This is a genomic window from Pseudomonas putida (assembly GCF_001976065.1).
Classification (GTDB): domain Bacteria; phylum Pseudomonadota; class Gammaproteobacteria; order Pseudomonadales; family Pseudomonadaceae; genus Aquipseudomonas; species Aquipseudomonas serbica.
The window spans coordinates 1-102,500 of record NZ_MNAH01000014.1; the positions used below are offsets into that span (position 1 = coordinate 1).

General features: G+C 59.3%; 100 protein-coding genes, 4 tRNA genes, 2 rRNA genes and 2 pseudogenes (1 of these 108 running past the window's edge). 30 read left to right on the forward strand and 78 right to left on the reverse strand.

The features are described from left to right. From adh to BKX96_RS30605, 10 genes and pseudogenes are all read left to right on the forward strand, one after another. Positions 1-418, forward strand: a pseudogene (adh, locus tag BKX96_RS30560) (aldehyde dehydrogenase); the annotation flags it as partial. 208 nt (positions 419-626) lie between these two features. After that, positions 627-1,997, forward strand: coding sequence for an ethanolamine permease (eat, locus tag BKX96_RS30565; RefSeq protein WP_046815861.1), 1,371 nt, complete (start codon positions 627-629; stop codon positions 1,995-1,997). 78 nt (positions 1,998-2,075) lie between these two features. After that, entirely contained in the window at positions 2,076-3,470 is a 1,395-nt protein-coding gene (locus BKX96_RS30570; RefSeq protein ID WP_077186304.1) for an ethanolamine ammonia-lyase subunit EutB, read from the forward strand. Between the two features lie 8 nt (positions 3,471-3,478). Next, positions 3,479-4,303, forward strand: a complete 825-nt coding sequence (gene eutC, locus BKX96_RS30575) for an ethanolamine ammonia-lyase subunit EutC (protein ID WP_077186305.1) — start codon at positions 3,479-3,481, stop codon at positions 4,301-4,303. 116 nt (positions 4,304-4,419) lie between these two features. Next, complete coding sequence (locus tag BKX96_RS30580) at positions 4,420-4,881, forward strand: GNAT family N-acetyltransferase (RefSeq protein WP_077186306.1); 462 nt, start codon at positions 4,420-4,422, stop codon at positions 4,879-4,881. 213 nt (positions 4,882-5,094) lie between these two features. Further along, a complete protein-coding gene (locus BKX96_RS30585; RefSeq protein ID WP_046815865.1) occupies positions 5,095-5,751 on the forward strand; it encodes a DedA family protein in 657 nt (218 codons plus the stop codon). Positions 5,752-5,755: 4 nt separating this feature from the next. Next, the gene (locus tag BKX96_RS30590; RefSeq protein WP_077186307.1) at positions 5,756-6,568 is read left to right on the forward strand and encodes a M90 family metallopeptidase; all 813 of its coding nucleotides are present in this window, start codon (positions 5,756-5,758) and stop codon (positions 6,566-6,568) included. 113 nt (positions 6,569-6,681) lie between these two features. Further along, positions 6,682-7,209 carry an inorganic diphosphatase gene (ppa, locus tag BKX96_RS30595; RefSeq protein WP_003205933.1) on the forward strand — a complete coding sequence of 176 codons (528 nt, stop codon included), beginning with the start codon at positions 6,682-6,684 and terminating at the stop codon, positions 7,207-7,209. 216 nt (positions 7,210-7,425) lie between these two features. Beyond that, a complete protein-coding gene (locus BKX96_RS30600) occupies positions 7,426-8,172 on the forward strand; it encodes a S24 family peptidase (RefSeq protein WP_046815867.1) in 747 nt (248 codons plus the stop codon). A 498-nt stretch (positions 8,173-8,670) separates the two neighbouring features. Next, positions 8,671-10,143: a DUF1254 domain-containing protein gene (locus BKX96_RS30605; RefSeq protein ID WP_082240520.1), complete on the forward strand. Its 1,473-nt coding sequence runs from the start codon at positions 8,671-8,673 to the stop codon at positions 10,141-10,143. 69 nt (positions 10,144-10,212) lie between these two features. Here BKX96_RS30605 and BKX96_RS30610 read toward each other — a convergent pair whose 3' ends face one another. From BKX96_RS30610 to BKX96_RS30635, 6 genes are read right to left on the reverse strand one after another with little or no spacing between them, the layout of a single operon-like run. Further along, positions 10,213-11,025, reverse strand: a complete 813-nt coding sequence (locus tag BKX96_RS30610; protein ID WP_077186308.1) for a YfaP family protein — start codon at positions 11,023-11,025, stop codon at positions 10,213-10,215. A 3-nt stretch (positions 11,026-11,028) separates the two neighbouring features. Continuing rightward, on the reverse strand, positions 11,029-12,648 hold the full coding sequence (locus tag BKX96_RS30615; protein ID WP_077186309.1) for a DUF2300 domain-containing protein: 1,620 nt from the start codon (positions 12,646-12,648) through the stop codon (positions 11,029-11,031). Position 12,649: 1 nt separating this feature from the next. Beyond that, a complete protein-coding gene (locus BKX96_RS30620; protein WP_077186310.1) occupies positions 12,650-17,206 on the reverse strand; it encodes an alpha-2-macroglobulin family protein in 4,557 nt (1,518 codons plus the stop codon). Beyond that, a complete protein-coding gene (locus BKX96_RS30625) occupies positions 17,203-17,868 on the reverse strand; it encodes a DUF1175 domain-containing protein (protein ID WP_077186311.1) in 666 nt (221 codons plus the stop codon). Before BKX96_RS30625 ends, BKX96_RS30620 begins: the two co-directional genes overlap by 4 nt. Beyond that, positions 17,838-19,550, reverse strand: coding sequence for a DUF2138 domain-containing protein (locus BKX96_RS30630; protein WP_046815871.1), 1,713 nt, complete (start codon positions 19,548-19,550; stop codon positions 17,838-17,840). Before BKX96_RS30630 ends, BKX96_RS30625 begins: the two co-directional genes overlap by 31 nt. Positions 19,551-19,585: 35 nt before the next feature. Further along, a complete protein-coding gene (locus BKX96_RS30635; protein ID WP_046815872.1) occupies positions 19,586-20,374 on the reverse strand; it encodes a YfaP family protein in 789 nt (262 codons plus the stop codon). Positions 20,375-20,583: 209 nt separating this feature from the next. Between BKX96_RS30635 and BKX96_RS33365 the strand changes: the two are divergent. The 5 genes and pseudogenes from BKX96_RS33365 to BKX96_RS30660 all read left to right on the forward strand — a co-directional run. Then, a pseudogene (locus tag BKX96_RS33365) lies at positions 20,584-20,742 on the forward strand (DUF4172 domain-containing protein); the annotation flags it as partial. 301 nt (positions 20,743-21,043) lie between these two features. Continuing rightward, the gene (locus tag BKX96_RS30645) at positions 21,044-21,286 is read left to right on the forward strand and encodes an exodeoxyribonuclease VII small subunit (protein ID WP_007894317.1); all 243 of its coding nucleotides are present in this window, start codon (positions 21,044-21,046) and stop codon (positions 21,284-21,286) included. Continuing rightward, entirely contained in the window at positions 21,283-22,170 is an 888-nt protein-coding gene (ispA, locus tag BKX96_RS30650) for a (2E,6E)-farnesyl diphosphate synthase (protein ID WP_077186312.1), read from the forward strand. Before BKX96_RS30645 ends, ispA begins: the two co-directional genes overlap by 4 nt. Before the next feature lie 91 nt (positions 22,171-22,261). Then, the gene (dxs, locus tag BKX96_RS30655) at positions 22,262-24,160 is read left to right on the forward strand and encodes a 1-deoxy-D-xylulose-5-phosphate synthase (RefSeq protein WP_077186313.1); all 1,899 of its coding nucleotides are present in this window, start codon (positions 22,262-22,264) and stop codon (positions 24,158-24,160) included. A 166-nt stretch (positions 24,161-24,326) separates the two neighbouring features. Next, positions 24,327-26,210 (forward strand): TonB-dependent receptor domain-containing protein, encoded by a 1,884-nt coding sequence (locus BKX96_RS30660; RefSeq protein ID WP_077186314.1) that lies wholly within the window; start codon positions 24,327-24,329, stop codon positions 26,208-26,210. Between the two features lie 138 nt (positions 26,211-26,348). On the opposite strand, the gene BKX96_RS30665 is transcribed toward BKX96_RS30660, so the two are convergent. The 12 genes from BKX96_RS30665 to nrdR all read right to left on the reverse strand — a co-directional run bounded on the left by BKX96_RS30665 (position 26,349) and on the right by nrdR (position 35,054). Beyond that, positions 26,349-27,152, reverse strand: coding sequence for a cobalamin-binding protein (locus BKX96_RS30665; RefSeq protein WP_077186315.1), 804 nt, complete (start codon positions 27,150-27,152; stop codon positions 26,349-26,351). Continuing rightward, complete coding sequence (locus tag BKX96_RS30670; protein ID WP_077186316.1) at positions 27,149-27,568, reverse strand: MFS transporter; 420 nt, start codon at positions 27,566-27,568, stop codon at positions 27,149-27,151. The genes BKX96_RS30665 and BKX96_RS30670 overlap by 4 nt, the downstream gene beginning before the upstream one ends. After that, positions 27,565-28,182, reverse strand: a complete 618-nt coding sequence (ribA, locus tag BKX96_RS30675; RefSeq protein WP_046815879.1) for a GTP cyclohydrolase II — start codon at positions 28,180-28,182, stop codon at positions 27,565-27,567. Before ribA ends, BKX96_RS30670 begins: the two co-directional genes overlap by 4 nt. Before the next feature lie 123 nt (positions 28,183-28,305). Beyond that, on the reverse strand, positions 28,306-29,043 hold the full coding sequence (locus BKX96_RS30680) for a transporter substrate-binding domain-containing protein (protein ID WP_046815880.1): 738 nt from the start codon (positions 29,041-29,043) through the stop codon (positions 28,306-28,308). Positions 29,044-29,066: 23 nt separating this feature from the next. After that, on the reverse strand, positions 29,067-29,570 hold the full coding sequence (locus tag BKX96_RS30685; protein ID WP_046815881.1) for a phosphatidylglycerophosphatase A family protein: 504 nt from the start codon (positions 29,568-29,570) through the stop codon (positions 29,067-29,069). Beyond that, positions 29,567-30,532, reverse strand: a complete 966-nt coding sequence (gene thiL, locus BKX96_RS30690; RefSeq protein ID WP_077186317.1) for a thiamine-phosphate kinase — start codon at positions 30,530-30,532, stop codon at positions 29,567-29,569. Before thiL ends, BKX96_RS30685 begins: the two co-directional genes overlap by 4 nt. A gap of 27 nt (positions 30,533-30,559) precedes the next feature. After that, positions 30,560-31,060, reverse strand: a complete 501-nt coding sequence (gene nusB / locus BKX96_RS30695; RefSeq protein ID WP_008053839.1) for a transcription antitermination factor NusB — start codon at positions 31,058-31,060, stop codon at positions 30,560-30,562. Continuing rightward, on the reverse strand, positions 31,057-31,533 hold the full coding sequence (ribH, locus tag BKX96_RS30700; RefSeq protein WP_003228649.1) for a 6,7-dimethyl-8-ribityllumazine synthase: 477 nt from the start codon (positions 31,531-31,533) through the stop codon (positions 31,057-31,059). Before ribH ends, nusB begins: the two co-directional genes overlap by 4 nt. A 91-nt stretch (positions 31,534-31,624) precedes the next feature. Beyond that, entirely contained in the window at positions 31,625-32,716 is a 1,092-nt protein-coding gene (gene ribBA / locus BKX96_RS30705; RefSeq protein WP_046815883.1) for a bifunctional 3,4-dihydroxy-2-butanone-4-phosphate synthase/GTP cyclohydrolase II, read from the reverse strand. Between the two features lie 30 nt (positions 32,717-32,746). Then, positions 32,747-33,412, reverse strand: coding sequence for a riboflavin synthase (locus BKX96_RS30710; RefSeq protein ID WP_046815884.1), 666 nt, complete (start codon positions 33,410-33,412; stop codon positions 32,747-32,749). A gap of 47 nt (positions 33,413-33,459) precedes the next feature. Next, positions 33,460-34,593, reverse strand: coding sequence for a bifunctional diaminohydroxyphosphoribosylaminopyrimidine deaminase/5-amino-6-(5-phosphoribosylamino)uracil reductase RibD (gene ribD / locus BKX96_RS30715; RefSeq protein WP_077186318.1), 1,134 nt, complete (start codon positions 34,591-34,593; stop codon positions 33,460-33,462). Next, positions 34,590-35,054, reverse strand: coding sequence for a transcriptional regulator NrdR (gene nrdR / locus BKX96_RS30720; RefSeq protein WP_003228656.1), 465 nt, complete (start codon positions 35,052-35,054; stop codon positions 34,590-34,592). Before nrdR ends, ribD begins: the two co-directional genes overlap by 4 nt. Positions 35,055-35,172: 118 nt before the next feature. Here nrdR and BKX96_RS30725 point away from each other — a divergent pair, with 118 nt between their 5' ends. The 3 genes from BKX96_RS30725 (at position 35,173) to trxA (ending at position 37,263) form a co-directional block, all read left to right on the forward strand. Then, entirely contained in the window at positions 35,173-35,637 is a 465-nt protein-coding gene (locus tag BKX96_RS30725; RefSeq protein WP_046815932.1) for a YbaY family lipoprotein, read from the forward strand. Continuing rightward, a complete protein-coding gene (locus BKX96_RS30730; protein WP_046815886.1) occupies positions 35,634-36,290 on the forward strand; it encodes a class I SAM-dependent methyltransferase in 657 nt (218 codons plus the stop codon). The genes BKX96_RS30725 and BKX96_RS30730 overlap by 4 nt, the downstream gene beginning before the upstream one ends. 100 nt (positions 36,291-36,390) lie before the next feature. After that, positions 36,391-37,263, forward strand: coding sequence for a thioredoxin (gene trxA / locus BKX96_RS30735; protein ID WP_008065763.1), 873 nt, complete (start codon positions 36,391-36,393; stop codon positions 37,261-37,263). Between the two features lie 102 nt (positions 37,264-37,365). On the opposite strand, the gene BKX96_RS30740 is transcribed toward trxA, so the two are convergent. After that, a complete protein-coding gene (locus BKX96_RS30740; RefSeq protein WP_046815887.1) occupies positions 37,366-37,704 on the reverse strand; it encodes a hypothetical protein in 339 nt (112 codons plus the stop codon). Positions 37,705-37,839: 135 nt separating this feature from the next. Between BKX96_RS30740 and BKX96_RS30745 the strand changes: the two genes are divergently transcribed. From BKX96_RS30745 to BKX96_RS30765, 5 genes are all read left to right on the forward strand, one after another. Next, the gene (locus BKX96_RS30745; protein WP_046815888.1) at positions 37,840-38,421 is read left to right on the forward strand and encodes a DUF2796 domain-containing protein; all 582 of its coding nucleotides are present in this window, start codon (positions 37,840-37,842) and stop codon (positions 38,419-38,421) included. A 135-nt stretch (positions 38,422-38,556) separates the two neighbouring features. Then, positions 38,557-39,267 (forward strand): ABC transporter ATP-binding protein, encoded by a 711-nt coding sequence (locus BKX96_RS30750; protein WP_046815889.1) that lies wholly within the window; start codon positions 38,557-38,559, stop codon positions 39,265-39,267. A 1-nt stretch (position 39,268) separates the two neighbouring features. Continuing rightward, positions 39,269-40,534 carry an ABC transporter permease gene (locus tag BKX96_RS30755; protein WP_046815890.1) on the forward strand — a complete coding sequence of 422 codons (1,266 nt, stop codon included), beginning with the start codon at positions 39,269-39,271 and terminating at the stop codon, positions 40,532-40,534. Positions 40,535-40,544: 10 nt separating this feature from the next. Continuing rightward, positions 40,545-41,063 carry a DUF3299 domain-containing protein gene (locus tag BKX96_RS30760; RefSeq protein WP_046815891.1) on the forward strand — a complete coding sequence of 173 codons (519 nt, stop codon included), beginning with the start codon at positions 40,545-40,547 and terminating at the stop codon, positions 41,061-41,063. Between the two features lie 234 nt (positions 41,064-41,297). Continuing rightward, a complete protein-coding gene (locus BKX96_RS30765; protein WP_046815892.1) occupies positions 41,298-41,996 on the forward strand; it encodes an OmpW/AlkL family protein in 699 nt (232 codons plus the stop codon). 109 nt (positions 41,997-42,105) lie between these two features. Here the strand turns inward: BKX96_RS30765 and pgnE are convergent, their stop codons facing one another. Together pgnE and BKX96_RS30775 are read right to left on the reverse strand one after the other, a co-directional pair. Then, a complete protein-coding gene (pgnE, locus tag BKX96_RS30770) occupies positions 42,106-43,035 on the reverse strand; it encodes a UDP-N-acetylglucosamine epimerase PgnE (protein ID WP_046815893.1) in 930 nt (309 codons plus the stop codon). Further along, positions 43,028-43,912 carry a sugar nucleotide-binding protein gene (locus BKX96_RS30775; protein WP_046815894.1) on the reverse strand — a complete coding sequence of 295 codons (885 nt, stop codon included), beginning with the start codon at positions 43,910-43,912 and terminating at the stop codon, positions 43,028-43,030. Before BKX96_RS30775 ends, pgnE begins: the two co-directional genes overlap by 8 nt. Positions 43,913-44,200: 288 nt before the next feature. Between BKX96_RS30775 and BKX96_RS30780 the strand changes: the two genes are divergently transcribed. Then, the gene (locus tag BKX96_RS30780; RefSeq protein ID WP_077186319.1) at positions 44,201-48,505 is read left to right on the forward strand and encodes a DEAD/DEAH box helicase; all 4,305 of its coding nucleotides are present in this window, start codon (positions 44,201-44,203) and stop codon (positions 48,503-48,505) included. Positions 48,506-48,622: 117 nt separating this feature from the next. Here BKX96_RS30780 and BKX96_RS30785 read toward each other — a convergent pair whose 3' ends face one another. Beyond that, positions 48,623-50,737: a mechanosensitive ion channel family protein gene (locus BKX96_RS30785; protein WP_077186320.1), complete on the reverse strand. Its 2,115-nt coding sequence runs from the start codon at positions 50,735-50,737 to the stop codon at positions 48,623-48,625. Between the two features lie 320 nt (positions 50,738-51,057). Here BKX96_RS30785 and BKX96_RS30790 point away from each other — a divergent pair, with 320 nt between their 5' ends. The 4 genes from BKX96_RS30790 to BKX96_RS30805 are packed head-to-tail and all read left to right on the forward strand — an operon-like array spanning position 51,058 to position 55,043. Continuing rightward, entirely contained in the window at positions 51,058-51,984 is a 927-nt protein-coding gene (locus BKX96_RS30790; protein WP_046815897.1) for a DUF72 domain-containing protein, read from the forward strand. After that, on the forward strand, positions 51,981-52,778 hold the full coding sequence (locus tag BKX96_RS30795) for an endonuclease/exonuclease/phosphatase family protein (protein WP_046815898.1): 798 nt from the start codon (positions 51,981-51,983) through the stop codon (positions 52,776-52,778). Before BKX96_RS30790 ends, BKX96_RS30795 begins: the two co-directional genes overlap by 4 nt. Continuing rightward, positions 52,775-54,070: a cardiolipin synthase ClsB gene (gene clsB, locus BKX96_RS30800; protein WP_077186321.1), complete on the forward strand. Its 1,296-nt coding sequence runs from the start codon at positions 52,775-52,777 to the stop codon at positions 54,068-54,070. The genes BKX96_RS30795 and clsB overlap by 4 nt, the downstream gene beginning before the upstream one ends. Beyond that, positions 54,057-55,043, forward strand: a complete 987-nt coding sequence (locus BKX96_RS30805; protein WP_046815900.1) for a lysylphosphatidylglycerol synthase domain-containing protein — start codon at positions 54,057-54,059, stop codon at positions 55,041-55,043. Before clsB ends, BKX96_RS30805 begins: the two co-directional genes overlap by 14 nt. A 26-nt stretch (positions 55,044-55,069) precedes the next feature. Here BKX96_RS30805 and BKX96_RS30810 read toward each other — a convergent pair whose 3' ends face one another. From BKX96_RS30810 to BKX96_RS30820, 3 genes are all read right to left on the reverse strand, one after another. After that, positions 55,070-55,828 (reverse strand): alpha/beta hydrolase family protein, encoded by a 759-nt coding sequence (locus BKX96_RS30810; RefSeq protein ID WP_077186322.1) that lies wholly within the window; start codon positions 55,826-55,828, stop codon positions 55,070-55,072. After that, complete coding sequence (locus tag BKX96_RS30815) at positions 55,818-56,927, reverse strand: DUF3182 family protein (protein ID WP_077186323.1); 1,110 nt, start codon at positions 56,925-56,927, stop codon at positions 55,818-55,820. Before BKX96_RS30815 ends, BKX96_RS30810 begins: the two co-directional genes overlap by 11 nt. 213 nt (positions 56,928-57,140) lie before the next feature. Next, positions 57,141-58,133, reverse strand: a complete 993-nt coding sequence (locus BKX96_RS30820) for a GlxA family transcriptional regulator (protein WP_077186324.1) — start codon at positions 58,131-58,133, stop codon at positions 57,141-57,143. Between the two features lie 102 nt (positions 58,134-58,235). Between BKX96_RS30820 and BKX96_RS30825 the strand changes: the two genes are divergently transcribed. After that, the gene (locus BKX96_RS30825; RefSeq protein ID WP_077186325.1) at positions 58,236-58,784 is read left to right on the forward strand and encodes a cysteine hydrolase family protein; all 549 of its coding nucleotides are present in this window, start codon (positions 58,236-58,238) and stop codon (positions 58,782-58,784) included. A gap of 90 nt (positions 58,785-58,874) precedes the next feature. Here the strand turns inward: BKX96_RS30825 and BKX96_RS30830 are convergent, their stop codons facing one another. Together BKX96_RS30830 and BKX96_RS30835 are read right to left on the reverse strand one after the other, a co-directional pair. Continuing rightward, entirely contained in the window at positions 58,875-59,396 is a 522-nt protein-coding gene (locus tag BKX96_RS30830; protein ID WP_020799826.1) for a single-stranded DNA-binding protein, read from the reverse strand. A gap of 9 nt (positions 59,397-59,405) precedes the next feature. After that, positions 59,406-60,803 carry an MFS transporter gene (locus tag BKX96_RS30835; RefSeq protein ID WP_046815905.1) on the reverse strand — a complete coding sequence of 466 codons (1,398 nt, stop codon included), beginning with the start codon at positions 60,801-60,803 and terminating at the stop codon, positions 59,406-59,408. 191 nt (positions 60,804-60,994) lie between these two features. Between BKX96_RS30835 and uvrA the strand changes: the two genes are divergently transcribed. Continuing rightward, positions 60,995-63,829 (forward strand): excinuclease ABC subunit UvrA, encoded by a 2,835-nt coding sequence (gene uvrA, locus BKX96_RS30840; RefSeq protein WP_046815906.1) that lies wholly within the window; start codon positions 60,995-60,997, stop codon positions 63,827-63,829. Positions 63,830-63,891: 62 nt separating this feature from the next. On the opposite strand, the gene bfr is transcribed toward uvrA, so the two are convergent. From bfr to BKX96_RS31090, 51 genes are all read right to left on the reverse strand, one after another. Continuing rightward, positions 63,892-64,356, reverse strand: a complete 465-nt coding sequence (bfr, locus tag BKX96_RS30845) for a bacterioferritin (protein WP_008053867.1) — start codon at positions 64,354-64,356, stop codon at positions 63,892-63,894. A 149-nt stretch (positions 64,357-64,505) separates the two neighbouring features. Continuing rightward, positions 64,506-65,960 (reverse strand): catalase, encoded by a 1,455-nt coding sequence (locus BKX96_RS30850; RefSeq protein ID WP_077186326.1) that lies wholly within the window; start codon positions 65,958-65,960, stop codon positions 64,506-64,508. 237 nt (positions 65,961-66,197) lie between these two features. Beyond that, positions 66,198-66,584: a 50S ribosomal protein L17 gene (gene rplQ, locus BKX96_RS30855; RefSeq protein WP_007970429.1), complete on the reverse strand. Its 387-nt coding sequence runs from the start codon at positions 66,582-66,584 to the stop codon at positions 66,198-66,200. A 42-nt stretch (positions 66,585-66,626) separates the two neighbouring features. Next, a complete protein-coding gene (locus BKX96_RS30860) occupies positions 66,627-67,628 on the reverse strand; it encodes a DNA-directed RNA polymerase subunit alpha (RefSeq protein WP_007970428.1) in 1,002 nt (333 codons plus the stop codon). Between the two features lie 22 nt (positions 67,629-67,650). Beyond that, on the reverse strand, positions 67,651-68,271 hold the full coding sequence (rpsD, locus tag BKX96_RS30865; RefSeq protein ID WP_003176404.1) for a 30S ribosomal protein S4: 621 nt from the start codon (positions 68,269-68,271) through the stop codon (positions 67,651-67,653). An 18-nt stretch (positions 68,272-68,289) separates the two neighbouring features. Continuing rightward, the gene (rpsK, locus tag BKX96_RS30870) at positions 68,290-68,679 is read right to left on the reverse strand and encodes a 30S ribosomal protein S11 (RefSeq protein WP_002555466.1); all 390 of its coding nucleotides are present in this window, start codon (positions 68,677-68,679) and stop codon (positions 68,290-68,292) included. A gap of 30 nt (positions 68,680-68,709) precedes the next feature. After that, entirely contained in the window at positions 68,710-69,066 is a 357-nt protein-coding gene (gene rpsM, locus BKX96_RS30875; protein WP_009045849.1) for a 30S ribosomal protein S13, read from the reverse strand. A gap of 130 nt (positions 69,067-69,196) precedes the next feature. Beyond that, positions 69,197-69,313, reverse strand: coding sequence for a 50S ribosomal protein L36 (gene rpmJ, locus BKX96_RS32715; RefSeq protein WP_002555468.1), 117 nt, complete (start codon positions 69,311-69,313; stop codon positions 69,197-69,199). A gap of 24 nt (positions 69,314-69,337) precedes the next feature. Next, positions 69,338-70,666: a preprotein translocase subunit SecY gene (secY, locus tag BKX96_RS30880; RefSeq protein WP_008065724.1), complete on the reverse strand. Its 1,329-nt coding sequence runs from the start codon at positions 70,664-70,666 to the stop codon at positions 69,338-69,340. Beyond that, complete coding sequence (rplO, locus tag BKX96_RS30885; RefSeq protein WP_003228720.1) at positions 70,667-71,104, reverse strand: 50S ribosomal protein L15; 438 nt, start codon at positions 71,102-71,104, stop codon at positions 70,667-70,669. Positions 71,105-71,107: 3 nt separating this feature from the next. Continuing rightward, positions 71,108-71,284: a 50S ribosomal protein L30 gene (rpmD, locus tag BKX96_RS30890; RefSeq protein WP_003176408.1), complete on the reverse strand. Its 177-nt coding sequence runs from the start codon at positions 71,282-71,284 to the stop codon at positions 71,108-71,110. 2 nt (positions 71,285-71,286) lie between these two features. Further along, positions 71,287-71,787 carry a 30S ribosomal protein S5 gene (gene rpsE, locus BKX96_RS30895; protein ID WP_003186035.1) on the reverse strand — a complete coding sequence of 167 codons (501 nt, stop codon included), beginning with the start codon at positions 71,785-71,787 and terminating at the stop codon, positions 71,287-71,289. A gap of 3 nt (positions 71,788-71,790) precedes the next feature. After that, positions 71,791-72,141, reverse strand: coding sequence for a 50S ribosomal protein L18 (rplR, locus tag BKX96_RS30900; RefSeq protein WP_003186037.1), 351 nt, complete (start codon positions 72,139-72,141; stop codon positions 71,791-71,793). Positions 72,142-72,151: 10 nt separating this feature from the next. Continuing rightward, on the reverse strand, positions 72,152-72,685 hold the full coding sequence (rplF, locus tag BKX96_RS30905) for a 50S ribosomal protein L6 (RefSeq protein WP_003176412.1): 534 nt from the start codon (positions 72,683-72,685) through the stop codon (positions 72,152-72,154). Between the two features lie 12 nt (positions 72,686-72,697). Beyond that, positions 72,698-73,090 carry a 30S ribosomal protein S8 gene (gene rpsH, locus BKX96_RS30910; RefSeq protein WP_008065722.1) on the reverse strand — a complete coding sequence of 131 codons (393 nt, stop codon included), beginning with the start codon at positions 73,088-73,090 and terminating at the stop codon, positions 72,698-72,700. A 208-nt stretch (positions 73,091-73,298) separates the two neighbouring features. Continuing rightward, positions 73,299-73,604 (reverse strand): 30S ribosomal protein S14, encoded by a 306-nt coding sequence (gene rpsN / locus BKX96_RS30915; protein ID WP_003176414.1) that lies wholly within the window; start codon positions 73,602-73,604, stop codon positions 73,299-73,301. A gap of 13 nt (positions 73,605-73,617) precedes the next feature. Continuing rightward, entirely contained in the window at positions 73,618-74,157 is a 540-nt protein-coding gene (gene rplE, locus BKX96_RS30920) for a 50S ribosomal protein L5 (protein ID WP_003210069.1), read from the reverse strand. Between the two features lie 20 nt (positions 74,158-74,177). Further along, entirely contained in the window at positions 74,178-74,492 is a 315-nt protein-coding gene (gene rplX, locus BKX96_RS30925) for a 50S ribosomal protein L24 (protein ID WP_003186046.1), read from the reverse strand. 11 nt (positions 74,493-74,503) lie between these two features. Further along, positions 74,504-74,872 carry a 50S ribosomal protein L14 gene (rplN, locus tag BKX96_RS30930; protein WP_002555479.1) on the reverse strand — a complete coding sequence of 123 codons (369 nt, stop codon included), beginning with the start codon at positions 74,870-74,872 and terminating at the stop codon, positions 74,504-74,506. 23 nt (positions 74,873-74,895) lie between these two features. After that, positions 74,896-75,162 carry a 30S ribosomal protein S17 gene (gene rpsQ / locus BKX96_RS30935; RefSeq protein ID WP_003176419.1) on the reverse strand — a complete coding sequence of 89 codons (267 nt, stop codon included), beginning with the start codon at positions 75,160-75,162 and terminating at the stop codon, positions 74,896-74,898. 2 nt (positions 75,163-75,164) lie between these two features. Beyond that, entirely contained in the window at positions 75,165-75,356 is a 192-nt protein-coding gene (gene rpmC, locus BKX96_RS30940) for a 50S ribosomal protein L29 (RefSeq protein ID WP_002555481.1), read from the reverse strand. Then, positions 75,356-75,769, reverse strand: a complete 414-nt coding sequence (rplP, locus tag BKX96_RS30945) for a 50S ribosomal protein L16 (protein WP_003228729.1) — start codon at positions 75,767-75,769, stop codon at positions 75,356-75,358. The genes rpmC and rplP overlap by 1 nt, the downstream gene beginning before the upstream one ends. Before the next feature lie 12 nt (positions 75,770-75,781). Then, complete coding sequence (gene rpsC / locus BKX96_RS30950) at positions 75,782-76,468, reverse strand: 30S ribosomal protein S3 (protein WP_008065719.1); 687 nt, start codon at positions 76,466-76,468, stop codon at positions 75,782-75,784. Between the two features lie 13 nt (positions 76,469-76,481). Continuing rightward, complete coding sequence (rplV, locus tag BKX96_RS30955) at positions 76,482-76,814, reverse strand: 50S ribosomal protein L22 (protein WP_003103908.1); 333 nt, start codon at positions 76,812-76,814, stop codon at positions 76,482-76,484. Between the two features lie 11 nt (positions 76,815-76,825). Then, positions 76,826-77,101: a 30S ribosomal protein S19 gene (rpsS, locus tag BKX96_RS30960; protein WP_002555486.1), complete on the reverse strand. Its 276-nt coding sequence runs from the start codon at positions 77,099-77,101 to the stop codon at positions 76,826-76,828. 16 nt (positions 77,102-77,117) lie between these two features. After that, a complete protein-coding gene (gene rplB / locus BKX96_RS30965; RefSeq protein WP_003186055.1) occupies positions 77,118-77,942 on the reverse strand; it encodes a 50S ribosomal protein L2 in 825 nt (274 codons plus the stop codon). A 14-nt stretch (positions 77,943-77,956) separates the two neighbouring features. Continuing rightward, a complete protein-coding gene (rplW, locus tag BKX96_RS30970) occupies positions 77,957-78,256 on the reverse strand; it encodes a 50S ribosomal protein L23 (protein WP_002555488.1) in 300 nt (99 codons plus the stop codon). After that, on the reverse strand, positions 78,253-78,855 hold the full coding sequence (gene rplD, locus BKX96_RS30975; RefSeq protein ID WP_003228735.1) for a 50S ribosomal protein L4: 603 nt from the start codon (positions 78,853-78,855) through the stop codon (positions 78,253-78,255). Before rplD ends, rplW begins: the two co-directional genes overlap by 4 nt. Before the next feature lie 12 nt (positions 78,856-78,867). Beyond that, on the reverse strand, positions 78,868-79,503 hold the full coding sequence (gene rplC / locus BKX96_RS30980) for a 50S ribosomal protein L3 (RefSeq protein WP_003186059.1): 636 nt from the start codon (positions 79,501-79,503) through the stop codon (positions 78,868-78,870). Positions 79,504-79,583: 80 nt separating this feature from the next. After that, on the reverse strand, positions 79,584-79,895 hold the full coding sequence (rpsJ, locus tag BKX96_RS30985; RefSeq protein WP_003186070.1) for a 30S ribosomal protein S10: 312 nt from the start codon (positions 79,893-79,895) through the stop codon (positions 79,584-79,586). Between the two features lie 159 nt (positions 79,896-80,054). Continuing rightward, on the reverse strand, positions 80,055-81,248 hold the full coding sequence (tuf, locus tag BKX96_RS30990) for an elongation factor Tu (protein ID WP_008065716.1): 1,194 nt from the start codon (positions 81,246-81,248) through the stop codon (positions 80,055-80,057). Between the two features lie 30 nt (positions 81,249-81,278). Then, positions 81,279-83,384, reverse strand: coding sequence for an elongation factor G (fusA, locus tag BKX96_RS30995; protein ID WP_046815908.1), 2,106 nt, complete (start codon positions 83,382-83,384; stop codon positions 81,279-81,281). Between the two features lie 30 nt (positions 83,385-83,414). Then, positions 83,415-83,885 carry a 30S ribosomal protein S7 gene (rpsG, locus tag BKX96_RS31000; RefSeq protein WP_002555493.1) on the reverse strand — a complete coding sequence of 157 codons (471 nt, stop codon included), beginning with the start codon at positions 83,883-83,885 and terminating at the stop codon, positions 83,415-83,417. Positions 83,886-84,004: 119 nt separating this feature from the next. Continuing rightward, positions 84,005-84,376: a 30S ribosomal protein S12 gene (rpsL, locus tag BKX96_RS31005; protein ID WP_003186084.1), complete on the reverse strand. Its 372-nt coding sequence runs from the start codon at positions 84,374-84,376 to the stop codon at positions 84,005-84,007. A gap of 215 nt (positions 84,377-84,591) precedes the next feature. Continuing rightward, positions 84,592-88,791 (reverse strand): DNA-directed RNA polymerase subunit beta', encoded by a 4,200-nt coding sequence (rpoC, locus tag BKX96_RS31010; RefSeq protein WP_008065703.1) that lies wholly within the window; start codon positions 88,789-88,791, stop codon positions 84,592-84,594. Between the two features lie 64 nt (positions 88,792-88,855). Beyond that, positions 88,856-92,929 (reverse strand): DNA-directed RNA polymerase subunit beta, encoded by a 4,074-nt coding sequence (gene rpoB / locus BKX96_RS31015; protein WP_008018199.1) that lies wholly within the window; start codon positions 92,927-92,929, stop codon positions 88,856-88,858. Between the two features lie 220 nt (positions 92,930-93,149). Then, on the reverse strand, positions 93,150-93,515 hold the full coding sequence (gene rplL, locus BKX96_RS31020) for a 50S ribosomal protein L7/L12 (RefSeq protein WP_034148078.1): 366 nt from the start codon (positions 93,513-93,515) through the stop codon (positions 93,150-93,152). A gap of 75 nt (positions 93,516-93,590) precedes the next feature. Beyond that, a complete protein-coding gene (gene rplJ / locus BKX96_RS31025; RefSeq protein WP_077186327.1) occupies positions 93,591-94,091 on the reverse strand; it encodes a 50S ribosomal protein L10 in 501 nt (166 codons plus the stop codon). Between the two features lie 198 nt (positions 94,092-94,289). Continuing rightward, on the reverse strand, positions 94,290-94,985 hold the full coding sequence (gene rplA, locus BKX96_RS31030; protein WP_003186095.1) for a 50S ribosomal protein L1: 696 nt from the start codon (positions 94,983-94,985) through the stop codon (positions 94,290-94,292). After that, positions 94,985-95,416, reverse strand: a complete 432-nt coding sequence (rplK, locus tag BKX96_RS31035) for a 50S ribosomal protein L11 (protein ID WP_007933726.1) — start codon at positions 95,414-95,416, stop codon at positions 94,985-94,987. Before rplK ends, rplA begins: the two co-directional genes overlap by 1 nt. Before the next feature lie 117 nt (positions 95,417-95,533). Continuing rightward, positions 95,534-96,067: a transcription termination/antitermination protein NusG gene (nusG, locus tag BKX96_RS31040; RefSeq protein WP_007933727.1), complete on the reverse strand. Its 534-nt coding sequence runs from the start codon at positions 96,065-96,067 to the stop codon at positions 95,534-95,536. A 9-nt stretch (positions 96,068-96,076) separates the two neighbouring features. Beyond that, complete coding sequence (secE, locus tag BKX96_RS31045; RefSeq protein ID WP_007896620.1) at positions 96,077-96,445, reverse strand: preprotein translocase subunit SecE; 369 nt, start codon at positions 96,443-96,445, stop codon at positions 96,077-96,079. A gap of 45 nt (positions 96,446-96,490) precedes the next feature. Next, positions 96,491-96,566 (reverse strand) — tRNA-Trp (locus tag BKX96_RS31050). A gap of 170 nt (positions 96,567-96,736) precedes the next feature. Next, positions 96,737-96,812 (reverse strand) — tRNA-Thr (locus BKX96_RS31055). A gap of 26 nt (positions 96,813-96,838) precedes the next feature. Continuing rightward, positions 96,839-96,912: transfer RNA gene (locus BKX96_RS31060), tRNA-Gly, on the reverse strand. A 24-nt stretch (positions 96,913-96,936) separates the two neighbouring features. Further along, positions 96,937-97,021, reverse strand: a tRNA-Tyr gene (locus BKX96_RS31065). A gap of 143 nt (positions 97,022-97,164) precedes the next feature. Further along, a complete protein-coding gene (locus tag BKX96_RS31070; protein WP_046815909.1) occupies positions 97,165-97,605 on the reverse strand; it encodes a hypothetical protein in 441 nt (146 codons plus the stop codon). Positions 97,606-97,612: 7 nt separating this feature from the next. Beyond that, positions 97,613-98,362 carry a pantothenate kinase gene (locus BKX96_RS31075; RefSeq protein WP_046815910.1) on the reverse strand — a complete coding sequence of 250 codons (750 nt, stop codon included), beginning with the start codon at positions 98,360-98,362 and terminating at the stop codon, positions 97,613-97,615. Next, positions 98,352-99,311, reverse strand: coding sequence for a bifunctional biotin--[acetyl-CoA-carboxylase] ligase/biotin operon repressor BirA (gene birA / locus BKX96_RS31080; RefSeq protein ID WP_077186328.1), 960 nt, complete (start codon positions 99,309-99,311; stop codon positions 98,352-98,354). Before birA ends, BKX96_RS31075 begins: the two co-directional genes overlap by 11 nt. A gap of 137 nt (positions 99,312-99,448) precedes the next feature. Beyond that, positions 99,449-99,564, reverse strand: a 5S ribosomal RNA gene (gene rrf / locus BKX96_RS31085). Between the two features lie 158 nt (positions 99,565-99,722). Next, a 23S ribosomal RNA gene (locus tag BKX96_RS31090) occupies positions 99,723-102,500 on the reverse strand; it runs 116 nt beyond the window's last position.

Consider the following 102,500-nt stretch of genomic DNA (forward strand, 5'->3'; position numbering starts at 1 on the left):
CGGCGGCAAGGTGGAAAAACTCGAGGGCAACCTGGCGAGCGGGTATTACATCCAGCCGACCCTGCTCAAGGGCACAAACAAGAGGCGCGGGTTCAAGGAAGAAATCTTCGGCCCGGTGGTGAGCATCACCACCTTCAAGGACGAAGCCGAAGCCCTGGCCATCGCCAATGACACCGAGTTCGGCCTCGGCGCCGGCCTCTGGACCCGCGACATCAACCGCGCCTACCGCATGGGTCGCGCGATCAAGGCCGGGCGTGTCTGGACCAACTGCTACCACCTCTACCCGGCACACGCCGCATTCGGTGGCTACAAGAAGTCCGGCGTCGGCCGTGAAACCCACAAGATGATGCTCGATCACTATCAGCAGACCAAAAACCTGCTGGTGAGCTACGACATCAATCCGCTGGGCTTCTTCTAACCCGGCGCGACACCGTGTAACGGCTTTCGCTGGCAAGCCAGCTCCTACAAGGATCACACCGCACCTGTAGGAGCTGGCTTGCCGGCGAAGGCGCCCTCATTGACATAACACTCAAGGCCTGGCCGCTCTGGCACGGGCTTTGCGTGCGCGAATCACACCCAAACGCAACACCCGAAAGTCCAACAAGATCAAAAAACAGCGAGGACTTATGACTTCTTCCACACAGCTCAAACCCACACTCGGCACCCTGCACCTATGGGGCATTGCCGTTGGCCTGGTGATATCCGGCGAATACTTCGGCTGGAGTTATGGCTGGGGTACCGCCGGGACCTTGGGGTTCCTCGTCACCGCACTGATGGTGGCCACGATGTACACCTGTTTCATCTTCAGCTTTACCGAATTGACCACGGCCATTCCCCATGCCGGTGGGCCGTTTGCCTATAGTCGGCGGGCCTTCGGTGAAAAAGGCGGATTGATCGCCGGCATCGCCACCCTGATCGAATTCGTTTTCGCGCCGCCGGCCATTGCCATGGCCATCGGTGCCTATCTCAACGTGCAATACCCGGAACTGGACCCGAAAATCGCTGCGGTTGGCGCCTATTTCGTGTTCATGACCCTCAATATTCTCGGCGTGAGCATCGCCGCCACCTTCGAACTGGTGGTGACCGTGCTGGCGGTCGCCGAACTGCTGGTATTCATGGGCGTGGTTGCGCCAGGCTTCAGCTTCAGTAACTTCGTGCTCAATGGCTGGTCCGGCTCCAGTGAGTTCACCATCGCGTCTATTCCCGGCATTTTCGCGGCCATTCCCTTCGCCATCTGGTTTTTTCTCGCCATCGAAGGCGCAGCGATGGCCGCCGAGGAAGCCAAGGACCCGAAACGCACGATTCCCCGTGCATACGTCAGCGGCATCCTGACCCTCGTGTTCCTGGCCATCGGTACAATGGTAATGGCCGGTGGCGTCGGCGACTGGCGTCAGCTGGCAAACATCAACGACCCACTGCCCCAGGCCATGAAAACGGTGGTCGGCAACAATTCAACCTGGATGCACATGCTGGTCTGGATCGGCCTGTTCGGGCTGGTGGCGAGTTTCCACGGGATCATTCTCGGCTACTCGCGCCAGTTCTTCGCCCTCGCCCGCGCCGGTTACCTGCCGCGCAGCCTGGCCAAGCTCTCACGTTTCCAAACCCCGCATCGGGCGATCCTGGCCGGCGGCGTGATCGGCATTGCGGCCATCTACAGCGATGGCCTGGTCAACCTGCAAGGCATGTCGCTGACGGCGGCCATGATCACCATGTCGGTATTCGGTGCCATCGTCATGTACATCATCAGTATGCTGAGCCTGTTCAAGCTGCGTAAAACCGAGCCGAACCTTGAGCGCACCTTCCGCGCCCCGGGCTATCCGATTGTACCGGGGATTGCGCTGTTCCTGGCGGTGGTGTGCCTGGTCGCGATGGCATGGTTCAACACCTTGATCGGCCTGGTCTTCCTCGGATTCATGGCCGCCGGTTACCTGTATTTCCAACTGACCGCACGGCAACGCTCCGAAGCACCGGCGGACGCTATGCTCGAAGGTATCTAGTTGCACCGGCGCCGGGCCATGAGCCTGGCGCCTGCATTATTGAAGTGCACACCTATACACAACAGGAGGCCCCGCCCCATGGCCGTATTTGCCCATTCCGTCGGCGCCCAGACCTACCGCTTCGAAAACCTCAAAGAAGTGATGGCCAAGGCCACCCCGGCGCGCTCCGGGGACTATCTGGCCGGCGTTGCCGCCCTCAATGACGGCGAGCGCGTGGCGGCGCAGATGGCGTTGGCCGACATCCCGCTGAGCCATTTCGTGCAGGAAGTGCTGATTCCCTACGAGGACGATGAAGTCACCCGCCTGATCATCGACACCCACGATAAACAGGCTTTCGCGGTGGTCAGCCATCTCACCGTCGGCGGTTTTCGCGACTGGCTGCTCAGCGACGCCGCCGACGAACAGGTCCTGCGCGCCCTCGCCCCCGGCCTCACCCCGGAAATGGTGGCGGCCGTCTCGAAAATCATGCGCGTACAGGACCTGGTCCTGGTGGCGCAAAAGATCCGCGTGGTCACGCAATTCCGCGGCACGCTCGGTCTGCGCGGCCGCCTGTCCACCCGCCTGCAACCCAATCACCCCACTGACGAACCGGCCGGCATCGCCGCGAGCATCCTCGATGGCCTGTTGCACGGTAACGGCGATGCCATGATCGGCATCAACCCGGCCACCGACAGCATCGCCTCGATCTGCGCCATGCTGGAGATGCTCGATGCGATCATCCAGCGCTACGAAATCCCGACCCAGGCCTGTGTGCTGACCCACGTCACCACGTCTATCGAGGCGGTCAATCGCGGCGTCCCCCTGGACCTGGTGTTCCAGTCGATTGCCGGCACCGAGGCGGCCAATGCCAGCTTCGGTATCAATCTGAATGTGCTCAAGGAAGGTTACGACGCCGGGTTGAGCCTCAATCGCGGCACGCTCGGCAAGAACCTGATGTATTTCGAAACCGGCCAGGGCAGCGCCCTGTCGGCCAATGCCCACCACGGTATCGACCAACAGACGTGCGAAACCAGGGCCTACGCGGTGGCCCGCCATTTCAATCCGTTCCTGGTGAACACCGTTGTCGGATTCATCGGCCCCGAATACCTCTATAACGGCAAACAGATCATCCGTGCCGGCCTCGAAGACCACTTCTGCGGCAAGCTGCTGGGCGTGCCAATGGGCTGCGATATCTGCTACACCAACCACGCCGAGGCTGACCAGGACGACATGGACACCCTGTTGACCCTGCTCGGGGTGGCCGGGATCAATTTCATCATGGGCATCCCCGGTTCTGACGACATCATGCTCAACTACCAGACCACGTCGTTCCACGATGCGCTTTATGCCCGCCAGACGCTGGGGCTCAAGCCTGCGCCGGAGTTCGAGCAATGGCTGGCGAAAATGGGCATCTTCACTCAGGCGGACGGCAAGGTCCTCTTCGGTAACAGCCTGCCACCGGCCTTCCGCCAGGCCTTGGCGCAATTGGGATGAGTGTTGTCATGGAAAAACCACCCTTTGATCCGCACAACCCGTGGCTGGAGCTGCGACGCCTGACGCCCGCACGCATTGCCTTGGGCCGCACCGGCACCAGCATGCCCACCCGTGCCCAGCTGGATTTTCAGTTTGCCCACGCCCAGGCGCGAGACGCAGTGCACTTGCCGTTTGATCACGCATCCCTCAGCGAACAACTGGCTGAACGTGGTCGTGAGAGCCTGTTACTGCATAGCGCAGCCCCCGATCGCAACAGCTACCTGCAGCGCCCCGATCTGGGGCGCAAATTGAGCACGGAGTCGGCAAAAGCCCTGCGCGAATACGCTGCAGCCCATCCTGGCGGTGTCGATCTGGCCATTGTGGTTGCCGATGGTTTGTCGGCATTGGCGGTGCACCGTCATACATTGCCGTTCCTGACGCGCTTTGCAGAGCAGAGCGCAGCCGACGGATGGTCCATGGCGCCTGTGATGCTGGTGGAACAGGGCCGGGTCGCCGTTGCCGACGAGATCGGCGAACTGTTGGGCGCGAAAATGACCGTGATCCTGATCGGCGAACGCCCTGGGCTGAGCTCTCCAGACAGTCTGGGATTATATTTTACCTACAATCCAAAGGTCGGCCTGACCGACGCCTATCGCAACTGCATCTCCAACGTACGTCTCGAGGGCCTGACTTACGGCATGGCGGCACACCGTTTGCTGTACTTGATGCGCGAGGCATGCCGGCGACAGTTATCCGGAGTCAACCTGAAGGACGAAGCGCAGGTGCAAACACTGGAATCAGACGCGGGAGCGGAGATGAAAGGAAATTTCCTACTTGATGCGCCCCAAGCCTGAACCGCTTCCGCATTGCACTTTCGCACCCTTTTCAGGCAGGATCGATGCACGGCTGCCAGTGAGTACCCTTTGCCGCCAAAGCACGTGAAGACAGCCACTTGAAGACGAGACCTACCATGCGGATTATTCAAGCGACCCTCGAACACCTGGACCAGCTGACCCCGTTGTTCGTCAAATATCGCGAGTTTTACGGCTCCCTGGCCTATCCGGACTCGTCCCGGGCGTTCCTCGAGAAACGCCTGCGTCGCAAGGAATCGGTGATCTACCTGGCCCTGTCCGATGACGACAGCAACAGACTCCTGGGCTTCTGTCAGCTGTACCCGAGTTTTTCTTCGCTTTCGCTCAAACGCGTTTGGATCCTCAACGACATCTACGTCGCTGAAGACGCCCGTCGCCAGTTGGTGGCCGACAACCTGATCCGAACCGCGAAGAAAATGGCCAAGGAAACCAACGCTGTACGCATGCGCGTGTCCACCAGCAGCAATAACGAAGTGGCGCAGAAAACCTACGAATCCATCGGATTCAAGGAAGACACCGAGTTCAAGAACTACGTGTTGCCGATCAGCGACGAGTTGTAAGGTCAGAAAAGATCGCAGCTTTCGGGTGAAGGCTGCGATCTTGCCCTCAAATACACGCCGAAATCCCCTGCTACAAACCCTACGCGCTTTTCACTTCCCAGCCCGTATAATCGCGTTCTTTTCGGCTTGTAAGAAAAACTACCTCCTGTCTGTAGTCTTACGCGAAGTCATCCGCAGGCCTGCAGAGTCGGGCCGTTACCACAGGTGCCGTCCATGGATTTCAACCCGCTCGATCTCGTCCTGCATCTCGATGTCTACCTCGACTTGCTGGTCACCAACTACGGGCCCTGGATCTACGCCATCCTGTTCCTGGTGATCTTCTGCGAGACCGGCCTGGTGGTCATGCCCTTCCTGCCGGGCGACTCTCTGCTGTTCATCGCCGGCGCCGTGGCCGCCGGTGGCGGCATGGACCCGGTATTGCTGGGAGGCTTGCTGATGCTCGCGGCGATCCTCGGTGACAGTACCAACTACATCATCGGACGAACGGCCGGCGAACGATTGTTCAGCAACCCGAACTCGAAGATCTTCCGCCGCGACTACCTGCAGCAAACCCATGATTTCTATGACAAGCACGGCGGCAAAACCGTGACCCTGGCGCGCTTCCTGCCGATCATCCGCACCTTTGCCCCCTTCGTCGCGGGCGTCGCGAAAATGCCTTACCCGCGTTTCTTCGCCTTCAGCGTGCTGGGTACGGTTCTGTGGGTCGGCGGCCTGGTCACCCTGGGTTACTTCTTCGGCAACGTACCGTTCATCAAATCCAACCTGTCGCTGCTGGTGGTGGGCATCATCCTGCTGTCGCTGGTGCCGATGATCATTGGCCTGGTGCGCAGCCGCCTTGGCGGTTCGAACTCCAAAACCGCATCGCGCTGACCGCATGTGGTCCCTTGGCGCCTGGCGCCGTCGGCGCATCCTGGCCAAGCACCCGATCGCCGACGAGATGTGGCACCGGGTGCGCCAGCACCTGAGTTTTCTCGATGGCATCAGCGCCGCCGAAGACCTGTGGCTGCGCGAAGCCTGCGTACTGTTTCTGCAGGACAAACACCTGACTGCCCTGCCCGGTGTCGAGCTGCACCAGGAACAACGCCTGCTGCTCGCCGCCCAGGCGCAACTGCCGTTGCTGCACCTGGGTGACCTGAACTGGTACCAGGGCTTTCACGAAATCGTGCTCTACCCCGACGACTTCATCAGCCCCCAGCGCCATCGGGACGCCAATGGCGTGGAGCACGAGTGGGACGGCGAACACAGCGGCGAAGCCTGGCAGCAAGGGCCGATCATCCTCGCCTGGCCGGGTGTCATGGCCAGCGGCGGCTGGGAAGGCTACAACCTGGTGATCCACGAGCTGGCGCACAAGCTCGACATGCTCAACGGCGACGCCAACGGCCTGCCACCGCTGCACGCAGACATGCGGGTCAGCGACTGGGCCAGGGTCATGCAGCAAGCCTACGACGATCTCGACCGCCAACTGGAACGCAATCCGGACGCCGAGACCGCCATTGATCCGTATGCCGCGCAAAACCCTGCCGAGTTCTTCGCCGTCACCAGCGAATACTTCTTCAGTGCCCCGGATCTGCTGCACGAGGCTTATCCACAGGTCTATGAGCAACTGCGGCTGTTCTACCGCCAGGACCCACTGGCAAGGTTGCGGCAACTTCTGGCCGAGAACCCGGTCTATCAGGCACACGACTAAGGTCTACACGACCTCTGGTACGTGGCGTCGCCGTAGGAATATGCCTATAATCGCCGCCACTTTTTGGTCAATCCGGCCAAGTGTTTCTGGTCAACTAACGGGGGCAACGCCCAATGAGCTACAGCAAGATTCCGGCTGGCAAAGACCTGCCGAACGACATCTACGTCGCGATCGAGATTCCGGCCAACCACGCGCCGATCAAATACGAAATCGACAAAGACAGCGATTGCCTGTTCGTTGACCGTTTCATGGCCACCCCAATGTTCTACCCGGCCAACTACGGTTACATCCCGAACACCCTGGCGGACGACGGTGACCCCCTCGACGTGCTGGTCGTGACCCCTTACCCGGTTGCCCCAGGCTCGGTGATCCGCGCGCGTCCAGTCGGCATCCTGAACATGACCGACGATGGCGGCGGCGATGCCAAAGTGATCGCGGTGCCACACGACAAGCTGTCCCAGCTGTACGTCGACGTGAAGGAATACACTGACCTGCCGCCGCTGCTGATCCAGCAGATCGAGCACTTCTTCGCGAACTACAAAGATCTCGAAAAAGGCAAATGGGTCAAGATCGAAGGCTGGGCCGGTGCAGACGCCGCCCGCGAAGCGATCACCAAGTCGGTTGCTGCCTACAAAGGCTAAGAGCGGCTGCAGGCTTGCAGAAGAACCCCGGTTGATCCGGGGTTTTTTTTTGCGCGTCTATAAAGCGGTTTTAAACGATTCGTTTAACGATCGGTATTTCCGAGTTTTCCTGTTTATTTTTTACCCAACACGCCTCACATCCAGTCGTAATTTTCCCGCGAAATTTGAACGAGCCGTTTATTCAAAGCCCCGGCGGGCGCCAGTAGACTCCCGTTCATGAAAAAGAACACTAGCGGCCCACGGTTTAAAGCGCTCCTCGAAGCAGCGAACATCACGACGACAGGATTCGCCGAATTCCTGGATACGGCCCCGCAAAACGTACACAACTGGTACACCCGCGGTGTCCCCGCCCATTGCCTGGAAGAAGTGGCCAGAAAACTCTCGGTCAACAGCGACTGGCTGAAAACCGGCGAAGGCTCGAAAGACGCCAGGCACCTGCGCCTGGTCGACGACACCGGCCACACCTTCGACGCCCAGACGATCCGTGGCGTCTATACGGTGATCGAGCCCACCGACATCGAACTGCCCTTCTACAAGGAAGTGATCACCGCCCCCGGCTCCAAAAAAACCCACGTCATCGAAGACCGCGGACAATGCCTGCGCCTGCCTCGCAGCCACCTCGATTCCCTGGAAATCAATCATGCCGATGCCATCGGTGCCGCCATGATTGGCAACAGCATGGCCGAGAAAATCGACGACGGCTCCACCCTGGCGATCGATCGTGGCCTGACCCAGATTGTCGATGGCGAAATCTACGCCATCGAACACGACGGCATGCTGCGCATCAAATACCTGCACCGAATGCCGGGCAACGCCCTGCGCTTGCGCAGCCATAACCGCGCCGATTACCCGGATGAAATTTTCCGACCGGCGCAAATCGAAGAACAGAATATCCGGGTACTGGGCTGGGTGTTCTGGTGGTCGACCCTGAACAAACGACGGCCGCCGCTGCCGTTCCTGTAACCCCAGGAAACGCCAACTCACACACCAGGCTGGGAATTCTGCAAAAAAATCAGTATGCTGCGCCCCACATTTGCGCATCACCCCGCCAAGCGGCCCTGATCGCACCGACAAGGCAGATGACTTTCTCGCCGAGTCCCACAGCCGGACGCAAGATCCGGGTGTACGTTTTGAAGGCTGGCGCGGTTTACCAAAAATGAACCAAGCCAGTCCCCGAGAAGCCGGCCACAAGCCGGCTTTTTAATGCCCGCCAGAAAGCCGACTCGTCTGAAGATGTAACGCCCTCCGAGCTTTTGAATGGAAGCCGTCCCGGGTCGCCTGGCGTGATATCACCCCTCTTATGCACTGCCCGAAAATCCGAGCTATACCTCTCGCTGGCTGTCCGAAAATGCAAGATGCATTTCTGCTGTCTGCATGCTGTCCGCGGACCTGATTCCCGGTTTTTTTGCGACTGCCCATAACCTGCAGTTGCTCGAAACTAACGAGGTGAACATGAACAGGATGTCACACAGGGGCTGGACGCTGGCTGCGGCAGTTGTCGTAGCGGGTTCAACGCTTTTCGCGGGGTGCGCGGGCAAGAACGATCCCATTGCGCAGGCAGACAAGACGGATGTGGCCAAGGGCGTGCCCGCGCCGAGTCTTGAGCAGACCAAGGCGATCGCCGAGGAAGGTTTTATCTACGGCTTGCCGCTGGTCATGAACTATGCGGTGATGAACGAGTTCGCGGTGGACCCCAAGTCCAGCCAGTTCAAGGCACCCTTCAATCAACTGCACAACGAGCATCGGGTCGCGACGCCCGCCGATACCGCCGTCATTACGCCAAACAGTGACACCCCGTACTCGATACTCTGGGCCGACCTGCGCGCGGAGCCGCTGGTGATCACGGTGCCAGCGGTTTCCAAAAAGCGTTACTACTCAATACAACTGATCGACGGCAACACCTATAACTATGGCTACATCGGCAGTCGGGCAACTGCCAGCGCAGCCGGCAGCTATCTGGTTGCAGGCCCCGACTGGAAAGGTGCAACACCTCCAGGCATCGACAAGGTGTTTACCTCCACGACCCCCTTCGCACTGACCTTGATCCGCACCCAATTGTTCAATCCGGCCGACATGCCAAATGTCGAGAAGGTGCAGGCGAGCTACAAGATCCAGGCGCTGTCTGCGTTCCTTCATCAACCCGCGCCGCCTGCTGCGCCGAAAATCGATTTCATGCCGGCTACCACGGAAGGTATCAAGGCCAACTTCTTCGAGTACCTGTCGGCCGCAATGCAGTATGTGCCAGCATCGACTGATGACAAGGCGATCCGGGCCAGGCTGGCCAGCATCGGGGTAGGTCCCGGCCGGAACTTTGAATTCAAGGACCTCTCGCTCGAGCACAAGGCCGCGGTCCTGCTCGGGATGAAGGCCGGCGACGAAAAGGTCGACAAGTTTCTCTCGAGCGGGATGAAGAATATCAATGGCTGGAACGTCGGTGCGTTCTTCGGTGATCAGGCGTTCTACCAGTCCAACTGGCTCATGCGTGCCGGCGCCGCGAAGGGCGGCCTGTACGGCAATGACGCCGCCGAGGCGATGTACCCCTATACGCGCACCGACGGCAGCGGCCAGACGCTCGATACCAGCAAGCACAATTACACGCTCACCTTCCCGGCCGGCAAGCTGCCGCCCGTCAATGCCTTCTGGTCGGTCACCATGTACGACGGCAAGAGCCAGCTGCTGATCAAGAATCCGCTCAACCGCTACCTGATCAATTCGCCGATGCTGTCAGGCATGACGAAGAATGCGGATGGCTCACTGACCCTGTACATACAGAAGGATTCGCCGGGCAAGGCCAAGGAGGCCAACTGGCTGCCCGCGCCTGACGACACGGTGTATCTGGTGATGCGTCTCTACTGGCCGAAGACCGCACCGCCTTCGATTCTTCCCCCTGGCAACGGCAGCTGGCAGCCACCGGCGCTGGTGGTCGCGAAGTAGCGTGAATCATGCGGCTGCTTGCGCCTGGCAAGCAGCCGTTCGCGTGACTGGCAGTTGGGGAACTCCGATTCACGGATAACTGAACGATTTCACTAACGTCAACTCCCCCACCGCCCGCATCGGCACCAGGAACGTCTCCATCTTTTCGCTCGGCGTCCCCTCCTCGGTAATCACCGTCACCTGCGCCGTCGTCAGCGGTTGAACCGCATCTTCCTGCCCCTCTTCATCGCTGCGATAGCCACCGCCGAAGTAATTCACATACACCAGGTACTGCCCCTTGATCGGCGCCGGCATGGCGAAGATTTCCGGGCCGTAGCCGGTGGTGACGTCGACGTCGAGGGCGGCGCCGTTGGCCACGGCGCGGTCGCCGTACCAGATATGGGCGCCGTCAGGGGTGACCAGGTGCAGGTCGAGGTCAGTGCCGTCGCTGTCCCAGGCCAGCAGCACGCGCAGTTTGGCTGGGGTTGCTCCGCCGCTGGCATTGAGGAATTGGGTTCGGTGGCGTTGTTGGCCGTCGGGGCTGCGGACTTCGACGCTGTTGCTGCCGTTGGGGAATGAGAACGGTCGATCGAAGCCACCTGATGGATCGATTTTCAGGGGCATGCTGACGCCGTTGACGATCAGTCGGCCGGGTTCGCCGCTCTTCGGCGCGGCTTTGATCTGACCGGCGATGCGTGCGGTGTTTGCCTGGCCTGCCGGGGTATTCACCGACGACGCCGGGTAGTTGACGACCTGGCGAAATGGCTCGCCTTCACCTTCGGCAGCGCCGGTTCGCCAGCCGCCGGAGGGGGTGTCGAGTTTGACGCTGTCGGCGGCGGTTGCCGGCGACAGCGCGGCGATCGCGCAGAGCAGCAGCAAGACCTGTGGGTAACGATGGGTCATGGTCTATTCCAGCAAAAGGTGGCGGGCAAGCCCTTCGATGTAGGTTTCATCCTGACCGTTGGGGTGCGCTTCGAAAGCCAGGTGCAGGTATTCGTGGGTCAGGTCGAGACGGTCTTGCAGGGAGAGCACGCCGCGCACGTAAAGGCGCTGGCGCTCGCGGTCGACGAAGGGACGGCCGAACGCCAGGCGGCAGACGGCGAAGGTGCTGACTTCGTTGTAGCCGGCTTCACCTTCCAGACGGGGGCGCCAGCTGTGGCGCTGCTTTTGCAGCCAGTCTTGGGCGGCGGGCAGCGCGTCGCAGGAGGCCACAGGGTTGTCCCAGCGGCTGAGACTGGCGCGTGGGTAGGCGTGGAGCAGGATCGCGTCGTAACGCTGGCCGGCGCTGCCTTGTTCCACGGCCTGTTGCCAGGACAAACGGTCGAGGCCCGGCTGGTTGGAGTGATAGGTCACCGCGGTGCCGGCGAGCACCAGGTCGCTGGTCCAGGCGGCGATGGCACGTGCATCCGCGGTGGCCGGGCGTGGGGCGACGCGCTGGCGCTGGCTGCTGTCGTCGATGCTCAGGCAATCACCGCGGCGCGTGGCGTTTTGCAGCAGGTAGGTGCGAATGGCCACGGCGAGGGCCTTGGCGGCTTCGGCGGGTTCGGCGCGGGCCTCACGCTGGAGGACACGAGCGACATACTCTTCGCGGTCCAGGCGGGCGACCAGCTTGTCCTTAAGTAAGAACAGTTCACCGTCGCCGTGGATATCCAGTTGATTGCCATTGACGAACTCGACGCGGTAATCGCCCTGCAATGGGCCAGAGGACACCACGCGGTCACCTGACATCACCCGCTGAAGTGGATAACGCGAGAACAGATCGACCTCGACACACTGCCCCGCCTCCGCCGGCCAGGCCGCCGGCACCACTGCCGACAACGCCTGGACGTAATCGCGCAGGACCCGCTGGCTGGTTCCGCGCCCTCCCGCCCAGATCGGCGTGCCATCTGCCGTCCAACCGGCGAAGCCACCCTGACGCGACGCCGCATCGCGATCCCCCCGCCAGCTCCAGGTCTTGACCCGCAAGCGGCTGCCGAGCTCGCCCACGACGCTGCCATCCGCCGCGTTCAACAGCACGTCCAGCAACACGCGACGCGCCTGGTCCTGCGCCGGCATCCGCGCCAGCGCACGCAACAATTCAGCCACCGAAACCCGGGTGGCGGGCTGCAATGACGGCAAGTCCAGCAGCCACTGCGGCGCCTGTCGTGCCTGCCAATATTCACGCCAGTCACCAGGGTCGATCGCCAGTCGCGCCGGTTCGAAATACAACCCACAGGACTTCACCAACGCCTGATCCCGCTCGACTTTGCCACCGGCGGCGCAGCAATAGACTTCCTCTTTCGATTGGCCGTGACACTCGTACGCCGGCTCACTCGCCCCGGTATCCACCAGCCAAGCGTACACAAACAGCTTCCAGACACTGCCCAGGGGGGCCTGCAGACTGTCGGATAGCGGTTCGCGCGATAACAGCTGCGTCGGGCTCAAGGTCAGCAGTTGATCCTTGAAGGCCAGCCGCAACGGCTCCTCCCGCGCTGTGGCCAGCGCGGGAATCAGACACAGCAACAGCCAGACCCAATGCCGATACATGTCAGTGAACCATTACCTGACCGAGGGCCGGTTTCTGCTCCTGAGCCTGATGCTGCGGCGCATAGACCTGAGTGAAGCGCGCCGGCGGCAGGCTGAACTGGCCTTTTTGCGAGAAACGCACCAGATGACGTAGACGCAGTTCGCCGCTCAAGGCATCCACCGGCACGGCGTAGGCCATTTGTCCCGGCTCGAAACGGGCCTTCTCCAGCGCCGTCGGCTCGGTCCCGGCCTTGCCCATGAGCTTGATGCCCCAGGTCGTGCGTTCGACATCCGCGCCCGGGGGCAGCGGCACTTCGAGCAGACCATAACGCAAGGGTCTGGCGGCTTTGCTGGTCAGGATCACTTCGTCGAGATATAGGTTGTCGCTGGACAACGGGGCATTGCCGACCGGCTGCAGCTTGAAGGTGAACGCTTCATCACCCGGCACCAGTCGCGACAGGCGACGGGTGATGGTCACAGGCAGCGGATCGACCGCTGGCTGCTTGCTCTGGAAGCTCAACGCAGCGCTCAGTGGACGCTCTTGCTCACCGTTCAACGACAATACGCCGGGTACCTGTGCGCCTTGCCATGTCCAATAGACTTCACCCGTGGCGCTCTGCTCCTGCTTCCAGCCGTCACCCGGTTTCAGGGCCACGGCCGGCGCGGCCTGCTCGATGCTGCGTTGCAACCAGGTCAGGGCCAGCGCACGCTCCAGGGTGGATTGCTGTGGCAGCAGACGTTGCAACAACGATTGTGCATGGGCCTGATCGAAAGGCTGCAGCGATGCATTGAGCGCCTCGGCAAACGGCGCGGAGCTGGTGGCCAGGCGCTGCTGCGCGTCGGCCAGTTGCCGCTTGAACGCTTCCGGCAAAGCGACCTTCGATTGCCCGGCCAACGAAGCGGTCAATACCCGGGCAGCGGCCAGGCCCAGCGCCGAATCCGGATCACCCATGACCAGGCTATCGCCCGCCACCTCCATGACGTTCGCGGCACTGCCCTCACCTGCCTGCATCAGGTCTTCCATCAATCCGCTGAGCAAGGTGTTGATCGGCAACTGCATCTGTTTGGCGAACGACAGGATCAATGCCCGTTGCAGCAACGGCGTGTTTTTCGCCTGTTTCGCGTACACCTCCAGCACGCGCTGCCAGTGTTCCGGCGGCAGGCTCAGCTCCAGCACCCGGCTGGCATGCCAGTCGGCGTAATAGGCGTAGGCGGTGAGAAACGCGTCTGGCTCACCGTCCATGCCCCACCAGGTGAAACTCGCCGAAGGACCGGCCATTTGCACCAGGCGCAGGCGGCTGTTCTGCATGATCAGGCGCAAGCGATCGCGCACCTGCGGGTTCGACGACAAGGCTGGATAGGCGATGCTCAACGGCAGCAAACCACTGGCGGTTTGCTCGACGCCGCCGTACGGGTAGCCCAGCAGGTCATCGAGGGCCGCACGGAACAGCGCTTGCGGGCTGTCATCCAGACGCAGGCGAATATCCGTGGCGTCCGTCGGCAGGGCTAGCGGTGTCTCTGCGCCGGCCACGTCCAGGCGCTGGCTTTGCGTGACCTGCCAACCTTCGCCGGTGGCGCTCAGGCGCACGGCCAGGGCATCGGCGGTTATGCCGTCCTGCAGCAGTTCAGCGGTCCACTGGCCATTGACCAACTCAAACGCCGGCAACGGCAAGTAGTTGATGCCGCTGTTGAGCGTGACAGGAACCCGCTGTTCGCTGCCCGCGTAATGAATCACCAGCTCGGCCTTGACCGGGTTTTGCGCCTGGCTGAAAGCAAACACGCCGAGATCCGGTTTGTCGCCCGCGCGGAATCGGGTCGGCCCGCTCCACTTCAGGTACAGCGGTTTCTCCGAGCGCACGAACTGTTTCTTCTGCCCGACCTGGCCGTCATCGGCGATGGCCCGGGCGGTAATGCGCCAGCGGGTCAACGAGTCCGGCATCTTGAAGGTGAAGCGGGTCTTGCCGTTGGCGTCGGTGACGAGTTCCGGCTGCCACGCAGCGGTGTCGACGTCTTCGCGACGCGGCCGCTCCAGCACCTTCACCCCACGCTCACTGCGGTTGGCTTTGCCCGGCGCCCCAGGGCTACCCGGCAACGCGACGTCGTAGCTGATGAACGACAGACTGGCGCTGGTGCGCACGTTGTTACGGCGCGGATGGTAGAAGAACTGGTCGATGGTCGGGGCGATTTCCGGCTGCAAGGCATAGACCATTTCGTCGACCACGCTGACCGTCAGGTGCGCTGGTATCGGCTTGCCGGCGAACTGCGTGGCCAGGTCCACCGACACCGTGTCGCCGGGTCGGTAGGTCTCTTTGTCCGTGGCGATGGCCACGTCGATCTGCGGCGTGATCACCTTGATCCCGGCGTTCTGGAAGCTGTACTGGCCGCCCTTCGTGTAGAGCACCGAGAAGGTCAGGTTCGGCGCGAAGCTGTCCTGCACCGCAATGCGTGCGCGGTATTGGGTGTCGCTGAGTTTTTCCAGCTTCAGCCAGTCGGCGCCCTTGGACAGCAGCGCCGTGGCTTCGACCTTGTCGCGTTCCAGCGACAGCAGCGCATCGCTGATCGGCTCGGGGAAGGTGATCAACGCCAGCGCTTCATCGCCGGCCTTGTACTCGGGTTTGTCGAGGACGATTTCCACGGTGCCCGGTACGGCCTTGACGCCCTCGCCGGTGACCGAATGGCCTGTAGCGCCGAGGGTTCGGCCGTGCTCGTCCCTGAGTGTCAGGTTGTAGGTGCCGGGACGGTCGAAGGCCAGGATGAAACCTTTGTCGGTTGCCGCAAGCTTGCCTTCGCCAGTGCTCTGGTCCTCCAGGCGAACCCAGCCATAGCTGCTCGGAGTGACCGCTGCACTTTGTTCGCTTTCGTTGACGTAGCTGAACGTTACCTTGTCGCCCACCGCACTGAAACGCTGCGGCGCACTCAAGCGAAAGTTCGCCGCACCGCGATCAATGAGGATTTCCTTGGTGGTCTTGACCCGATACGCCGCGCCATCGCTGGCGAACACGGTAAGCATGTAGCGACTCGGCTTTTGCGCAGCCGGCAAATCGAGGACGGCGTTGCCCTTGGCGTCGGTGGTCAGTTCAGTGCTGGTCAGTTCCACCGGGAACTGCCCAAGGTATTGCAGCTCGTTGTCGACCATCGACAGTTGCTGGGCGCGCAGGCTCAGGCTCAACTTGGCGTTGGCCACCGGCTTGCCGTCCGGATACAGCAGCACCAGACTGCCCTTGACCGGTTCCCCGGTGCGGTAGTCCTGCCTGGCCAGGTTCAGGGCGATTTCGAAGTGCGGCTTGATGTATTCAGCCACGCGAAAGGCGCTGCTGTAAGCCTGGTCCTTGTAGCTGAAGCGCAGCTCATAACCACCGGCCACGGCATTGTCAGGCAACTGGAAACGCCCTTGAGTGCCGGCCTTGGAATCAAGTTTAAGGTCCAGGCTTTGCAGCGCCGTACCGGTCGCATCGAGCACCGTTACATTGACATCAGCCGCGGTTGGCTGCACCGAATCCCGGGCGTTCTTGAACTCGCGCCCGACGATTTTCAGTGATACCCAATCCCCTGGCCGATACAGCGGGCGATCGGTAAAGGCAAAGAGTTTGGTGTCGTAGATTTCACTGTCGTAGTAGAAGTTTTCCGCGACGAAAACCCCGCCTTCTTCATCCTCGCCGATCATGAACGAACGCTCGGGACTGACGTGTTTCAGGCGCAGCAAACCATCGGCGTCGGTCGACCCGCTGCTCATCACACCCAGACCATCGGTCCACAACACATTGACCCTGGGCACCGAACTGCCCTCGTGTTTGCGCGCCGCCCACACCAGCAATTCATCACCGGCAATCTTGCTCACCGCCACGGTGTTGGAGACGAAAACCATGGTGGTCGCACGGTACTTGCCGATCAACGCTTCGACCAGATACAGACCCGGTTTCAAGTGGCCCAACGGGATATAGACGTTACCCGGTGCAACGCTGACGAACTCGCTGGAAGAACCGGCGAGATTGACACCTTCCGGCGGCTGGATCGGCTTGGCTTGCCACAGCGGATAGCGAAACTGGCTGACCACCGGCAGGCCCGGGATCAGGGCGAATTGCGGCTGTGCGTCGTAGGGCGTTGGCGCGGCCATGGCGTTGCCCATTTTCAGTTCCGGCACTTGCTCGGTGACTTGTTTACGCGACTCGTAGGAAAACGCCCGCTGCATCACCCGACGGGATTTGCGGTACCAGTTGTCCCACAGGTAGGCGAGCGTATTCGACAGGCCTTCGCCCTTGAACTGGCCGTCACTGACCACCCGGTGGAGGTTCTTCTGGCGCTTGAGGAAATCCAGCGGCTTGTCGATGCGATACACCCGGATATCGGCGCCGCCGTATGGTTCCATACGGAAACGGCGGTAGTCGCGACCTGGCGCTTCAAGGCGCACCGTGGACTGTTCGTCGCTGGCAAAACTGCTGTCGGCCAGCAGGAAAAAGCTCTCGCCGGCCACCGGTGTGTAACCGCTCGGCTCGACAGTGTCTTCGGCGTTGGCCACCGATAAGGGCAGCACCCATATCAACAGCAAGGACAGAAAGCGCAGCATGCGGGCACCGGTCATTGGGAGAGAAAATTCAGTCGATAGACGCCGATGAAGTTGGGGTTGGCTGCATCGGGTATCCATCGGGTGTCCTTCCATGTCATGAGTTGTTGCAGGCTTGCCGAGCGCATGCCGTTGTCGGTGGGGGTGGTGGTGCCGGTGTGATAGGCCACGTAGCGGCCCATCCAGATCATCAGGTGCTGGTCGTCGCCCTGGTCGAAAAACATCAGGTCGCCGGGACGCGCCTGCGCAACATCGCGGCCAACCAGATGACTGTTGAACTGGATCAGCTTGATCGCGTTGACATAGGGCCCGACCTTGCCATCACCCTGCTGCCATTGCTGGGCCAGGCCGCGCTGGGCCCCGTCCAACTGCAGTTCCGGCGGCAGGTAGCGGTTGGACAGACCATTGCTGCGCAGCCATTTGTCGTCATGGACTTTCAGCGCTTCGTTGGCGGCGAATCGCACCAGCCCGGCGCAGTCCTGCTGATACCAGCGTGGGCTTGGGCCCTGGCTCAGTTGCTCTTGGGCGATGCGCACGAACCAGGCGCGGAACACCTGGGATTGCTGCGGATCGAGAGCCGGTGCCTCAATGGCTCGGGCGCCCGCGCTCAATAGTAGCGCGAGCACTCCGAGGCTGCGGATCAGTGTGTTCACAGCGCTTTCCACTCCAGCGGCAGCCATTGCCAGTGGCCATCAGGCTCGCTGCCCTCCGGCAGGATCAGGGCGTACTTGCCGTAACCGCCGAGCTTGCGCAGTTTGGGGATCAGGTAGGTTTGCGCAGCGTTGTAGAACACCGGCTCCATGTCTTGCGGCAGGCTGTCGAGGGTTTCCTGCTGCATCAGTTGCGCCATGGCGTCCGGGCCGAAATACACCGGCATGAGCAGGTCTTTGGGCACCACGTCGGCCATCGGCGGGAAGCGTTTGTCGAGAGTGCCTAGTGCCTTGTCCAGCAGCTTGTCGTCGAGGGAAAACAGCAGCGTCGAACCGTGACGCGCCAGGCTGACCTTCATGAATCGCTTGCCGGTGATCGCATCGGGATCCGGTGCATCCTTGGCCGCATACGGACCGAAACTGGAGCTGACCTGGCGCTGCCATTGACGACTCAGGCCCGCCTGTTTCTCGACCACCGGGAAGGCGTGGTCCTCGACCTTGCCTTCATAAGCGCCGACCATCGAGCCGAACAGCCTGCCCAGCTCGCCATCGAGGCTGGCACTGTCTTCATCGTTGAGACTGACCACCAGCAGCGGCGTGTACAGTCGCGAATCGGCGTACCAGCACAGGCCCGCCGCACCGGCCATGTGCTCGGTCAACGCCTGGGCCGCGGCCTCGTCGGCACCGAGCTTGAGCAGCAGCGGCTGCTGTTGTTCGGCCGCCAGCGGCAGGGCCACGCAAGCGCTGGCGCCCATGGGCATGGCTTGCCAGATCGGTTTGAAATCGAAGTCCGGCTGATTGTCCAGTTCATCCATGGCGAGGAAGCTGTGCCAACCCTTGTCGTCCATGTCGAAGCGCAACCCGGCGAAGTTCGGAATGAAACGCTGATACCCCATGGCCAGCACACTGGCATTCACCGACAGCCGCTGTTTCACCTCTGGCGCGCGGGGTTGCAGGCCGAAGGCTTCGGGGAACAGTTTGTCGCCGTTGAGCAGCGCGGCGATGGCTTGGGTCGAGACGCCGCCCGCTTCCCGTGTCTCGCCACTTTGCGGATCGTAGAGCCTGGTCGGATTCGACAGCACCACCAGTTTGTCGCCGTGGGAGGCAAACAGTAGCGCCTTGCTGGCGTTGTAGGTGAGTTGATAGAGCGCCACGTCGTCGTTGCCGACTTTCAGGTCCGCGAGTTTGCTCAACTGCGAATCATCCAGCGCGACTTTGGCCAGCGGCTCCAACACCTTGGCCAGGCCACCGCGATCCATCACCAGCAGAAAATCCTTGAGCCGGCCATCCGGCCCGCGCCACAACGCAACGTCCGCCGGTTGATCGAACAGTTGCTCGATCAGCGTGTCCTGCAACTTCAGGTCGTGCTCGTAAATGATCCGCCGCAAGCTGCCGATCAGCCCGAGGCGATCGGCGTGGGTTTCGTAATAGAAAACGAAATCTTCAGTCAGGGTTTCCTTGAGAAACGGCACTGCCAGCAGGTCCTTGGGCAACTGGCTCAGGGAATGGGTTTCGAGCAAACCATCGGGGCGGCTCATGCCGAGCTTCTCAGCCACCAGTTGCGGTGCCGGGGCTTGGTTTTTATTCAACAGCCAGCCCATGCCAACGGCCGCGCCCGCAACCAGACACAGCCCGGCCACAATGACCGGCCAACGGCGGGACGGCTTGGCGCTCGGTGTCTCAGCTGCCGGTAAAATAGTGCTATCGCTCATTTCACAAAACCCAGTTCATCCGTGGAGCGGGATGCTTAATAGTTGAAAGTCTTGACCAGCAGCAGATCCCCGATCGCGCGCAGGGGCACGATGAAGGTTTCGCGTTTTTCGTCGACGGTGTTTTCGTTGAGCACCAGGTTGATCTGCGAGGTGATGACCTCGTTCTGGTTGCTGGTCTCATCGAAGTTATAGCCGCCGCTACCGAAGTTGCCCCAATAGTTGACGTAAACCAGATAGGTGCCATGCAGCGGCGCGGTCATGGTGAACATTTCCGGGCCAGGGCCGTCGACGCCGTCCGGGTCCAGGCCACCGCCATTGCTCATCGCCGGCCGTGCCCAGAATGCGTGCTGGCCGTCCGGGGTCACGATGTGCAGGTCGAGTTCGGCTTTCGGATCGTCCCAGCCCAGCACCACGCGAATCCGCGCCGGGGTGCGAAGGTTGTTGGCTTCGTAGAACTGCACGCGCTTGAGCGACTGGCCTTCGGCGCTGCGCACTTCGACGCTGTTGGAACCGGCGCCGAATGCATAGGGCCGGGCAAAACGCCCCTGGTCGTCGGTGTACAGGTTCAACGGATTGCCGTTGACCGCCAACGTATGGGGCCCGCGCTGTGTACCGATGGCCTTGAGCTGGCCCTGGATCATCGTGCGATTGCGCTGCACACCGCGGTCGATGGGTGGCGTGGGATAAGCGACTTGCGGGTTTTCTGTACGGTCGAGCAAACCATTGAAGCGCCAGCCGCCCACCGGTTCCGACAGTTCGGCGCTTGGCGCGGCCAGGGCGGGCGCACAGACCAAGACGATCAGCAGCAATAGAAATGAGCGCATGTGACGCCTCCTGCCATGCATGACGAAACCTTGCGCCTGATCCTCGGCGCGTTACAGATGCGGATACTGCGTTTCGTCTGAAAGACCCAGACTCGTGGGTCGTAGATGGCGCGAAGGTTAGACGCTGGGGCTGTTCTTAACAATCAGAGAACGGTGAAAATGCGCTGTGAATCACGCCGATGGCTCACACCTTCAAGAGTATCGAGTTCATGGCACCTTTCTGGATCTGGCAGCAGCCCGATTGGCCGAGTTTCACCTGGAACGCCGAACGACTGGCACCGTTGCTGCGCGAGTGCGTCCAGGCTCAAGGTCGATTGATGGGCATGGCCAGTTCCGTGGGCGGCTCAATCAGTGCGCAAAGTGAGCTTCGAAGCGCCGCCGCGCCAAGGCCTTGAGCAGGGCAAGGCGCGGTTCTGGCAGGCGCATCGGGAATCCGGGCTTTCGGCCGAGCAGACCAGGGTTCTGAATCGCTTGCTGGCTGGACTGTTGGACAAGGGATGCCTGCAGCGCTTGCCCGGTGGCGGGCGTAGCACTCGGTACCGGATCCGGCACCCCGATGACGGGCAAACCTGAGTCCGGATCCACGGTTTCAAACACCCCGCTCATTTGCCCATAACCCCCCTATCTGCTAGTGTCGCGCCGGTTTAACGTCAACCGGAAATCGCCGCCATGGCCCGCAAAAAAGCTGCACTGGATTTCGAACAATCCCTCGCTGACCTGCAAACGCTGGTGGAGCGTCTGGAGAATGGCGAATTATCGCTGGAAGACTCGCTGACCGCTTTCGAACAAGGCATCGGCCTGACCCGCGATTGCCAGGCGGCGCTGGCCCAGGCCGAGCAAAAGGTCCAGGTGCTGCTCGAGCGCGACGGCGAACTGGCCGAGGAACCCTTCGACGCGGATCAACCAGAATGATTGCAGCGTATTCGGCGACCAGCCAGGCCCGTGTCAACGCCGCCATGGAAACCCTGTTCATCGCGCCGAGCCCTGAGCTGGCGCGGCTGTATGAAGCCATGCGCTACAGCGTGATGAACGGCGGCAAACGGGTGCGCCCGCTGCTGGCCTACGCTGCGTGCGAAGCCCTGGGCGGCAAGGCCGAGCAGGCCAATGGCGCGGCCTGCGCGGTAGAGCTGATCCACGCCTATTCGCTGGTGCACGACGATTTGCCGGCCATGGACGACGACGACCTGCGTCGCGGCCAGCCGACTACGCACAAGAAATTCGATGAAGCCTGCGCGATCCTCGCCGGCGATGGTTTGCAGAGCCTGGCGTTCAGCGCCCTGCTCGACACGCGCCTGAGCAATGCCGACGCCGAGATCCGCCTGCAGATGGTCAGTGCGCTGGCACTGGCGGCAGGCCCGGCGGGCATGGTCGGCGGCCAGGCCATCGACTTGGGCTCGGTCGGCCTGAAGCTCGATCAGCAAGCGCTGGAATACATGCACCGGCACAAGACCGGCGCGCTGATTGAAGCCAGCGTCAAGCTCGGCGCCCTGGCCAGCGGCCGCGCCGAGAAGGACGAACTCAGGTCCCTGCAGACTTATGCACAGGCCATCGGCCTGGCCTTTCAGGTCCAGGACGACATTCTCGACGTCGAAAGCGATACCCAAACCCTCGGCAAACGCCAGGGCGCCGACATTGCCCGCGACAAGCCGACTTACCCGGCACTGCTCGGCCTCGACGCCGCCAAGGCCTATGCCCTGGAACTGCGCGATCAGGCGCTGCACGCGCTGCGACCGTTTGACGCGGCTGCCGAGCCCCTGCGCGAGCTGGCCCGTTACATCGTCTCGCGTCGCAGCTGACGGCGTATCCGCCAAAAAAGACCAACGCGTGGGCAGGGGCCGATGCATCAGGTAAACTGCCGCATCTTTTATACCTATAACGATTCGCCTGATGCCCACGACGTTCCATGAGATTCCCCGCAAGCGCCCGACCACGCCCCTGCTCGACCGCGCGAACACGCCGGACGGCCTGCGCCGGTTAGGCGAAGCCGAGCTGGAAACCCTGGCCGATGAGTTGCGCCTGGAATTGCTCTACACGGTCGGCCAGACCGGTGGGCATTTCGGTGCAGGCCTGGGCGTCATCGAGCTGACCATCGCGCTGCATTACGTGTTCGACACCCCGGACGACCGGCTGGTGTGGGACGTGGGTCATCAGGCTTATCCGCACAAGATCCTCACCGGTCGTCGCGAGCGCATGGGCACCCTGCGCCAGAAGGACGGCATTGCCGCCTTCCCGCGTCGTTCCGAGAGCGAGTACGACACCTTTGGCGTCGGCCATTCCAGTACTTCGATCAGTGCTGCCCTGGGCATGGCGATTGCCGCCCGCCTGCAGAACAGCGAGCGCAAGGCGATCGCCGTGATCGGCGACGGTGCACTGACGGCCGGCATGGCGTTTGAAGCGCTGAACCACGCGCCGGAAGTGGACGCCAACATGCTGGTGATCCTCAACGACAATGACATGTCGATCTCGCGCAACGTCGGCGGCCTGTCGAATTACCTGGCGAAGATCCTTTCCAGCCGCACCTACGCAAGCATGCGCGAAGGCAGCAAAAAAGTGCTGTCGCGCCTGCCCGGGGCCTGGGAAATCGCCCGTCGTACCGAAGAATACGCAAAAGGCATGCTGGTACCCGGCACGCTGTTCGAGGAGCTGGGCTGGAACTATATCGGCCCGATCGACGGCCACGACCTGCCAACCCTGATCGCCACCCTGCGCAACATGCGCGATCTCAAGGGCCCGCAGTTCCTGCACATCGTCACCAAGAAAGGCAAAGGCTTCGCCCCGGCTGAAGTCGACCCGATCGGTTACCACGCCATCACCAAGCTCGAACCCGTCGATGCGCCGGCCAACCCGCCGAAAAAAGCCAGTGGGCCGAAGTACTCCGGTGTGTTCGGCGAATGGCTGTGCGACATGGCGGCTGCCGACCCGCGCCTGGTCGGGATCACGCCGGCGATGAAGGAAGGCTCGGACCTGGTGGCCTTCAGCGAGCGTTTCCCGCTGCGCTACTTCGACGTGGCGATTGCCGAGCAACATGCGGTGACCCTCGCGGCCGGCATGGCCTGCGAAGGCGCCAAGCCGGTGGTGGCGATCTACTCGACCTTCCTGCAACGCGGTTACGACCAGTTGGTGCATGACGTCGCGGTGCAAAACCTCGACGTGTTGTTCGCCATCGATCGCGCCGGCCTGGTCGGCGAAGACGGCCCGACCCATGCGGGCAGCTTTGACCTGTCGTTCCTGCGTTGCATCCCCGGCATGCTGGTGATGACCCCGAGCGACGAAAACGAATTGCGCAAGATGCTCACCACCGGTCATCTGTTCAACGGCCCGGCAGCCGTGCGTTACCCGCGCGGCAATGGCCCGAATGCGACCATCGAGAAAGACCTGGAGCCGATCGAAATCGGCAAGGGCGTGGTTCGCCGCCGGGGCAGCAAGGTCGCCCTGCTGGTGTTCGGCGTGCAACTGGCCGAGGCTCTGAAAGTGGCCGAGACGCTGGACGCAACCGTGGTCGACATGCGGTTCGTCAAACCGCTGGATGAGGAACTGGTTCGCGAGATTGCCGGCAGTCATGAGCTGCTGGTGACCGTCGAAGAAAACGCCATCATGGGCGGCGCCGGTGGCGCCGTCAGTGAGTTCCTCGCCCGCGAGAACATCCTCAAGTCGATGCTGCACCTGGGCTTGCCGGACGTTTACGTCGAACACGCCAAGCCAGCGCAAATGCTGGCTGAGTGTGGGTTGGATGAGGCCGGGATCGAAGCGTCGATCCGCGAACGCCTGCAGTTACTGAACATCTAAACATCAGACATATGCAAAACCCTGTGGGAGCGAGCCTGCTCGCGATAGCGGACTGACAGTCAACTTGTTCATTGACTGACACACCGTCATCGCGAGCAGGCTCGCTCCCACATTGGTTTTCTGTGATCTTCAAATTTTGTTCGCTCCAACGCACCAACGGACTGCCATGAAACTCTCCCCCCTCGCCCTGACGCTGACCCTTCTGCCGTCCGGACAACTGCTGGCCGACACCTTCGAACGCGACCAGGCCCTGAAACTGCCCGACGTGCTGATCAGCGCCAACCGCCAGGTCGAGGCGCGCAACGACAGCAGCGCCGCCAACACGGTGTTCATCCGTGAAGACATCGATCGCCTGCAACCGAACAGCGTCACTGATCTGCTGCGCCGTGTACCGGGGGTGCAAGTGGTACAAACCGGCGGGCGCGGCAGCTTGCCGGGCATTTACATTCGCGGCACCCAATCGGCCCAGAGCCTGGTGCTGGTGGACGGCCAGCGGATCGGCAACTCGTCCTCCGGCGACAGCAACCTGCAACACATCAACATCGAACAGGTCGAGCGCGTGGAAGTGCTGCGCGGTTCCCGTTCGGTGATTTACGGCAGCGACGCGATTGGCGGCGTGATCCAGATCTTCACCCGACGTGGCGCCGAGCCTGGCCTGCAGCCACGCCTGCATATTGGCGTAGGCAGCAACCAGACCTGGGAACGCAGCCTTGGCTTGTCCGGTGGCGATGAGCAGACCCGCTTCAACCTAGGCGCCAGCCTCGATGAAACTGCTGGAATCGATCGCACCCATGAGTCGTACCCCAGCGATGGCGATCACGACGCATACCGCAACAAATCCCTGAGCCTGAGCCTGAGTCATGCCCTCACCGATGACCTCGAGATCGGCGCCAACCTGCTGGATAACCGAGGCAAGAGCGAGTACGACAATCCGTTTGGCCGCTTCGACCTGGACACGTTCGAGTCAGTCCAGCAGCAGCCCTACAACGAATTCGACGTGAGCAGTGTCAGCAGCTACGTCGACGCACGGGTCAACGACCTGTGGAAAACCCGCGTCGAATTCGGTCACAGCGAAAACCGCGAGAAGACGTTCGACAAGCTCAGCGATGAACGCAGCGTGTTCAATACCTACCGCGACTCGGTGAACTGGCAGAACGACCTGACACTCGACGAGCGCAACAGCCTGATGCTCGGCGGCGACTGGTATCAGGATCGGGTCAACAGCAGCACGCCGTTCGACGAAGACAGTCGCTGGAACCGCGCGGCATTCATCCAGCATCGCTATCAGGCCGACAGCTTCTCCACCGAACTGGGCCTGCGCCGCGACCAGAACCAGCAATTCGGCGGCCAGAACAGCTGGAGCGGCACCTTCACCCTGCCGCTGAACCCGGACAACGAAGTGCTGCTGACCTACAGCGAAGGTTTCCGCGCACCGACCTTCAACGACCTGTATTACCCGGACTTCAGCAACCCGGACCTGAAACCCGAGACTTCGAAAAGCTACGAACTGCAATGGCGCAGCCAACTGACCGAGAACGCTCGCCTGGAGGCCTCGCTGTACCGCACGGACCTCGAAGACGCGATCATTTTCGGCAGTAACTCACGCCCCGAAAACGTCGCCTCGGCGCGGATCAACGGCTTTGAAGCGGCGCTGAAGCAGGAATTGTTCGGCTGGCAAAGCAACCTTGGCCTGGCGATCATCGACCCGCGGGACCGTGACACCGGGCATACCCTGGCCCGTCGTGCCCGGCGTACCTTGAGCTGGGATCTGGATCGACAGTTCGACCGCCTGGGCCTGGGCGCCAGTTGGCAAGCGGTAAGCAGCAGCTACGACGACTTGAACAATCAACAGCCATTGGCGGGTTATGGGTTGCTGGGATTGCGCAGCAGTTGGGCGCTCAACCGTGAAGTCAGCCTGGAGCTGAAGGTCGATAACCTGCTGGACAAGGCATACAGCCGGGCGCTGTACAGCCATGAAGGCAGCCAGTACGGGTATCGCGAAGAGGGTCGGGCGTGGATGTTTGGGGTGACCTGGACCCCGGAGATTTGATTCGAAATTTTTGCTGACCAGCCTGGCCTCTTCGCGAGCAAGCCCGCTCCCACACTAGATCGAGGTCAGACAGACAGGTTGTGTACAACACAGATCGAATGTGGGAGCGGGCTTGCTCGCGAAGGCCGCTACTCGGTTTCAGCGTTCGGGCGCAATCAATTGGCACAACTTTGCAGTCGCCTCAACCATCTGCCCACTCGGCCGCTCCAGGCCCTTGTCCGGCACCAACCGCAACTGCCCCTGCCGCACCGCCGCTAGCTGCGGCCACAGCTTCCACGCATCCAGTTGCGCCTGATCACCGGCCAGAATCACCTCGGGATCGCGCTGCAGGACCGCTTCGACACTGATCTGCGGCGCAGGGATTGTCTGGTCGCTGAACATGTTTTGCGCCCCGCACACTTGGAGCGCAGCGCTGATGATCTGCCCACCGCCCACGGTATAAAGTGGCCGGTCCCAGACCTGATAGAACACCCGCAACGGCTGATCGCGCCTGTAGCGCTGACGCAGTTCGGCCAGGCGCTGCCGCAAGCCGTCGGCCAGCGCAGCCCCACGCTCAGGTCGCCCCAGCTGCAAGGCAATCGCCTCGATCTGCGTGGTGAGTTGTTCGAAATCATGCGGTTCGGCGACGTAGGTCGGGATGCCCAGGCGCTTGAGTTGCTCACGCTGGGCCGGGCCGACACTGCCGGGCCACAACAGCAGCAGATCGGGCTTCAGGCTGAGCAAGCGCTCCATGTCCAGCTGGCCGTAACGGCCAACGGAGGGCAAACCCTTGAGTTCGACGAGACGCTCGCCAGCGTCCAGCACGCCGACCAGCAAGTCGGCCGAACCCAGCTCGACAACGATTTCGGAAAGTGAAGGTGCAAGACTGACAACCCGCTCGACCGCCGCGACCGAGCCGCTGCTGGCCAGCAGCAAAATCGCCAGCCAGACCGAGCGCTTCAACCGAGCTGGCGCGGAATACGGTAGAGGTAGAACAGCACCGCGGTCGACAGCGCCAGCAGCATCAGCGGCACCGCTTCGAGGCCGACGAACACCGCCAGTGCAGCGATCCACGCCGGCAGGCCTGCGGCGAGGAACGCCGTGCGCCGCCTGGCCGCCAGATGGATCCACGCGCCAGGCTCTTCAGGGGTATCGAGGGCTTTCTGGGTGTCGATCAACGCATGTTTGTAACCGCCAAAAAACTTCAGGCTGACAAACATCGAGGCGACACCGGCGATGAACAAGGGCATCGCCAGCACCGGCAGGATCGCCTCACTCTGACCGAACACGGCATTGATCACGAACAGCGGCAACAAGGCCAGCGCCAGGTATTGCCACCAGTTGACGGACAGTCGCCGCCGCACCTGTCCGCGGGTCACGCCCGGTCTACCTCGCCCTGATGTTCGTTGCCCATCATGTGATCGAGTTTGCTGGCCTTGGTCGCCAGGTAGAGTTTGTTGTGCGGATTGTGCCCGGTGTGCAGCGGCACGCGCTCAGCGACCACGATACCCATGTCGGTCAAGGCTTTGACCTTGCGCGGGTTGTTGGTCATCAGGCGCAGGGATTTCACCCCCAGGTGCTCAAGCATCGGCAGGCACATGGCGTAGTCACGCTGGTCGGCGGCAAAGCCCAGGCGCTCGTTGGCTTCAACGGTGTCGGCACCGCCGTCCTGCAACTCATAGGCGCGGATCTTGTTCAGCAGGCCAATGCCACGGCCTTCCTGACGCAAGTACAACAGCACGCCCCGACCTTCACGGGCGATGGCCTGCAGTGCGGCCTCAAGTTGCGAGCCGCAGTCGCAACGCTGGCTGAACAAGGCATCGCCAGTCAGGCATTCGGAGTGCAATCGGCCGAGTACCGGGGCACCGTCGGCAATCTCACCCAGGCTCAGCACAACGTGCTCGCGGCCGGTGGCCTCATCGAGAAAGCCGTGCATGATGAATTGCGCAAAAGGCGTTGGCAGCTTGGAAGCGGCGACAAAAACGACAGGCACCGGTGTGCTCCTGATCTAAAAGTCTGAAGATTCGCAGGCCGGCATTGTAACAGCAGGTTCCAACCGACGCTTAGGCTGAATTATCGGCCATAACAATCAAAAAGTTTGATGTCTGCCGACAGGTTAGTTCTCATCGAAGGGATAGGGTTGCTTCCAGTGTTCGAAGATCGGTTTGAGCTCACCGGTTTTCACCAATTGCGCCATGCGCTGGTCGAACAACGCCATCAGGCTGCGGGCCGCCGGGGTCTTGGCAAAGCACAGGTACAACGGCAATTCGGCGATATGCGTGCGGCGGAATTGGGAAGGGTCCTTCGCGCGGCTGAGCACCCAATCGACCTCGGTCAGTGCGTCTATGTAGAAATCGGCGCGGTTCTGCGTCAGCATCGAAACGATGCCGGTGCGCCGTAGCACTTCGTTGTAGCGGCGGATATTGGGCAGATAATCCTGATAATCGTAGCCACGCACCCACGCCAGGCGGTAATTGCCCAGGGTTTGTGGGGTTGGTTGCGGATTGCTGGCCAGGCCCAGGGCATAGATATGGTCGGTATCGAAGTTCCAGCGCGGGTAGAGCACATCGCTGGATTCGCCATGGTAGGAGCCGACACAGGCATCGACCTCACCGCGCTCAGCCAACCCCATCGAGCGCACATAGGGTTCGCTGCGGATGTCCAGCCTGACCCCCGCCGGCTCGAAGACTTTACGCAACACGTCCCAGCCCAGGCCGTGGCCGTCGGCGGCGGTATAGTCTTCCCAATCTTCGCTGGCCAGATGAATCACCGATGGCGGGGTGGATGCCTCCTCCGCCTGGGCGAGCGCACCGAACACCGCAAACACCATCGCTACCAACCAGCGTCGAGCCATCCCTAGTTCTCCTAATTAATCCCTCAGGCGAAGATCCATACCAGCCCCTGCATCGCCAGCCAGGCAAATACCCCGGCCAATACATCGTCGAGCATGATGCCGACGCCTCCATGCACATGCCGGTCAACCCAGTGAATCGGCCACGGCTTGAGAATATCGAAGAAGCGGAACACCAGGAATCCCGCCAACAGCCACTGCCAGCCTTCCGGCACCAGCCACAGGGTGATCCACATTCCGACCATTTCGTCCCAGACGATACCTTCGTGGTCGTGTACCCGCAAATCGTCGGCCACCTTGCCGCACAGCCAGAAGCCGAACAGCATGGTAATGCCCAGCATCAGCCAGTAACCCCAGTCGGGCAACATCTGCCATAACGGGATAAAGGGTAGCGCAACCAGCGAACCCCAAGTGCCCGGCGCCTTTGGCAAGGTGCCCGAGCCGAAGCCGAACGCCAGGAAATGCCAGGGATTGCGCCAGACCGATGGCGGTACGAATTCCGCCGGGACCTGTTTGGGGTGATCTGTCACGGTGTCTCCCGAAAATGTTGATAGCCCCGGGTTTGCGGGGTGATGTCATGCCCATCGGTATCCAGCAGCGTCACGCCCTGCCCCGCCACGATCCGCCCGACCACATGAATTGGCCAGCCGTCGGCCACCAATCGAGGCAACTCGACGGACGGTAAGGTGAAGGCCAATACGTAATCGTCTCCACCACTCAGGGCGGCGTTTTGCGCGCCCGGTTGACCGAGGAAGGCGACCAGGGCTTTCGACAGCGGCAAGCGATCCCGTTCGACCAGCACGCCGACCTTCGACGCCAGGGCGATATGCCCGCAATCGGCGAGCAGACCGTCGGAGATGTCCATGGCTGAAGTGGCTTTGCCGCGCAACGCCTGCCCAAGGCGAAGCTGCGGTTGTGGTGACCAGTAATGCGCCAGCAGCGGATCGGCGATGGCGGCTGCGGCGCTACGCTGGCCGAGCACCAGCGGCAAGGCGCCAGCGGCATTGCCCAGCTCACCGCCGACACACAGCAAGTCGCCGGGCCGCGCGCCGCTGCGGGTCAGGGCCTGGCCACCCGGCACCCGGCCGAACACCGTCATGGTCAGGCTCAATGGACCGCGGGTGGTGTCGCCGCCCACCAGCGCCACGCCGCAGCTCGAAGCCATGAGGTTCAAGCCACGGGCGTAGGCCTGCAACCAATCGGCGGTAACAGTCGGCAAGGTCAGGGCAAGGGTAAAGGCAATGGGCGTGGCGCCCATGGCGGCCAGGTCGCTGACCGCAACGGCCAGCGAGCGCTGACCGAGCAGAAACGGATCGCAGGGGTCGGCAAAATGCACACCGGCCACCAACGTATCGGTAGAAATCGCCAACTGTTCCCCGGGAGGAACAGCCAGCAAGGCGCAGTCGTCGCCAATCCCCAGGGCAACGCCTTCGCCGCCCTGGGCACAAGGCGCGGCGGCGAAGAAATTGCGGATCAGCTCAAATTCGCCCATGGCTGAGACAAAGTGCTCAAGCGCCAATCAGCGCTTGAACGCCTTCACTTCAGCTTCACGCAGACGCGGGGCCAGTTTGTCGAGCACACCGTTGACGAACTTGTGACCGTCGGTGGAACCGAAGACCTTGGCCAGTTCGATGCCTTCGTTGATCACAACGCGATACGGCACGTCGACGCGCTTGAGCAGCTCCCAGGTGGACAGGCGCAGAACCGCCAGTTCAACCGGGTCCAGCTCTTCGATGGTCAAGTCCAGGCAAGGCGTGAGCGCCGTGTCGATTTCGGTCTTGAACTGCGGCACCCCGTGCAGGATCTCGCGGAAGTAGGCACCGTCGACATCGGTGAAATCGTTATCGACCCGGAACTGCGCTTCGATCTCGTTCAGCGACTGCTTGGCCATGTGCCATTGGTACAGCGCCTGAGTCGCGAGCTGACGGGCTTCGCGACGCTTGACGCTTTTCGATGGCTTGCCAGCATCCGCAGGTTTTGGATCGCGCGGGTTGAAACGATCGCTTTCGTCGCTAATCACTTGGCCTCCAACTGCGCCAGCAGGCTGACCATTTCCAGAGCGGACAGGGCAGCTTCGGCACCTTTGTTACCGGCCTTGGTGCCGGAACGTTCGATGGCTTGCTCGATGGAATCAACGGTCAGGACGCCGAAAGCGACCGGCACGCCGAACTCCATGGACACCTGGGCCAGGCCTTTGGTGCACTCGCCAGCCACGTATTCGAAGTGCGGAGTACCGCCACGAATGACCGCGCCCAGGGCGATGATTGCCGCGAACTCGCCCTTCTGAGCGACTTTCTGCGCAACCAGCGGGATTTCGAAGGCGCCAGGCGCGCGGATGATGGTGATGTCGCTTTCGCTCACTCCATGGCGAACCAGGGCATCAACAGCACCGCTGACCAGGCTTTCAACGACGAAACTGTTGAAACGGCCCACTACCAGAGCATAGCGGCCTTTAGGGGCGATGAAGGTACCTTCGATGGTCTTCAGGGTCATTCGATAGATCTCTTAAAGAGCCGGGACGCGTTTCGTACGCGCCCCTCAGTGATATTTGAACCGCGAATACAGGCCCGGATACGACCGGTCATTATTCGGAGGGCACGTATTCTACAACTTCCAGATCGAAACCGGATATCGCATTAAATTTCATCGGTGCCGACATCAGGCGCATTTTACGTACACCCAGGTCGCGCAGGATCTGCGAACCGGCACCCACAGTGCTGTAGGTAGTCGGTTTTTTCACCGCCGCGTGGTCGGCGGTTTCGCGGATATGCGCCAGCAACACGTCGCCATCGAGCGGGTGTCCGAGCAACAACACCACGCCACTGCCGGCCTCGGCAACCGCGGACATGGCGGCGCGCAGGCTCCAGCGGCCCGGCTGCTTGACCATCAACAGGTCGCGCAGCGGGTCCATGTTGTGTACGCGAACCAGAGTCGGTTCTTCGGCACATACATTGCCCAGGGTCAGGGCCATGTGCACGTCGCCTTCCACGGAGTCACGATAGGTCACCAGGTTGAATTGGCCCAGTTCGCTGTCCAGAGGCTGCTCGGCAATCCGCTGAACGGTACGTTCGTGGATCATCCGGTAGTGAATCAGGTCGGCGATGGTACCGATCTTGATGTTGTGCTCGGCAGCGAAAGCTTCCAGTTCAGCGCGACGGGACATGGTGCCGTCGTCGTTCATCACCTCGCAAATCACCCCGCTCGGCTCGAAACCGGCCATGCGCGCCAAGTCACACGCGGCTTCGGTGTGGCCAGCACGGGCCAGGGTGCCTCCGGCCTGGGCCATCAGCGGGAATATGTGGCCGGGGCTGACGATATCTTCAGCCTTGGCATCACGGGCGGCGGCAGCCTGCACGGTGCGCGCACGGTCGGCGGCGGAGATGCCGGTGGTGACGCCGGTGGCCGCTTCGATCGACACGGTGAACTTGGTGCCGAAGCCGGAACCGTTGCGCGGCGCCATCAGCGGCAGTTTGAGCAGCTCGCAGCGCTCGCGGGTCATCGGCATGCAGATCAGGCCACGGGCGTGCTTGGCCATGAAGTTGATGTGTTCGGGCTGGCAGCACTCGGCGGCCATGATCAGGTCGCCTTCGTTCTCGCGGTCTTCGTCATCCATGAGGATGACCATCTTGCCTTGGCGGATGTCTTCAACCAGTTCTTCGATGCTATTGAGCGCCACTAGGCACCCCCCTTCTTTCGAAATTAGAGCTCAGGATTTGAGGTAGCCGTTTTGGGCCAGAAAGCTTTCAGTGATAGTGCTGCCAGCCGTTGGCTCAGCGGCCTTGTCGCCCAGCAGCAAGCGCTCCAGGTAACGGGCCAGCAAATCCACTTCCAGGTTCACACGGCGACCCGGCTGGTACGACGCCATGATGGTTTCGCTCAAGGTGTGCGGAATGATGGTCAACAGGAACTCGGCGCCATCGACCGCGTTCACGGTCAGGCTGGTGCCGTCGACGGTGATCGAGCCTTTATGGGCGATGTACTTGGCCAGGTCCTTCGGCGCGCGAATGCGAAACTCCACGGCACGCGCGTTCTCGGTACGGGCAACCACTTCGCCCACGCCGTCGACGTGACCGCTGACCAGGTGCCCGCCAAGGCGAGTGGTCGGGGTCAGGGCTTTTTCCAGATTGACCGGGCTGCCGCTTTTGAGGTCGTTCATGGCGGTGCAGTCGAGGGTTTCGCGGCTGACGTCAGCCGCAAATCCGTTGCCCGGCAGTTCAACCGCCGTCAGGCACACGCCGTTGACCGCGATGCTGTCACCCAGCTTGACGTCGCTCAGGTCGAGCTTGCCGGTTTCGACGTGAACCCGCACATCACCGCCCTTTGGGGTCAATGCACGAATACTGCCGATGGATTCGATGATGCCGGTAAACATGAGGTTCTCCTCGAGAACAAAGCCAGCGCTGTAGCGATGGCCGGAAATTATACGCTTGCTGCTGGCGAAGGAATGGCAGTGACCCGCCAGTCATCGCCAACTGCACGAATTTCAGTAATCTTGAGTTGCGGCGCATCCTTCATTTGCGCAAGCGGCCAATCCAGCAGCGGCCGTGCGCTAGAACCAAGGAACTTGCCGGCGATGAATATCTGGAACTCGTCCACCAACCCCAACTGGGCGAAAGCACCGGCCAGCCGTGGTCCGGCCTCGACCAATACCTCGTTGACACCTCGGTTGGCGAGTTCGACCAGAAGCTGACGCAGATCGACCTGACCGTCATAGCCGGGCACGATCAAGCATTCCGGGCCATTGGCGTATTGCTCTTCCACCGCGACGCAGGTAGCGACAAGCGCCGGGCCAGCCTTGAAAAACGGCGCATCCAGCGGCACCCGCAGACGCCCGTCGACCAGTACACGCAGCGGCGGACGGCTCATCACCAGCGCGGTTTGCCCGACGTCCAGGCCCAGCTCATCGGCACGCACGGTCAGGCGAGCGTTGTCCGCCAGCACGGTGTCGGCACCGGTCAGCACCACACTGGCCTGGGCACGCAGGCGTTGCACCGCCGAACGCGCCGCGGGCCCGGTGATCCACTGGCTTTCACCGCTTTCCATCGCCGTGCGACCGTCCAGGCTCATGGCCAGCTTGACCCGCACGAACGGCAAGCCGTGTTCCATACGCTTGAGGAAACCCTGATTGAGCTTGCGCGCCTCACCCTCCAGCACACCACTGTCGGTGGCGATGCCGGCCTCGGCCAGGCGTTGCAGACCACGACCGGCCACTTCCGGGTTCGGGTCCTGCATCGCCGCCACGACCCGCGCCACTCCGGCGTTGACCAACGCATCGGCGCAAGGAGGCGTGCGACCGTGGTGACTGCAGGGTTCGAGGGTCACGTAGGCGGTAGCCCCCCGGGCCAGCTCACCGGCGGCGCGCAAGGCGTGGACTTCGGCATGAGGTTCGCCGGCGCGTTCGTGCCAGCCTTCGCCGACGATCTGCCCGTCGCGTACGATCACGCAGCCGACTCGCGGGTTGGGATGAGTCGTGTAATGGCCCTTGCGCGCCAGTTCCAGGGCACGGGCCATGTAATGGGAGTCGAGGATGGCAAGTTCGGCGGACGTGGTCATTCTTTCACCGGTTCCCGGGCCAGGCGATCGATCTCTTCGCGGAACTCGTTGAGGTCCTGGAAGCGGCGATACACCGAAGCGAAGCGGATGTAGGCGACTTCGTCGAGCTTTTGCAACTCGGCCATCACCAACTCACCGACCACGAGGGACTTGACCTCGCGCTCGCCGGTGGCGCGCAGTTTGTGTTTGATGTGCACCAGCGACGATTCGAGGCGCTCGACACTCACCGGGCGCTTTTCCAACGCCCGTTGCATGCCGGCGCGGAGTTTTTCTTCGTCGAACGGCTGGCGACTGCCGTCGGTTTTGATCAGGCGCGGCAACACCAGTTCAGCGGTTTCGAACGTCGTGAAACGTTCGCCGCAGGCCAGGCATTCACGCCGGCGGCGCACCTGTTCGCCCTCGGCGACCAGACGCGAGTCGATGACCTTGGTGTCGTTGGCACCGCAGAAGGGACAGTGCATGGTGGCAGGCAACAAAAAAAGGGAGGGCCATGGTAGCGCATCCCCGTGGCAAGACAAGCCATAGGGTTTGCGGTATACAGATTGGCTATAAATGGATTACGTGTTGCCGGAGCCGCAAATGTCCCTGAGACCACTCGTTTTGCTCAGTTTTTTCAGCCTGTTGGTCGCCTGCAGCAGCGATGCACCCCAGCCCCAGCCGCCAACGCCAGGCCCTGCACCGGAACAGGCGCAGAAAAAAGCCCGGGAATCGGCGAACCTCGGCCCGTTGCCGGCCTATCAGCGCGAATTGAGCGGTACGCTGCAAGGCGTGCCGGCAGGTGCTGAAGTGGAACTGGCGCTGCTGGTGATCGACGAAAAAGATCGTCCACAGCAATTGCTTGCCAGTTCGAGCTTGATCGGCAACAACCAGGTGCTGCCATTTCACCTGCGCTTCAACCCGGAATCGTTTCCAGCCGGCGCCCGCGTAGAACTGCGTGGCCGCGCCAGCCAGTCCGGCCAATTGATTCTGCATCTGCCGTCACAGCCGATTACCCAGCCGACCACCCAGGCCCTGGGCCAACTGCAATTCGTCAAAGCCCCATGATTGCACCGTACGACCTGCAACAGGCCTTGGGTGAACTGCTGGGTGAAGCGCGACTGGTCGCCTGTGAATTACCGGGGACCGATCTGAAGTTGTGGCTGATCGATGGCGACAACATGGACCGCGCCTTCAGCCCGGAAGAAACCCGGCGAATTCTGCATGAGCCGCCGTACTGGAGTTTCTGCTGGGCCAGCGGACTGGCGGTGGCGCGTTATCTCGCCGACTTCCCGGAGTGGGTCAAGGGCAAGCGTGTACTGGATTTCGGCGCAGGCTCCGGTGTCGCCGGGATTGCCGCGGTGAAGGCCGGCGCGCTGGAAGTGGTGGCTTGCGACCTTGATCCGCTGGCGATTGCCGCCTGTCGGGCGAATGCCGAACTCAATGACGTGCAGCTTGATTACTCGACGGATTTTTTCGCCGAGGCCGATCGCTTTGATCTGATCCTGGTGGCGGACGTGCTGTACGACCGGGCGAATTTGCCGTTGCTCGATGAGTTCCTGAGTCGCGGCAAAGAGGCACTGGTGGCGGATTCCCGTGTGAGGGATTTCCGTCATCCGCTGTATCAGCGCATCGAAATGCTCGAAGCCATGACCCTGCCGGACCTGGCCGAGCCACACGAGTTTCGGCATGTGAGCCTGTACCACGCCTCTCGGCCTTGATCGTTCCCACACTCCAGCATGGGAACGATCAGCCCCCCGCTTCCGGCCGCCCCCCACCAAGCCGTATAGTTGCCCTATTCACGCTTCCAAGAGATTGCCCATGAGTCAGCAAACGCCGTACATCTTCGACGCCACGACTGCCGATTTCGACCAGTCGGTGATCGAGAACTCCTTCCATAAACCGGTGCTGGTGGATTTCTGGGCCGAATGGTGTGCGCCCTGCAAAGTGCTGATGCCGATGCTGCAGACCATTGCCGAGAGCTATCAGGGCGAGTTGCTGCTGGCCAAGGTCAACTGCGACCTCGAACAGGACATTGTTGCCCGCTTCGGCATTCGCAGCCTGCCGACCGTGGTGTTGTTCAAGGATGGCCAGCCGGTCGATGGTTTTGCCGGAGCGCAGCCGGAGTCGGCCGTACGGGCGCTGCTCGAGCCCCATGTACAAATGCCGCCACCGGCCGCCGCCGATCCGTTCGAACAGGCCCAGGCCTTGTTCGACGACAGCCGCTTCGCCGATGCCGAAGCCCTGCTCAAAGTGCTGCTGGGCGAAGACAACACCAACGCCAAGGCGCTGATTCTGTATGCCCGCTGCCTCACCGAGCGTGGTGAACTGGGCGAAGCGCAAGCCGTGCTCGACGCGGTCAAGAGCGATGAGCACAAGGCCGCCCTGGCTGGCGCGAAGGCGCAGATCAAGTTCCTCGGCCAGGCCAAGGACTTACCGGATGCCGCGGACCTGAAAGCACGCCTGGCGAAAAACCCGCAGGACGATGAAGCGGTCTACCAGCTGGCCGTTCAGCAACTGGCCCGCCAGCAATACGACGCGGCGCTGGATGGACTGCTCAAGCTATTCATCCGCAACCGCAGCTACAGCGAAGGTTTGCCGCACAAGACCTTGCTGCAGGTGTTTGAGTTGCTGGGTAATGACCATCCGCTGGTGACCACTTACCGCCGCAAGTTGTTTGCCGCTCTTTACTGACCGCAACTTGTAGGAGCTGGCTTGTCGGGTCGCCGCATCGCAGCGAAGGCGACCGCAAGGATAACGCGAGACTCAAGGCCGCCTTCGCCGGCAAGCCGGCTCCTACAACCAACGGTAGATCGGCGTGTCTGCGCCGCTTTCTACCTTCACATCCGGTGAATGACGCAAGCGCACCAACAGACGCTTGCCCGCCGCCGCACTGCCGGTCAGCCCTTCCAGTTGATCGAGCAACTCCGGCCCGCTCAATTGCCCGGCCTTGCGCAGCAAATCCCTGGCAACCTGCCACAGCGCATCGTCCTGATTCAGCGGTTTCGCCGCTGGCGCACTGACCTCGGTTTTTTCCACCTGTAACTGTGCACCCAGCCGCGCCCAGTCGGCGTCATCCATCTCCAGCGTCAAATCCACCGGCCAGTCGCCGATGCTTCCGCGAATTCGCAACATGAATCAGCTCCCGAACATTTCTTCGCACCCATGCTCCCATGGGACTTGTGCAACGCCAAGCAGGCAGTCACACTCTGCGCAACATGTTATAAGATTACATAACATTTTCTTCATCTTGTCTTTCGGAGACTCGCCATGCGTCACCTGCTTCTCGCCCTGCCGTTTGCCTTGTTGCCGCTGGCTGTCGCCCACGCCGCTGACGACCATGACCACAACCACGAGCACGGCAGCCTTGGCGCCCACGAGCACGGTGTCGGTCGCCTGAACGCGGCCCTGGACGGCCAGGCCCTGGAGCTTGAGCTGGACAGTCCGGCGATGAACCTGGTGGGCTTCGAGCACGTCGCCACGACCGATGCCGACAAGACCAAGGTCGCTGCGACCCGGGCTCGCCTCGAGCAACCGCTGGCGCTGTTCAACCTGCCGAAAGCCGCGGGTTGCGTGGTGGAAAACCAGGAGCTGGAAAGCCCGTTGTTTGGCGCTACGCCAGAGGCCGACGATGATCATGATGAAGACGCTGACGAGCACCATCATGACCACAGCGAAATCCACGCCCGCTACCAATTCACCTGCGCCACGCCAAACGCACTGACAACCCTGGACTTGGCGAATATCTTCAATAGCTTCCCGGCGACCCGGAAAATTCAGGTACAACTGATCGGCCCGAGCGGGCAGCAAGGGGTTGAAGTGACGGCCAAGGCTGCCGCCCTCAAATTTTGATCCACCGCACAACCAATGTGGGAGCGGGCTTGCTCGCGAAGGCAGTGTGTCATGCAACATAGATGTCGACTGACACTCCGCCTTCGCGAGCAAGCCCGCTCCCACAGGATAATCAACGCTCATGAAATCGGCGCCATGACCCAAGCACTCATCGAATTGTCCGACCTGGGCTTCAGCTGGCCCGGTCATCCGCCCTTGCTGGATATCCCGGCATTTCGCCTTTCACCTGGGGAAACCCTGTTCCTCAAGGGCCCCAGCGGCAGCGGCAAGACCACCCTGCTCGGCCTGCTCGGCGGTGTGCAAAAGCCCGATCGCGGCAGCATTCGCCTGCTCGGCCAGGAACTGACCAAACTCTCGGCGGGCGCCCGCGATCACTTTCGTGTCGATCACACCGGCTACATCTTCCAGCAGTTCAACCTGCTGCCGTTCCTGTCCGTGCGCGAGAACGTCGAACTGCCCTGCCATTTCTCGAAACTGCGTGCCCAGCGAGCGAAACAGCGCCACGGCAGCATCGACCAGGCCGCCGCCACCCTGCTCGCCCACCTGGGTTTGAAGGATGACAACATCCTCGCGCGCCGCGCCGACTCCCTGTCCATCGGCCAGCAACAACGAGTGGCCGCCGCGCGCGCGCTGATCGGCCAACCGGAACTGGTGATCGCCGACGAGCCGACCTCGGCGCTGGATTACGACGCGCGGGAGAACTTCATTCGCCTGCTGTTCGCCGAATGCCGCGAGGCCGGCTCAAGCCTGTTGTTCGTCAGCCACGACCAGAGCCTGGCGCCGCTGTTCGATCGCAACCTGTCGCTGGCCGAGCTCAATCGCGCCGCCACCCCGTCCGAGGTCTGAGATGTATCTGTTTCGTCTAGCCATGGCCAGCCTGGCTAACCGCCGTTTCACTGCGATCCTCACCGCCTTCGCCATCGCCCTGTCGGTGTGCCTGCTGCTCGCCGTTGAACGGGTGCGCACCGAGGCCAAGGCCAGTTTCGCCAGCACCATCAGCGGCACCGACCTGATCGTCGGTGCGCGTTCCGGCTCGGTCAACCTGCTGTTGTACTCGGTGTTCCGCATCGGCAATGCCACCAATAACATCCGCTGGGACAGCTTCGAACACTTCGCCAGTAACCCGAAAGTGAAGTGGGCCATTCCGATGTCCCTTGGCGATTCCCATCGCGGCTATCGGGTGATGGGCACCACCGAGGCGTACTTCGAACACTACCAGTACGGTCGCCAGCAACACCTGGAGCTGGCTGACGGGCGCGCCTTCGCCACCGATCCGTTCGAAGTGGTACTCGGCGCCGAAGTCGCGGATGCGCTGCACTACACACTCGGCGACAAACTGGTGCTGGCCCATGGCGTGGCCGCGATCAGCCTGGTCAAGCATGACGACAAGCCATTCACCGTGGTCGGCATCCTCAAGCGCACCGGCACCCCGGTGGATCGCACGCTGCACATCAGCCTCGGCGGTATGGAAGCCATTCACATTGACTGGCACAACGGCGTACCGGCCCGGGGCAACGGGCGGGTCAGCGCCGATCAGGCGCGCAACATGGACCTGACGCCCCAGGCGATCACCGCATTCATGCTCGGCCTCAACAGCAAGATCTCGACCTTTGCCCTGCAGCGCGAAATCAACGAATTCCGCGGCGAACCGATGCTGGCGATCCTGCCGGGCGTTGCGCTGCAAGAGTTGTGGAGCTTGATGAGCACGGCGGAAAAGGCCTTGTTCGTGGTGTCGCTGTTCGTGGTGCTGACCGGGTTGATCGGCATGCTCACGGCGATTCTCACCAGTCTCAACGAACGCCGGCGGGAGATGGCGATCCTGCGTTCGGTGGGCGCGCGGCCATGGCATGTCGCGACGCTGCTGGTGCTGGAGGCGTTTACCCTGGCGTTGGCCGGCGTGGTCGCCGGCGTGGCGCTACTCTACGTCGGTATCGCGGCGGCCCAGGGTTACGTGCAAGCCAATTACGGTCTGTTTCTGCCACTGGCGTGGCCGAGTGAATATGAATGGACGCTACTCGGTGGCATCCTGATCGCTGCGTTGCTGATGGGCAGCGTGCCTGCCTGGCGCGCCTATCGCCAATCCCTGGCCGATGGCCTGTCGATCCGTTTATGAGGACGTTGAAATGCCCCGCGCTGTCTTTGCGCTGTTGATGCTGGTCGCCCTGCCTTTGTGGGCGGCCGAGCCGAAAGAACTGACCTGGTCGGAAATGATCCCGCCGGATGCGGCACCGGAGGTGCCGAACATGACGCCGCTTCACGACCTGTCGAAGATGAGCGATGCGCTGTCCGCCGAATCGGCGCCCGCAGCGAAGCAGGACCTGCCCAACGCCCCGGTGGTCAAGGCCCTCGACGGGCAGAACATTCGTTTGCCGGGCTACATCGTGCCGCTGGAAGTAAGTGAAGACGGCCGTACCACGGACTTTTTGCTGGTGCCGTATTTCGGCGCCTGCATCCACGTACCGCCACCGCCATCGAACCAGATCGTGCATGTCAAAAGCGAAGTTGGGGTGAAGCTCGACGAGCTGTATCAACCGTACTGGATCGAGGGTGCGATGCAGGTCAAGCCGTCTACCAGCGAACTGGCAGATGCCGGTTATCAGATGGAGGCGGACAAGATCTACCTGTATGAATTGCCGGAGTGAATCCGGGAGTTAGTCGGCGCCTGCAAAATTGCCTTCGCGAGCAAGCCCGCTCCCACACTGGATCTGTGCATAGACACAATACAAGTGTGGGAGCGGGCTTGCTCGCGAAGAGGCCATCGAAAACACTATAAAAACCACACCCATCCCACTTTCATTGAGCTGAGTCAAAAGACCAAATCGTTAGCCGCCTTACCATTGGACATCGAAAAATTTTAACGTCCTCTGGAGCCCCCCATGAACAAGTCCTTGCTCGGTGCCTCGCTGGTAGCGCTGGCGCTTGCAGCCCCGTTCGCCCACGCTCACGAAGCGGGTGACATCATCCTTCGTGCCGGTGCGATTACCGTCAACCCCGAGGCCGACAGCTCCACGGTCAAGGTCGATCAGGGTCCGCTGAGCGGCGCCGACCTGGGTGGCAAGGCGACCATGAGCAGCGACACGCAACTGGGCCTCAACGTTGCCTACATGCTGACCAACCACTGGGGTATCGAACTGCTCGCGGCCACGCCGTTCGAACATGAAGTGAAACTCAAGGGCACCGCGTTGAGCGCGGCGAACGGCAAGCTCGGTACGTTGAAACACCTGCCGCCGACCCTCAGCGTCGTGTACTACCCGCTGGATGCCAAATCCGACTTCCAGCCGTACCTCGGCGCCGGTATCAATTACACCTGGATCTACGACGAGCATGTCAGCAGCCAGGCCCAGGCCAACGGCTTCAGCAACTTCAAGGCAGAAAACTCCTGGGGCATGGCGTTCCAGGTCGGTGCCGACTACATGCTGACCGACAACGTGATGATCAACGCCCAGGTGCGTTACATCGATATCGATACCCGCGCGACCGTGGAAAACGATGCCGTGGCACCGGGTACCCGGGCACGGGTGAATCTGGATGTCGATCCGTTCATCTACATGGTCGGCCTGGGTTACAAGTTCTAAATATTCACGTGGTGGTGAATGGGTCGTTCGATCGTTCACACGCTCTGCGTGGGAACGATCACCAACAAACGATCCGCAACAAAAAAGGCGCCTCTCGAGGCGCCTTTTTCTATTGTCCCAGCAACCGCGCCAGCCCGACGCTCAACGGCGTCGGCTCGGGCGCCCGGAAGCGCTCCAGCAGACGCCGATTGTTCGCCCGGGAATGCCGAATGTCACCAGAGCGCGCGGGGCCGTAGCTCACCGCTGGCAGCTGGCCAACCACGACCTCAAGGGCTGCAAGCATTTGCTTGAGACTGGTCGCCTGGTTCCAGCCGACGTTGACCGCGCCCTCTTCCACCTGTGGTTTCTCGATGGCCTGCACCAGCAGATCGACCAGGTCCTCGACGTAGAGAAAATCCCGCGTCTGCTCACCGTCGCCAAACACGGTGATTGGCAGGCCTTTTTGCGCGCGCTCGCTGAAAATGCTGATCACCCCCGAGTACGGCGAGGACGGATCCTGGCGTGGGCCGAAGATGTTGAAGAAGCGGAAAATCACCGGTTCCAGCCCATGCTCGCGGCGGTAGAAATCCAAGTATTGCTCGCTCGCCAGCTTGTCCACCGCGTAGGGCGTCAACGGCGCCTTGGGCGTGTCTTCATCGATTGACTCGCCTTCGCCATTGTTGCCATACACCGCGGCACTGGAAGCGAACAGCACGCGCTTGACGCCTGACCGGCGCATGGCTTCGCAGACATTCAACGAGCCGATGAAATTGCTCTGGTGGGTCTTCACCGGGTCATCCACCGACGCCTGAACCGACGCCACGGCCGCCAGGTGCGCCACGGCGCTACACCCGGTCATCGCACGGGCGACCAGGGCGGCATCGGAAACGTCGCCGACGATCAACTCGACCTTGGGATTGTCCAGCGGCAGGTTGCTGCGTTTACCGGTGGACAGATCGTCGAGAATCCTTACCGAATAACCCTTGGCGAGCAAGGCATCGGTGAGGTGGGAGCCGATGAAACCGGCGCCCCCGGTAATCAGAACGGGGCGATCAGCCATGACGATAGAACCTGTCCAGAAGGCTCGGAAGGGCCGCACGCCAGGCGCGTGGCTTGATTCCGAAGGTGTGCAGAATTTTCTTGCAGGCCAGTACCGCGTGTTGCGGTTCTTCCGCGGCGTCCGGGCGCGCGGCGTGGGCCTGGGCGGTCGGCGCTTCGATGGCCAGCGGGTGCAGGGCACGGGCTTCGGTGAGAATCGCCTGGCCCAAGGCCAGCGGCGTGGTCGCCTCATGCCCGGCGTAGTGGTAGGTGCCCCACAGGGGCGCGCTGCAGTCGAGTTGCTTGAGCACCGAAATGATCACCCGGGCCGCATCGTCCACCGGTGTCGGATTGCCCCGGCGGTCGTCGGCCAGCAGCAGTTCCTCGGGTTGCTCGGCACGGCCGAGGAAACGCCCGAGGGTGCCGTCGGGACTGTCATCGAGCAGCCAGCCGAAACGCAACAGCACGTGTTGCGGGCAGGTAGCGCGCACGCTTTGCTCGATCCGCCACAAGGCCTGGCCACGCAGGCCCAGCGGCAGCGGTTCGTCTTTTTCGCTGTAGGCGGTCGCCCGGGAGCCGTCGAACACGCGGTAGCTCGAGGGTTGCACCAGGACGATGTTGTGATGCTGGCACAGTTCGGCCAGGCGCTCGATCGCCCGCTCCTGGCCGGCCAGGCGCTGTTCACTGACCGTCTCCGCCTGGAACCAGTCGAAGTAGTAGGCAAGGTTGATCAACGCGTCCGGGCGGGTGTCGTCGAGCAGTTGCGTCAGGCTCGCGGCATCCCAGCCGTCTTGTGGTGGGCGGGGGGCGAGGAAACCGATGTCTTCCTCCGCACCGAGGCGAATCAGCGCCTGCCCAAGGGCATTTCCGCCGCCCAGTAACATAAGGCGCATTCGCATAGAGTCAGCAGGCCCAGTCTGATTGGAACGATGGCTTTATCGACAGCGCCCGCGGGCGATGTCATCGATAGTTGCCGGAATCGTTGCATTTTGCGGGTTTAGTGCGCAACCGTCATCCGTAAAGTGTAGATGTCCGGGATTTGTGGTGCTGCAACTGCCTCTTCGCGAGCAGGCTCGCTACGCCGATCCCTTGTGGGACCGAGCCTGCTCGCGAAGAGGCCCTGTCATTCAACAGGGATCCCTCAGCGGTACTTGCATCTTCCCCGCCTCGCCCGCATAAATCAGAACATGAACCTGCCCATCCCCGCCGACAGTGCCCTGGCCGGCTTCCACCCCGCCGTCAGCGCCTGGTTCAGTCACACGTTCGCGACGGTCACCGCCGCCCAGGCCCGGGCGTGGCCGCTGATCCGCCAGCGCCGCTCGACCCTGATTGCCGCCCCAACGGGTTCCGGCAAGACCCTCACGGCCTTCCTCGCGGTGATCGACGACCTGGTCCACCGCGGTTTGGAACACGCTGAAGGCCTGCCGAACGAAACCCTGGTGGTCTACGTCTCGCCTCTCAAGGCGCTGTCCAACGACATCCAGATCAACCTGCAAGAACCGTTGGCTGGCATCACCGAACAGTTGCGGGTGATGGGCTTGCCCGAGCTGCGGATCTCCACCGCCGTGCGCACCGGCGATACACCGCAAAAAGACCGCTCGGCGATGCGCAAGACCGCGCCGCACATCCTGGTCACCACCCCGGAATCGCTCTACGTGCTGCTCGGCTCCGACTCGGGGCGGCAGATGCTCAGCACCACCGGCACGGTGATCGTCGATGAAATCCACGCCATCGCCGCGAGCAAACGCGGCAGCCACCTGTCGCTGAGCCTGGAGCGTTTGCAGGCGCTGTGCGCCAAACCACTGGTGCGTATAGGCCTGTCGGCCACGCAAAAACCCATCGAGGCGGTGTCGCGCTTTCTGGTGGGGCGCGGGCGCCCTTGCGAGATCATCGATATCGGCCACGCCCGCCCCCGCGACCTCGACATCGAAGTGCCGCCCGTGCCGCTCTCGGCAGTCATGGCCAACGATGTCTGGGAACTGGTCTACGACCGCCTTGCCGCCCTCGCCCGCGAACACCGCACCACACTGATTTTCGTCAACACCCGGCGCCTGGCCGAACGCCTGAGCCGGCACCTGAGCGAGCGCCTGGGCAAAGAAGCAGTGGCCGCCCACCACGGCAGCCTGGCCAAGGAGTTTCGCCTGGACGCCGAACAGCGGCTCAAGCGCGGCGAGCTGCAAGTGCTGATCGCCACCGCGTCGCTGGAGCTGGGCATCGACATTGGCGACGTCGACCTGGTGTGCCAGATCGCCTCGCCGCGCTCGATCGCCGGCTTTCTGCAAAGGGTTGGACGCTCCGGACACCAGGTCGGCGGCACCCCCAAGGGCCGCCTGTTCGCCACCACCCGCGACGACCTGATCGAATGCGTCGCGCTGCTCGACTGTGTGCGCCGGGGTGAACTCGACACCTTGCTGATCCCCGAAGCGCCTCTGGACGTCCTGGCGCAACAGATCATCGCCGAAGTCAGTTGTCAGGAATGGCCGGAGCAAGCGTTGTTGGAGATGTTGCGCAAGGCCTCGCCCTACAGCGGACTCGACGAAAAACACTATCAGGCGTTGTTGCAGATGCTCGCCGAGGGCTTCGACGGTCGCCAGGGCATCCGCAGTGCTTATCTGCATCGCGACGCCGTGAGCCGCACCCTGCGCGGTCGCCGGGGCGCCAAGCTGACGGCGGTGACCAGCGGCGGGACAATCCCCGACAATGCCGACTACAGCGTTTTGCTCGAGCCCCAGGGCCTGAACATCGGCAGCGTCAACGAAGATTTCGCGGTGGAAAGTATCGCCGGGGATGTGTTCCAGCTGGGCAATACCTCGTACCGCATCCTGCGGGTCGACACCGGCAAGGTCCGGGTCGAGGATGCCCAGGGTCAGCCGCCGACCATTCCGTTCTGGCTCGGCGAGGCACCAGGGCGCAGCGCCGAACTGTCGTTTGCCGTGGCGCGCTTGCAGTCCCGCCTCGACAGCCTGCTCGGCGAGACGCCGGGTAACTTGCAGCCCGCCCTCGACTGGTTGACCCAAACCCTGGGGCTGAATCTGGCCAGCGCCGAACAACTGGTGGAATACCTGGCCCGCGCGCGCCAGGCACTGGGGGCCTTGCCATCGCAAGACACCCTGCTGATGGAGCGCTTCTTCGACGAGTCCGGTGGCACCCAGCTGGTTATCCACAGTCCGTTTGGCAGTCGTATCAACCGCGCCTGGGGCCTGGCCCTGCGCAAACGCTTCTGTCGCACCTTCAACTTCGAGTTGCAAGCCGCCGCCAGTGAGGACGCCATCGTGCTGTCGCTGTCCAGCAGCCACAGCTTTGAGCTGGCCGACGTGTGGCGCTACCTGCATAGCAACACGGCCGAGCACATCCTGATCCAGGCCGTGCTCGATGCACCGCTGTTTGGTGTGCGCTGGCGCTGGAATGCAGGCGTGGCGCTGGCGCTGCCGCGCTATCGCGGTGGTCGCAAGGTACCACCGCAGATCCAGCGGATGAAAAGCGAAGACCTCACCGCCAGCGTGTTCCCCGACCAGATCGCCTGCGTGGAAAACCTCGTGGGCGAGCGCGACATTCCCGACCATCCGCTGGTGGAGCAGACCCTCGACGATTGCCTGCACGACGCCATGGACAGCAACGGCTGGCTGGCCCTGCTGCGGCGCATGGAACGCAGCGAGGTCCGCCTGATCAGCCGCGACCTGCCCGCGCCCTCGCCCCTGGCCGCAGAAATCCTCAGCGCCAGGCCCTACACCTTTCTCGACGATGCCCCCCTGGAGGAACGTCGCACGCAGGCGGTGCTCAACCGTCGCTGGAGCGAACCGCAGTCCACTGACGACTTGGGCGCGCTGGACGCCGACGCCATTGACGCGGTGCGCAAAGAGGCCTGGCCTGCGCCCGGCAATGTCGATGAAATGCACGAGACCTTGATGAGCCTGGCCTGCATCACCGATGCCGAGGCCCGGGCCAACGCGCAATGGCTGGAATGGTTGAATGCCCTGGCTGACAGCGGCCGAGCCTGCCGCATCAACCCGTCACTGTGGCTGGCGCTGGAACGACTGACATGCCTGCAGGCGATTTATCCACAAGCGGATCTGTCCCCACCCTTGCAGGCCCTGCCGGGTTTCGATCAGGCCTGGGCACCGGATGACGCAGTCGTTGAAGTGATTCGAGCGCGCCTCAGCGCCTTTGGTCCATTGCCACTGCAGGCGATTGCCGCCCCTCTCGAGTTGTCGGCCATGGAAGTCAGCCAGGCCCTCGCGCAACTGGAACGCGAAGGGTATGTGCTGCGCGGGCGCTTCACCCCGGGCAATACCGAAGAAGAATGGTGCGAGCGACATTTGCTGGCGCGGATTCATCGCTACACCGTCAAGCGCCTACGCCGGGAAATCGAGCCCGTGGCCTTGCAGGATTTCATGCGTTTCCTGTTCGACTGGCAGCACCTGTCCAGCGCTACCCGCGGCCAGGGCAGCGCGGTGTTGCCGGCGATCGTCGCTCAGTTCGAAGGCTACCCCGCCGCCGCTTCAGCCTGGGACAGCGACCTGTTGCCCGCGCGGCTCAAGGACTATTCGCCCACCTGGCTCGACGATGCCTGCCGTAGCGGCAAACTGGCCTGGACCCGGCTGACCGCTCGCAACCGCAGCACCGGCACCGCCCTGCGCAGTACGCCGATCGTGCTGTTGCCACGTAATCGGGTTGGTCTCTGGAGCGACCTGACCGAACAGACGCCGGTGAGCGAACTGTCGCCCAAGACCCAGAAGGTGCACGCCGCCCTCAGCCAGCACGGCGCGCTGTTCTTCGATGAGTTGATCCACGAAGCCCACCTCTTACGCGCAGAACTGGAAATCGCCTTGCAGGAACTGGTGGGCGCGGGGCTGGTGAACGCCGACAGTTTTGCCGGCCTGCGGGCGCTGATCACACCCGCCAGCAAGCGCCAGCAGCGCGGCAGCCGACGCGGGCGTGGGGCCTTTGTCGGCGGCATGGACGATGCCGGGCGCTGGGCGCTGCTGCGACGCGGTGTTGCCGCGCCGAGCGTGGATAACCCGAGGCCGACGCCGACACCCGCAGACACTCTGGAACACATCGCCATGACCTTGTTGCGTCGCTACGGTGTGGTGTTCTGGCGCCTGTTGGAACGAGAGGCCGATTGGCTGCCGAGCTGGCGTGAATTGCTGCGCACCTTCCATCGCCTGGAAGCACGGGGCGAGATTCGTGGCGGGCGCTTCGTCAGTGGCCTGGCGGGCGAACAATTCGCCTTGCCGGAGGCCATTCCGTTGCTGCGCGAAGTCCGCCGCCGCCCCCATGACGGCAGCTTGATCGCGGTATGCGGGGTCGATCCGCTGAACCTTGCCGGTACCCTGTTGCCAGGTGCAAAAGTGCCGGCGCTGGCGAGCAATCGGCTGGTGTATCGCGATGGTTTGCCGGCGGCGGCGGAGATTGCGGGCAAGCAGCATGTGTGGCTGGAACTGGACCAGCAGGCGATGGCTGAAGTGCACAGCAAGCTGATCCGGCATTGATGGGTTGGCTGGCCCGGCCTCTTCGCGAGCAAGCCCGCTCCCACATCGGCTTTGTGTACCCCGATCCCCTGTGGGAGCGGGCTTGCTCGCGAAGGGGCCAGTACTATCGCCCACTTGTTAGCTATGCGGCCGATCCGGCAACAACACCGCATGCTCCGGCTCTACCACCCCATCATGCACAGGTTCCGCCGCCTGCCTCGGCATCAGAACCTGCTGTGGATAAGTCTGCGCGAAGTGCACCCAGGGACTGTTATCCACAAGCTTTTTCAAACGTTGGTTGAATGCCCGGCTCACTGCATATTGGCCGCCCGACACCGTGCGAAATTGTGCCGTCAGCACCACGCCATTGAGGTCCATCTTGTCGACGCCGAACACATCCAACGGCCCTTGCAGGTTGTACCTGAGGAACGGGTCCTCGCTGATCGAATGCCCGGCCTCGCGAATCAGTTCGATGGCCTTGTCGACATCGGTGTCATAGGTGAACTGCACGGAGAAGAACGCATAGGCAAATTGCCGCGATTGGTTGGTCACGGCCTTGATCTGGCCAAAGGGCACCGAGTGCACGAAGCCTTTGCCGTCGCGCAGGCGCAAGGTGCGGATGGTCAGGCCTTCGACCGTGCCGGCATGTCCGGAATCGAGCACCACCCAGTCACCGATGGACAAGGTATCTTCGATGATGATGAACAACCCGGTGATCACGTCCTGCACAAGCTGTTGGGAGCCGAAGCCGATGGCCAGGCCAATGACCCCGGCACCGGCCAGGAACGGCGCGACATTGATGCCAAGGTTGGCCATGGTGGTAATGGCGCAGATCACCACCAGGATGATTTTGATCGCATTGCGCAGCAACGGCAGGATGGTCTTGATCCGCGTACTTGGCTGACGCGCACCGCGTTTGTTGGCTGGCGGTTTCAGGGCCTCCTGGATCGCCGTGTCGAGCACCACCCAGACCATCCACGTCACCAGGAAGATCAGGCCGATATGGCTCAACGAGTCACTGATCGCCCGTCCCACGGCATTGCTGACGGCAAAATCGAACAGCGACACGCCCCAGATTCGTCCGAGGATATCGATGAACACGATGGCCATGGCGATGCGCAACAACGCGTGGGAGAGGCTCAGGAAGCGCTCCTTGTAGGCACCACTGCGGCGCACGTCGGACTCGCTGCGGGACTTGAACAAGTGGTGCAGCGTCGTGCTGAGAAACACCGTCGCAATCAGCAGCACCGTGGTCAGCAGCGCGCTGCGCAGCACTTGCTGGTTGTCATCGCCAATGCCGATCAGGTTGACGATGGAAACCAGCACCATCAACAGGATCGGCCAGTACCAGAGCCCGGAAAAAATCCGCAGGGTTTCGCGCAAGGCTGGCTGCGCCCGACGCTGGGCCAGCGGCAGGATGCGGATTACCTGGGCGACCGGACGGCGCATGCGCAACACCAGCAAACCAAAGGATATCGAGGCCGCCAGGCCGGTGAACACGGCGATGCTGCTGGTGAGGTTGTTGCCCAGTTGATGGGCGATCTGCGGACTGGTCAAGGCGTCGCTCAGGGCGACCAGGAAGCCGATTGCGAACAGCGGCCGGGGGCTGTCCTGGCGAATGATCTGCACCGCCCGGCGTTTGTGCCCGACATTGAACAGCACCACCAGGGACATCACCAGCGATGCAGCGAACACGCCACTGCTGGTGGCATAGGCAAAACACAATGCCAGCGCCCTGCCCGCCGAGACCGGCAAAAGCTGGCTGGCATAAATCGTCAAGGGCAGGCTGATCAGCGCCGGGATGCTGTAGGGCAAGACATACGCCAGCAGGGCCTGCCCACGCTCACGGCTGAGCAGCACACGATGGCGGCACAGGCGTTCGGTCAAGAACTTGCCGAACATCCAGAGCAGGCCGAAGACACCCGCCCACACCGCCGTCAGCAGCAGGAAATCCCCCGCCACGCTCCAGCTCGAACGGGCCGATGGGCGATTGACCAGTTGATCCACCTCATCGGCCGCACGGTCAGCGCGCAAACGCCAGGCGTCGAGCAGGTCCCTGTCGAGATTGAGCTTGCTCTGGATGTCGTCGATGCTCGAACTGATGGCGCCCAGCAACCCGCCCTGGACCAGGGGTTCAGGGTGTGCCGCCGGTGTGGCGGCCGCTGGCACTCCCGGTATGGCCGCTGCTTGCAGTTCTTCGCTGCCGAAAAACAACAGCGTTCCCAGCAATATCGCCGTCTTGAGCCTGATCAAGGCATCCGCTCCTTTGGATAGGACTGTAAGGAACTGATCGAGAAATGCCGGACTAGTTCGCTGCTGGCCGGCAAATGCCTGGCAATCTTTGCCTGCTGTTGTCATTGATGGTGGCGCCGATCCCCTGTAGGAGCCGGCTTGCCGGCGATGGCGGCGACACATTCAACATTGATGTGACCAATGCATCGCTATCGCCAGCAAGCCGGCTCGTAGGGCTTTTGCGGTGGCTTGTAAAATGTGACCGTCCGTAGCACCGCCGAAACTTTCGCCCCTGCCCCACAGTCATCAAAAGATCAGGGTGCAGTCAGACGGGAGGCGACATGGCGGCGATTCACATCGGTATTTCAGGTTGGCGCTACACGCCCTGGCGGGGGGATTTCTACCCGAAGGGATTGGCCCAGAAGCGCGAATTGCAATTCGCCTCGCGGGCAGTCAACAGCATCGAGATCAACGGATCGTTTTACGCCCTGCAAAGGCCTGAACGCTATGCCCAGTGGTACGCCGAAACCCCGGTGCACTTTGTGTTCAGCGTCAAGGCCCCGCGTTTCATCACCCATATCAAGCGTCTGCGTGACATCCACAAACCCCTGGCAAATTTCTTTGCCTCCGGGGTTCTGGAACTCAAGGAAAAGCTCGGCCCGATCCTCTGGCAGTTTGCGCCCAACTTCAAATTCGACGCCGAACTGTTCGAAGCTTTCCTTGAGCAACTGCCCCGTGACACCGAACAGGCCGCGGCCCTCGCCCGCCAGCACGATGCCCACGTGAATGGCCACGCCAGCCTGAAGGCGAGCAGGAAACAGCCCTTGCGCCATGCCGTGGAAATCCGCAACGAAAGCTTCATCGATCCAGTATTCGTCCGCCTGCTCAAACGCCACAATACGGCCTTGGTCATCGCCGACACCGCCGGTAAATGGCCCTACCGCGAGGACCTCACCAGTGACTTCGTGTACCTGCGCCTGCACGGTGCCGAAGAGCTCTATGCCAGCGGCTATACCCCCCAGGCGTTGAAGCGTTGGGGCGACCGGATCGAGGCCTGGCATCAGGGCCGGCAACCGGCTGACCCGCAACTGATTGCGCCTCGCCTGAAACCCAGGGCGCGCAAATCCCGAGAAGTGTTTTGCTATTTCGATAACGACATCAAGGTCCGCGCGCCCTTCGATGCGCGTCGTTTGCTGGAACGCTTCGACCTCGACAAAGAGCTGCTCACCGCCCCCGGTGAACCGGCTGCCGAAGGAGTGCTGCCATGAGCATTTCCGAACCGGTTGGCACCACCGACGAGCAGGCGAACATTGATAGCACAGTGCACCGCTTCACCGTGCTGACGGTCAACACCCACAAGGGTTTCACTGCGTTGAACCGGCGTTTCATCCTGCCTGAACTGCGCGAAGCGGTGCGTAGCGTGTCCGCCGACGTGGTGTTTCTGCAGGAGGTGCACGGCACCCACGAACATCACCCCAAGCGCTACGACAATTGGCCGGCGATACCCCAGTACGAATTTCTCGCGGACACCCTCTGGCCTCAGTTTGCCTATGGTCGTAACGCGGTCTATCCGGCAGGCGATCATGGCAATGCCTTGCTGTCGAAATTCCAGATCATTCGCCACGACAATCTGGACGTGTCCATCAGCGGCCACGAAAACCGCGGCATTTTGCATTGCGTGCTGCGCCTGCCTGGCGAAGGCCCGGAGGTGCATGCCATTTGCGTTCATCTGGGCTTGCGCGAAAGCCACCGTAATGAACAGCTCAAGTTGCTGCGACGCCTTCTTGAGTCGTTCCCGGACGAAGCGCCCGTGATCGTGGCCGGTGATTTCAACGACTGGCGCCAACGCGCCGATGCCCTGCTCAAACCCTGCGGATTGCGCGAAGTTTTCGCCGAGCACCACGGCAAGCCGGCGCGCAGTTTTCCCGCGCGATTGCCGGCCCTGCGCCTGGACCGCATCTACGTTCGCAACCTCAAGGCCAGTCAGCCGCAAGTACTGGCCAGCCGGCCCTGGTCGCACCTTTCGGATCACGCGCCGTTGTCGGTGGAGATCGAGCTATGAGCAGCCCGTCGATGGAAAAAACCACGCTGGAAAAAACGCTAGCCGCGCCGCCCATGAGCGAGCCGCAAAGGGTCGACGTCGAGTACGGCTGGCAAGGCAACAACCGGGTTGAACTGCTGGAAAACGGCGAAGCCTATTTCCCCAGGGTGTTCGAGGCCATGCGCCAGGCCAAGACCGAGATTCTCCTGGAAACCTTCATTGTGTTTGAGGACAAGGTGGGTGAAGAACTGAAGTCCGTGCTCATCGAAGCGGCCCAACGGGGCGTACGCGTGACTGCAAGTTTTGACGGGTTTGGCTGCGGAGAGCTGACTGCCGACTATCTCAACGCCCTGAGCGGTGCCGGCGTGCATTTGCAGATGTTCGACCCGGCTCCCAAGCGCCTGGGCATCCGCACCAACTGGTTCCGACGCCTGCATCGCAAGATCGTGGTGGTGGACGGGACGCTTGCGTTCATTGGCGGGATCAACTTCTCCGCCGATCATCTGGCCGACTTCGGCGCGGAAGCCAAGCAGGACTATTCCGTTGAAGTGCAAGGCCCGGCGGTGGCCGACATCCATCACTTTGCCCTGTTGCAATGCGGTCGCCCGGCGCATGCCAAATACTGGTGGCAACGCCGCCGGCAACGGCGCTCGGAACTGGTTGTAACTGATCACGATGGCCAGGTGCGGCTGGTGTACCGTGATAATGCCGAGCATTCGACCGACATCGAAGAGGTTTACCGCCTGGCGTTGCGTACGGCGCAGCGGCGCGTGGTCATCGCCAACGCCTACTTTTTCCCAGGCTACCGCTTGCTGCGCGAGATCCGCAACGCGGCGCGCCGCGGTGTCGAAGTGCGCCTGATCCTGCAGGGGCAGCCGGACATGCTGGTGGCCAAGCTGGCGGCGCGCATGACCTACGATTACCTGCTCAAGTCCGGGGTGAAAATCTTCGAATACTGCGACCGCCCCCTGCACGGCAAAGTGGCGTTGGTGGACGAGGACTGGAGCACCGTCGGCTCCAGCAATCTGGACCCGTTGAGCCTGTCGATGAACCTGGAGGCCAATGTGTTGATCCGTGACCGGGCGTTCAACCGTGACCTGTTCGAACGGCTCGAAGAGCTCGCCGATCACCATTGCAAAGCCATGTCGGTGGACAAAGCCCCGCGCGGGCGAATCTGGCACATGACCGTGGGCTTCCTGGTGTTTCACTTCCTGCGGCATTTTCCGGCATGGGCCGGCTGGTTGCCCGCGCACAAACCACGCTTGAAAGCATTCACCCCACCGACCGGGAGCGATCAACATGAGCCGCACTGAAGCACAGGCGGCGTCCCACGCCGAGCACCCGGCCAAGTCGCGCTGGAGCCGTTGGAAAAGACCGCTGACGATGCTCTTTTTCCTCGCGCTGATCGTCCTGTTGACGATGTTCGCCCAACGCATCGAATGGAACGAGGTGTTCGACACGCTTGCCGATTTCAAGGTGCGTACCTTGATCATCGCGTCCGCCCTGACCCTGGTGAGTTTTCTGGTCTACGCCTGCTTTGACCTGATTGGCCGCACCTACATCCGCCAGGACCTGACGTGGAAACAGATCCTGCCGGTGGGCATCATCAGCTACGCCTTCAACCTCAACCTGAGCGCCTGGGTCGGCGGCATCGCCATGCGCTATCGCCTGTATTCGCGGCTTGGGGTGAGCAAGGCCAACATTGCGAAAATCCTCGGCCTGAGCCTGGCAACCAACTGGTTTGGCTACATGGTGATTGCCGGCGCGGTGTTCAGCAGCGGGCTGGTGCGTATGCCGCCAGGCTGGAAACTGAGCAGTGGCGCGCTACAAGCGGTGGGCGTGTTATTGCTGTTGGTGAGTGCGGGGTATCTGGCGGCGTGCCAGTTCTCCAAGCGTCGGGAATGGACGATTCGCGGGGTGGAAATCAACTTGCCGTCGCTGCGCATGGCGATCCTGCAACTGGCCCTGGGGGCGCTGAACTGGTCGCTGATGGCTGCGGTGATTTTTACCCTGCTGCCGAGCAAGCTGGACTATCCGCTGGTGTTGGGCGTGTTGCTGATCAGCGCCATCGCCGGGGTCATCACGCACATTCCGGCCGGGCTCGGTGTGCTGGAAGCAGTGTTTGTGGCACTGCTGCAACACGAGGCGTCCAGGGGCAGCCTGGTGGCAGGATTGCTGGCTTATCGGGCGATCTATTTCCTGTTGCCGCTGTTGATCACGCTGGTGATGTACCTGTTGGTGGAGGCCAAGGCCAAGTCGTTGCGGATCTCTAAAAGGCCCAAGTGATGGGTGCCCGAAAGAACACCACAAAATCATGTGGACTGAATGATGCTCAACCGCTCACCCACCACCATCTCCGTGATCCAGTCCACCAGGATCGAGGTGTAGGCCTGCTGTGAAACGGGGTCGCTCAGCGCATGATCGGCGCCGTCGATGATGCGGTGGGTCAGCGAGTGGGTCTGCTGACACGCCGCGCGATAACTCATGATGGTTGCATGGGGTACGTAGTCATCGGTTTGCGACTCCACCAGCAACACATCCCCGGTAAATTGCGAACAGGCATGCAGCGCCCGGTTGCTGTCAGCGCGCACCAGCGTGCTGCGGTAATCGCGCAGGTCGAGCTTGTCCAGATCGCGTTTGGGCGTGTGCCATTGATCATCGCGGTATAGCGCCGGCACCCGCAACGCCAGCCAGCGCACCGGCCGCAGCGAGGTGAGGATCGAGGCCAGGTAACCGCCATAACTGGTGCCGACCACGGCAATTGCCGAGGTATCCAGCGCCGGGTGCGCGAGCAATCGGTCGTAGGCCGCCAGCAGGTCGCGCAGGTTGTCTTCACGGGTCACGCGGGTCAGCGGAATACCCGTGCCACCGGTGTGCCCGCGCAGGTCGAAAGTCAAGCAGACACAACCCAATCCGGCGATGCCTTTGGCCCGTTCCAGGTCGCGCTCCTGACTACCGCCCCAACCGTGCACGAATAGCACCCCGGGGACTTTCGATTTAGGGCTGAGAAAAGTCCCGCTCATCTGTTCGTCGTCGATGTCGATTTGAATGCTTTCGCTTCTAGCCGTCATAGGATTTGACCGTTACGTACTTGAGGAGGAAATCGCTGTTTTCCGCCGGCCCGCGGTACACCTCGATGGCGTCCGCCGGCAGCGGTTGATCGGTGTAGGTCTCCACCGAAGACACGCGAATCGCGCGCATCCCCGGATCGTTGACGAAACTCTGCAAGGCTGCCACTTCAGCGCTGCTGGCCCCGCCCATGCGCCAGGATTGCTCAAGCACGCCGCTGCGTTGCTGGCCGTCACTGGCAATGCCCTGGGCGATGTCGTAATTGCGCCGTGAGGCATAGAAACCGGGATAGGCTTCATCTGCGGCGCCATCAAATACCTGGGCCTGCCTGATCGCCAGTTGCACATTGTCAGGCAAATCCAGCGTCAGCAGATCGTCGTAGCCACCCTGCACCACCAGCAGGTTGGAACCACCATAGACCTCTTCGCCGTGGGCGTCTTTGGTCAAGTATTGATCACCGCAGTAACTGAGCACCTTGTCGCCGATGAAACTCTGCCCGACGCTGTGGGTAATCACCTGGTCCAGGTCCTGCTCGAGCACCACGCCCTCACTGAACAGCGCTTTCGCTTCAGGGCGGGCGAGAATTTCATCGAACTGATCGAGGCTCTTGATGACTTCCTGCCCACGCCCGGCACAGGCATGAATCGGCTTGATGCGGATCGCGCCGCTGTAGAGCAGATGCTCCGCCGCCGGCCGCGCGTCCTCGAACGAGAAAACACTGAGACCATCAAGTACTACAGTGCGCACCCGCTCGGAAAACAACGGCGCCCAGCCTTGCGGTGCACGGGCATGTCTATTCAACAACCCATGGCTGATGGCTTTGGTGCAGATGAAATCATGCTCGACGTATCCGCCCCACAAATCATCGGGTCCATTGACGCCCAACTCCCGAGCAACAGCGGTGCCAACCAGGGTCTGGGTTGGCAACAGATAAATATCCCGCCCATTGTGCGCCTGCGGGTCGTAGCTGCCGCCAAATTTGAGTCCAAGGATTTGCGCCAGCCAACGGGCCAGGGCGCGATTGGTTTCGATTTCATGCTGTGGCGCATCGGGACGCACCGAATGGGCGACTACGAGTTTCTTGCGGTTTGTTGGGGTCATGCGTCCCCCTTCAGTTGTCGCGATATGAATGTAGCTGATGGAGTGCAGGGTTCAGGCCAACCGTTTCCTGAAAAAAAAGGTTTTGAAATCAGCCTGTTGCAGAATGGATAGTGGCACCGCGCCAGCCTTATTCTGCACGACCGGATTGTTCAATCCGGCATTTTGCACGACTCGACCCTGACATCGCCTCCACAGGGGATTTGGGAGCTGCTCCTATCGGCTTGCAACACTCGGCATCACGCCAAACCGCGCCCGATAGTCACTCGGCGCCAGCCCGGTAATCTTCTTGAACGTCGAACGAAACGCTCCAGGATCCTGATATCCCACGGTCCAGGCAATGTGATCGATAGTGCCGTTGGTGAATTCGAGCATTTCCCGGGCCTTGCCGACTCGCAGGTGCTGGCAGTATTCCGTGGGCTTGAGTCCGGTCGCCGCGCGGAAACGGCGCAGGAACGTCCGCTCTTCCAACCCTGCCCGCTCAGCCATCGTCGCCAGCGAGACATCGGTGGCCCCAGTCCTTTGCAACCAGTGTTGAACCTTGAGAATCGAGCCGTCGCCATGGCTGAGAATCGGCGCGAAATTGCTGCCGCACTCACTGGCGCTGTCGCTGTGTTCCACCACCAGGAAACGCGCAGTGCCGGTGGCAATGCTCGGCCCCAATAGACGATCCACCAGGCGTAGGCCCAATTCAGACCAGGCCATCAGCCCGGCCGTGGTAATCAGGTCGCCGTCGTCGACAATGGGTGTATCGGCTTTGAGCTTGATCGCCGGGTAACGCTCGCTGAAGGATTTTGCCGAAGTCCAGTGAGTGGTGGCACTGCGACCGTCGAGCAAGCCACTTTCAGCCAACAGCAGCGAACCCACGCAGACACCACCGAGGGTTGCACCGCTGGCGTGCTGTTGGCGAAGCCAGCGCAACAGCGTCTGTGGCGCCTGGCCTTCGGTAAACCCGGCGATCGACGGTGGAATCAATACCGCCACCAATGCGCCGTCCCTAGCGGGATGGCTGTCATAGACACGAACTGGCGCCTGCTCGCCATCAACCTGCCAATGGCTCACCCGCAGCAAGGGCAAGCGCGCCTCCTGGTGCTCGGCGGCAATCCGGTTGGCCACCCCGAACAGGTCAGTCAATCCATGCACCGCCGCCATCTGCGCGCCGGGATAGATCAACACGCCCAGTTCGACGATCGCCCTTTGTGCATCCATTGTCAGTTTTCCCCCTTCTATTGTCGGTGCGGCCAATCCCCGGAATGCAGGCCAGGGCCAATACTCCATTCCACACCCAAACCGCACTTCGAGGAAACAGTCATGGCCAAGCAAGCACTCATCGTAGTCGATATCCAAAAAGACTACTTCCCCCAAGGCAAGTGGCCGCTGGCGGGCGCCGACGCTGCCGCGGACAATGCTGTGCGTCTGCTCAAAGCCTTTCGTGATGCTGGTGATTCGGTGGTACACATCCGCCACGAATTCACTTCCGAAGACGCACCGTTTTTCACCCCTGGCTCCGACGGCGCCAAGCTGCACCCGAAAGTCCTCAACCAGGACAACGAGCCGGTGGTGCTCAAGCACTTCGTCAACTCGTTCCGCGAAACCGAACTCCAGTCCATTCTCGACGAGCAAGGCATCAAGGAACTGGTGGTGGTCGGCAGCATGAGCCACATGTGTATCGATGGCATCACCCGCGCCGCCAACGACCTCGGCTACAGCGTCACGGTGATCCACGATGCCTGTGCCTCCCGGGATCTGGAGTTCAACGGCATGACCATTCCGGCGGCGCATGTACATGCGGCATTCATGTCGGCCCTGGGCTTTGCCTACGCCAAGGTGGTGTCGACCGACGAATTCCTCGCGAACTGAAGTTTCATCGCAAAAAAAACCCGCACTTCAGACCGAAGTGCGGGTTTTGTTTTTCAGCTGGCGGCCAGTAGCCTGGGGCTTACAGCTGTTTTAGAACGGAATATCGTCATCAAAGCTGTCGAAGTCCGGAGCTGGCTGCGGAGCGGCCTGCTGAGGAGCCGGGCGCGACTGTTGCGGGGCCGACTGCTGCGGACGCGGGGCCTGCTGGCGAGGCGCGGATTGCTGGTAGTTGTTACCACCACCCTGGCCTTGCTGGTCACCCTGCTGTGGACGACCGCCCAGCAGTTGCATGGTGCCTTGCATGTCGACCACGATTTCGGTGGTGTAACGCTTGATACCGTCTTTTTCCCACTCGCGGGTCTGCAGCTTGCCTTCGATGTAGACCTGCGAACCTTTACGCAGGTATTCGCCGGCGATCTCTGCGACCTTGCCGAACATCGACACACGGTGCCATTCGGTTTTTTCGACTTTCTGACCGGTTTGCTTGTCGGTCCACTGTTCGCTGGTTGCCAGACTCAGGTTGGTCACGGCGTTGCCATTCGGCAGGTAACGAACTTCAGGATCCTGGCCGCAAGTGCCGACCAATATGACTTTGTTAACCCCACGGGCCATTACGTTCTCCTAGGCTACGCACGCTGCCCCGGCCGGGTTGTTCACCAGGCGCTCAAGGGTGGTGCGATCCAATAGTTCGGTGTCCAATTTGATGTAAATCGCCGCTTCGTCTGCGACTATCACTGCATCTGTTACCCCTACGACGGCCTTCAGGCGCTCAACCAGCCCCGCTTCGCGGATCGCCTCGGGCGACAATGGCAAGCGCAGGCTTGTCACGTAGGGAGGTTCACGCATGGTAACAGCAAAGGCCAGCCAGAGGGCAGCCAGACCGGCGCATCCAAGGAACACAACCGACAGACCGCCATGCTGGAACAGCCAGCCGCCGAGTATGCCGCCCAGTGCCGAGCCGAGGAACTGACTGGTGGAGTAGACCCCCATCGCCGTGCCCTTGCCGCCGGCCGGTGAAACCTTGCTGATCAGCGATGGCAACGAAGCCTCCAGCAGATTGAAGGCCGTGAAAAACACCACGGTTCCAATTACCAGAGCCCGCAAGCTGTCGCCGAACTGCCAGAAGAATAGCTCAGTGAGCATCAGCGTCACGACGGCACCGAGTAAAACTCGTTTCATTTTGCGTCTCTTCTCGCCGTAGATGATGAACGGGATCATGGCGAAGAAGGAAATCAGCAGCGCGGTCAGATACACCCACCAATGCTGCTCCTTGGGTAGCCCGGCTTTCTGCACCAGCGCCAGGGGCAAGGCAACGAAACTTGACATCAACATCGCGTGCAACACGAAGATACCAAGATCCAGGCGCAACAGGTCCGGGTGCTTGAGCGTCGGAATCAGCGCCTGCCGGGCGACACCGGACTCACGATGCTGCAACGGCCCCGTGGAGCGCGGCACCATGAACATCACAATGACAATGCCGAACAGCGCCATGCCACCGGTGGCAAGGAACAACCCGGACAGCCCGAAGGCACGGGTCAACAACGGCCCTACTACCATGGCGACAGCGAACGACAGGCCGATCGTCATGCCGATCATGGCCATGGCTTTTGTCCTATGCTGTTCACGGGTCAGGTCTGACAGCAACGCCATCACCGCTGCGGAAATCGCCCCGGCACCTTGCAGGATGCGCCCGGCGATCACGCCCCAGATCGAGTCGGCGTTCGCCGCCAGTACGCTTCCGAGCGCGAAGACGATCAGCCCCAGGTAAATCACCGGGCGGCGGCCGATGCGGTCGGAAATGAAGCCGAAGGGAATCTGGAAAATCGCCTGGGTCAGGCCGTAAGCGCCAATCGCCAGCCCGATAAGGGCCGGGGTCGCTCCCGCCAGGTCCATCCCATAGGTCGCCAGGACCGGCAACACCATGAACATGCCAAGCATACGGAAGGCGAACACCAGGGCCAGACCGCTTGCCGCGCGGGTCTCACTGCCACTCATGCGCTCGCTGTGGGGATCGTGCATGGAAAAACCTCATGTGAACCGGCGGCGATTCTACCAGTCCCATCGATTGGCGGGGTATATCGCGACGCTTTGCCGCGCGTAGATGACAGAGCTTTCATGTAAGGCTACGAAACCAGTATTCGATAGTGTGCATCCATCCAGTATTTGGCCGTATACTCCTACGTTTTCGACGCCCGCCGAGCGAGGCCACTTTGGACAAGATCCTGATTCGTGGGGCTCGAACCCACAACCTGAAGAACATCGACCTGACCCTGCCAAGGGACAAGCTGATCGTCATCACCGGCCTGTCCGGCTCCGGCAAGTCGTCCCTGGCGTTCGACACGCTGTACGCCGAAGGCCAGCGTCGTTATGTCGAGTCGCTGTCGGCCTACGCCCGGCAGTTCCTGTCAATGATGGAAAAACCTGACGTCGACACCATCGAAGGCCTGTCGCCGGCAATCTCCATCGAACAGAAGTCGACCTCGCACAACCCGCGCTCGACCGTCGGCACCATCACCGAAATCTACGACTACCTGCGCCTGCTGTATGCACGCGTCGGCATTCCGCGCTGCCCGGATCACGACATTCCCCTGGAGGCGCAGACCGTCAGCCAGATGGTCGACCTGGTCCTCGCCGAGCCGGAGGGCCGCAAGCTCATGCTGCTGGCCCCGGTGATTCGCGAGCGCAAAGGCGAGCACCTGTCGGTTTTCGAAGAACTGCGCGCCCAAGGATTCGTCCGTGCGCGGATCAACGGCAAGCTGTATGAGTTGGACGAAGCGCCCAAGCTCGACAAGCAGAAAAAACATACCATCGATGTCGTGGTCGACCGTTTCAAGGTCCGCGCCGACCTGCAACAACGCCTGGCCGAGTCCTTTGAAACTGCGCTGAAACTGGCGGACGGCATCGCTCTGGTGGCGCCGATGGACGATGAGCCTGGCGAAGAGATGATCTTCTCCGCGCGTTTCGCCTGCCCGATCTGCGGGCATGCCATCAGCGAACTCGAGCCCAAGCTGTTTTCCTTCAACAACCCGGCCGGCGCCTGCCCGACCTGTGACGGCCTGGGGGTGAAGCAGTTCTTCGACATCAAGCGCCTGGTCAATGGTGAACTGACCCTGGCCGAAGGCGCGATTCGCGGCTGGGACCGGCGCAACGTCTATTATTTCCAGATGCTCGGCTCGCTGGCCTCGCACTACAAGTTCAGCCTGGAAGTGCCGTTCAACGAACTGCCGGCTGATCAGCAGAAGAGCATTCTGCACGGCAGCGGGTCGCAAAACGTCGATTTCAAATACCTCAATGACCGGGGCGATATCGTCAAGCGCTCGCACCCGTTCGAAGGCATCGTACCGAACCTGGAACGTCGCTATCGCGAAACCGAGTCGGCCTCGGTGCGCGAAGAGCTGGCCAAGTTTCTCAGCACCCAGTCCTGCCCTGATTGCCGCGGCACCCGTCTGCGTCGCGAGGCACGGCACGTGTGGGTCGGCGAGAAAACCCTGCCGGCGGTGACCAACCTCCCAATCGGCGACGCCTGCGAGTACTTCGGTGAACTGAAACTAACTGGCCGCCGAGGCGAAATCGCCGACAAGATCCTCAAGGAAATTCGCGAGCGCCTGCAATTCCTGGTCAACGTCGGCCTCGACTATCTGTCGCTGGATCGTAGCGCAGACACCCTGTCCGGTGGCGAGGCCCAGCGTATTCGCCTGGCCAGCCAGATCGGCGCTGGCCTGGTCGGCGTTCTCTACATCCTCGACGAGCCCTCAATCGGCCTGCACCAGCGCGATAACGACCGGTTGCTCGGCACTTTGAAACACCTGCGCGACATCGGCAACACGGTGATCGTGGTGGAGCACGATGAAGACGCGATTCGCCTGGCCGACTATGTAGTGGATATCGGCCCGGGCGCTGGGGTTCACGGTGGGCATATCGTCGCCGAAGGTACACCGGCCGAAGTGATGGCGCATCCCGACTCCCTGACCGGCAAATACCTGTCGGGCCGGGTGAAGATTGCGGTGCCGGCCAAGCGTACGCCGCGCAACAAGAAACTGTCGCTAACCCTCAAGGGTGCCCGTGGCAACAACCTGCGCAATGTCGACCTGGAGATCCCGATCGGCCTCTTGACCTGCGTGACCGGCGTGTCCGGCTCAGGCAAGTCGACGTTGATCAACAACACGCTCTTTCCGTTGAGCGCCACGGCACTCAACGGTGCAACCACCCTGGAAGCTGCCGCGCACGACAGCATCAAGGGCCTGGAACATCTGGACAAGGTCGTGGACATCGACCAAAGCCCCATCGGCCGCACGCCGCGCTCCAACCCGGCCACCTACACCGGCCTGTTCACTCCGATCCGCGAGCTTTTTGCCGGTGTGCCGGAATCTCGCTCTCGCGGCTATGGCCCCGGGCGTTTCTCCTTCAACGTAAAGGGCGGACGCTGCGAGGCCTGCCAGGGTGACGGGCTGATCAAGGTGGAAATGCACTTCCTGCCGGACATCTATGTGCCCTGCGATGTTTGCAAGAGCAAGCGCTACAACCGTGAAACCCTCGAGATCAAATACAAGGGTAAGAGCATCCACGAAACCCTCGAGATGACCATCGAGGAAGCCCGGGAGTTCTTTGATGCGGTTCCGGCCCTGGCGCGCAAGCTGCAAACGCTGATGGACGTCGGCCTGTCGTACATCAAGCTGGGGCAATCGGCGACCACGCTGTCCGGCGGCGAAGCCCAGCGGGTGAAACTTTCCCGCGAGCTGTCCAAGCGTGATACCGGCAAGACCCTGTACATCCTCGATGAGCCGACGACTGGCCTGCACTTCGCGGACATCCAGCAACTGCTGGACGTGTTGCATCGCCTGCGCGACCACGGCAACACGGTGGTGGTGATCGAGCACAACCTCGACGTCATCAAGACCGCTGACTGGCTGGTGGACCTGGGTCCGGAGGGTGGTTCCAAGGGTGGGCAGATCATTGCCGTCGGTACGCCGGAAGAAGTCTCAGAAATGAAGCAATCCCATACCGGTTACTACCTCAAACCGCTGCTGGAGCGTGACAGGGCTTAACCGGGCTCCATGAAAAAGCCCCTGTCACTTCATCAGTGACAGGGGCTTTTTTGTATCAGCAATCAGGTGTGGGATTGCAGATAGTTTTCGAGACCGATCAACTTGATCAGGCCCAACTGCTTCTCGAGCCAATAGGTGTGATCTTCTTCGGTGTCGTGCAATTGGACCCGCAGCATTTCGCGGCTGACATAGTCCTTGTGCTGCTCGCAGAGCTTGATGCCCTTGCACAGCGCGGCCCGCACCTTGTATTCCAGGCGCAGGTCAGCTTCAAGCATCTCGGTCACCGTGGTGCCGACATCCAGATCATCCGGACGCATGCGCGGCGTGCCTTCGAGCATCAGGATTCGGCGCATCAGGGCATCAGCGTGCCCGGCTTCCTCTTCCATCTCGTGGTTGATTCGTTCGTAGAGCTTGGTAAAACCCCAGTCCTCATACATCCGCGAGTGGACGAAATATTGATCACGCGCGGCCAGCTCGCCGGTCAGCAACGTGTTGAGGTAATCGATAACGTCTGGGTGGCCTTGCATCGCCCTACATCTCCCTGCTTGAAAGTCTGTAGTTTGAACCAACCTTGCCATAACGTCACCCGAAAGACGCAATAAAAGCGAAGATATTCTGAGAAAAGCAGCTTAAATAACGCAAAAACCGCCCAAACAAGGGCGGTTCTGCTTCTCATTTAGACTTCGTTAAGCTGTACGTTGAGCAGCGTTGCGATTGCTTCTCCATACGCCGGATCTGCCTTGTAGAAATGCTGCAATTGGCGATCGACGACGTCGCTCGATACGCCTGACATGGCTCCAGCGATGTTATTGACCAGCAGCGTTTTCTGCTCGTCACTCATCAGTCGGAACAGTGCGCCGGCATGACTGTAGTAGTCGGTATCTTCGCGATGATCGTAGCGATCGGCCGCACCACTTAAAGCCAGCGCGGGCTCAGCATAACGAGGCGCCTGTTTTGGCGACTGCGAATAGCTATTGGGCTCGTAGTTCGGTGCCGCACCTCCATTGGTGCCAAAAGCCATCGAGCCATCGCGCTGATAGGTGTTCACCGGGCTGCGTGGTGCGTTAACCGGCAACTGTTGGTGATTGGTGCCGACACGGTAGCGGTGCGCGTCAGCGTAAGCGAATACACGACCTTGCAGCATGCGGTCTGGCGACAGACCTACGCCTGGCACCATGTTGCTCGGGCCGAACGCGGCCTGCTCAACCTCGGCGAAGTAGTTCAATGGATTTCGGTTGAGTTCCAGCTCACCGACTTCGATCAGCGGGAACTCCTTCTGCGACCAGGTCTTGGTCACGTCGAACGGGTTCTCGTAGTGCGCTGCGGCCTGAGCCTCGGTCATGATCTGGATGCACACACGCCACTTCGGAAAGTCACCGCGCTCAATGGCTTCGAACAGGTCGCGCTGGGCGTAATCCGGATCGGTACCTGCCAGGCGCGCAGCTTCTGCAGGGGCGAGACTCTTGATCCCTTGCTTGGTCTTATAGTGCCATTTGACCCAATGACGCTCGCCCTGAGTATTGATAAGGCTGTAAGTGTGGCTGCCGAAGCCGTGCATGTGACGGTATCCATCAGGGATACCGCGGTCGGAAAACAGGATGGTGACCTGGTGCAGCGCCTCGGGCGAATGCGACCAGAAGTCCCACATCGCCTGGGCACTCTTCAGGTTGCTTTGCGGCAAACGCTTCTGGGTGTGGATAAAGTCCGGGAATTTCAGTGGATCACGAATGAAGAACACGGGGGTGTTGTTGCCAACGATGTCCCAATTGCCTTCCTCGGTGTAGAACTTCAAGGCGAACCCGCGCGGATCACGCTCGGTATCGGCCGAACCACGCTCGCCACCCACGGTGGAAAACCGCAGGAAAGTGGGGGTTTGCTTGCCGACTGCCTCAAACAGCTTCGCGCTGGTGTATTGAGTGATATCGCGTGTGACGGTGAACGTACCGTAGGCACCCGAGCCTTTGGCGTGTACGCGGCGCTCTGGGATGTTTTCACGGTTGAAGTGGGCAAGCTTCTCGATAAGGTGAAAGTCATCGAGCAGCAGCGGGCCACGAGGGCCGGCGGAACGGGAATTCTGGTTATCGGCAACAGGAGCGCCACTGGCGGTAGTAAGCGTATTGTTTTGGCTCATGCGATGTTCCTTCCTCTGTCGGTCTTGAACTGCCGGCTATCGGCTGAGAAGGAGTATTGATCATCAATATGACAGCTACAAATTCATTAACTTGCAGGTATCGATAGATAAAAACTAATGATCATCCCCATCACATCATGACGATGTGAACGAGGGGCACGCTTGTACAAACGGCGCGTTTCTTACAGGCACAAAAAACCGGGCACTAGGCCCGGTTCTTTGTTTCAGACTGACGTCTTACTCGGCAGATACAGCTTCGCCAGCAGTAGCACGATCAACCAACTCGACGTACGCCATAGGCGCGTTGTCGCCAGCGCGGAAACCGCACTTGAGGATGCGCAGGTAGCCACCCTCACGGGTAGCGTAACGCTTGCCCAGGTCGTTGAAGAGCTTACCAACGATAGCTTTCGAACGAGTACGGTCGAAAGCCAGACGACGGTTAGCAACGCTGTCTGTCTTGGCCAAAGTGATCAGCGGCTCGGCAACGCGGCGCAGTTCTTTAGCTTTTGGCAGAGTAGTTTTGATCAGCTCGTGCTCGAACAGCGACACCGCCATGTTTTGGAACATGGCCTTGCGGTGCGAGCTGGTGCGGCTCAGGTGACGACCACTTTTACGATGACGCATGGTTCATTCCTTACCAAACACTACGTTCGGTGATTACGACGATCAGGCAGTCGCCTTGTCGTCCTTCTTAAGACTTGCAGGCGGCCAGTTGTCGAGGCGCATGCCGAGGGACAGACCGCGGGAGGCCAGAACGTCCTTGATTTCAGTCAAGGATTTCTTGCCCAGGTTCGGAGTCTTCAACAGCTCTACTTCGGTACGCTGAATCAGGTCGCCGATGTAGTAGATGTTTTCCGCCTTAAGGCAGTTAGCCGAACGTACAGTCAGTTCCAGATCGTCAACCGGGCGAAGCAGGATCGGATCGATCTCGTCTTCCTGCTCGACAACCACTGGCTCACTGTCACCTTTGAGGTCGACGAACGCAGCCAACTGCTGTTGCAGGATGGTTGCAGCACGGCGGATAGCCTCTTCAGGATCCAGGGTACCGTTGGTTTCCAGATCAATAACCAGCTTGTCCAGGTTAGTACGCTGTTCGACACGGGCGTTTTCCACCACGTATGCGATACGGCGAACCGGGCTGAACGAAGAGTCAAGCTGCAAGCGACCGATGCTGCGGCTTTCGTCTTCATCGCTCTGACGCGAGTCTGCCGGTTCATAACCACGACCACGAGCTACTACGAGCTTCATGTTCAGGGCGCCGTTAGACGCCAGGTTAGCGATTACGTGATCGGGATTAACGATCTCGACATCATGATCCAGCTGAATATCGGCAGCGGTAACCACCCCCGAACCCTTCTTCGACAAGGTCAGCGTAACTTCGTCACGGCCGTGCAGCTTGATAGCCAGACCTTTAAGGTTCAACAGGATTTCAATTACGTCTTCCTGTACACCTTCGATGGCGCTGTACTCGTGGAGCACACCGTCAATCTCGGCCTCGACTACTGCACAGCCGGGCATTGAGGACAACAGGATGCGGCGCAGCGCGTTGCCCAGGGTGTGGCCAAAGCCACGCTCGAGAGGCTCGAGCGTGATCTTGGCGCGGGTTGGACTGACAACTTGCACATCAATGTGGCGAGGTGTCAGGAACTCATTTACCGAAATCTGCATGGATGCACCTATTTTCTAGCCCTTACTTGGAGTAGAGCTCGACAATCAGGCTTTCGTTGATGTCGGCGGACAGATCACTGCGAGCTGGAACGTTCTTGAAAACGCCCGACTTCTTCTCAGTGTCTACTTCTACCCATTCTACGCGGCCACGTTGGGCACACAGATCGAGAGCTTGGACAATGCGAAGTTGGTTTTTTGCTTTCTCGCGAACAGCGACCACGTCACCAGCACGAACCTGGTAGGACGGAACGTTAACGGTTTGACCGTTTACGCTGATCGACTTGTGCGATACCAGCTGACGGGATTCGGCGCGAGTCGAACCAAAGCCCATACGGTATACAACGTTGTCCAGACGGCATTCGAGCAGTTGCAGCAGGTTTTCACCGGTTGCACCTTTCTTGCCAGCAGCTTCTTTGTAGTAGCCGCTGAATTGACGCTCGAGAACGCCGTAGATACGACGGACCTTCTGCTTTTCACGCAGTTGGGTGCCGTAGTCGGACTGGCGACCGCGGCGTTGGCCGTGGATACCAGGTGCTGCTTCAATGTTGCACTTCGATTCGATCGCGCGCACGCCGCTCTTCAGGAAGAGATCGGTGCCTTCGCGACGAGCGAGTTTGCATTTTGGACCAATGTAACGAGCCATTCTTTACAATCTCCTGGATTACACGCGGCGCTTCTTCGGCGGACGGCACCCGTTGTGCGGGATTGGCGTCACGTCGGTGATGCTGGCGATCTTGTAGCCACAGCCGTTCAAAGCGCGGACTGCGGATTCACGACCTGGACCTGGACCTTTGACGTTTACGTCGAGGTTTTTCAGGCCGTATTCCAGCGCAGCTTGACCAGCACGTTCAGCAGCTACTTGAGCAGCAAACGGGGTGGACTTGCGGGAACCGCGGAAACCCGAACCACCGGAGGTAGCCCAGGAAAGAGCGTTACCTTGACGGTCGGTAATGGTCACGATGGTGTTGTTAAAAGATGCATGGATGTGGGCGATGCCATCAACCACTGTCTTTTTAACTTTTTTACGAGGACGAGCAGCAGGTTTTGCCATGATAATTTTCCTGTCGATTCGCTGGGGCGATTACTTGCGGATCGGCTTACGCGGACCTTTACGGGTACGCGCGTTGGTCTTGGTACGCTGACCGCGTACTGGCAGACCACGACGATGACGCAGACCGCGATAGCAACCGAGGTCCATCAAGCGCTTGATTTTCATGTTGATTTCGCGACGCAGGTCACCTTCAGTGGTGAACTTCGCCACTTCGCCACGCAGCTGTTCAATCTGCTCGTCGCTCAGATCTTTGATCTTTGCTGCTGGGTTTACCCCAGTCTCTGCACAAATTTTCTGTGCAGTAGTGCGACCAACACCATAGATGTAGGTCAGCGAGATAACAGTATGCTTGTTATCTGGAATGTTAACGCCTGCAATACGGGCCATTCAGTGGGACTCCAATTGACAGCTACCTACGCCCCGGAAGCCAAGAAATAGGGCGCGAGATAATATCGCTGTAATAACAAATAATCAACCCGGCAGCGCACTAGCTGCCGGGCTTGAAGCACAATCACACTCAGCCTTGGCGCTGTTTGTGACGCGGTTCCGCGCTGCAAATTACTCGAACAACACCTTCGCGGCGAATAATCTTGCAGTTACGGCACAGCTTTTTCACCGATGCACGAACTTTCATCACCAACTCCTCGAACCTTATGGGTCAGCGCAGCATGCCGCTGCCGTAACCCTTCAGGTTGGCTTTCTTCATCAGGGATTCGTACTGGTGCGAAACGAGGTGCGATTGTACTTGGGACATGAAGTCCATCACAACCACGACGACGATCAGCAACGAGGTCCCGCCAAGGTAGAACGGAACGTTGGCTGCAACCACCAGGAACTGGGGCAACAGGCACACGGCCGTCATGTAAAGAGCACCGAACAGGGTCAAACGAGTCAGAACGCCATCAATGTAGCGCGCAGACTGCTCACCTGGACGGATGCCCGGAATAAAGGCACCGGACTTCTTCAGGTTTTCCGCTACGTCTTTCGGATTGAACATCAACGCCGTATAGAAGAAGCAGAAGAAAATAATCCCTGCACTAAACAGCAGAATATTCAACGGCTGACCAGGAGCGATCGACTGCGAGATGTCCTGCAACCAGCCCATACCTTCAGACTGACCGAACCAGGCACCCAGCGAAGCCGGGAACAGCAAAATGCTGCTCGCGAAAATGGCCGGAATAACACCGGCCATGTTCACTTTCAGCGGCAAGTGGCTAGTCTGCGCAGCGAAGACCTTGCGGCCCTGCTGACGCTTGGCGTAGTGAACAGCAATACGACGCTGACCACGCTCAATGAACACCACGAAACCGATGATCGCTACTGCCAGCAAACCGATGGCAACCAGGGCGAAGATGTTGATATCACCCTGACGTGCAGACTCGAAAGACTGCCCGATCGCTCTCGGAAGACCGGCGACGATACCCGAAAAAATCAACATCGAGATACCGTTGCCAACACCACGCTCAGTAATCTGCTCACCCAGCCACATCATGAACATCGCACCAGCCACAAAAGTGGTTACCGCGACGAAATGGAAGCTAAAGTCACCAGTGAACGAAACGCCCTGCCCCGCCAGACCAATGGACATGCCAATGGCCTGGACAAGAGCAAGGACGACAGTGAGGTAGCGGGTGTACTGGCTGATCTTGCGACGGCCAGCTTCACCTTCCTTCTTCAACTGCTCCAGCTGCGGGCTGACGGCGGTCATCAGTTGCATGATGATCGATGCCGAAATGTACGGCATGATCCCCAGTGCAAAAATGCTCATCCGCTCCAGCGCGCCGCCGGAAAACATGTTGAACAAGCTAAGAATGGTCCCCTCATTCTGTCGAAACAGGTCCGCGAGTCGGTCCGGGTTAATACCTGGAACCGGGATGTGTGCGCCTATTCGGTAGACGATAATCGCCAGGAACAGAAAACGCAGACGAGCCCAGAGTTCAGACATACCGCCTTTGCCGAGCGCAGAGAGAGCACCTTGCTTAGCCATTTATTCCTCGAACTTGCCGCCAGCTGCTTCGATAGCCGCACGCGCACCTTTGGTGGCGCCGATTCCCTTGCCGATAGTGACAGCGCGAGTCACTTCACCGGACAGCATGATTTTCACACGCTGTACGTTGACGTTGATCACGTTGGCATCTTTCAGGGACTGCACGGTGACGATGTCGCCTTCCACTTTGGCCAGCTCGGACAGACGCACTTCTGCGCGGTCCATGGCTTTCAGGGAAACGAAACCGAACTTCGGCAGGCGACGATGCAGCGGCTGTTGACCGCCTTCAAAGCCTGGAGCAATGGTGCCACCGGAGCGGGAAGTCTGACCTTTGTGACCACGGCCACCAGTCTTACCCAAACCACTACCGATACCACGGCCCGGACGATGCTTTTCGCGACGGGAACCCGGCGCTGGACTCAGATCATTGAGTTTCATCGATTAACCCTCGACACGCAGCATGTAGTAAGCCTTGTTGATCATCCCGCGATTCTCGGGAGTATCCTGGACTTCTACAGTGTGACCGATGCGACGCAGACCCAGACCCTTAACGCACAGTTTGTGGTTAGGGATGCGGCCGGTCATGCTTTTGATCAGCGTAACTTTAACGGTAGCCATGATCAGAAGATCTCCTTGACGCTTTTGCCACGCTTGGCGGCAATGGATTCAGGAGACTGCATAGCCTTCAGACCCTTGAAAGTGGCGTGAACCACGTTTACAGGGTTAGTCGAGCCGTAGCACTTGGCCAGAACGTTCTGAACGCCAGCAACTTCGAGAACGGCACGCATTGCGCCGCCAGCGATGATACCGGTACCTTCAGAAGCAGGCTGCATGTACACCTTCGAAGCGCCATGGGCGGACTTCATTGCGTACTGCAGGGTGGTGCCGTTCAGATCAACCTGGATCATGTTGCGGCGAGCAGCTTCCATTGCCTTCTGGATCGCAGCAGGCACTTCACGCGACTTGCCACGGCCGAAGCCAACACGCCCTTTACCATCACCCACCACGGTCAACGCGGTGAAAGTGAAGATACGGCCGCCTTTAACGGTTTTGGCTACGCGGTTAACTTGAACCAGCTTCTCGATGTAGCCTTCGTCGCGCTTTTGGTCGTTATTTGACATAACTTAGAACTCCAGCCCAGCTTCACGAGCAGCATCAGCCAGCGCTTTAACGCGGCCGTGGTACTTGAAGCCAGAGCGGTCGAAAGCCACCTGCGAGACGCCAGCGGCCTTAGCACGCGTAGCGACCAGCTGGCCAACCTTAGTGGCCGCGTCGATGTTGCCAGTGGCGCCATCACGCAGTTCTTTATCCAAAGTCGAGGCGCTTGCCAGGACTTTGTTGCCGTCGGCCGAAATGACCTGGGCGTAGATGTGCTGCGAAGAGCGGAACACGCAGAGACGCACGACTTCGAGTTCGTGCATTTTCAGGCGTGCTTTGCGAGCGCGACGCAGTCGAGTAACTTTTTTGTCGGTCATTTGCTATGCCCTACTTCTTCTTGGCTTCTTTACGACGGACGACTTCGTCCGCGTAGCGCACACCTTTGCCTTTGTACGGCTCTGGTGGACGGAAGTCGCGGATCTCGGCGGCCACTTGACCTACCAGCTGCTTGTCGATGCCCTTGATCAGGATATCGGTCTGGCTAGGAGTCTCAGCGGTGATGCCTTCCGGCAGTTCGTAATCCACTGGATGCGAGAAGCCAAGAGCCAGGTTCAGCACTGTGCCTTTTGCTTGCGCTTTGTAACCAACACCGACCAGCTGGAGCTTGCGCTCGAAGCCTTGGCTTACGCCTTGGACCATGTTGTTTACCAACGCACGAGTGGTACCAGCCATTGCGCGAGTTTGTTGATCGCCATTGCGAGCAGCGAAACGCAGCTCACCAGCTTCTTCAACGATCTCAACGGACGAATGGATGTTCAGTTCGAGAGTGCCCTTGGCACCCTTCACCGAAAGCTGTTGGCCTGCGAATTTTACTTCGACGCCGGCTGGCAGCTTAACGGGGTTCTTAGCGACGCGAGACATGCTTATCCCCCCTTAGAACACAGTGCAAAGAACTTCGCCGCCGACACCGGCAGCGCGCGCAGCACGATCAGTCATCACACCCTTGTTGGTGGAGACGATAGACACACCGAGACCGCCACGAACTTTTGGCAGATCATCGACGGACTTGTACTGACGCAGGCCTGGACGGCTAACGCGCTTCACTTCTTCGATAACCGGACGGCCTTCGAAGTATTTCAGCTCGATAGACAGCAGTGGTTTGGTTTCGCTGCTGATCTGATAACCCGCGATGTAACCTTCGTCCTTCAGGACTTTGGCAACAGCTACCTTCAACGTGGAAGATGGCATGCTTACGACGGACTTTTCAGCCATCTGGGCATTACGGATTCGAGTTAGCATGTCCGCTAACGGGTCCTGCATACTCATGGGCTAGACGCTCCTAATACAGAAAAATTAGCCTTGCGGCTACTACGTGTCGCCGAGAATCTCCGGGTAAAAAAACACGGGCTCAGGCGAGCCGGGTATTCTAGACACACTCCGGAAATGAAACAAGCCCCAAAAGGGGCTTGTTCCAGATTCAAGGCCACCGGTGGTCAGGTTCTTGCGAACCTTCGCACCGAGACTTTGACAGTACTTACCAGCTGGCTTTAACCAGACCTGGTACGTCACCACGCATTGCCGCTTCACGCAGTTTGTTACGGCCAAGGCCGAACTTGCGGTAAACGCCGTGTGGACGACCGGTCAGGCGGCAGCGGTTACGCATGCGCGAAGCGCTTGCGTCACGTGGCTGCTTCTGCAGGGCTACTGTAGCTTCCCAACGCGCTTCTGGACTTGCGTTCAGATCAACGATGATAGCTTTCAGTGCTGCACGCTTCTTGGCGTACTTGGCAACCGTGAGCTGACGCTTCAGCTCGCGGTTTTTCATGCTCATCTTGGCCATGGTCCTACTCCAATCAGTTGCGGAACGGGAATTTGAACGCACGCAGCAGAGCGCGGCCTTCATCATCGTTCTTGGCAGTGGTGGTCAGGGTGATGTCCAGACCGCGGAGAGCATCGATCTTGTCGTAGTCGATTTCCGGGAAGATGATCTGCTCTTTCACGCCCATGCTGTAGTTGCCACGACCATCGAAGGACTTGGCATTCAGGCCGCGGAAGTCGCGAACCCGAGGCAGGGAGATCGACAGCAGACGATCCAGGAACTCGTACATACGCTCACGGCGCAGGGTCACTTTGACGCCGATCGGCCAACCTTCACGGACTTTAAAGCCAGCGATGGATTTGCGAGCGTAGGTCACAACGACTTTCTGGCCGGTGATCTTTTCCAGGTCAGCAACAGCGTGCTCGATGACTTTTTTGTCGCCGATCGCTTCGCCCAGACCCATGTTCAGGGTGATTTTGGTAACGCGCGGAACTTCCATCACGTTCGAAAGCTTAAGTTCTTCCTTAAGTTTCGGAGCGATTTCCTTCCGGTAAATCTCTTTTAGTCGTGCCATGGTCTTCTACCTAGCAGTGTTCAAGCATCAACCGCTTTTTGGGTCGACTTGAAGACACGAATTTTCTTACCGTCTTCTACTTTGAAACCAACGCGGTCAGCCTTGTTGGTTTCGCCGTTGAAGATGGCTACGTTAGAAGCGTGCAGTGGCGCTTCTTTCTCGACGATACCGCCTTGTACGCCCGACATCGGGTTAGGCTTGGTATGACGCTTGACCAGGTTCAGACCACCAACAACCAGACGGTTGTCAGCAAGAACCTTCAGCACCTTACCGCGCTTACCTTTGTCTTTGCCGGCGATCACGATGATCTCGTCGTCACGACGAATCTTTTGCATGTCGGATCTCCTTACAGCACTTCTGGGGCGAGCGAGACGATCTTCATGAACTTCTCAGTACGAAGTTCACGGGTCACTGGCCCAAAGATACGGGTGCCGATCGGCTCTTGCTTGTTGTTCAGAAGAACAGCAGCGTTGCCATCAAAGCGGATAATGGAGCCATCAGCACGACGTACGCCGTGACGAGTGCGGACTACAACAGCAGTCATCACTTGGCCTTTTTTCACTTTACCGCGAGGAATTGCTTCCTTCACGGTAACCTTGATGATGTCACCGATACCAGCGTAACGACGATGGGAGCCACCCAGCACCTTGATGCACATAACACGGCGAGCGCCGCTGTTATCGGCCACATCGAGCATGGATTGAGTCTGAATCATATAATTTCTCCGACCCCTAGTCCTTAGACTTCCACAGCGCGTTCGAGAACATCAACCAGCGCCCAAGACTTGGTCTTGGCCAAAGGACGAGTTTCACGAATAGTGACTTTGTCGCCGATGTGGCACTGATTGGTTTCGTCGTGCGCGTGCAGCTTAGTCGAACGCTTAACGTATTTACCGTAGATCGGGTGCTTAACGCGACGCTCGATCAGAACGGTGATGGTTTTGTCCATCTTGTCGCTGACAACACGGCCAGTCAGCGTACGGACAGTTTTTTCGGCTTCAGCCATGATTACTTACCTGCCTGCTGGTTGAGCACAGTCTTCACGCGAGCGATGTCACGCTTAACTTGCGAGAGCAGATGAGACTGCCCCAACTGGCCAGTTGCTTTCTGCATACGCAGATTGAACTGGTCGCGCAGCAGGCCGAGCAGTTGCTCGTTCAGCTGCTGTGCGGATTTTTCACGAAGTTCATTCGCTTTCATCACATCACCGTCCGTTTAACAAAGGAGGTGGCGAGCGGCAGCTTTGCAGCAGCCAGGGCGAAAGCCTCACGCGCCAGCTCTTCAGAAACACCCTCGATTTCATACAGGACTTTGCCTGGCTGAATCTGGGCAACCCAGTATTCCACGTTACCCTTACCTTTACCCATCCGAACCTCGAGAGGTTTTTTGGAGATCGGCTTGTCCGGGAATACACGGATCCAGATCTTGCCGCCACGTTTTACGTGACGGGTCAGAGCACGACGCGCTGACTCGATCTGACGAGCGGTGAGACGACCACGAGCTACAGACTTCAGCGCGAACTCGCCGAAGCTGACTTTGCTACCGCGCAATGCCAGGCCACGGTTGTGACCAGTCATTTGCTTGCGGAACTTCGTACGCTTTGGTTGCAACATTTGGCGTACCCCTTACTTAGCAGCTTTTTTACGAGGCGCTGGTGCTTGTGGTTTCAGTTCTTCTTGGCGACCACCAATTACTTCGCCTTTGAAGATCCAAACCTTTACACCGATCACACCGTAGGTGGTGTGAGCTTCGTAGTTGGCATAGTCGATGTCGGCACGCAGGGTGTGCAATGGCACACGACCTTCGCGATACCATTCAGTACGTGCGATTTCAGCACCGCCGAGACGACCGCTCACTTGGATTTTGATGCCTTTGGCACCAATGCGCATGGCGTTCTGAACAGCGCGCTTCATAGCGCGACGGAACATTACGCGACGCTCCAGCTGCTGAGCTACGCTCTGCGCAACCAGCATACCGTCGAGCTCCGGCTTGCGGATCTCTTCGATATTGATGTGCACAGGCACACCCATTTGCTTGGTCAGGTCCTGGCGCAGTTTCTCAACATCTTCACCTTTCTTCCCGATAACGATACCTGGACGAGCGGTGTGGATGGTGATGCGTGCAGTTTGAGCCGGACGATGGATATCGATACGGCTTACGGACGCGCTTTTTAGTTTGTCTTGGAGATACTCACGCACCTTCAGATCTGCGAGCAAATAGTCCGCATAAGTCCGACCGTCTGCGTACCAGACGGAGGTGTGCTCCTTGACGATTCCCAGGCGAATGCCAATGGGATGTACTTTCTGACCCATCTCTTCGACTCCGTTACTTGTCAGCAACCTTGACAGTGATATGGCAAGACCGCTTGACGATGCGATCAGCACGGCCTTTGGCACGTGGCATGATGCGCTTCAGCGAACGCCCTTCGTTGACGAAAACGGTGCTGACTTTCAGGTCATCAACGTCTGCGCCTTCGTTATGCTCGGCGTTGGCTACGGCCGACTCCAGCACTTTCTTCATGATCTCGGCGGCTTTCTTACTGCTGAAAGCCAACAGGTTGAGCGCTTCGCCCACCTTCTTCCCGCGGATCTGGTCGGCGACCAAGCGGGCTTTCTGGGCGGAGATTCGAGCGCCCGACAACTTAGCGGCTACTTCCATTTCCTAACCCCTTAACGCTTGGCTTTCTTGTCTGCCACGTGCCCGCGATAAGTGCGGGTACCGGCGAACTCGCCCAGTTTGTGGCCGACCATGTCTTCGTTAACGAGAACTGGGACGTGTTGACGACCGTTGTGTACTGCGATGGTCAGACCGACCATTTGTGGCAGGATCATCGAACGACGCGACCAGGTTTTCACCGGTTTGCGATCATTCTTTTCCGCCGCCACTTCGATCTTCTTCAGTAGGTGAAGATCGATAAAAGGACCTTTTTTCAGAGAACGTGGCACTGTCGTATCCCTCTATTTACTTGCGACGACGGACGATCATTTTGTCGGTACGCTTATTACCACGAGTCTTCGCGCCCTTAGTCGGGAAGCCCCATGGCGATACCGGATGACGACCACCAGAGGTACGACCTTCACCACCACCATGTGGGTGGTCAACCGGGTTCATGGCAACACCACGAACGGTTGGGCGAACGCCACGCCAGCGTTTGGCACCAGCTTTACCCAGCGAACGCAGGCTGTGCTCGGAGTTCGAGACTTCGCCCAGGGTCGCGCGGCATTCAGCCAGCACTTTACGCATCTCACCAGAACGCAGACGCAGGGTCACGTAAACGCCTTCACGAGCGATCAGCTGAGCCGAAGCACCAGCGGAACGAGCGATCTGAGCGCCTTTACCTGGCTTCAATTCGATGCCGTGTACGGTGCTACCAACTGGAATGTTACGCAGTTGCAGAGCGTTGCCCGGCTTGATCGGCGCCAGGGCACCTGCGATCAGCTGGTCGCCAGCGCTCACGCCTTTAGGGGCGATGATGTAGCGACGCTCGCCATCTGCGTACAGCAGCAGAGCGATGTGAGCAGTACGGTTTGGATCGTATTCGATACGCTCGACAGTGGCAGCGATGCCATCTTTGTCGTTGCGACGGAAATCGACCAGACGATAATGCTGCTTATGACCACCACCGATGTGACGAGTGGTAATACGGCCATTGTTGTTACGACCACCAGACTTCGACTTCTTCTCGAGCAGCGGTGCGTGAGGAGCGCCTTTATGCAGCTCCTGGTTGACCACCTTGACCACAAAACGGCGGCCAGGGGAAGTCGGTTTGCATTTAACGATTGCCATGATGCACCCCTTCCTTACTCAGCACTGCTGCTGAAATCGAGATCTTGGCCTGGCTGAAGGGAGATAACTGCCTTCTTCCAGTCATTACGCTTGCCCAGACCGCGAGCAGTGCGCTTGCTCTTACCCAGAACATTCAGGGTAGTAACACGCTCTACTTTCACGCTGAACAGGCTTTCGACGGCCTTCTTGATTTCCAGCTTGGTTGCGTCAGTAGCAACCTTGAAAACGAACTGGCCTTTCTTGTCTGCCAGAACCGTAGCCTTCTCGGAAACGTGCGGGCCAAGCAGAACTTTAAATACGCGTTCCTGGTTCATCCCAGCAGCTCCTCGAATTTCTTCACGGCCGACACGGTGATCAACACCTTGTCGTATGCGATCAGACTAACTGGATCGGAACCTTGCACGTCACGTACATCTACGTGTGGCAGGTTACGAGCAGCCAGGTACAGGTTCTGATCAACAGCGTCCGACACGATCAGAACGTCGGTCAGGCTCATGTTGTTCAGTTTGCCCAGCAGGTCTTTGGTTTTCGGCGTTTCAACGGCGAAATCCTGAACCACGACCAGACGATCAGTACGCACCAGCTCAGCAAGGATGGAACGCATTGCTGCGCGGTACATCTTCTTGTTCAGCTTCTGGGAGTGATCCTGAGGACGAGCTGCGAAAGTGGTACCGCCGCCACGCCAGATTGGGCTACGGATAGTACCGGCACGAGCACGGCCAGTACCTTTCTGACGCCATGGGCGCTTACCGCCACCACGAACGTCGGAACGGGTCTTTTGCTGCTTGGAACCCTGACGACCGCCAGCCATGTAGGCCACGACTGCTTGGTGAACCAGCGTCTCGTTGAATTCGCCGCCAAATGTCAGTTCGGAAACTTCGATCGCTTGAGCGTCATTTACATTTAATTGCATGTCAGCTTCCCCTTAACCGCGAGCCTTGGCTGCTGGACGTACAACCAAGTTGCCGCCAGTAGCGCCAGGAACAGCGCCCTTGACCAACAACAGATTGCGTTCAGCGTCCACGCGCACTACTTCGAGGGACTGCACGGTCACGCGCTCAGCGCCCATATGACCGGACATTTTTTTGCCCTTGAATACACGACCAGGAGTCTGGCACTGGCCGATAGAGCCTGGAACGCGGTGGGATACGGAGTTACCGTGGGTGTTATCTTGCCCGCGGAAATTCCAACGCTTGATCGTACCCTGGAAGCCTTTACCCTTGGACTGACCGGTTACATCAACCAGTTGACCAGCGGCGAAGATTTCAGCGTTGATCAGATCGCCGGCCTGGTACTCGCCTTCTTCAAGACGGAATTCCATTACGGTACGACCAGCGGCAACGTTCGCTTTAGCGAAGTGGCCAGCCTGAGCTGCTGTTACACGCGAAGCACGACGCTCGCCGACAGTGACTTGCACTGCACGATAGCCATCGGTCTCTTCAGTTTTGAACTGGGTGACGCGATTCGGTTCGATCTCAATGACCGTGACCGGAATGGAGACACCTTCTTCGGTGAAAATACGGGTCATACCGCATTTACGACCGACTACACCAATAGTCATGTTGTAAACCTCATGAGTGTACGGGGCTTTCACCCGCTATGGCCGCCCATTTCAGAGCGTTACACGACTAAGACCGAGTCTTAGCCGAGGCTGATCTGCACTTCCACACCGGCCGCAAGATCAAGCTTCATAAGTGCATCAACGGTTTTATCCGTTGGCTGGACGATGTCCAGAACGCGCTTATGAGTACGGATCTCGTACTGGTCACGCGCGTCTTTGTTGACGTGCGGGGAGACCAGAACGGTGAACCGCTCTTTACGGGTAGGCAGTGGAATTGGACCACGCACTTGAGCACCAGTACGTTTCGCGGTTTCCACGATTTCCTGGGTGGATTGGTCGATCAGGCGATGGTCAAAAGCCTTCAACCTGATACGGATTTGCTGATTTTGCATTGGATTTCAGACTCCGGCTGCTATTCCCACCGGGCGCAATACGCCCGTTAAAAGGAGGCGCAATTCTATAGACGCCCCAGATAGGTGTCAACCCAATAAAAAAGGCCCCCGCTGAGCGGGGGCCTTTTCAAAGCATCGAAGCTATCTCAAAAGAGATGCTTACTCGATGATTTTAGCTACAACGCCAGCACCAACGGTACGGCCGCCTTCACGGATTGCGAAGCGCAGACCGTCTTCCATTGCGATGGTTTTGATCAGGGTAACAGTCATCTGAATGTTGTCACCTGGCATTACCATTTCAACGCCTTCTGGCAGCTCGCAGTTACCGGTCACGTCAGTAGTACGGAAGTAGAACTGTGGACGGTAGCCTTTGAAGAACGGAGTGTGACGACCGCCTTCTTCCTTGCTCAGAACGTAAACTTCTGCGGTGAACTTGGTGTGCGGCTTAACCGAACCTGGCTTAACCAGAACCTGGCCACGCTCAACGTCGTCACGCTTGGTACCACGCAGCAGAACGCCGCAGTTCTCGCCAGCACGACCTTCGTCGAGCAGCTTGCGGAACATCTCAACACCGGTGCAGGTAGTGGTGGTGGTGTCACGCAGACCAACGATTTCCAGTGCATCTTGAACGCGAACGATACCGCGCTCGATACGACCAGTCACAACAGTACCACGACCCGAGATCGAGAATACGTCTTCGATTGGCATCAGGAATGGCTTGTCGATAGCACGCTCTGGCTCTGGGATGTAGGTATCCAGAGTTTCAACCAGCTTACGAACGGCAGTGGTGCCCATTTCGTTGTCGTCTTTGCCTTCCAGCGCCATACGAGCCGAACCGATGATGATCGGAGTGTCGTCGCCTGGGAAGTCATAGGTGGACAGCAGGTCGCGAACTTCCATCTCAACCAGTTCCAGCAGCTCAGCGTCGTCTACCAGGTCAGCCTTGTTCAGGAAAACCACGATGTACGGAACGCCTACCTGACGGGACAGCAGGATGTGCTCACGGGTTTGTGGCATCGGACCATCAGCGGCCGAGCAAACCAGGATCGCGCCGTCCATCTGGGCAGCACCGGTGATCATGTTCTTCACGTAGTCAGCGTGACCTGGGCAGTCAACGTGAGCGTAGTGACGAATGTTCGAGTTGTACTCGACGTGCGCGGTATTGATGGTGATACCACGAGCTTTTTCTTCTGGAGCGCTGTCGATCTTGTCGAATTCAACTACGGCCGAACCGAAAACTTCGGAGCAGACGCGAGTCAGAGCAGCGGTCAGAGTGGTTTTACCGTGGTCAACGTGGCCGATGGTGCCAACGTTTACGTGCGGTAGGGAACGATCAAATTTTTCTTTAGCCACGACAATTAACTCCTTGCCTAAAGGACTGAATCAGCCTTGTTTTTTGGTAACGGTTTCGACGATGTGCGACGGAGCCGTATTGTATTTTTTGAATTCCATAGAGTAGCTTGCGCGACCCTGGGACATCGAACGAACGTCGGTCGCATAACCGAACATTTCGCCCAACGGAACTTCAGCACGGATAACCTTACCGGAAACCGTGTCTTCCATACCCAGAATCATGCCGCGACGACGGTTCAGGTCGCCCATCACGTCACCCATATAGTCTTCAGGCGTAACAACCTCTACCGCCATGATCGGCTCGAGCAACTCACCACCGCCCTTCTGGGCCAGTTGCTTGGTCGCCATGGAAGCAGCCACCTTAAACGCCATCTCGTTCGAGTCGACGTCGTGGTAAGAACCATCAAACACGGTAGCCTTCAGGCCGATCAGCGGATAGCCGGCAACAACACCGTTCTTCATCTGCTCTTCGATACCCTTCTGGATAGCCGGGATGTATTCCTTAGGAACCACACCACCCACTACTTCGTTCAGGAATTGCAGACCTTCCTGACCTTCGTCAGCAGGTGCAAAACGAATCCAGCAGTGACCGAACTGGCCACGACCGCCGGACTGGCGAACGAACTTGCCTTCGATTTCGCAGCTCTTCGTGATGCGCTCACGGTACGAAACTTGAGGCTTACCGATGTTGGCTTCGACGTTGAACTCACGGCGCATCCGGTCAACCAGGATGTCCAGGTGCAGCTCGCCCATGCCGGAGATGATCGTTTGACCAGTCTCTTCATCAGTTTTGACGCGGAAAGACGGGTCTTCCTGAGCAAGTTTGCCCAGAGCGATACCCATTTTTTCCTGGTCATCCTTGGTCTTAGGCTCTACGGCAACCGAAATAACCGGCTCCGGGAAGTCCATGCGAACCAGGATGATTGGCTTGTCAGCGTTGCAGAGGGTTTCACCAGTGGTGACGTCCTTCATGCCGATCAGGGCCGCGATGTCGCCAGCGCGCACTTCCTTGATCTCTTCACGGGCGTTTGCGTGCATTTGCACCATACGACCCACGCGCTCTTTCTTGCCTTTAACCGAGTTGATCACGCCGTCGCCGGAGGCCAACACGCCCGAGTAAACGCGGACGAAGGTCAAGGTACCCACGAATGGGTCGGTAGCGATCTTGAACGCCAGAGCCGAGAACGGCTCGTTGTCGTCTGCATGACGCTCCATTTGCTTTTCCTCGTCATCCGGGTCAGTACCCTTGATGGCAGGAATGTCGGTCGGAGCCGGCAGGTAGTCGATAACGGCGTCGAGAACCAGGGGAACACCCTTGTTCTTGAAGGAAGAACCGCAAACAGCCAGGACGATTTCGCCAGCGATAGTACGCTGACGCAGAGCGGCCTTGATTTCCTCGATGGAAAGCTCTTCGCCTTCGAGGTACTTGTTCATCAGCTCTTCGCTGGCTTCGGCCGCAGCCTCAACCATGTTGCTGCGCCACTCTTCAGCCAGTTCCTGCAGTTCAGCAGGGATAGCTTCGCGACGTGGAGTCATGCCCTTGTCAGCATCGTTCCAGTAAACCGCTTCCATGGTCATCAGATCGATCTGACCCTGGAAGTTGTCTTCGGAACCGATAGCCAACTGGATCGGCACCGGAGTGTGACCCAGACGCTGCTTGATCTGAGCGATCACGCGCAGGAAGTTCGCGCCGGCACGGTCCATCTTGTTCACGTAAACGATACGTGGAACACCGTATTTGTTGGCTTGACGCCATACGGTTTCGGACTGAGGCTCAACGCCGGAAGTGCCGCAGAACACAACGACCGCGCCATCGAGTACACGCAGGGAACGTTCAACTTCAATGGTGAAGTCTACGTGGCCTGGGGTATCGATGACGTTGAAGCGGTATTGGTCCTTGTGCTGCTTCGCAGAACCCTGCCAGAAAGCGGTGATAGCAGCAGAAGTAATGGTAATACCACGCTCCTGCTCCTGCACCATCCAGTCTGTGGTCGCGGCGCCGTCATGCACCTCGCCCATCTTGTGACTTTTGCCAGTGTAAAAAAGGACGCGCTCGGTGGTGGTGGTTTTACCAGCATCCACGTGAGCAACGATACCAATGTTACGGTAGCGATTAATCGGTGTAGTACGAGCCATAAAGCCCTCGCAAATTGAGTGACGCTAAAATTAGAAGCGGTAGTGCGAGAAAGCTTTGTTAGCTTCAGCCATACGGTGCACGTCTTCACGCTTCTTAACTGCAGCACCTTTACCTTCGGCAGCGTCCAACAGTTCGCCAGCCAAACGCAGAGCCATAGACTTCTCGCCGCGCTTACGGGCGAAGTCTACCAACCAGCGCATTGCCAGAGCGTTACGACGGGACGGACGAACTTCAACCGGAACCTGGTAAGTAGCACCGCCTACACGGCGCGACTTTACTTCGACCAGCGGAGCGATGGCGTCGAGAGCTTTCTCGAAGATTTCCAGGGGGTCGCTGTTCTTGCGTTCTTTAACCTTTTCCAGCGCGCCATAAACGATACGCTCGGCAACGGCTTTCTTGCCGCTTTCCATCACGTGGTTCATGAACTTGGCCAGGATTTGGCTTCCGTATTTTGGATCGTCAAGCACTTCGCGCTTGGCTGCTACGCGTCTTCTTGGCATGGATAAGCCCTCAAACGGTCTTCAGGTTCGCTCGGAATCGGTGCCCATTACGGGACGCCTCCGACCTTACTCTTATCGACTCAGAAAAATAGAAATCAGTTTTTTGCAGCAAGCGACCATTACTTCGGACGCTTGGTACCGTACTTCGAACGACCCTGGTTACGACCTTTAACGCCGGAGGTATCCAACGAACCGCGAACGGTGTGGTAACGAACACCTGGCAAGTCTTTTACACGACCGCCGCGGATCAGTACCACGCTGTGCTCTTGCAGGTTGTGGCCTTCACCGCCGATGTACGAGGAAACCTCGAAACCGTTGGTCAGGCGCACACGGCATACTTTACGCAGTGCCGAGTTAGGTTTTTTCGGCGTGGTGGTGTACACACGGGTGCACACGCCACGGCGTTGCGGGCAGTTCTGCAGCGCAGGTACGTCGGATTTCTCGACGATACGCTTACGCGGCTGACGTACCAGCTGGTTGATAGTTGCCATCTACTAGCTCCACTGTTGTCTTGCGACGCTATTGTCTTGCAAGAAAAGCAAAATGGCAGGAACGTATTCCCGCCAAATTTAGGGGTACAAGAGTCTAAAGAGGATCTTGCCCCCAGTCAAGGCAAGGCCCCGACCTCCCCGCCCATCAAACCTCGACAAATTGTCTCGATTCGATGAACGGAGTGGTCAGGGCCTCAGCTCATTTACCGCAGAACTCAGTTACCGCTCGAGTTCAGCGCTTCGGTCAGTGCAGCTTCCACTTCACTGGCGCTCACGCGCAACGGTTTGTCTGCATCACGGCGACGCTTACGCTCGCTGTGATAAGCCAGACCGGTACCAGCCGGGATCAGACGACCCACGACCACGTTTTCTTTCAGGCCGCGCAGATAATCGCGCTTGCCGGTTACCGCCGCTTCGGTCAGTACGCGAGTGGTTTCCTGGAAGGAAGCCGCCGAGATGAACGATTCGGTGGACAACGACGCCTTGGTGATACCCAGCAGAACGCGAGTGAACTTGGAGACAAACTTGTCTTCGCCGCTCAAGCGCTCGTTCTCTACCAGAACGTGAGTCAATTCCATCTGGTCGCCCTTGATGAAACTGGAATCGCCGGATTCAGCGATTTCAACTTTACGCAGCATCTGACGCAGGATGGTCTCGATGTGCTTGTCGTTGATCTTCACGCCTTGCAGACGGTAAACGTCCTGGATCTCGTTAACGATGTACTTGGCCAGCGCACTTACACCCAGCAGACGCAGGATGTCGTGTGGATCGCTCGGGCCGTCGGAGATAACTTCGCCGCGGTTTACCTGTTCGCCTTCGAACACGTTCAGGTGACGCCACTTCGGAATCAGCTCTTCATACGGATCGCTACCGTCGTTCGGGGTAATAACCAGACGGCGCTTGCCCTTGGTTTCTTTACCGAACGCGATGGTGCCGCTGACTTCAGCCAGAATCGACGCTTCTTTCGGACGACGAGCTTCGAACAAGTCGGCAACACGCGGCAGACCACCGGTGATGTCACGGGTCTTCGAAGTTTCTTGCGGGATACGAGCGATAACATCACCGATCGCGATCTTCGCACCGTCCGCTACACCGACCAGGGCGTTGGCTGGCAGGAAGTACTGAGCGATAACGTCAGTGCCTGGCAGCAACAGATCCTTGCCGTTGTCATCAACCATCTTCACAGCAGGACGGATATCTTTACCGGCAGCTGGACGGTCTTTGGCGTCGAGTACTTCAATGTTGGTCATACCGGTCAATTCGTCAGTCTGACGCTTGATCGTGATGCCTTCTTCCATGCCCACGTAGGTCACGGTACCTTTCATTTCGGTAACGATCGGGTGAGTGTGCGGATCCCACTTGGCCACGATTGCGCCAGCGTCGACCTTGTCACCTTCTTTAACCGAAATCACGGCACCGTACGGCAGCTTGTAACGCTCGCGCTCACGACCGAAGTCGTCAGCGATTGCCAGCTCACCGGAACGGGACACAGCAACCAGGTGGCCATCCACTCGCTCAACGTGCTTCAGGTTATGCAGACGGACGGTACCGCCATTCTTGACCTGAACGCTGTCGGCCGCGGAGGTCCGGCTTGCCGCACCACCGATGTGGAACGTACGCATCGTCAGCTGGGTACCCGGCTCACCGATGGACTGGGCAGCGATAACGCCGACCGCTTCACCGATGTTCACCTGGTGACCACGAGCCAGGTCGCGACCGTAGCACTTGGCGCAGATGCCGAAACGGGTTTCGCAGCTGATCGGCGAACGTACAATCACTTCGTCGATGCTGTTGAGCTCGATGAACTCGACCCACTTCTCGTCGACCAGGGTGCCGGCAGGAACGATGACGTCCTCGGTACCTGGCTTGAATACGTCACGGGCGATAACACGACCCAATACGCGTTCACCCAACGGCTCTACAACGTCACCGCCTTCAATGTGCGGAGTCATCAGCAGACCGTGTTCGGTGCCGCAATCGATCTCGGTTACAACCAGGTCTTGCGCCACGTCTACCAGACGACGGGTCAGGTAACCCGAGTTCGCCGTTTTCAACGCGGTATCCGCCAGACCTTTACGAGCACCGTGAGTGGAGATGAAGTACTGGAGTACGCTCAAACCTTCACGGAAGTTCGCGGTAATCGGCGTTTCGATGATGGAGCCATCCGGCTTGGCCATCAGGCCACGCATACCGGCCAGCTGACGAATCTGTGCTGCGGAACCCCGCGCACCCGAGTCGGCCATCATGTACATCGAGTTGAAGGACTCTTGGTCGACTTCGACGCCATGACGGTCGATGACTTTCTCTTTCGAGAGGTTGGCCATCATCGCCTTGGAAACTTCGTCGTTCGCCTTGGACCAAAGGTCGATCACTTTGTTGTACTTCTCGCCCTGGGTTACCAGGCCGGAGGCGTACTGACTTTCGATCTCTTTCACTTCGTCGGTGGCAGCACCGATGATGCGGGCTTTTTCATCAGGGATAACGAAGTCGTTAACGCCGATGGAAACGCCGGAAATGGTCGAATAGGCAAAACCGGTGTACATCAACTGGTCAGCGAAGATCACGGTCTCTTTCAGACCAACCACGCGGTAGCACTGGTTGATCAGCTTGGAGATCGCCTTTTTCTTCATCGGCAGGTTGACGACGTCGTACGACAGACCTTTTGGCACAACCTGGAACAACAGCGCACGACCGACGGTAGTGTCGACGATACGGGTGTTGGTCACGCTGCCGCCATCACGGTCGTTGACGGTTTCGTTGATCCGGACTTTGACCTTGGCGTGCAGTGCGGCTTCGCCGGCACGGAACACACGGTCAACTTCCTGCAGATCCGCGAACACACGACCTTCGCCCTTGGCGTTGATCGCTTCACGCGTCATGTAGTACAGACCCAATACAACGTCCTGCGACGGAACGATGATTGGCTCACCGTTGGCTGGCGACAGAATGTTGTTGGTCGACATCATCAACGCACGCGCTTCCAGCTGGGCTTCCAGCGTCAGCGGTACGTGCACGGCCATTTGGTCGCCGTCGAAGTCGGCGTTGTACGCAGCACAGACCAGAGGGTGCAGCTGGATAGCCTTACCTTCGATCAGTACCGGTTCAAACGCCTGGATACCCAGACGGTGAAGGGTCGGTGCACGGTTGAGAAGAACCGGGTGTTCGCGAATCACTTCAGCGAGAACGTCCCAAACCTCTGGCAGTTCGCGCTCGACCATCTTCTTGGCAGCCTTGATGGTGGTCGCGAGACCACGCATTTCCAGCTTGCCGAAAATGAACGGTTTGAACAGCTCGAGAGCCATCTTCTTCGGCAGACCGCACTGGTGCAGACGCAGGGTCGGACCTACGGTAATTACCGAACGACCGGAGTAGTCAACACGCTTACCGAGCAAGTTCTGACGGAAACGACCCTGCTTACCCTTGATCATGTCAGCCAGGGATTTCAGAGGACGCTTGTTGGAACCGGTGATAGCGCGGCCACGACGACCGTTGTCGAGCAGTGCATCGACAGCTTCCTGCAACATGCGCTTTTCGTTGCGCACGATGATGTCCGGAGCGGACAGATCCAGCAGGCGCTTCAAACGGTTGTTACGGTTGATCACTCGACGATACAGATCGTTGAGGTCGGAAGTCGCGAAGCGACCGCCATCGAGCGGGACCAGTGGACGCAGATCTGGCGGCAGAACCGGCAGAACGGTCAGCACCATCCACTCTGGCAGGTTGCCGGAACCCTGGAAGGCTTCCATCAACTTCAGACGCTTGGACAGCTTCTTGATCTTGGTTTCCGAGTTGGTTTGCGGAATTTCTTCACGCAGGCGGCCAATCTCGTGCTCCAGGTCGATAGCGTGCAGCAGTTCGCGGACAGCTTCGGCACCCATGCGGGCATCGAAATCGTCGCCGAACTCTTCCAGCGCTTCGAAGTACTGCTCGTCGTTGAGCAGCTGACCTTTTTCAAGGGTGGTCATGCCTGGATCGATAACGACGTAGCTCTCGAAGTAGAGAACGCGCTCGATATCACGCAGGGTCATGTCCATCAGCAAGCCGATACGGGACGGCAGCGATTTCAGGAACCAGATGTGGGCAACTGGCGAGGCCAGTTCGATGTGCGCCATGCGCTCACGACGAACTTTTGCCAGCGCGACTTCAACGCCGCACTTCTCGCAGATCACACCACGGTGCTTCAAGCGCTTGTACTTACCGCACAGGCACTCGTAATCCTTTACCGGGCCAAAGATCTTGGCGCAGAACAGGCCGTCACGCTCAGGTTTGAACGTACGGTAGTTGATGGTTTCCGGCTTTTTAACTTCACCGAACGACCACGAACGGATCATCTCAGGCGATGCCAATCCGATACGGATGGCGTCGAACTCTTCGACTTGACCCTGGTTTTTCAGCAAATTCAGTAGGTCTTTCAAGGCCTTTCCTCCTGGCGGAGCAGAGAGCGGGCAATCCTGCCCCGCTCTCGATTCGCGTCACGTGTTATTCGGTTTCCAGATCGATATCGATGCCGAGGGAACGAATTTCCTTGATCAACACGTTGAAGGACTCGGGCATGCCCGGCTCCATACGGTGATCGCCATCCACGATGTTTTTGTACATCTTGGTACGGCCGTTCACATCGTCCGACTTCACTGTGAGCATTTCTTGCAGAGTGTAAGCGGCACCGTATGCTTCCAGTGCCCAGACCTCCATCTCCCCGAAACGCTGACCACCGAACTGCGCCTTACCACCCAGCGGCTGCTGGGTAACCAGGCTGTACGAACCGGTAGAACGCGCGTGCATCTTGTCGTCTACCAAGTGGTTCAGCTTCAGCATGTACATGTAGCCAACGGTAACCGGGCGCTCGAACTTGTTGCCGGTACGGCCGTCGGTCAGCTGCATCTGGCCGCTTTCTGGCAGGTCTGCCAGTTTCAGCATGGCCTTGATTTCGCTTTCCTTGGCGCCGTCGAACACTGGAGTGGCCATTGGAACGCCGCCACGCAGGTTTTGAGCCAGATCCAGGATTTCCTGGTCGGAGAAGTCATCGAGGCTTTCCTGACGACCGCCGATCTCGTTGTAGATCTCGTGCAGGAACTTGCGCAGCTCGGCAACTTTACGCTGCTCTTCAACCATGCGGTTGATCTTCTCGCCCAGACCTTTGGCCGCGAGGCCCAGGTGGGTTTCAAGGATCTGACCGACGTTCATACGCGAAGGTACGCCCAACGGGTTGAGGACGACGTCGACCGGGGTGCCATTGGCATCGTGCGGCATGTCTTCAACCGGCATGATCACGGAGACCACACCCTTGTTACCGTGACGACCGGCCATCTTGTCGCCCGGCTGGATGCGACGACGGATTGCCAGGTAAACCTTGACGATTTTCAGCACGCCTGGAGCCAGGTCATCGCCCTGCTGCAGTTTGCGCTTCTTGTCTTCGAACTTGTCGTCCAGCAGACGGCGACGATCAACGATGTAGGCCTGGGCCTTCTCGAGCTGCTCGTTCAGAGCATCTTCAGCCATGCGCAGTTTGAACCACTGACCGTGCTCAAGACCGTCGAGAACTTCGTCGGTGATGTCCTGGCCTTTCTTCAGACCGGCACCGCCTTCGGCTTTGTGGCCGACCAGAGCGGAACGCAGACGTTCGAAAGTAGCACCTTCAACGATGCGGAACTCTTCGTTCAGGTCCTTGCGGATTTCGTCCAGCTGGGACTTCTCGATCGACAGGGCACGAGCATCACGCTCAACGCCGTCGCGGGTGAAGACCTGTACGTCGATGACAGTACCTTTGGTACCGGTAGGTACACGCAGGGAGGTGTCTTTAACGTCGCTGGCTTTTTCACCGAAGATCGCACGCAGCAGTTTTTCTTCCGGAGTCAGCTGGGTCTCGCCTTTCGGAGTGACCTTACCCACCAGGATGTCGCCTGCGCCAACTTCAGCACCTACGTAAACGATACCGGCTTCGTCCAGCTTGTTCAGTGCAGCTTCACCCACGTTCGGGATGTCGGCAGTGATTTCCTCTGGGCCAAGCTTGGTGTCACGGGCCACACAGGTCAGTTCCTGAATGTGGATCGTGGTGAAACGGTCTTCCTGAACAACGCGTTCCGACAGGCAGATGGAGTCTTCGAAGTTGAAGCCGTTCCATGCCATGAAGGCGATGCGCATGTTCTGACCCAGTGCCAGCTCACCCATGTCGGTGGACGGACCGTCGGCCATGATGTCGCTACGCTGAACCCGATCACCTTTACGTACCAGCGGACGCTGGTTGATGCAGGTGTTCTGGTTGGAGCGGGTGTACTTGGTCAGGTTGTAGATGTCGACACCGGCTTCACCGGTTTCAACTTCGTCATCGGCAACACGAACCACGATACGGCTGGCGTCGACGGAGTCGATCACGCCGCCACGACGAGCCACGACGCAAACGCCGGAGTCACGGGCTACGTTACGCTCCATGCCGGTACCTACCAGCGGCTTGTCAGCGCGCAGGGTTGGTACAGCTTGACGCTGCATGTTCGAACCCATCAACGCACGGTTGGCGTCGTCGTGCTCGAGGAACGGAATCAGCGACGCTGCAACCGAAACTACCTGCTTCGGCGAAACGTCCATCAAGGTGACGTCTTCCGGCGCCTTGACGGTGAATTCGTTCAAGTGACGAACAGCAACCAGCTCGTCGATCAGGACTTTCTTGTCGTTCATCGTGGCCGAAGCCTGAGCGATCACGTGATCAGCTTCTTCGATGGCGGACAGGAACACGATCTCGTCGGTGACCAGAGCGTCTTTCACCACACGGTACGGGCTCTCGAGGAAGCCGTACTGGTTGGTGCGCGCATAGGCGGCCAGGGAGTTGATCAGACCGATGTTCGGACCTTCCGGCGTTTCGATCGGGCAAACACGACCGTAGTGCGTCGGGTGTACGTCACGAACCTCAAAGCCGGCACGCTCACGGGTCAGACCACCAGGGCCGAGTGCAGAGACACGACGCTTGTGGGTGATCTCGGACAGCGGGTTGTTCTGGTCCATGAACTGGGACAGCTGGCTGGAACCGAAGAACTCTTTCACCGCCGCAGCCACAGGCTTGGCGTTGATCAGGTCTTGCGGCATCAGGCCTTCGCTTTCTGCCATCGACAGACGCTCTTTGACCGCACGCTCAACACGCACCAGGCCAACGCGGAACTGGTTCTCGGCCATTTCGCCTACGCAGCGAACACGACGGTTACCCAGGTGGTCGATGTCATCGACGATGCCTTTACCGTTACGGATGTCGACCAGGGTCTTCAGTACCGCGACGATGTCTTCCTTGCACAGCACGCCCGAACCTTCGATCTCGGTACGACCGATACGACGGTTGAACTTCATCCGGCCGACCGCAGACAGGTCGTAGCGCTCAGGGCTGAAGAACAGGTTGTTGAACAGAGTCTCGGCAGCGTCTTTGGTTGGCGGCTCGCCAGGACGCATCATGCGATAGATCTCGACCAGCGCTTCCAGTTGGTTGCTGGTGGAGTCGATCTTCAGCGTGTCGGAGACGAACGGACCGCAGTCGATATCGTTGGTGTACAGAGTTTCGATGCGAACAACGCCGGCCTTGGCGATTTTCGCCAGGATCTCGGTGTTCAGCTCGGTGTTGCACTCTGCCAGGATTTCGCCGGTTGCCGGATGCACGATGACCTTGGCGGTTGTGCGACCCAGGACGTAGTCCAGAGGCACATCCAGCTCTTTGATCCCGGCTTTTTCCAGCTGGTTGATGTGGCGAGCAGTGATACGACGACCTTGCTCGACAATAACCTTGCCTTTGTCGTCCTGGATATCGAGGACAGCGATTTCACCGCGCAGGCGCTGAGGCACCAGCTCCAGGCTCAGGGTCTCGCCCTTAACGTGGAATACGTTGGTGGTGTAGAACGCGTCCAGCACTTCTTCAGTGGTATAGCCGAGCGCGCGCAGCAGTACCGATGCAGGCAGCTTGCGACGACGGTCGATACGCACGAACACGCAGTCTTTCGGGTCGAACTCGAAGTCCAGCCACGAACCGCGGTAAGGAATGATGCGCGCGGAGTACAGCAGTTTACCGGAGCTGTGCGTCTTGCCACGGTCGTGGTCGAAGAACACGCCAGGGGAACGGTGCAGCTGGGAAACGATTACACGCTCGGTACCGTTGATTACGAAGGTACCGTTCTCAGTCATCAGGGGGATTTCACCCATGTAGACTTCTTGCTCTTTGATGTCCTTGATCGCTTTGTTCGACGATTCTTTGTCGAAAATGATCAGGCGCACTTTTACCCGCAAAGGTACGGCGTAAGTTACACCGCGCAATACGCATTCTTTGACATCAAATGCCGGTTCGCCCAGGCGATAACCGACGTACTCCAGCGCAGCATTGCCGGAGTAGCTGATGATCGGGAAAACGGATTTGAAGGCCGCATGCAGGCCCACGTCGCGGAACTGATCTTTAGTCGCTCCCGCTTGCAAGAATTCACGATACGAATCCAGCTGGATGGCCAGGAGGTACGGCACATCCATGACGTCCGGCAACTTGCTAAAGTCCTTGCGGATACGTTTTTTCTCAGTATATGAGTAAGCCATCAGCGTTCCCCAGCTTGGTCACCTGCTTGTTTGGCCCCTCCCGACGGGAGCAGCCAGAAAATCGTGCAAACCCCATGGTTTGCGCCACCGCATCGGGTGGTTACAGCTCGTTACCGGCACCGACCCAGTCGGCTGCCAATAACGGAAAAAGGCCGGTGGCAAGAGCCACCAGCCATCAGCCTGTCGCTTAACGCTCGGGCTGGAGACGCAAAGTCGATGCTTACTTCAGCTCGACTTTAGCGCCTGCTTCTTCCAGAGTTGCTTTGGCTTTGTCAGCTGCGTCTTTGGCAACAGCTTCCAGAACCATGGCAGGAGCGCCGTCAACTACAGCCTTGGCTTCTTTCAGGCCCAGACCGGTCAGTTCACGTACTGCCTTGATCACGTTAACTTTCTTCTCGCCAGCTTCGGTCAGCATGACGTTGAATTCAGTTTGCTCTTCAACAACGGCGGCAGCAGCAGCAGGACCAGCCGATGCAGCAGCAGCGGTAACACCGAATTTTTCTTCGAAAGCTTTGATCAGCTCAACAACTTCCATTACGGACATGTTGCCAACTGCTTCAAGGATATCGTTCTGAGAGATAGACATGAATCTAATTCCTGATATTGGGGACGGCCTACGCGACCATCGAAAAAAACAAAAAACGCGAGAAGTTGACGAGCCTTAGGCTGCAGCAGCTTCTTTCTGGTCGCGAATTGCCGCCAGAGTACGAGCCAATTTGCTGGTAGCGCCTTGAATCACGCTCATCAGCTGAGAAATTGCTTCGTCACGGGTCGGCAGAGTTGCCAGTACGTCGATTTGGTTAGCTGCGAGGAACTTGCCCTCGAACGCAGCTGCCTTGATCTCGAACTTGTCCTGACCCTTTGCGAACTCTTTGAAGATCCGGGCAGCAGCGCCTGGATGTTCCTTGGAGAAGGCAATCAGGGTAGGGCCAGTGAACACGTCGTTGAGGACATTGAATTCAGTGTCAGCAACGGCGCGCTTGAGCAGGGTGTTACGTACAACACGTACGTAAACGCCAGCTTCACGAGCCTCTTTACGGAGTCCGGTCATCGCGCCTACTGTTACGCCACGGGCATCAGCCACGACAGCGGACAGAGCGACTTTGGCAGCCTCGTTGACTTCAGCGACGATGGCCTTCTTGTCTTCGAGTTTAATTGCCACGGGTTTAACTCCTGCTTGTTACCGTTTCATTCGATCGAAACCGAATGTCGTTTTGGTGTCTGATTCGGTAAGGAACCGGGAGCACCATCTGCGTAGGCTTGTGGTTTAAGACTTGCGTCGCCTACGGTCTTGGATAGCCCCCGCCAGGCAGGGACCCCAATTTTTCAATTGGCGCAATCGCTTGCGCCAATTTGTGTCTTACGCGTCCAGCGAGCTCTGGTCGATAACCAGACCTGGGCCCATGGTGGTGCTCAGGGTAACGCGCTTGACGTAGATACCTTTCGAGGAAGCTGGCTTGATACGCTTCAGATCAGCGATCAGGGCTTCAACGTTTTCCTTCAGCTTGACGGCGTCGAAGCCGATCTTGCCAACGGAAGTGTGGATGATGCCGTTTTTGTCGGTGCGATAACGAACCTGACCAGCCTTGGCGTTTTTAACCGCGGTAGCTACGTCTGGGGTTACGGTGCCGACTTTAGGGTTAGGCATCAGACCACGTGGACCGAGGATCTGACCCAACTGACCCACAACGCGCATGGCATCCGGGGATGCGATCACTACGTCATAGTTCAGGTCGCCGCCTTTCATTTCGGCAGCCAGGTCGTCCATGCCTACACGGTCAGCGCCGGCAGCCAGAGCGGCTTCAGCAGCTGGACCCTGGGTGAACACAGCAACGCGAACGGTCTTGCCAGTGCCGTGTGGCAGCACGGTAGCGCTACGAACGACCTGGTCGGATTTACGCGGGTCAACACCCAGGTTTACAGCAACGTCGAACGACTCGCTGAACTTGACAGTCGACAGCTCAGCCAGCAGAGCAGCAGCGTCTACAAAGTTGTAGGCCTTGCCTGCTTCGATTTTGCCGGCGATAGCCTTTTGACGCTTGGTCAGCTTAGCCATTACACACCCTCCACGTTAAGGCCCATGCTACGAGCAGAACCGGCGATAGTACGCACGGCTGCTTCCATATCAGCTGCAGTCAGATCCGCGTTTTTGGTTTTCGCGATTTCTTCCAGCTGAGCACGAGTTACAGTGCCAACCTTAACGGTGTTCGGACGAGCGGAACCGCTGGTCAGACCGGCCGCCTTCTTCAGCAGAACCGAAGCAGGGGTGGATTTGGTTTCGAACGTGAAGCTACGGTCGCTGTAGACAGTGATGATCACTGGAGTCGGCAGACCTGGCTCAAGACCCTGAGTACGGGCGTTGAAAGCCTTGCAGAATTCCATGATGTTCACGCCGTGCTGACCCAGAGCAGGACCAACAGGTGGGCTTGGGTTAGCCTGAGCGGCCTTCACTTGCAGCTTGATGTAAGCGGTAATCTTCTTGGCCATGAGGCACTCCAATTACGGGTTCAAACGCCTCGAAAGGCTCCCCGGTTACTTGCGCGTTTATCCCAGTGACGACAAAACCCCACAGCCTAAGGCTGCGGGGTTGGGATGCTTGTTCAGTTAGACCTTTTCGACCTGACTGAACTCCAACTCTACCGGGGTAGAGCGTCCGAAAATGAGCACCGCGACCTGGATCCGGCTCTTTTCGTAGTTGACTTCTTCGACGGTGCCGGTGAAATCGGCAAACGGACCGTCGTTGACGCGCACCGACTCGCCCGGCTCGAACAATGTCTTCGGCTTCGGCTTGTCGCTACCATCGGCGACGCGACGCAGAATCGCTTCTGCCTCTTTATCTGTAATCGGTGCCGGCTTATCGGCAGTACCGCCGATGAAACCCATCACACGAGGCGTGTCCTTGACCAAGTGCCAAGTACCCTCGTTCATATCCATCTGGACCAGCACGTAACCAGGGAAGAACTTACGCTCGCTCTTGCGCTTCTGGCCGTTACGCATCTCAACCACTTCTTCAGTGGGAACCAGAATCTCGCCGAAGCCATCTTCCATGCCAGCCAGCTTTACACGCTCGATCAACGAACGCATGACATGCTTCTCGTAACCCGAGTAAGCATGCACAACATACCAACGCTTAGCCACGGGACACCCTTAGCCGACAATCAAGGAGACAAGCCAGCCGAGCAGGGAATCGAGCCCCCACAACAGCAACGCCATAACCAGGACAACAGCCACAACGATCAACGTGGTCTGCGTGGTTTCTTGGCGAGTTGGCCATACGACTTTACGAATCTCGGTGCGCGCTTCCTTAACCAGTACAAAGAAAGACTTGCCCTTGACCGTCTGCAGGCCTACAAAGGCAGCTACAGCAGCAATCACAAGCAAAGCAAGCACGCGGTACAGGATCGGCGAAGCAGAGTAATACTGATTGCCAACAACGCCTACAACCACCAAAGCGACTACTACTAGCCACTTGAGCAGATCGAAGCGCGAGCCTTGAGCTTCAGCTTTAGGAGTCATCTATGAAGATCCTGTGAAAAGAAAGCCAGACACACTTGGTGAATCTGGCAGGTCAGGAGGGAATCGAACCCCCAACCTACGGTTTTGGAGACCGTCGCTCTGCCAATTGAGCTACTGACCTAAAACAAAATCAGGCCGACCATTATGCAGGCCCGAAAAAGACTTTACAACACCTTACTCAATGGCCTTTGCACTCCACCAGCACCCGGGACTCAAACTGCCCTCAGGCACAACGAAACACAACCAGACCATTAAAACAAAGGCAGATATTTTCATATCTGCCTTGTTATATGGAGCTCTTGAGCGGATTCGAACCGCTGACCTCACCCTTACCAAGGGTGTGCTCTACCAACTGAGCTACAAGAGCGTAACACCGTGCAAAACCTGCAAACTTGGAGCGGGTAGCGGGAATCGAACCCGCATCATCAGCTTGGAAGGCTGAGGTTCTACCACTAAACTATACCCGCGAGGCTTGCAGCTCTCGCTAAAAATGGTGGAGGGGGAAGGATTCGAACCTTCGAAGTCGTAGACGTCAGATTTACAGTCTGATCCCTTTGGCCGCTCGGGAACCCCTCCTAAGCGAGCCGGCATTCTACATCATGCCAGCCTTCTGTCAAGCATTTTTCTCATTAAAATCCTGAGCTTATCTGCGTTGACCTCGCCTCACCTCGTTGACCGCTTTAGGTCTTCGCTGTGGAGCGGGCGCCATTCTATGCAAACTATTGAGTGGGTGCAACCCCCCCACAAGGCATTATTTTATGTTTTAACTCATTGAATTCTCTAGAAAGGTTTATCAGCTGCAAGTCATCCAGCCAACGCTTGCTTTCAGGGGCCACACGGACCCAGTACGCCGGGGGTTCAGCCGGACTTGCAGGGAGCGACTGATACTTCACACCCATGCCGGTCAACCTGCGCTCAAGCGCTTGCTCGACATCCTGACGAACAAAACCACCCAGATAAAGGCAGTCCGCCTCTGCCTGCGCCACCTTTCCTTTATCCTTGGCCGCATCCGTCGCCTCACTCAACAGACGGATGTCCTGCTGGGAGCCGCGATACAAGCTCAGGGGTGTCACATCCTTGGCACGCAGGGGCGCCTCCTGTTGATGCCAGACGTAATAAAACACATTGAGAACGAGCAGCAGCAGAAACAACCAACGCATAAAGACCTCAGGACAAGGGGCATGCCATCGCCAAGCCTACAAACACCAGATCGGGCACCACCCGGGCTTCAGGCACGATCTCGCAGACCAGCGCCGCGTCACCACCGGTAAGGAATACCGTAAAACTTTCACCCCAATAACCACGCGCCATCTCCAACTGCGTCAGGACAAACCCCCGAAGCATCAGCAGGCACCCGCGCTCTACCGCCTCGACCGTCGTGCGACCGGGCTCAAGACGCTCCAGGGCACGCTCAGCTGCGAGGTCTCCATATCGAATCTTGCGGGTATGAGTGCGCAACTGGTTTCGCATCAACGGCATCCCAGGACATATGAAACCACCCAGATGCTCTCCGTCAGCGGAAACGAAGTCCGCGGTCACCGCAGTGCCGAAATCAAGCACCAGGCATGCGCCCGCTGCCAAATGAAACCCTCCAAGTAACGCCAACCATCGATCAAGTCCGAGCCGCTCGAATTCTTCATAACCATTGCGAACACCGGCCATTGCCTTCGTGGGGGCCGCACAGACCACTGATATGTCGAAGGCCGCTTTCAACCGAGCAATCAATTCGCCGGTCTCCTCAGCAGTCCTGACACTCACCAACCGACAGAACCTAAGGGCAAGACCTTGAATTGCTTTTACGCCCTCGAGCAATGCCAGGTCGGAATCGACAACCCCCTCCCCCACGACTTGACGTGCGTTCGCCTCGAGGACACGCCACTTGATGAAACTATTTCCGCAGTCGAGCTCAAGAATCATGACGCAACCTCAGACTCAGCTCACCGCCACTGAAGACTTTCTCCACACCACCCACCTTCAAGCGCAGCGCACCCTGACTATCGATGCCCAGCACTTCGCCATCTATTTGGTTTGCACCTGCAATCAAAGAGACCGCTCGCCCCTGCCACAGGTGATGCTGCTCCCACTCAGCCTGGATCGCCGAAAAGCCATCCGCCTGATGGCGAGCCAGATACTTCTGCAGCATTTCCCCCAACTCCGCGACCAGGTGATTGCGATCAAACGCCTTGCCCGACTCCAGGCGCATGGACGTCCATTGTTGGTCGACCTCATCGGTCATCTGCATGTTTACATTAATCCCGACACCCAGCACCACATGACAAACGTCGGCAGGATCCCCCACCAACTCAAGCAGTATGCCGGCGATCTTCTTCTGCCCTACCAGGACATCATTGGGCCACTTCAAACCCACGCCGGGAACGCCAAGCTCGCGCAGGGCCAGCATGACGGCGAGCCCTACGACCAAGCTCAAGCCCTCCAGCTGGCGCATCCCCCCTTCAATCCGCAACACAAGGCTGTAATAGACATTTTCCGCGAATGGACTGACCCATTTTCGCCCTCGCCGCCCGCGGCCCGCAGTCTGCCGCTCGGCAAGCACAACAAAAGGCGCTACCTGGTGCCGCTCAATGGCGCGCAACGCTTCAGCGTTCGTGGAATCAATAGAGTCGAAGACCAGGGCCGGCCATTTACAGGAAGGAGCGAGCCGCTCTATCTCCGCGGGATCAAGCAGCGTCAACGGCGCAGCCAGTTGATAGCCGCGTCCGCGAACTTTATGAATGGACAACCCTAATTCAGCCTCAAGATGCTGAAGCTGCTTCCACACAGCACTGCGACTGATGCCCAGGGCGGCGCCCAGCGCCTGGCCTGAATGGAATCGGCCATCCTTAAGAAGCTTTAACAACGTCAGCATGCAAGTCTCGCCTCACAATGAGGACCGCATGATAGCCACGCCCTGAGCCCTTGCATAGAAATCCGAGGTGACAGATTTTCCTGCGGACAAAAACAAAACCCCTACCTGCATGCGCAGATAGGGGTTTTGGAATTTAATCTTGACGATGACCTACTCTCACATGGGGAAACCCCACACTACCATCGGCGATGCATCGTTTCACTTCTGAGTTCGGGATGGGATCAGGTGGTTCCAACGCTCTATGGTCGTCAAGAAATTCGGGTACTGAGTCGTGACCGGTTGGCCTCGCTTCAGCAAATTGGGTATGTGACAGCTTTCGGTGTTTTGTGAGTATCTCGAACTTTCGGTTCGTTTCGTCTTCACACACCGCAATCTGGCCTCTCTCGAGTTCGCAAATTGCTTGGGTGTTATATGGTCAAGCCTCACGGGCAATTAGTATTGGTTAGCTCAACGCCTCACAGCGCTTACACACCCAACCTATCAACGTCGTAGTCTTCGACGGCCCTTCAGGGGACTCAAGGTCCCAGTGAGATCTCATCTTGAGGCTAGTTTCCCGCTTAGATGCTTTCAGCGGTTATCTATTCCGAACATAGCTACCCGGCAATGCCACTGGCGTGACAACCGGAACACCAGAGGTTCGTCCACTCCGGTCCTCTCGTACTAGGAGCAGCCCCTCTCAAATCTCAAACGTCCACGGCAGATAGGGACCGAACTGTCTCACGACGTTCTAAACCCAGCTCGCGTACCACTTTAAATGGCGAACAGCCATACCCTTGGGACCGGCTTCAGCCCCAGGATGTGATGAGCCGACATCGAGGTGCCAAACACCGCCGTCGATATGAACTCTTGGGCGGTATCAGCCTGTTATCCCCGGAGTACCTTTTATCCGTTGAGCGATGGCCCTTCCATACAGAACCACCGGATCACTAAGACCTACTTTCGTACCTGCTCGACGTGTCTGTCTCGCAGTCAAGCGCGCTTTTGCCTTTATACTCTACGACCGATTTCCGACCGGTCTGAGCGCACCTTCGTACTCCTCCGTTACTCTTTAGGAGGAGACCGCCCCAGTCAAACTACCCACCATACACTGTCCTCGATCCGGATAACGGACCTGAGTTAGAACCTCAAAGTTGCCAGGGTGGTATTTCAAGGATGGCTCCACGCGAACTGGCGTCCACGCTTCAAAGCCTCCCACCTATCCTACACAAGCAAATTCAAAGTCCAGTGCAAAGCTATAGTAAAGGTTCACGGGGTCTTTCCGTCTAGCCGCGGATACACTGCATCTTCACAGCGATTTCAATTTCACTGAGTCTCGGGTGGAGACAGCGCCGCCATCGTTACGCCATTCGTGCAGGTCGGAACTTACCCGACAAGGAATTTCGCTACCTTAGGACCGTTATAGTTACGGCCGCCGTTTACCGGGGCTTCGATCAAGAGCTTCGCGTTAGCTAACCCCATCAATTAACCTTCCGGCACCGGGCAGGCGTCACACCCTATACGTCCACTTTCGTGTTTGCAGAGTGCTGTGTTTTTAATAAACAGTCGCAGCGGCCTGGTATCTTCGACCGGCGTGGGCTTACGCAGTAAATGCTTCACCCTCACCGGCGCACCTTCTCCCGAAGTTACGGTGCCATTTTGCCTAGTTCCTTCACCCGAGTTCTCTCAAGCGCCTTGGTATTCTCTACCCAACCACCTGTGTCGGTTTGGGGTACGGTTCCTGGTTACCTGAAGCTTAGAAGCTTTTCYTGGAAGCATGGCATCAACCACTTCGTGTTCTAAAAGAACACTCGTCATCAGCTCTCGGCCTTGAAATCCCGGATTTACCTAAGATTCCAGCCTACCACCTTAAACTTGGACAACCAACGCCAAGCTGGCCTAGCCTTCTCCGTCCCTCCATCGCAATAACCAGAAGTACAGGAATATTAACCTGTTTTCCATCGACTACGCTTTTCAGCCTCGCCTTAGGGACCGACTAACCCTGCGTCGATTAACGTTGCGCAGGAAACCTTGGTCTTTCGGCGTGGGTGTTTTTCACACCCATTGTCGTTACTCATGTCAGCATTCGCACTTCTGATACCTCCAGCAAGCTTCTCAACTCACCTTCACAGGCTTACAGAACGCTCCTCTACCGCATCACCCGAAGGTGATACCCGTAGCTTCGGTGTATGGTTTGAGCCCCGTTACATCTTCCGCGCAGGCCGACTCGACTAGTGAGCTATTACGCTTTCTTTAAAGGGTGGCTGCTTCTAAGCCAACCTCCTAGCTGTCTAAGCCTTCCCACATCGTTTYCCACTTAACCATAACTTTGGGACCTTAGCTGACGGTCTGGGTTGTTTCCCTTTTCACGACGGACGTTAGCACCCGCCGTGTGTCTCCCATGCTCGGCACTTGTAGGTATTCGGAGTTTGCATCGGTTTGGTAAGTCGGGATGACCCCCTAGCCGAAACAGTGCTCTACCCCCTACAGTGATACATGAGGCGCTACCTAAATAGCTTTCGAGGAGAACCAGCTATCTCCGAGCTTGATTAGCCTTTCACTCCGATCCACAGGTCATCCGCTAACTTTTCAACGGTAGTCGGTTCGGTCCTCCAGTCAGTGTTACCTAACCTTCAACCTGCCCATGGATAGATCGCCCGGTTTCGGGTCTATTCCCAGCGACTAGACGCCCTATTAAGACTCGCTTTCGCTACGCCTCCCCTATTCGGTTAAGCTCGCCACTGAAAATAAGTCGCTGACCCATTATACAAAAGGTACGCAGTCACAGAACAAAGTCTGCTCCCACTGCTTGTACGCATACGGTTTCAGGATCTATTTCACTCCCCTCTCCGGGGTTCTTTTCGCCTTTCCCTCACGGTACTAGTTCACTATCGGTCAGTCAGTAGTATTTAGCCTTGGAGGATGGTCCCCCCATATTCAGACAAAGTTTCTCGTGCTCCGTCCTACTCGATTTCATGACTAAGAGATTTTCGCGTACAGGGCTATCACCCACTATGGCCGCACTTTCCAGAGCGTTCCGCTAATCTCAAAGCCACTTAAGGGCTAGTCCCCGTTCGCTCGCCACTACTAAGGGAATCTCGGTTGATTTCTTTTCCTCAGGGTACTTAGATGTTTCAGTTCCCCTGGTTCGCCTCTTGCACCTATGTATTCAGTACAAGATAACCATCTTATGATGGCTGGGTTCCCCCATTC

Coding starts and splice junctions, on each gene's coding strand:
- BKX96_RS30645 (WP_007894317.1), top strand. CDS start 21,044: ATGGCCCGCAAAAAAGCTGCACTGGATTTCGAACAATCCCTCGCTGAC.
- rplC (WP_003186059.1), bottom strand. CDS start 79,503: ATGACTATTGGTGTAGTCGGTCGTAAATGCGGTATGACCCGTATTTTC.
- BKX96_RS30630 (WP_046815871.1), bottom strand. CDS start 19,550: ATGAGCGATAGCACTATTTTACCGGCAGCTGAGACACCGAGCGCCAAG.
- BKX96_RS30625 (WP_077186311.1), bottom strand. CDS start 17,868: ATGGCTGCCGCTGGAGTGGAAAGCGCTGTGAACACACTGATCCGCAGC.
- BKX96_RS30580 (WP_077186306.1), top strand. CDS start 4,420: ATGCGGATTATTCAAGCGACCCTCGAACACCTGGACCAGCTGACCCCG.
- rpsQ (WP_003176419.1), bottom strand. CDS start 75,162: ATGGCTGAAGCCGAAAAAACTGTCCGTACGCTGACTGGCCGTGTTGTC.
- bfr (WP_008053867.1), bottom strand. CDS start 64,356: ATGCAAGGCCACCCAGACGTTATCGATTACCTCAACACGTTGCTGACC.
- rplA (WP_003186095.1), bottom strand. CDS start 94,985: ATGGCTAAGCTGACCAAGCGTCAAAAGGCTATCGCCGGCAAAATCGAA.
- fusA (WP_046815908.1), bottom strand. CDS start 83,384: ATGGCTCGTACTACACCGATTAATCGCTACCGTAACATTGGTATCGTT.
- BKX96_RS30780 (WP_077186319.1), top strand. CDS start 44,201: ATGAACCTGCCCATCCCCGCCGACAGTGCCCTGGCCGGCTTCCACCCC.
- rpmJ (WP_002555468.1), bottom strand. CDS start 69,313: ATGAAAGTTCGTGCATCGGTGAAAAAGCTGTGCCGTAACTGCAAGATT.
- BKX96_RS30725 (WP_046815932.1), top strand. CDS start 35,173: ATGTCCCTGAGACCACTCGTTTTGCTCAGTTTTTTCAGCCTGTTGGTC.
- rpsE (WP_003186035.1), bottom strand. CDS start 71,787: ATGTCAAATAACGACCAAAAGCGCGACGAAGGCTACATCGAGAAGCTG.
- rpsK (WP_002555466.1), bottom strand. CDS start 68,679: ATGGCAAAACCTGCTGCTCGTCCTCGTAAAAAAGTTAAAAAGACAGTG.
- trxA (WP_008065763.1), top strand. CDS start 36,391: ATGAGTCAGCAAACGCCGTACATCTTCGACGCCACGACTGCCGATTTC.
- BKX96_RS30600 (WP_046815867.1), top strand. CDS start 7,426: ATGAAAAAGAACACTAGCGGCCCACGGTTTAAAGCGCTCCTCGAAGCA.
- ppa (WP_003205933.1), top strand. CDS start 6,682: ATGAGCTACAGCAAGATTCCGGCTGGCAAAGACCTGCCGAACGACATC.
- rplV (WP_003103908.1), bottom strand. CDS start 76,814: ATGGAAGTAGCCGCTAAGTTGTCGGGCGCTCGAATCTCCGCCCAGAAA.
- rplB (WP_003186055.1), bottom strand. CDS start 77,942: ATGGCAATCGTTAAATGCAAACCGACTTCCCCTGGCCGCCGTTTTGTG.
- rplW (WP_002555488.1), bottom strand. CDS start 78,256: ATGAACCAGGAACGCGTATTTAAAGTTCTGCTTGGCCCGCACGTTTCC.
- BKX96_RS30820 (WP_077186324.1), bottom strand. CDS start 58,133: ATGGATGCACAAAGGGCGATCGTCGAACTGGGCGTGTTGATCTATCCC.
- BKX96_RS30635 (WP_046815872.1), bottom strand. CDS start 20,374: ATGCGCTCATTTCTATTGCTGCTGATCGTCTTGGTCTGTGCGCCCGCC.
- BKX96_RS30825 (WP_077186325.1), top strand. CDS start 58,236: ATGGCCAAGCAAGCACTCATCGTAGTCGATATCCAAAAAGACTACTTC.
- rpsM (WP_009045849.1), bottom strand. CDS start 69,066: ATGGCCCGTATTGCAGGCGTTAACATTCCAGATAACAAGCATACTGTT.
- BKX96_RS30615 (WP_077186309.1), bottom strand. CDS start 12,648: ATGTATCGGCATTGGGTCTGGCTGTTGCTGTGTCTGATTCCCGCGCTG.
- ispA (WP_077186312.1), top strand. CDS start 21,283: ATGATTGCAGCGTATTCGGCGACCAGCCAGGCCCGTGTCAACGCCGCC.
- BKX96_RS30860 (WP_007970428.1), bottom strand. CDS start 67,628: ATGCAGATTTCGGTAAATGAGTTCCTGACACCTCGCCACATTGATGTG.
- BKX96_RS30620 (WP_077186310.1), bottom strand. CDS start 17,206: ATGACCGGTGCCCGCATGCTGCGCTTTCTGTCCTTGCTGTTGATATGG.
- rplR (WP_003186037.1), bottom strand. CDS start 72,141: ATGACCGACAAAAAAGTTACTCGACTGCGTCGCGCTCGCAAAGCACGC.
- secE (WP_007896620.1), bottom strand. CDS start 96,445: ATGACTCCTAAAGCTGAAGCTCAAGGCTCGCGCTTCGATCTGCTCAAG.
- eat (WP_046815861.1), top strand. CDS start 627: ATGACTTCTTCCACACAGCTCAAACCCACACTCGGCACCCTGCACCTA.
- BKX96_RS31075 (WP_046815910.1), bottom strand. CDS start 98,362: ATGATTCTTGAGCTCGACTGCGGAAATAGTTTCATCAAGTGGCGTGTC.
- BKX96_RS30680 (WP_046815880.1), bottom strand. CDS start 29,043: ATGGCTCGACGCTGGTTGGTAGCGATGGTGTTTGCGGTGTTCGGTGCG.
- rplD (WP_003228735.1), bottom strand. CDS start 78,855: ATGCAATTAAATGTAAATGACGCTCAAGCGATCGAAGTTTCCGAACTG.
- rpsC (WP_008065719.1), bottom strand. CDS start 76,468: ATGGGTCAGAAAGTACATCCCATTGGCATTCGCCTGGGAATCGTCAAG.
- rpoB (WP_008018199.1), bottom strand. CDS start 92,929: ATGGCTTACTCATATACTGAGAAAAAACGTATCCGCAAGGACTTTAGC.
- BKX96_RS30805 (WP_046815900.1), top strand. CDS start 54,057: ATGAGCCGCACTGAAGCACAGGCGGCGTCCCACGCCGAGCACCCGGCC.
- rpsN (WP_003176414.1), bottom strand. CDS start 73,604: ATGGCCAAGATGAGCATGAAAAACCGCGAGCTGAAGCGTCAGCTCACG.
- pgnE (WP_046815893.1), bottom strand. CDS start 43,035: ATGGCTGATCGCCCCGTTCTGATTACCGGGGGCGCCGGTTTCATCGGC.
- rpmD (WP_003176408.1), bottom strand. CDS start 71,284: ATGGCTACCGTTAAAGTTACGCTGATCAAAAGCATGACCGGCCGCATC.
- thiL (WP_077186317.1), bottom strand. CDS start 30,532: ATGGGCGAATTTGAGCTGATCCGCAATTTCTTCGCCGCCGCGCCTTGT.
- BKX96_RS30755 (WP_046815890.1), top strand. CDS start 39,269: ATGTATCTGTTTCGTCTAGCCATGGCCAGCCTGGCTAACCGCCGTTTC.
- BKX96_RS30610 (WP_077186308.1), bottom strand. CDS start 11,025: ATGACCCATCGTTACCCACAGGTCTTGCTGCTGCTCTGCGCGATCGCC.
- BKX96_RS30750 (WP_046815889.1), top strand. CDS start 38,557: ATGACCCAAGCACTCATCGAATTGTCCGACCTGGGCTTCAGCTGGCCC.
- rpsD (WP_003176404.1), bottom strand. CDS start 68,271: ATGGCTCGTTACATTGGTCCAAAATGCAAACTCGCTCGTCGCGAAGGC.
- rpsJ (WP_003186070.1), bottom strand. CDS start 79,895: ATGCAAAATCAGCAAATCCGTATCAGGTTGAAGGCTTTTGACCATCGC.
- BKX96_RS30850 (WP_077186326.1), bottom strand. CDS start 65,960: ATGAGCCAAAACAATACGCTTACTACCGCCAGTGGCGCTCCTGTTGCC.
- BKX96_RS30605 (WP_082240520.1), top strand. CDS start 8,671: ATGTCACACAGGGGCTGGACGCTGGCTGCGGCAGTTGTCGTAGCGGGT.
- BKX96_RS30745 (WP_046815888.1), top strand. CDS start 37,840: ATGCGTCACCTGCTTCTCGCCCTGCCGTTTGCCTTGTTGCCGCTGGCT.
- ribH (WP_003228649.1), bottom strand. CDS start 31,533: ATGACCCTGAAGACCATCGAAGGTACCTTCATCGCCCCTAAAGGCCGC.
- BKX96_RS30730 (WP_046815886.1), top strand. CDS start 35,634: ATGATTGCACCGTACGACCTGCAACAGGCCTTGGGTGAACTGCTGGGT.
- BKX96_RS30775 (WP_046815894.1), bottom strand. CDS start 43,912: ATGCGAATGCGCCTTATGTTACTGGGCGGCGGAAATGCCCTTGGGCAG.
- rplK (WP_007933726.1), bottom strand. CDS start 95,416: ATGGCCAAGAAGATTACCGCTTACATCAAGCTGCAAGTGAAGGCCGCT.
- secY (WP_008065724.1), bottom strand. CDS start 70,666: ATGGCTAAGCAAGGTGCTCTCTCTGCGCTCGGCAAAGGCGGTATGTCT.
- rplP (WP_003228729.1), bottom strand. CDS start 75,769: ATGTTGCAACCAAAGCGTACGAAGTTCCGCAAGCAAATGACTGGTCAC.
- BKX96_RS30810 (WP_077186322.1), bottom strand. CDS start 55,828: ATGACGGCTAGAAGCGAAAGCATTCAAATCGACATCGACGACGAACAG.
- BKX96_RS30815 (WP_077186323.1), bottom strand. CDS start 56,927: ATGACCCCAACAAACCGCAAGAAACTCGTAGTCGCCCATTCGGTGCGT.
- BKX96_RS30740 (WP_046815887.1), bottom strand. CDS start 37,704: ATGTTGCGAATTCGCGGAAGCATCGGCGACTGGCCGGTGGATTTGACG.
- rpmC (WP_002555481.1), bottom strand. CDS start 75,356: ATGAAAGCGAATGAACTTCGTGAAAAATCCGCACAGCAGCTGAACGAG.
- rplE (WP_003210069.1), bottom strand. CDS start 74,157: ATGGCACGACTAAAAGAGATTTACCGGAAGGAAATCGCTCCGAAACTT.
- birA (WP_077186328.1), bottom strand. CDS start 99,311: ATGCTGACGTTGTTAAAGCTTCTTAAGGATGGCCGATTCCATTCAGGC.
- BKX96_RS30660 (WP_077186314.1), top strand. CDS start 24,327: ATGAAACTCTCCCCCCTCGCCCTGACGCTGACCCTTCTGCCGTCCGGA.
- dxs (WP_077186313.1), top strand. CDS start 22,262: ATGCCCACGACGTTCCATGAGATTCCCCGCAAGCGCCCGACCACGCCC.
- BKX96_RS30830 (WP_020799826.1), bottom strand. CDS start 59,396: ATGGCCCGTGGGGTTAACAAAGTCATATTGGTCGGCACTTGCGGCCAG.
- BKX96_RS30760 (WP_046815891.1), top strand. CDS start 40,545: ATGCCCCGCGCTGTCTTTGCGCTGTTGATGCTGGTCGCCCTGCCTTTG.
- BKX96_RS30765 (WP_046815892.1), top strand. CDS start 41,298: ATGAACAAGTCCTTGCTCGGTGCCTCGCTGGTAGCGCTGGCGCTTGCA.
- BKX96_RS31070 (WP_046815909.1), bottom strand. CDS start 97,605: ATGCGTTGGTTGTTTCTGCTGCTGCTCGTTCTCAATGTGTTTTATTAC.
- rplQ (WP_007970429.1), bottom strand. CDS start 66,584: ATGCGTCATCGTAAAAGTGGTCGTCACCTGAGCCGCACCAGCTCGCAC.
- BKX96_RS30835 (WP_046815905.1), bottom strand. CDS start 60,803: ATGCACGATCCCCACAGCGAGCGCATGAGTGGCAGTGAGACCCGCGCG.
- rpsL (WP_003186084.1), bottom strand. CDS start 84,376: ATGGCAACTATCAACCAGCTGGTACGTCAGCCGCGTAAGCGTATCGTC.
- nrdR (WP_003228656.1), bottom strand. CDS start 35,054: ATGCACTGTCCCTTCTGCGGTGCCAACGACACCAAGGTCATCGACTCG.
- rpsG (WP_002555493.1), bottom strand. CDS start 83,885: ATGCCAAGAAGACGCGTAGCAGCCAAGCGCGAAGTGCTTGACGATCCA.
- BKX96_RS30590 (WP_077186307.1), top strand. CDS start 5,756: ATGTGGTCCCTTGGCGCCTGGCGCCGTCGGCGCATCCTGGCCAAGCAC.
- rplO (WP_003228720.1), bottom strand. CDS start 71,104: ATGAAACTCAATGATCTGAGTCCAGCGCCGGGTTCCCGTCGCGAAAAG.
- BKX96_RS30710 (WP_046815884.1), bottom strand. CDS start 33,412: ATGTTTACCGGCATCATCGAATCCATCGGCAGTATTCGTGCATTGACC.
- eutC (WP_077186305.1), top strand. CDS start 3,479: ATGGAAAAACCACCCTTTGATCCGCACAACCCGTGGCTGGAGCTGCGA.
- rpsH (WP_008065722.1), bottom strand. CDS start 73,090: ATGAGTATGCAGGACCCGTTAGCGGACATGCTAACTCGAATCCGTAAT.
- rplL (WP_034148078.1), bottom strand. CDS start 93,515: ATGTCTATCTCTCAGAACGATATCCTTGAAGCAGTTGGCAACATGTCC.
- BKX96_RS30790 (WP_046815897.1), top strand. CDS start 51,058: ATGGCGGCGATTCACATCGGTATTTCAGGTTGGCGCTACACGCCCTGG.
- BKX96_RS30795 (WP_046815898.1), top strand. CDS start 51,981: ATGAGCATTTCCGAACCGGTTGGCACCACCGACGAGCAGGCGAACATT.
- clsB (WP_077186321.1), top strand. CDS start 52,775: ATGAGCAGCCCGTCGATGGAAAAAACCACGCTGGAAAAAACGCTAGCC.
- BKX96_RS30585 (WP_046815865.1), top strand. CDS start 5,095: ATGGATTTCAACCCGCTCGATCTCGTCCTGCATCTCGATGTCTACCTC.
- rplF (WP_003176412.1), bottom strand. CDS start 72,685: ATGTCTCGCGTCGCTAAGAACCCCGTTAAGCTGCCAGCCGGCGTCGAA.
- BKX96_RS30570 (WP_077186304.1), top strand. CDS start 2,076: ATGGCCGTATTTGCCCATTCCGTCGGCGCCCAGACCTACCGCTTCGAA.
- rplN (WP_002555479.1), bottom strand. CDS start 74,872: ATGATTCAGACTCAATCCATGCTCGATGTGGCCGATAACAGCGGCGCT.
- ribD (WP_077186318.1), bottom strand. CDS start 34,593: ATGACCACGTCCGCCGAACTTGCCATCCTCGACTCCCATTACATGGCC.
- rplX (WP_003186046.1), bottom strand. CDS start 74,492: ATGCAAAAGATTCGTCGTGACGACGAGATCATCGTGATCGCCGGCAAA.